This is a genomic window from Vibrio proteolyticus NBRC 13287, from assembly GCF_000467125.1.
Taxonomy (GTDB): Bacteria; Pseudomonadota; Gammaproteobacteria; order Enterobacterales; family Vibrionaceae; genus Vibrio; species Vibrio proteolyticus.
This window is the reverse complement of the sequence record NZ_BATJ01000018.1, coordinates 1-115,343: the sequence shown is the minus strand read 5'-3', so window position 1 is coordinate 115,343 and position 115,343 is coordinate 1. Positions and strand designations below refer to the sequence as shown.

Genomic DNA, 115,343 nt, shown 5'->3' with positions numbered 1-115,343 from the left:
ACCGGAGCGCTTGCGTGGTGTAAAGCTGTGATCGCCATCTGGCAGAAAAGTGACACGCACAGAATCAGACAAACTGAATTCGCTCAGTTCCTCCCGCAGACCAAAGGTATCGCGCTCGCCTTGCAAAATCAGACACGGTTTGCTGAGTGAGGCCAGGTGCTCTCCTTTGTATTTTTCCGGCTTGCCCGGAGGATGAAAAGGGTAGCCCAGACAAGCGACTCCCGCCACCAGCGCTTCCTCAGCCAACAGGCTGGCCATTCGCCCTCCCATTGACTTACCACCAATCACTACGGGCTGTCCCTGTACCTGCTCGCTGATGACCTGACGAAACGCATCCAGAAGCTTAGGCGCACGATCCGGCGGACGCTTTTTGCCATCTTCGGCCCGCTTTACCATGTATGGGAAATTAAAGCGGATCACCCGAATCCCCTGCTCAGCCAACCCCTCTGCCACCTGCTCCATAAAAGCATGATCCATATCTGCCCCCGCGCCATGAGCAAAAATAAACCGCGGCTGCTGCGGCAAGCCGTTAATGCGTGTGTCAGTCATCCAGCAATTCCTCTTGTTCGCTCTGTGCTTTGGCGAGCATCCAGTCACGGAAGGTGGCAATGCGTCCCATGTCCGCCTGTTTCTCATGACAGACCACATAAAACGCATTTTTGGTCACCAGTACTTCATCAAACGGCGCGATCAAACGACCGGCTTCCAGCTCCGGCTGAGCCAGCACGTTGTTGCCCAGCGCCACGCCCTGACCGTGAGCCGCCGCTTGAAGCACCATAGTCGAGTGGCTGAAAATCGGACCGTGATTCACATTCACGCTGTCGAGCCCGTTCTGTTTGGCAAACTGTTTCCAGTCTTTACGTGACGTATCATGCAGTAAGGTATGCTTGCTGAGATCACTTAGTGATTCTAATGGTTTACTTCCGAGCAACAGGGATGGCGAACACAGTGGGATCAGGTATTCCTGATACAATTTATCGGCACGCAACCCCGGCCAGTTGCCCCGGCCATAGTAAATCGCCACGTCGACGTCGTCCGTCAATGAGCCTTCATCCATGTCTACCGCTTTGATCCGCACGTCTATGTCCGGCTCCTGTTGATTAAAATCAGCCAGACGCGGCACCAGCCACTGAATCGCAAAACTTGGCGGCAAGCTGATGGTCAGAGCCCCCTTCTCACTGCGTTCCAGTACTTTATCTGTGGCTTCTGCCAGTGAAGTGAAAATATCTTTGATGTCGAGAAAATAGCTCTGTCCCTCTTCCGTCAACAGCAACGAACGGTTGCGACGACGAAACAACTTTAGGCCAAGGAATTCTTCTAACGCTTTGATTTGATGACTAACGGCAGCCTGAGTTACGAATAACTCCTCCGCAGCACGAGTAAAACTGAGGTGACGAGCAGCCGCTTCGAACACTTTCAGCGAGTTGAGAGGTGGCAATCTTCTGGACATGGGTAAACTCTATAGTTTGGATTAGTTTTTTTAATCTGAAACATTATAATTTGTCCATTGTCTCCCGGCCAGAGAAATTCTATATTTCACCCCGCAACGCTAGCCTGAACGGCTTGATTCTCTTTGGAATCAATTGGCTTAGTTGTTGCGATGTTGTGTTTGCAAACTCGTTTTTCGAGTTAGGTAGGTTTCTACCATTGTTTTGTCTCACTTATCCCAGAGGCAAAACATATACTTCCTGTATTTATTTTTTGACCTGTCTGTCAAATTTTTTAGCACCGCCTTATGGCGGTGTTTTTTTATCCCTCGAATTTGCATCTTGGCAGCAGACAATCGGAGCGGGATAAGTGTGACACAAAAAAAGCGCAAACCGAATCAACGATTTGCGCTTTTTAATCATTTAATGATGCAGATTAAGGGCGGTACACTTTCACATTACTAAACCCTTGCTCTTGCAGGTACAACGCCTGAAGACGACTCATCACGCCGCGATCACAGTACAGCAGATAAGTTTTGGACTGATCCAAATCACCAAACTGAGTGCCCAGCTTGTAAAACGGTAGGTGTTTCACTTCAACGCCACTGATTTCCAGTGGGTTTTCGTCTTCTTCATCCGGGCTACGGATATCCAGCACGATGGCATGCTCTTCGACCGCCTGAACCTGCTCGACTTCCGGTGCCGCCTGCTCTGATTCTTTGGCGATATCGCGAATGTCCATCTGACGGGCATCACGCACAACCTGCTCCAGAATACTGAAGTCAAATTTCTCTTCTTCCGCTTCCAGTTTCGCTTTCACCGCTTTCACCGTCGGTTTCTTCGAAATCACCCCACAATACTCAGGCATCGTCTTAGCAAAATCTTCAGTGCCGATATTACGGGCCAGATTAATGATGTCTTCTTTGTCCCAGTTGATCAGCGGACGCAGGATCAGAGAATCCGTCACCCCATCAATATGGCGCAAGTTGGTCAGCGTCTGACTCGATACCTGTCCCAGCGCTTCACCGGTAACCAGAGCCTGAATGCCGAATTTCTCCGCAATCATGCCAGCCGCCCGCATAAACATCCGTTTGAGGATAACCCCCATCTGGCCGTCATCCACTTTTTCCAGAATTTCAGCAACAACGGGTTCAAAATCGACCGAGATGAAACGCACTTTGGCCGATGAGCCGTACTTGTTCCACAAGTAATGAGACACCTGCTTCACGCCAATCTCGTGCGCCGGTCCGCCAAGGTTGAAGAAACAGTAGTGTACTTTAGAGCCACGCTTGATGTGCAGGTAACTGGATACACCAGAGTCGAAACCGCCCGAAATCAGGCTCAGCACATCTTCCTGAGTCCCCAACGGGAAACCACCCAAGCCTTTGTACCGTGCCAGTACCTGGTTCAGCTTGTCGCCAGCGACTTCCACTTTTACCGTCACATCCGGATTGTGCAGTTTCACACTGGCACTTTCTACTGCCTGGTTGAGGCCACCGCCAACATAGCGCTCAAGCTCGATGGAGGTGAAGTCGTGCTTACCACGACGCTTCGCCCGCACCACGAAAGTCTTACCTTCGATCAGTGGACGACTCAGCGCCAACACCTGCTCATAGATGTCATGCAAATCGGTAAAATCGGATTGCTGCACTTCCAGAACATGGTGGATGCCCGGCGTGTGCGTCAGGATCTCCAGCACTTCCGCATGGTACTGAGAGCTCTCGGAGGTCACTTCAATGTGGTCACGACGGTTGAATACCGCAACCGACTCAGTGCGCGCCTTAACGATGTTGCGAATGTTGCATTCTAGAATCTTTGTGAAGCGCTTACGCACCGATTCGCTTTTAACAAAAATCTCTGGATGGGGCTTTACAATAAATTTCATAATTCTGTTCGCAGCTTTAGTTCGCAATCATCAACGACGCACCAACTGTACCTGTAAGCCTAGTACAGCTTTGTGCAACTTTATAAAGGCGCGAGATTATATACCCACCGTCCAGAAGATGCGAGCGCCGACCGGAATTATCTGTCAGGCCGACATCAATCCACGGCTAAGCTGTACTCCGCTCAACCAGCCAATATCAGGCGTTCTCAGACACAAAAAAGACGAGCGTGGCGCTCGTCTTTTTGCGGTGTTGACCTTGCGTTATTTGATCGTGGGGATCTCATCACTAAACATAGGCTCACCCTGCATGATGCTGATTTCCACCCGCCGGTTTCTCGCACGCTGCGCCTCGGTATCGTTCGGCCCGAGCGGCTGAGTGTCCGCCATTCCGCGTACACGTAAACGCTGATGCGGGAAGCCGTGCACTTTTTCCATCTCCTGAGCAACCGACACCGCACGCTGTGACGACAGATCCCAGTTAGAGCGATACAACTCCGAATCAATCGGCTGATTATCGGTGTGACCAGAGATACGCACGATACCCGGGACGTCTTTAACCAATTCCGCCACCTGACGGATCAGAGGCCGAAATTTTGGCTGAAGGAACGCAGACCCTTCCGGAAACGCGCCTTTTTCCCGAATACGAATCACCAACTGCTGGCCGAGGTTTTCCACTTCAACCGCGCCCTGATCGATTTCTCGCTCGAGCGCTTTCTTGATGCTTTCTTCCAACGTTTCCAGTTCTTCGGCCATGGCTTCAGACTGCTGCTGTTCCATTTCCGACTCAGCGTTCTGGTTGTCTTTGGTCGATGACTCAGGCGATTTCCCCCCCGTCAGTTTTCCTTTATCGCGCTGAGTACCACCAGCACGATCCGACTCCCCTTCATGGAAATCCAGGGTTTGCTGAGTGATATCAATCGTCTGCTGCATGATGACATCAATGGGTGTCGGTTCAGGACGCCCCGGACGGAACTCCTGAGCAATGATGCTGGTGCCTTTTGGGATGTCTTTGACCTCAAGGCGGTTTTGTACCCCGAAGGCAAACTTCATGGAACCGGCAATCTGTTTGAACTTGAGTACATCCATTTCAGAAAACGACAGCAACAGTACAAAGAAACACATCAACAGAGCCATCAGGTCGGCAAACGTCCCCATCCACGGCGGCAAGCCGGGAGGCGGACATTTACATTTTTGCTCTTCCATAGACAGATCCTGTTACTCGTTGTCGATATCGAGATTGCGTTTGCCTTCGTTGAGGTAATTTTTCAGATAACTGTCTATTACCCGTGGATTCTGGCCATCCTGAATCGCCAGTACGCCATCCATGATCAGGCGACGGTTAAGTTTCTCCTGTTCACGACGCAGCGACAGTTTGTCGGCAATCGGGAAGAAAATCATGTTCGCCAGAATCGCACCGTACAACGTTGTCAACAAGGCCACCGCCATCGCCGGACCGATCGCTTTCGGGTCATCCATGTTCGACAACATCGCCACCAGACCGATCAGCGTACCAATCATTCCCATCGCCGGTGCTACATCACCAAACGCTTTAAACACACCGGAGCCCTGTTCATGACGTTCGTCAGTCAAGGCGATGTCTTTTTGCAATGCGGCCCGGACCACATCAGCATCGTGGCCGTCCACCAGCAAATCGATCCCTTTTTGCATGAAGCTGTTACTGATCTCCATCTCTTCGAGCGCCAGAAATCCCCCTTTACGCGCTGCGTCTGCCATTTCAACAACTTTGGCAATCAGCTCTTCCGGTTGGTCCGCTTTGAACGCAAATGCTTTACCAGCAATTTTGGCCGCAGAAAAAAACTGTCCCAGCGTGAATTTCATCAATACTACAAATGTGGAACCACCCACCACGATCAGGATCGAAGTAATATCGACGAACATCATGATACTGCCGCCCAGCACCATGGCCATGACCACGAACGCCAAGCCACCCAGCAGTCCAATCAGCGTAGCTAAATCCACAAAGCACTCCTCATGCAGTATATCCTGCCAGTCAGAAACAGCCGGCAGATAACCGGGCTGGCAGGTGAAATTCCGAGATTACTCATTTTATCGGCAATAAGATGAGATCTTTAACTATTTTCTCTCTCAGAGTTAAATAAACGATTTTCTGCGTGACTTTTCCAGTTTAAAACCTGCATCCCGAATCCAGCTCACAGCTCTTGTTAGGATTTGTCCAAATCGGCGCGGGAATTCAACTTTTGTGACAAATTTACCCGGTTAAATTTGACCATCCCCACGCCCTAAGGTAACTTTCGTCCATCCTTCTCAAGCGAAAAAAACTATGGCAAGCAAGAAACCTGAAAACATGTCCTTTGAGGCAACCATCGAGGAGCTCGACACGCTGGTTGAGCAACTGGAAAACGGCGATCTTGCGCTGGATGAAGCGCTGAAAAAATTTGAGCGCGGCATTGCCCTGGCTCGCGCGGGTCAAACCAAACTGACGGAAGCTGAGCAACGCGTCAGCATTCTTCTCAGCAATGATGACCAGGCGCCTCTGAGCGAATTTGACATCCCGGCAGAATAACCCTGCAGCCAGACATAAGATTGATTTAAGAAGAGCACGCTATGATTGAGGCGCTAACAGCCTATCAGGAAAGAAACAATCAACAACTGAATGCGTGGCTGGATCAGTTACCTCATCAGGAGCAACCACTGATCGAAGCCATGCGCTACGGTTTAACCTTGGGCGGCAAACGTGCGCGCCCATTTTTGGTTTATGCGACCGGCCAAATGCTTGGCTGTGAGCCGCACGATCTGGACACACCCGCCAGTGCGGTCGAATGTATCCACGCCTATTCCCTGATCCACGATGATCTGCCAGCCATGGACGATGACGAGCTGCGTCGCGGCCATCCCACTTGCCACATTAAATTCGATGAAGCGACCGCCATTCTGACTGGCGATGCCCTGCAAACACTGGCGTTTTCCATTCTGGCTGAAGGTCCGATCGCCTCACGCGCCGAAAGCAACCGCATTGCCATGGTGCAGGTGCTGGCTCAGGCATCCGGTGCCAATGGCATGTGCCTCGGACAAGCGCTGGATTTGGCGGCCGAAAACCGTCAGGTCGGGCTGGAAGAGCTGGAAGCCATTCACCGCAACAAAACCGGAGCCCTGATGAAGTGTGCAATTCGTCTTGGCGCGTTGGCGGCAGGCCCTCAAGGCCTGGCCGTGTTGCCGCAGTTGGACAGCTACGCCGATGCTGTTGGTCTGGCTTTTCAGGTGCAGGACGACATTTTAGACATCATCAGTGACACCGCAACGCTGGGAAAACCCCAGGGTTCTGATCAACAACTCAATAAGAGCACCTACCCCGCGCTGCTGGGGCTGGAAGGTGCTATAAATAAAGCTCATGCTCTGTTAGAGGAAGCCCTCGCGGCTTTGGAAGCAATCCCTTACAATACAGAGTTACTCGAAGAGTTCGCCCGATACGTCATCGAGCGCAAAAATTAACACTATAAGCGCGCATTTATAATGACTCTTGATATTTCAAAGTATCCCACACTGGCCCTGGTAAATACGCCAGATGAACTGCGCAGCCTGCCGAAAGATACGCTGCCGAAGCTGTGTGAAGAATTACGTACCTATCTGCTCAACTCGGTCAGCCAGTCGAGCGGACATCTGGCTTCAGGTCTGGGCACTGTCGAACTGACCGTCGCCCTGCACTACGTCTATCAAACCCCATTTGATCAATTGATCTGGGACGTAGGTCATCAGGCTTATCCGCATAAGATTTTAACCGGACGTCGTGACCGTATGCCGACAATCCGCCAGAAAGACGGCCTGCACCCGTTTCCGTGGCGTGGAGAAAGTGAATACGACACCTTATCGGTCGGTCACTCCTCAACCTCGATCAGTGCCGCCCTTGGTATGGCCATCAGTGCCGGCAAAGAAGGCAAAGACCGCAAAACCGTCAGTGTGATTGGCGACGGCGCCATCACCGCAGGAATGGCGTTTGAAGCCATGAACCACGCCGGTGATGTCCACCCGGACATGCTGGTGATCCTCAACGACAACGAAATGTCGATTTCAGAGAATGTTGGGGCACTCAACAACCATCTGGCTCAACTGCTGTCTGGCAGTCTGTACACCTCTATCCGTGAAGGCGGTAAGAAAGTGCTGTCTGGGGTACCACCGATCAAAGAACTGGTGCGTCGCACCGAAGAGCACCTTAAAGGCATGGTCGTGCCGGGTACGCTGTTCGAAGAATTGGGGTTTAACTACATCGGTCCGGTCGACGGCCACGATGTGCTGGAACTGGTCAAAACACTCCGGAACATGCGCGAGCTGAAAGGTCCGCAGTTCCTGCATATCATGACCAAGAAAGGCAAAGGCTATGAGCAGGCAGAAAAAGATCCCATTGGCTACCACGCCGTGCCTAAATTCGATCCAAGTCACGACAGCCTGCCAAAAAGTAAAGGTGGCAAACCTAGTTACTCAAACATTTTCGGCGATTTCTTGTGTGATATGGCCGCTCAGGATCCAAAGCTGATGGCGATCACCCCCGCCATGCGCGAAGGCTCTGGTATGGTTCGGTTCTCCAAAGAATATCCGGAGCAATACTTTGATGTCGCCATTGCGGAGCAACATGCCGTCACATTAGCGACAGGCATGGCGATCGCCGGTAATCATCCGATTGTGGCGATCTACTCTACCTTCCTGCAGCGTGGCTACGACCAGTTGATTCACGATGTCGCGATCATGAACTTGCCAGTCATGTTTGCCATCGACCGCGCCGGTCTGGTTGGCGCAGACGGCCAAACGCACCAGGGAGCGTTCGATCTCAGTTACATGCGCTGCATTCCAAACATGGTCATTATGGCACCAAGTGATGAAAACGAATGCCGCCAAATGCTGTATACCGGCCATCAACATCAAGGACCAAGCGCGGTGCGCTATCCGCGTGGCAGTGGCATCGGCGCCGATATCAATCCAGAGTTCACCGCACTAGAAATCGGCAAAGGCCGCATAGTACGCCAGGGTGAGAAAGTGGCCATCCTTAACTTCGGTGCGTTAATGCCCAACGCACTGCAAGCCGCCGAAGCGCTCAACGCCACTGTCGCAGACATGCGTTTTGTGAAACCTCTGGATGAAGCGCTGATTCGCCAACTTGCAGCAGACCACGACGTTCTGGTGACCTTGGAAGAAAATGCCATTGCCGGTGGCGCGGGAGCCAGTGTACTGGAGTTTCTGATGCAGGAAAAACGCCTTAAACCAGTACTTAACCTGGGCTTGCCGGACAAATTCATCGCCCAGGGCACGCAGGAAGAACTGCATGCTGAGCTGGGGCTGGATGCCGCGGGCATAGAGCAAGCCATTCAGACTTATCTGGATAAATAAAACGTTAAGCCCTCGCAAGAGGGCTTTTTACTGGATGAGGTTCAGCGCTTTGGCGGCGGCCAGTCAAATTCGCGAAACAGCCTCTGCCAGACATCATCGAACCCGGCGCGCAAAATCAGCACCTCACCACGGAAAGGATGCACGAAGCGCAGCTCCGACGCATGTAACAGCAAACGATGGCAATCGTAGTGCTCACGAAACAAACGGTTGTGCTTGCCATCACCGTGCGTGGTATCGCCAATGATGGGGTGGCTAAGATGATGCATGTGTCGCCGAAGCTGATGTTTTCGGCCAGTCGTCGGTTTCATCTCCAGCAAACAATAGCGACTGGTTGGAAAACGTCCGGTTGAATAAGGCACTTCAACTTTATCCAGCGGTTGATACGCCGTGACCGCCGGTTGAGCTTCTTTGTCCTCACGGGCAAATTTGTCAGCAATCTTATCGAGCTCCACTTTCAGCGGGTAATCCAGTACATCCCCCTGCTCTATCCAGCCACGCACCACCGCATGATACGTTTTCTCCATTTCATGGTTGGCAAACATTGGCATCATCTTAGCGGCCACTTCACTCGACAGCGCAAACACCAACACGCCCGACGTTGGCCGATCAAGGCGGTGCAACGGAAAGACATGCTGACCTAACTGATCTCGCAGAGTCTGCATTACAAACTGGGTTTCGTGTTTGTCCAGCCAACTGCGATGAACCAGCATACCCGCAGGTTTGTTGACCGCCACCAGATGCTCGTCCTGATAAATAATTTCCAGCATCACGCACACACCCGATCGATGTCCATCACCAGCACCAGCAAAGGTTGATGCGAAGGCGTGTCTTTCCACACCTCTTCAAAATAAGGCGTCAGCGCGAATCCCCGTGGTAATGGCGCTTCAGCCTCGATAAGGGCCAGCATGCGTGGCATAAACACCCATTGCAGCCATTCATGAGGTGCCAGCGTATCAATCGCAAACGGCTCTTGACTGCTCAGAGCCTGAGCCGACGGCGGCTGAGACTGCCATAACTGACAGCGGCGTAATTCTGCTTCGAGTTGTTGCAGTACGCAGTGAAGTTGTAGAGTTCGTGACATAAAGAAGGTTATCGCACCCTTTACCGCATTATTTCGGTAATTGACCTTGAAAATGGCCGACAGGATACCATCTATTAGGGAAAGTTTCTCAGGAAGTACCGATTCATGGACACCATTCATACCCTGACTCAATTGCTGGAAAACAGCGGCTGTCAGTATAAGATTTTTGACCTCGGCCGTCGGATCACCCCGATTGCCCCAAAACTGTTTACCAGTGTCGAACAGGGCCAGCATCCTTATCCGTACCCACTCCAGCGTAAAGCCCATCTGGCGATTGCGTATTGGAATACAGAGAAGCAACCGTGGATCTGGTTTCTTAAATTCGAATTGGATGAGCGTGGGCTACTCAATCAAGCCGAGATTGGCAACTTCCTCAAATACGTCATAGAAGCGATGGGCACGCGTCTGAGCCAGGAAATGAGCGAAGAGCAACAACAGAAACTGGCCAACAACCCATACACTTTTAAGCCTTCTGAAGACAAGATGGCGGTATTTCACAGCCAACTGCGTGCGCAGCTCGATTTGCCGACCAGCCAGTATTATGAACACGCACAGCACTATTTCAGTGGTGCAATGGGGTGGGAAAAATGGCAGACGGTTGGCCTACAGGGCATCACCGATCTGTGCGCTCGCCTTGAGCAGCAACAAAACGGGGTGTTAATACGCAAAGCGCTCACGCAGTTACCAAATGAACCGCTCTATGCCTTGCTGGGTGCGCTCGAACATGGCCCGGTACCCGAAAAACTGGCTTTGCGCCTGCAGGAAATGGCACTGGCGCAAATCAACAGTAGTGATCCAGACCTCTTCCTGTTATCCGCCCTGGTGCGCGCTCTTAATGGTGCCGATCGCACTTTGTCTGCGCCGGTTCTTGACGCAGTACTGAGCAGTCCGCGTCTGAGCCATCAGGAAATTCTGATTGGCATCGCCGGACGAGCCTGGCACTGGCTGGCGGATGCAGGCACCGCAGAGCGTTTTCTGCTCAGGCTGGCTCAGACCGGCAACCAAGCCCTGTTCAACCAGCTGTTTGCTGACCTGGTCATGATCCCTGAACTGCGGATGGTATTACTGCCGCTGCTCCACGCCAGTCCATCACAGGAACTGGCCCAGGCGCTATTTAATCTGCAACAGTCGACGAAGGCGTAAAATGATTCACAACTTACTGGCGATACTTGGCCTGACGCTACTGTGTTTTCTGTTCTGGCAACAACGCCGCCAGGCCGAACTGGCAAAAGCTGCGATCGTCAGAAAGTGTGAACAACTCGATCTGCAACTGCTGAGTGTCGCATTTGGTGCCCACAAACTAAAAACGCCAGGCGGAGTCTGGCGTTGGCATACGGTGTATCTGTTTGAGTTTTCGTCACTGGGCGATGATTGTTACCAGGGCCAACTGACCATGGTAGGTTTCAGACCAGTGAACTTTCATCTACCACCGCATCGGATGTAAATTCGAGCTCATAATAAGGGCCAAATCCATCCTGTTTTTCCTCTCGGATGACGAACCCCAGCTTCTGTAGCAGCCTAAAACAAGGCGCATGGTGAAGATTGACCGAGGCAATCACCTTTTCAATCTGCCGTTCACGCAGTGCTTTGGGGAAAAACGCTTTCAACGCTTCACTGGCTAAGCCTTTCCCCCAATACAGCTTATCGAAAATAAAGCCCAGCTCCGGCACCCCGTCCAGGTTGCTAATAAAGACGTGACCAATGTACTCGCGTGTGGTGTTGTCCAACACCGCCATACTGTACAAGTTGGGATCATGAAGCACCTTTTGAAACAACTGTTTGGCAGACGCGACCGTATGCGGACCATTCATTTCCGCCCGATTTTTCGCGCAGCAATTGAGCATCAGAAATTCTGACTGTAACGACTCATTATAAGGAAGAAGCAAAGTTCTTCGTGTGGCTATAGTCACATCTAATCCTTGATAACAGCAAACAAATCCCGTGCAAACAGATGCACTGAGAAAGCCGAAAAATTAAACCAACCGGAAGTGACGTTTATTGATCTGGATTTATATTTATTTGATCTTATTATATTTTTTATTAATTGTGTGAACAATCAAAGAAAAGCCCTGATACTTGCGTATCAGGGCTATAGTCTTAACTCGCAGCAATCCGGCTACTAATGATGCTCCTTGCATCTTCCTTAATAGTGGCTGAATCCTTCAGCGTTCCTTACTTCGCCTTCCTAGCGGTGTCCTATTCATCCTGAACGCTAACTGTCCTGGTTAGCTCTCATCACTTGTTCCGTGAGCGGTGTCCCTGCGTTATCCTAACGCTGTCCTTTGTCATTCCGTTGCAACTCACATCCTGTCAGTTGTTGTGTCCGTACAAAGTCCTTCGCTTCCTGCTGATGCCCCATCCTGAATCATCAACTCTTCTTCCTGAAGATGGCCAAATCCGTGGCGATTTCCTGTTCCGTGTCAGTATCCTTCCGACACCTGTAAATTTACGCTTTCTGCCGATTTAAACAATCCACCGTACAACAAGTTTTTTTAATGAAAAGGATTACAATAAGAGAAAGACATTTAAAAACAATAAGTTAAATAGAAATAGGGCCATTTCAACCACTATAATATCGCCTTCTCTCACACCGTGTGTGAGAGATCTCTTACACACAGCTACCGGATTTGCTATTCGCCTAGATTGGCGTTTGCCAGTATGATGGACGAAAGTTGTATCAGAGGAAGAAATGATGCTCACTCAAAACATCACCCAAGAGCTGGAAGCGGTGCTGCAATCGCTGCACAATCAAGGCAAAGAGCCAACAGTGGCGCTGGTCAAAGCTCGGCTGAAAACGCCTGTGCCAATGCCAGCCCTGATTGCCACCATTCGTAGCTGGAAACACGCTCAACGTGTACCGAAAGTCGAAATTGCCGCTGACAGTGCCCCACCTCAAGACAAGATCGCGCACCTGGAGCAACAGATTAAGGATCTGACACGTCGTCTGGAGACGCTGGAAGCTAAGTTGGCGGAGAAACTGTAATGCAGATTTGGGTTGATGCCGACGCGTGTCCGAAAGTGACTCGTGACACACTGTTCCGCGCCGCAGAGCGCACCGGCGTAGAGTGTACATTTGTTGCCAACCATTTGGTCCCGGTTCCCAGACGCGACAACATCCGCGCGCTGCAAGTATCCAGTGGCTTTGATGTGGCCGATAACGAAATTGTGCGCCGTCTGAGCAGCGGCGACCTGGTGATCACCGCCGATATTCCACTGGCCGACGAAGCGATCAGCAAAGGGGCGCTGGCGCTGAGCCCCCGGGGAGAGTTGTACACCAAAGACACCATCAAAGCGCGGCTGAACATTCGCGATTTTATGGACACCATGCGTGCCAGCGGTATCCAAACCGGAGGCCCGGCCGCGCTGTCTCAAACTGAGCGCCGCGAATTCGCCAACCACCTCGACCGAATACTGGCCAAACACCGATAAACAAAAAACCTGCGCAGAGCGCAGGCTTTTTATCGAACTATGAACGATTATGGCGTGTAGTATGTCGCCGCACCAGGACCAACCGGCAAACCGAACACAAATACCCACAGATAGAACAGTACGCTCCAGCCGACAATAAAGCACAGTGAGTAAGGCAGCATGGTCGCGATCAAGGTACCGATTCCGAGATTCTTCATGTAGCGAGTTGCCACCGCCAGAATCAGACCAAAGTAACTCATCATTGGCGTGATGATGTTGGTGGTGGAATCCCCGATCCGGTACGCCGCCTGAATGGTTTCCGGTGCATAGCCAACCAGCATCAGCATTGGAACGAAGATAGGAGCGGTCACCGCCCACTGCGCTGACGCCGAACCAATCATCAGATTGATAAAACCACACATCAGAATGAAGGCGAAGAACAGCATTGGGCCAGTCAGACCGATGCTTTGCAGAAAATCTGCCCCCGCAACCGCGAAGACCTGACCAAAGTTTGTCCACTTGAAGAACGCCACAAATTGAGCCGCAAAGAAAACCAGCACGATGTACATTCCCATTGACGACATCGACTTAGACATCGCATTGATCACATCGCGATCAGTTTTCATCGTGCCAACGACTTTACCGTACACAAAGCCCGGAATCGCAAAGAACACAAAGATGAACGCCACGATGCTCTTCAGGAATGGCGATCCTGCGACCGTACCCGCATCAGAGCGCAGAATGCCGTCTGCCGGCACAATGGTCCAGGCCAGAAGAGCAGACACCAGAACAACAGCGACGCCCGCCATTTTCAGGCCTTTCTTCTCAACGTCGGTCAGTTTCCCCATGGTATCCTGAGACAGATCTTCTGATGCCTCTTCGTCACTGTATTTACCCAGTTTTGGCTCAACGATTTTTTCAGTCACGAAAGCGCCCATGCCAGCGATGAAGAACGTCGATACAAACATGAAGTACCAGTTTACTTCCGGACCCACGGTGTAATTCGGATCGATCATCTGCGCTGCCGTTTCAGTAATACCAGACAACAGAGGGTCGACCGTACCAATCAGCAGGTTGGCTGAATAACCTCCGGATACACCAGCAAATGCGGCGGCAAGACCCGCCAGAGGGTGACGTCCTAAAGAGTGGAACAGCATCGCTGCTAATGGAATAAGAACAACGTAACCCAACTCAGACGCCGTGTTGGAGACAATGCCAGCAAACACAACCGTCACAGTCACCATGCGTTTGGACGCCCCCATTACCAAACCACGCATCGCCGCCGATAACAGACCTGAGTATTCAGCAATCGCAACCCCGAGCATGGCAACCAGCACGGTACCAAGCGGCGCAAAGCCAACAAAATTCTTCACCAGACTGGTGACGATCAGCTCCAGCCCTTCTGCATTCAGCAGGCTGACAACGCGGATCATACCGTCTGCCGCACGTCCCGCTGCACCTTCTGGACGCGGATCCGCGACTGCCACGTCAAAATAGCCGGCGATCCCAGATGAAATCAGGATAGCAACACAGAAAATAGCGAAAAGTGTGATTGGGTGGGGCAACAGGTTCCCCAAGTATTCCACCGAGTCAAGAAAGCGCGTAAAGAGCGATTTCTTCGGTGCATTTTGATTAATTGAAGCAGATGAACTCATCTGTTCCCTCCTTGTAGTGATTCCTGCGCATATGTGACAAGACTGTCAACAAAGCCTGCGCAGGGTACTCGACAAGGAGGTTAAAATGAAATCCAAAATGTTACATTCTGTAACTAATGCCACATTTTATAACGACAAATGCACAAATAAATAGCATTTTAACCCATGAGATTAACATTAATTAGAATTATTAGTCATCGTTAACTATCAATTATATTAATAGTTTTTTACTTCTGTACGGCTTTGAATCTCGGGTTAGATTTACAGATAACAAACAACCGGCCACGACGTTTCACCACCTGACAATCCGGGTGGCGTTGCTTGGCACTACGTAACGATTTGAGGACTTTCATTTTTCTTCCCCATTAGCGCTAAATTGAGCAAATCGGCGGTTGAAGTTGGCTACACGCCCCTCTTTTTGAATCACGCGTTGTTTACCGGTGTAAAACGGATGCGATTCTGACGACACGTCCAATGTAAAATATGGGTACGTTTTGCCATCACTCCATTCAATCGTCCGGTCAGTCTGCAACGTGGAACCAACGATAAAGTAGTGATCCACGCTGGTGTCGTGGAAGATCACTTTTCGATATTGCGGATGAATGCCTGCTTGCATCTTTCTCTCCTGATCATAAAAACTAAATTGTTATGTTATAACAAAACAATTAATAATCATTATCAACAACAATTGCAAGAAAAATTTATGGTATTTTTGTGCGCCAGTAAGCCGCAATGAGCGTGGAAATGTATTCAATTGATCCAATAGGCGTCATCGAAAGCCCGTATAAAGAAAAATTTGCCGTGCCACGACAACCCCGTCTGGTACCAGCCGCCTCCGCCCAGATCAGGCTGTTGGGGGAAGCAAACTGCCCTGAATCGGTGCGGGGAATTGAGCAGTTCAGCCATATCTGGCTGCTGTTCCTGTTTGACCAAAACCTTGACGCAGGCTGGAAGCCCACGGTCCGCCCTCCGCGCCTGGGAGGCAACGAACGAGTGGGCGTGTTTGCGTCACGCTCGACATTTCGTCCCAATGGCATCGGCATGTCGGCGGTGAAACTGCGCGGCATCACGCGTCAGGGTGATCAGGTTTACCTGCAACTTGGCAGCGTTGATCTGGTCGATGGCACCCCCATCGTCGACATCAAACCTTACATCCCCTACTCCGATGCCATTTCAGATGCGCATGGCGGTTATGCTGATGAGGCGCCACAATGTGCCACGGTGATCTTTTCGCCCTCGGCCGAACACAGCCTCACGCAGCAGAATGACGCCGCACAAAAGCGCCTGGTCATTGAACAAGTTCTGGCTCAGGATCCACGCCCGGCGTATAAAAAAAATCGCACCGACAGCAAAGAATATGCGGTAAATTTGTTCGATCTGAACGTAAAATTCTCAGTAAGCGCTAACTTAGTAACAGTTACCGCGATTGAAAGCTTTTGACAAAGCCAATAGGCTGATATTATAGGCGGCTTACAAATTTCTCTTCGTGGGACGTCCATACTCCTGCCCATTCAGGCTTGAGTATCTAACTTTGATAAACGGATAAATTTAATGCGTACCAGTAACTATCTTCTTTCTACTCTGAAGGAGACTCCAAACGACGCAGAAGTCGTGAGCCACCAGCTCATGCTACGTGCGGGTATGATCCGTAAGCTGGCTTCAGGTTTGTACACCTGGCTGCCTACCGGTCTGCGCGTGCTGCGTAAAGTCGAAAACATCGTTCGTCAAGAAATCGACAACGCGGGTGCAATCGAAACTCTGATGCCCGTGGTTCAACCGTTTGAACTTTGGGAAGAGACAGGTCGCAGCGAAAAGATGGGACCTGAACTGCTTCGCTTTACTGACCGCCATGTTCGTCCGTTTGTACTGAGCCCGACCGCTGAAGAAGTGATCACCAGCCTGGTACGTAACGAAGTCAGCTCTTACAAACAACTGCCTTTGAACCTGTACCAGATCCAGACGAAATTCCGTGACGAGCGCCGTCCTCGCTTTGGTGTGATGCGCGCACGTGAATTCTCGATGATGGATGCCTACAGCTTCGACATCGATAAAGACGGCCTGCAGAAGTCCTACGACGCGATGCACGACGCCTACTGCAACGCGTTTGACCGCATGGGGCTGGATTACCGTCCGGTACTGGCTGACAGCGGTGCAATCGGTGGCAGCGGCTCACAGGAGTTCCACGTTCTGGCAGAAAGTGGCGAAGACCTGATCGCCTTCTCTACAGAATCAGACTACGCAGCCAACATTGAGAAAGCCGAAGCATTAGCCCCTGCCAATTCGGCAGTGGCACCAACACAAGAGATGACGCTGGTCGATACGCCTAACGCGAAAACCATCGCTGAACTAGTAGAGCAATTTGATCTGCCGATCGAGAAGACAGTTAAAACTCTATTCGTTAAAGCATCTGATGAAGTAGACGCGGACATCATCGCTCTGATCATCCGTGGCGATCACGAACTCAACGAAGTGAAAGCAGAAAACCTTCCTCAAGTAGCAGCACCTCTTGAGATGGCGACGGAAGAAGAAATCCGTGCGCTGATTGGTGCCGGTCCTGGCTCACTGGGTCCTGTGGGTCTGACACTGCCATTTATCGTTGATCGCACCGTGGCGGTCATGAGTGATTTCGGCGCAGGCGCCAACATTGATGACAAACACTACTTTGGTATCAACTGGGGCCGTGATGTCGAACTGGGACAAGTGGAAGATCTGCGTAACGTTGTCGAAGGCGATCCGAGCCCATGTGGCCAGGGAACTCTTCAGCTGAAACGTGGTATCGAAGTAGGTCATATCTTCCAACTGGGTAAAAACTACTCTGAGAAGATGAACTGTGGTGTACTTGGTCCAGATGGTAAAAATGTGATTCTGGAGATGGGTTGTTATGGCATCGGTGTATCGCGCGTTGTTGCTGCAGCAATCGAACAAAACCACGACAAATACGGCATCATCTGGCCAGACGCCATCGCACCGTTCCAGGTTGCGATTGTCCCGATGAATATGCACAAGTCTGAGCGTGTTCAGGAAGCCGCTGAAAAATTGTATGCTGAACTGACTGCCATGGGCATCGAAGTATTGTTTGATGATCGTAAAGAGCGTCCGGGTGTGATGTTCTCCGACATTGAACTGATCGGTGTTCCACACACCGTGGTGATTGGCGATCGCAGCATGGATGAAGGCAACTTCGAATACAAAAACCGTCGTACCGGCGAGAAAACACCGGTCGCAATGACAGACATCATTGAGCACCTGAACGCTCAGATGAAATAAACAACGCTGTTGTACAAACATAGGGTTGGCTGATCGCCAGCCCTTTTTTATGCCTGTTAATCCACGGTTCAGCTTTCTCCGACTACACTGCCTTTATTCATCAAGGAGGTGACCTATGGATCTTAAAAATCTTCTCAATCAAGCACTCAATTCCGACATGCTGCGTCAGGGAAAACAGCAAATAAAACAGAACTCAGGAAGTTTATCGACGCTGGGCGCCGGCGCGGTCGGTGGCGGACTCATCGGTTTGCTGATGGGTTCGAAGAAAAGTAAAAAAATGGGCAAAACCGCCCTTAAAGTCGGTGGGGCCGCAGCGTTAGGTGCACTGGCTTACAAAGTCTATAATGACTGGCAAAAACAGCAGCCCGGCCCGGATCAGGAAGAAATTTTTGATGCGAACGACAACCACCATAATGAGCTGATCATCAAAGCGATGATAGCCGCAGCCAAAGCCGACGGTCATGTCGACGAGCAGGAAATGGCGCGTATCGAAGAGACGCTTAAAGGTCTTGGCGCGGATCCGTCAGCACGCCAACTGATTCAGGCTGAACTCAACAAACCGCTTGATCCGACCGACATCGCAACTCTCGCCACATCTCCTCAACAAGCCAGTGAAATTTATCTCGCCTCGTTGATCGTGGCAGATGAACAGAACTTCATGGAAAAAGCCTATCTGGCAGAACTGGCTAAACAACTGCGACTTGAACCGGATGTGATCGCTCAGCTTGAGCAGCAAATCCGCTGATTTGAGGCGGATTTTTCACCGTTTCCAGCCTAGGCTTGCGCCAGGACAAGTTCTGCTTTTGTATTTCAAAACGCGTCTGTGTATATTTGAGAGCAGTTATCATTTATAGGAAGACGACACATGCAAGTATACGGTTGCTGCGAAATGGTGCGCGAGCTTTATGCGCAGATCGGCAGTGGTGATCAGGCTTATATCCCTCAAGCCATCAGTTGCGCGGTGAAAGCACTCAATGAGATTGCAGCGGATGAGTCACTGCCACTGGACACCCGTGAAAAAGCCGCCTTTGCCGCGGCCAATCTGCTGATTTCAGACTTTGAGGATAAATGATGAACCTGAGTAACTTTGCCACTATGGATCCTGTCATGTTGATGAGCATCATCAACATGAAACTGCGCGATGATTTTGCGGGCGATTTAGATAAGTTGGTCGCCTACTTTGAGCTTGATAAGACGCAGTTGGAAACCAAACTGGCTGAAGCAGGCTTTGAGTTTTTGCCAGAAGTGGGTCAGTTCCGATAACCACTCAGAGACAGAAAAACAAAAGGTTGACGATCACTCGTCAACCTTTTTTGTTTCGTGCAATGCTCAATCATGGCATCGTACTGCGTCACTGGCGTTAGTCGGCGCTGCGCGCTTTACGCTGGGCAGATTTGCGTGCGTTGCGCTCAGTCTGGTTCTTGATGAACCCGGCCAGCTCCTGCTCGCCCCAGGCCTGAGCCTGTGCTTCTGTCTCAAAACCGGTTTCGCGTTTAGACACAACGGTTTTACGAGACGTCACCTGACGGGTGATTTCAGCGCACCAGCCACCACGTTTTTCACTCACGCGGACAGCAAATTTCTTACTTTTCGACATTGTCATTTTCCTAAAGGATAACGTAGACATAGCCCCGCAGGAGACATCCACCTCTGCAAAGCTTAAATTCCATACAGCACCATCTCCGGGTCCGAATAGCGCGGTATTAGAGCATAAAAGTTCGCCTTTGGCTGTAACTATTTTTTGCCCGGCACGAAACGCAGCGGCTCCCGACGGCCAAGATCCATAAAAAAGCGCAGGCCAACAGACCTGCGCGATTAATATGGTGAAAACAATCAAACTTAACCCATGTTTTTACGTGCATTCTGGAACATACGCATCCAAGCGCCATTTTCACCCCAGCCTTCCGGCGCCCAGGAATTCGCCACTGTGCGGAATACCCGCTCAGGGTGCGGCATCATGATGGTCACGCGGCCGTCTGCGGTTGTCAGGCCAGTAATCGCATTTGGTGAACCATTCGGGTTATTCGGATATTGCTGTGTTGGGTTACCGTTATTATCAACGTAACGCAGCGCGACAGTACCGGATGCTTCAATGGCGTTTAGGTGCTCACCACCACGCACTTCCACGCGGCCTTCACCGTGAGAAACCGCAATAGGCATACGAGATCCCGCCATACCATCAAAGAAGACAGAATCCGATTTCTGCACTTCAACCAGGCTAAAGCGCGCTTCAAAACGTTCCGATTCGTTGCGAACAAAACGTGGCCACAGCTCCGCTCCTGGGATCAGTTCTTTTAGGTTCGACAACATCTGACAACCGTTACACACCCCGAGAGAGAACGTCTCTTCACGGTTGAAGAAGGCTTGGAATTGCTCACGCGCTTGGGCGTTAAACAGGATAGACTTCGCCCACCCTTCCCCTGCACCGAGTACGTCACCATAAGAGAAACCACCGCAAGCCACCAGCCCCTGATACTCATCCAGTGCCGCCTGACCTGTTAGAATGTCACTCATGTGGATATCGGTTGCTTCGAAGCCCGCACGGTCAAACGCTGCCGCCATTTCAACGTGAGAGTTCACGCCCTGCTCGCGCAGAATCGCCATCTTAGGTTTCGCACCTTTAACAATGTACGGCGCGGCGATATCTTCGTTGACATCAAAGCTAAGTGAGACGTTCAGACCCGGATCCGAATTATCTTTCTTCGCTTCAAATTCCTGGTCGGCGCACGCTGGATTATCACGCAGTGCCTGCATTTTATGCGTCGTTTCTGCCCAGATAACACGTAACTCGGTACGTGAACGCTCAAGTACGACGGCATCACCAGAGGTGATAACAAAGCGGTCTGAAGCATCAACGGAACCAATCACATGTGAGCATGATTCTAAGCCGTTTGCCGCTAGCGTAGACAGCACTGAATCCAAGTTGTCGTTCTTAACCTGAACAACCGCACCAAGTTCTTCGTTAAATAGCGCCGCCAGCGTATCTTCGCCTAGCTCAGCAATGTTGGCTTTCACACCGCAGTGACCCGCAAAAGCCATTTCTGCGAGCGTGACGAGCAAGCCGCCATCGCCTTTGTCGTGGTAAGCCAGCAGTTTGTCGGCTCGCACCAGTTTTTGCATCGCATCGAAGAAACCTTTCAGTTGCTCTGCGTTGTCGACGTCAGCGGGTTTGTCCCCCAGTTGCTTGTACACCTGCGCCAATGCGGTAGCGCCAAGACGGTTCTTACCGTTGCCCAGATCAACCAGCACCAGCGACGTTTCACCTTTGTCGGTACGAAGCTGAGGCGTTACGGTCTTACGTACGTCTTCAACACGGCCAAACGCAGTGATAACCAACGATAACGGTGAAGTGACTTCTTTGCTTTCGCCATTCTCTTCCCACTTGGTCTTCATCGACATGGAGTCTTTACCAACCGGGATAGTCAAACCCAGCGCCGGACACAACTCTTCACCGACCGCTTTCACTGCTTCGTAAAGACCCGCATCTTCGCCCGGGTGACCCGCTGGAGACATCCAGTTCGCCGACAGTTTGATACGTTTGATATCGCCGATGTCTGTCGCCGCGATGTTAGTCAGTGACTCACCTACCGCCAAACGAGCCGATGCGCCGAAGTCGAGTAACGCAACCGGCGTGCGCTCACCCATCGACATTGCTTCGCCGTGGTAGGTGTCGTAACTTGCCGCCGTAACCGCACAGTTCGCGACAGGCACCTGCCAAGGACCAACCATCTGGTCACGGGCCACTAGCCCCGTTACTGAGCGGTCACCGATTGTAATCAGGAAGGTTTTCTCAGCAACCGTTGGTAGACGCAGTACGCGCTCTGCCGCTTCGTTAATTTCAATACCATCGCGTGCAATCGCTGGGCTATCGACTTTCAACGTCGTCGCTTCACGGTGCATCTTCGGTGTTTTACCAAGCAGGATATCCATTGGCATATCAATTGGCGTGTTGTCGAAGTGTGAGTCTTCTAGTGTCAGATGACGCTCTTCTGTTGCCACACCGACCACAGCGTAAGGTGCACGTTCACGCTTACAGATGGCATCGAATGCTTGCATGTTTTCTGGCGCGACGGCAAGAACGTAACGTTCCTGAGATTCGTTACACCAGATTTCCAGTGGGCTCATGCTCAATTCATCATTTGGTACATCACGTAGCTGGAACTTGCCGCCACGCTCACCGTCGTCACAAAGCTCAGGTAGTGCGTTCGAGATACCGCCCGCGCCCACATCGTGGATAAAGGCGATTGGGTTGTCTTCACCTAGCTGCCAACAACGGTCGATCACTTCCTGACAACGACGCTCCATCTCTGGGTTTTCACGTTGTACTGAAGCAAAGTCCAGATCTTCTGCTGACTGACCTGACGCCATTGAAGACGCAGCGCCACCACCAAGACCGATGTTCATTGCCGGACCACCAAGTACGATTAGGCTCGCACCTACTGGGATCTCTTTCTTTTGTACGTGCTCGTCACGGATGTTACCCATACCGCCCGCGATCATGATTGGTTTGTGGTAACCACGCACCTCTTCACCCGCGTGAGAGGTCACTTTTTCTTCGTAAGTACGGAAGTAACCCAATAGGTTTGGACGACCAAATTCGTTGTTGAATGCCGCGCCGCCCAGAGGGCCTTCCAGCATGATATCTAATGCGTTTACGATACGACCCGGCTTACCGAAGTCGGTTTCCCAAGGCTGTTCAAAACCAGGAATACGTAAGTTAGATGTGGTGAAACCAACCAAACCCGCTTTGGGTTTACCACCGATACCGGTCGCGCCTTCGTCACGGATTTCACCGCCAGAACCGGTTGATGCCCCCGGCCATGGAGAAATTGCCGTTGGGTGGTTGTGCGTCTCTACCTTCATTAAGATGTGTGCATCTTCATGGTGGTAAGTGTATTGACGAGATTTAGGGTCAGGGAAGAAACGACCCACTTTCGAACCGGTCATTACTGCTGCGTTATCTTTGTAAGCAGACAGAACGTGGTCTGGTGTCGTTTCGAATGTGTTTTTGATCATCTTAAACAGCGACTTTTCTTGGTCTACGCCATCGATAGTCCAGTCTGCATTAAAGATTTTATGACGACAGTGCTCTGAGTTCGCCTGAGCAAACATCATCAGCTCGATGTCGTTAGGGTTACGACCTAGCTTAGTAAAGTTCTCGACTAAGTAATCAATTTCATCTTCTGCGAGCGCCAAACCTAGGGAAACGTTTGCTTCTTCAAGTGCAACACGACCACCCGCTAAGATATCAACGTGCGCGACAGGCTTAGGCTCTGCGACCGTAAACAGTGCTGACGCGGCTTCAAGTTCCGTGAACACAGTTTCCATCATACGATCGTGGATAAGCGCTTTTACCGCATCCACTTGCGCGTCCGATAGCGTTGTCGAAGATTCTACGTAATAAGCGGTGCCGCGCTCAAGGCGCTTCACTTTGCTCAGACCACAGTTTTTTGCAATGTCGGTGGATTTTGAAGACCAAGGTGAGATAGTACCCGGACGCGGAGTCACCAAAAGCAAAAGACCTTGAGGCTCGTGCTCTTCGATCGTTGGACCGTACGTCAGAAGTTTTTCTAATTTCTCTAACTCAGGTGCATCCAGATCAGCGGTCAGATCAGCAAAGTGCATAAACTCTGCGTAAATACCGGTTACCGGCAGAGCTTGTTCATGACAAAGTTCCAGTAATTTACTGACACGAAACTCAGAAAGAGCTGGGGAGCCACGCAAAATTCTCATGTGCTTAGGTCTCTTATGCAAGTGATTAAGGTAATATTGGAATAAATTCAGCAAGTTACAATAAAACCCAGAACTTATACCGATTTCACCTCTCCTTTGCGAGCGCATTATATAGGAATTGTTTTTGTGATGTAACACCAAAAGCAACCGTTTGCGTCACTTTTTTTGTCATTTTTGAATTAGGCCAAAATTGGCAGCATTGAACGCAGATCGACAAATCTTTACCTTACCGGACTTTGCCAACTTATGCCTCTTTGATATAAATGTCGGAACTCAAATGAACACTGGTTCTTTGAGCCGCACCGGAAGTACGAGATTTATCATTCATGAATTATAACTATATGCGACGACTCTACCGCGCCCTGACGCTGTTCTTGCTCGCCCTTTTTCTCCAGGGATGCCAGATTGAGTCTGAGCCCAAAAGTGAACTGGACCAGATCCGCGAGCGCGGCGTTCTGCGAGTCGGTACGCTCAACAACCAGCTCTCCTATTACATTGGTCCGGATGGCCCGGCAGGCCTGGACTACGAACTGGCGCGTGAATTCGCAAATGAGTTGGGCGTCAAACTCGAGATGAAACCCGCGTACCGTATCTCCAGCCTCTACCCGGCGCTGGAACGTGGTGAAATCGATCTGATCGCCGCAGGTCTGTCCCAGTCCGAAGAGCGCCTGTCACGTTTTCGTGCTGGCCCTGCCTACTACTACGTCAGCCAACAGTTGGTGTATAAAAAAGGTCAATGGCGCCCACGCTCGGTAAAACAGCTGGTCAACCGACAAAATACGCTCAGCGATGACACCAACGACAGACCTGTGATTGAGATCGTCAATGACTCCCACTTCAAAAAGACTCTGACGGACATTCAGCGCCAGTATCCGCAATTTCGCTATCAGATTGACACCAACTCAGACGTCAACGATCAGTTGAAAAAAGTCTCCGATGGTAAAATACGCTTTACTGTGGCCGACTCCATTGAAGTCTCGTTGTCGCAACGTGTTTATCCGGATTTAGCACTGGCGTTTGAACTGACCGAAGATCAACCGATCTCCTGGTTTATTCGTCGCTCAGAAGATGAAAGTCTCTATGCGCTGATGATCGAATTCTTTGGCAACCTGAAACAGTCTGGCCATCTGGCCAATCTGGAAGAGAAATACATTGGTCACGTCGGCAGCTTCGATTACGTTGATACCCGTGCATTTATCCGCGCGCTGGATGACAAGCTGCCCAAATGGTCACCACTGTTTAAAAAATACTCTAAAGAGTTTGACTGGCGGTTGATTGCCGCGTTGGCGTATCAGGAATCCCACTGGAATCCAACCGCGAAATCACCCACTGGTGTACGCGGCATGATGATGCTAACCCTGCCCACCGCCAAAAGCGTTGGCGTGCAGGACCGACTGGATCCTGAGCAATCTGTGCTGGGCGGCGTGGAATATTTACGCCGAATGGTCGAACGGGTCCCGGACAGCATCAACGAACATGAAAAGATCTGGTTTGCATTGGCGTCCTACAACGTAGGCTACGGCCATATGATGGATGCTCGCCGCCTGACCAAAAAGCAGGGAGCAAACCCGGATGCCTGGAATGACGTAAAAGATCGTCTGCCACTGCTGCGCCAAAAACGCTATTTCAGTCAAACCCGTTATGGCTATGCCCGGGGTGACGAGGCTAAGAATTACGTGGAAAACATCCGCCGCTACTATCAAAGCATCATCGGCCATGTGGAGCAGCAAACGGCCAATGATGCCGATGCAGACATCAATGATCTGGCCGTGATCGCCGCGCCGGAAGACGAGCTGCCAGATATCATCAGTGAGCCAGAGACGCAGAGCTCAGCCGTAGACACCGCGCCGAATCCTGCCCAATCGGCCGCCGGCACCGGTATTGACACGCCGTAATTGCAACCTCACCTAAACGCCGAGGGCAGCGCGAATATCGCGCTGCCCTCTTGATTTTTAGGCGAAAAAGCCATACATATTAGCCAAATTCAGATTCTTGCTGAGTTTCATCGTTCAGTCATATTGGACAGTTATAACGGTATTTTGAATATCAACCAAGCACGTCACCCATACAGAGGTGACGGATTTTACTAGGGGGGTGGTTTTATGCTGAAACGTAAAATGCAATCGAAACGCCTGTATAAAACCGTTGCGACCAATCGTCGTAAACGTATGTTGGCCAACAACAAAAAGAAAATCATCTGGCGTAACCGCGCTTTCATGCAAGCCTGCATGGCCTGATCATCAATGAGCAGACATCTGCCTCGGCGGGTGTTTGCTGTCTGGTCTTACTCTTCTCCTGCTGCCTTATTCGCTTGTTTCAGTGCTTTGATTTCTTTACGGCGACGCTTAAAAAACGCCTGAAGCTGCTCGCGACACTCCTGCTCCAACAAACCAGACTCCACATCGGCGTAGTGATACGCAGCCTGACTGGCAAACAGATCCAACACAGTTCCGGCAGCTCCGGCTTTCAGATCCGGCGCACCATACACCACTCTTTTCACCCGGCTGTGCAACAGAGCGCCCGCACACATAGGGCAAGGTTCCAGAGTTACGTACAGCGTGGTATCCAGCAGACGATAGTTCTGCAGCACCTGACCCGCCTGACGCAGCGTTTGAATTTCCGCATGCGCTGTCGCGTCATGACTGCAAATAGAACGGTTCCATCCTTCCGCGATCACCTGGCCGTCTTTCACCAGCACCGCTCCGACCGGCACTTCCCCTTCGGCTTCCGCCTGACGTGCCAGCTCTATCGCACGGCGCATGAAATGTTCATCTTGAGGGGAAAACGGGGATTGCGACACAGTAGCTCCGACAAAGAGATTAATAACAACACTGACAAAATTATAACGGTAAGTCGTTGACGAGGATAGTCACCGGATAAGCCGCCCACTCCAATAAAAAACGCAGGCAAAGGCCTGCGTTTTTTCTTCGGCAACGACTTTACATAGAGTAGGTGTACGGTGCCTGGATACCAAGTGGAATACTCAGCCCCCAGTACGCCAGCAGGAATATCGACCACCCGATAAGCATCGCGATAGAAAACGGCATCATCAGCGATGCCAGCGTACCAATGCCGGTCGACTTTACATAACGTTGGCAGTACACCACCACCAGCGGGAAGAATACCATCAGTGGTGAAATGATGTTCGACACGGAATCTCCCACTCGATACGCTGCTTGTGACAGTTCCGGCGAAATCCCCACAGCCATCAGCATTGGCACCAAAATCGGGCCAATCAGCGCCCATTTTGCCGATGCAGAGCCGACCAACAGGTTCACTGCCGCCGTCAGCAGAATCATACCGATGATGGTAGCCTGTCCCGGTAAGTTCAATGCTTTCAGTCCCTCAGCACCATACAGCGCCAGCATAGTACCGATGTTAGACTGACCAAAAGCGGCCAGGAACTGGGCACAAAAAAACGACATCACAATGTACGCGCCCATGGTCGACATGGTATCAGACATGGCTTTAATCACATCATTGCTGCTCTTGAACGTGCCGGCTACACGGCCGTAAACGATGCCCGGAATGATAAACAGAATGAAGATCAGTGGCACAATCGACTTCATCAGCGGTGCGGAAAATGCGGTGATTTCCCCTTCCGACGAACGCAAGGCGGAGTCTTCTGGCAACACAGCAAAAATCAGCAGTGCAATACCAGCCAACATCGCCCAGCCAGCGTAGCGAAATGCCTTGGACTCCGTTGCGCTAAATGAACCGAGATCTGGGGCCGCTTCAGCATCTTCATCCACAGGCATCTGACGCAAACGGGGTTCAATAATTTTTTCCGTCACGTACCAGCCGATTGCCACAATGATCACCGACGACAACCCGGTGAAGAAAATATTCGCCAGCGGGTTCACTACGTAGTCGGGATCCAGCACTTGCGCCGCCGTCTGGGTGAACCCCGCCAGCAAGGGATCGATTCCTGAAGGAATGAAGTTCGCGGAGAAACCGCCTGAAACGCCAGCAAATGCCGCAGCAATACCCGCCAGAGGGTGACGGCCAGCGGCATGGAAAATGATCCCGCCCAATGGAATAACCAACACATACCCGGCATCCGCCGCGGTGTGGGACACAATCGCCACCAGAATCAACATAGGTGTCAGCAATCTGGCCGGCGTGAAGTTGAGCATTTTTTTCAGCCCGGTGGTAATAAAGCCGGACGAATCTGCCACACCGACCCCGAGCATCGCGACCAGCACGATCCCAAGCGGGGCGAAGCCAGTAAAGGTTGAGACCATATTGGCCAGAAAACTGGCCAGTGCCTGACCGGTCAGGAGGTTGTTAACCTGTAGTGCTTCGCCGGTTCGAGGGTTGATAAGGTCAAATGTAACATTTGACAAAAGGGCGGACGAAACCCAGACAATGACCAGTGCCCAGAAGAACAGAATCGCCGGGTCAGGGATCTTATTACCAGCCCGTTCGATAAAGTTGAGAAAGCGATCCATCCCACTCGGCTTCTGAGATGGCGCCTGATTTACAGCTTGGTTACTCATGGTAACTCCATTTTATGATGTTGTTGCCCCGGCATCCGGATATCAACCAACGCTGACACCCGCTGTTTTAATAATGATTTGTGCCTCTATTTCAGAACACATTTTATTAAAACGCCTTTTCAAAAGCACAAGATTCCAAAGGGAATTACAAAAATGGAGACATATTTTGCAAAAACGCAATAGCAGAGTAACAGGCGAGACACATCATTACCCACCACAAGTAAACAATCTTGAAACCAAAATGCAATATATAACGTACGCCGTTAGCTAAAGGCTATTCATATCAGGCTTTAGTCACCGGATTGCATTAACGTATCGAACTCACTATAACGCGAAAGAAGCGTGGACAACTCAACGTGCTGAGGCGTTCCATGCCGGTCTGGCCAACTCACGCTCACCGAGATCGATTTGAGGCTGGCGGACAACGGTGCGGCAGCGACTGCCCAGCTCACCGTGTAAAAAGGGGCCGACCAAGTCTGACCTGAGATGACATCACGATCAAAGTTTGCCGTCAGAGCCGACGACACCCCGCGTGTACGAAACCACTCCAACTGAGTTTCCGCCAGATGTAATGCATTCACCGCGTTGCTGACATAGTCGGTTTGACGCTCAACATAAGTCTGGAGCCTGACAAAGCCAAGCGCCGCTACACTGATCAACATCAGCGAGATTAAAACTTCAATCATACTGAAACCTGCAAGACTAACGCGCATACCAACTGCCCTCGCGCCAGACTATTTTTGCGTGGGTACGGCGAATGGCATCGACCGTGTCACGGTTGTAAGCAAAATCCAGTGTCGTGTAGAAGATTGCAGCCTGCCCCGTTGCTGCAAAGAACTGTCCACCGGAAACGCTGATCGCACCATGTTGAAAATACGCCGCTCTCTGGCGAACCTCGATGGCGATATCATTCGGCTCGTGCTGCAGATAACTTGCCGCCTCAAATCCGCTCCAATCTGCCAGCTGCGGAGTGTAATCGTGGTTAACCAGGAACATCACTCCTTTCAGCGCTGGCAGCGTAGCTGCGCTGGCGTCACTCATCAGCGAAAACACGCCATCGTGGATCAACAGGATGATCCCGTCGGTCATCTGACTGGCTTGCACCAGGCGCGCATAGGCCTGAGGCTCGATTTCACAGCCCCCTTCCACCCAGATATGTCGCTGTCCCATCTCCACTAAATTCGCCACTTTGCTCCCGCACGCCTCAACCCGGACAGGCAGGCCGCTGCCATGAAGCACGGTAAAACTACCGGCATCACGAATCCGTGCATACTGCCCGGCCTGCACACCGAAAAATGCCGAAAACGGCTCGACGCTCTCATCCCGGACGAAGTCCTGCCCTAAATCAGTGCCACTGGATGAACGGGTTTGATGCCCCGCCGCACAATAACCTGGCATCCCCGGTTCAGGAAAACCGGTGTATGGTGGCGTGATGGCACTTAACCCTTTGTTTTCTGCCCCTGTGGTCACCAGTTGATCCCGGTAACGAATGGCAACACATTGCCAGCCCTGCTCTGTCACGGCCCCGGGATCGGGAGTAGAGAAGGAGGCTGAACCATGAAAATAAAGGTCCGCGCTCGACTGAAGTGCTCCAGCGGATAAGTCACCGCCTATTTGAATTTCTTTACGCAAATGTGCAAAACCCGCGTTGGCGCTCACCAAAAAACCCGTCGCCGTGGACGTTACCTGCGGCAAGATGCCTTTACCATCAAGACAATCGCTCAAGATGTCCGGCCACACTTTCAACGGCTGGATCTGAGCCATGGCACACTCCAGAGCGCCTTCCGCCAACCAGTGCTGTTGACGGCTTTTGATGTGATTGTTCGCCTGTTTCAGCAGAAAAAACATCTGCCGCGCCGAGCCCAGCGTGATCACTAACGCCGCCAGTAGCAGCACACTCGTCACCAGTAAGATGGCGCTACCGTGCTGGCGTATCATCATTGCCAGTTCCTGTGTTTCAATGCCACCGATACCGCCTGACTCACGGCTGGTTTGGCCGCCAATTGCGCCTCCAGCGTGATCGACGTGAATCCGGAGCGAGTCGCATTACTGATCAACACCTGTGTCGTCGGCCGAAAAGCCGTCACTCGGATCTGCGCCGGTTCAAACAGTGAAAAGCATACCCCTTGATACCCGGAGACTGCTGCCGATACGACGGTCAGAATATCAGGATGATCTTTCTCACACAATTTCAGCTTGCCCTCCTCAAGCCGGTACACCACATGCCGGAACACCTCATTGCCGGAAGAAGCAACCCGGTAAACATATCCCAACAGAGCAGGATCCGACTCAACGTGCAGCACAGCATCTGCACCCGATAACATCAGTGATGAAGCCTCGATGCCATTGTAACCGGCGCGCTGCGCGTCTTCTTTCATTTGCTGAATGGCACTGCTGAGGTTTTGTGCCAACAACAACCGAAGACCGCGCTCTGTGAGCATACGCTGCATGCTTATCATCAATGAGCCGATCATGGCAAGTACCAACAGTCCTAATAGACTGGCCACCATCAGTTCCACCAGTGAACCGCCACGCTGACTAACACGCCGGATAACCATATTGTTCACCTTCCAGCCCACATAACTTGATCCGACTGGCGCCGAACGACGTGCCAATTCTGAGCGCCCGCTCGCGATGCTGCTTTGGATACAGATAGATTGAACCGTTTTTTATTTTGCCTCGCACCCCATCAAATTTGATTTGTTCTGAACTAAATTGAGACTCAAAGGCAATACCGTGATAACGCTGCCCCGAAAAACGCAGCAATACCGCCCCCTTTCCCGACTCATCAGAATCACTCAACCAGATCTGCCACTCTCCGCTCACATCCGGTCGCTGACTGACCTCGACATGCGCCCAGAGATCTTGATTTCGGTACACGGCTTCGGCCCGAGCCTGATGCAAAAAGCTCTCTAACGAGCGCGCCAGTTGAGTCATTTTGAAATAGTCGGACAAAGCTGAGTAAGCCGGTACTGCCGTCATCAACATAGTCAGAGTAATACCGAGCGTAATCAACAATTCCATCAAAGTGAACCCGCGAACCATTTCCCAAAATCCTGTGTAACTGACGAAATCCGCCACAATCAACTTGCGCCTATGCTACCAGTTGCGAAAAATGAGTCCCCACCAGATAAGGAAGGACTGGAAATGATTCGAAGAAAACAATGTAAGCCTTTCATCCATCGATTAAATGCAATGACATTGATCGAACTTCTGATAGTGCTCGCTATAATTGGACTGCTGGCGGCGTTTGTCTACCCAAGTTACACCGCACACGTACGTAGTGCGCACCGCCATCAGGCACTCAGCGACCTGAGCCGTATTCAGCTCTATTTAGAGCAGCACTATCGCAGTGGTTATCATGCCGGTACGGTAATCTCGGCTGGCATCTGTCTGGTGTGTGATTCAGACCCGTCACGCTATCAGTTCAGCGTTTCAGCCTCGACTCAGGGGTACCAGATCCGTGCACTGCCACAAACGGCAACCCGACAGCACCTCGATACCTGTCAGGGTCAAACTTACGAAGCCCTGACACTCAACCATCTGGGTGAATCCGCTCCTCCCCGATGCTGGCGCTAAATCGCAACCACAAAAAAGGGTTAGCCGAAGCTAACCCTTTTTATTTACCAGACCACGCCATGTTTAGCTGGTCAGGTCATCAAAAAACTTTTTCACACCTTGGAAGAAGCCATGTGATTTAGGTTTATGACGGTTGGCATCACCACCACAAGACTCTTCAAACTCACGCAGCAATTCTTTCTGACGACTGCTCAGCTTGACTGGTGTCTCAACCACCAGCTTCACGATTAGATCGCCAATACCACCACCCCGAACGCTTTTCACGCCTTTGCCACGCATACGGAACATACGTCCAGTCTGAGTCTCTTCCGGCACTTTCAGGTTCACCCGACCATCCAGCGTCGGCACTTCCACTTCACCGCCCAGCGCTGCCATCGCAAAGCTGACAGGCACTTCGCAATACAGGTTATTGCCTTCACGTTCAAAGATGTGGTGCTCTTTCACGTGCACTTGTACGTACAAGTCACCTGCTGGCGCGCCCATTTCACCGGCTTCACCTTCTCCGGATAAACGGATACGATCGCCCGTGTCCACACCCGCCGGAATTTTCACATTCAGCGTTTTGGTCTTCTGCTTACGGCCTTGTCCGTGACAAACATTACACGGATCTTTGATGATCTTACCTTTACCATGACAGGTTGGACAGGTTTGCTGAACTGCAAAGAAACCCTGGCGCATCTGCACCTGGCCGTGACCATGACAGGTACCACAGGTTTCCGGCGAAGTGCCTTTCTTTGCACCGCTGCCATCACACGTATCACAGTGTACTAAAGTCGGGACTTCAATCTCACGTGAGATACCGCGCACCGCTTCTTCCAGTGTCAGCTCCATGTTGTAGCGCAGGTCTGCGCCGCGCTGAGCACGTGCCTGACCACCGCCACGACGACCACCACCGAAGATATCACCAAAGACATCACCGAAGATATCACCAAAGTCAGCACCAGCGCCGCCGAAGCCACCGCCACCAAAGCCGCCACCGCCCTGTTCAAAGGCAGCATGACCGTACTGATCGTACGCGGCTTTCTTCTGAGGTTCGGTCAGCACCTCGTACGCTTCTTTTACTTCTTTAAACTTATCCGCGGCAGATTCATCACCCTGATTTCGGTCCGGGTGGTATTTCATCGCCAAGCGCTTATAAGCTTTCTTAATATCACGCTCAGAGGCATCACGGCTTACGCCTAATACTTCGTAAAAATCACGTTTTGACATGTTGTTCGTCACCAATTGATTACTGCAAACGACGGACTGTCGCCTGGTGTTGATATCGATATGGATAAAAAGGCCGTACTGGCTCCGTCTTATCTATAGCGACACAGTTTTCACAAACAGGCGGGCGTAAGAGTTGCCCCAAACGCCCGCTTCGTACTTCATTAGAAGTTCTGACAACAGGTGGCGCTTGGCGCCACCTGTCAGGACAAGATTACTTCTTGTCGTCTTTTACTTCTTCAAACTCAGCATCGACTACGTCGTCATCTTTAGACTGAGCCGCTTCGTCGCCGCCTTGCGCTGCTTGAGCCTGAGCTTGTTGCTGAGCGATTTCCATCAGTTTCTGAGACGCTGTCATCAAAGCCTGAACTTTCGCGTCGATGGCTTCTTTGTCGTCGCCTTTACGCGCGTCTTCCAGCTCGCTGACTGCCGCTTCAATCTTTTCTTTGTCTTCCGCTGGCAGAGCATCGCCGGCTTCTTCAACTTGCTTACGAGTGCCGTGGATCATTTGGTCTGCCTGGTTACGTGCAGTTGCCAGCTCTTCGAACTTTTTGTCCGCTTCTTTGTTGGCTTCTGCTTCTTGAACCATTTTCTCGATTTCATCATCGCTCAGACCGCCAGATGCCTGGATAGTGATCTTCTGCTCTTTACCCGTCTGCTTATCTTTCGCGGACACGTGCAGGATACCATCTGCATCCAAGTCGAAGGTGACTTCGATCTGTGGCATACCACGTGGTGCAGGCTGAATGCCTTCCAGGTTGAATTGACCCAGAGACTTGTTGTACATCGCTTGCTTACGCTCACCTTGCAGAACGTGGATAGTTACCGCGCTCTGGTTGTCTTCTGCAGTAGAGAAAACCTGGTTCGCTTTGGTTGGGATAGTCGTGTTCTTCTCAACCAGTTTAGTCATCACACCGCCCATGGTTTCGATACCCAGAGACAGTGGCGTTACGTCTAGCAGCAGCACGTCTTTAACATCACCAGCCAGTACACCACCTTGAACGGCAGCACCCATAGCTACTGCTTCATCAGGGTTCACGTCACGGCGCGCTTCTTTACCAAAGAACTCAGCAACTTTCGCTTGAACCATTGGCATACGAGTCTGACCACCCACCAGGATAACGTCAGTGATGTCGTTTACTGATAAGTCAGCATCAGCCAGAGCAACTTTCAGTGGCTCTAGAGAGCGTTGTACCAGATCTTCAACCAAAGATTCCAGTTTCGCACGAGTCACTTTTACGTTCATGTGCTTAGGACCGGTTGCATCCGCCGTTACATATGGCAGGTTCACGTCAGTTTGTGACGTAGAAGACAGCTCGATTTTCGCTTTTTCTGCTGCTTCTTTAACACGCTGCATTGCCAGTGGATCGGTCTTAAGATCGATGCCTTGCTCTTTCTTAAATTCGTCTACTAAGTAGTTGATTAGACGGTTATCAAAGTCTTCACCACCCAGGTGCGTGTCACCGTTGGTTGCCAGAACTTCGAACGTTTTCTCGCCTTCAACTTCATCGATTTCGATGATGGAGATATCGAATGTACCACCACCCAGGTCGTATACAGCGATAGTACGGTCACCGCCTTTCTTGTCCAGGCCGTAAGCCAACGCCGCCGCTGTTGGTTCGTTGATGATACGTTTCACTTCCAGACCTGCGATACGACCAGCGTCTTTAGTTGCTTGACGCTGAGCATCGTTAAAGTAAGCAGGTACAGTGATAACTGCGCCAGTGACTTCCTCACCCAGGAAGTCTTCAGCAGTTTTCTTCATTTTCTTAAGAACTTCAGCAGACACCTGAGGAGCTGCCATTTTCTGGCCTTTCGCTTCTACCCAAGCGTCACCATTGTCAGCCTTAACAATTTTGTAAGGCATGATTTCGATGTCACGCTGAACTTCTTCGTCTTCAAAACGACGACCAATTAGACGCTTAATTGCAAATAGCGTGTTAGTTGGGTTAGTTACTGCTTGACGTTTCGCAGGCTGACCTACTAGCGTCTCACCGTCAGTGTAAGCAATAACCGATGCAGTAGTACGTTCACCCTCTGCGTTTTCAATTACACGTGGTTTGTCGCCGTCCAGTACAGCAACACATGAGTTAGTAGTACCTAAGTCAATACCAATGATTTTACCCATCAGGCTATCTCCGAATAAATTCTATTTTCGTTTGGTTATATCCCCTATGTGGGGGAAGGAGAATCGGGTTTCAACCCTTGCTCACAAACAAAAATAATCAATGTTTGCTTCTCTATGCCACATAGATAAGGGCGTCAAAATGCTTTTCAAGGGTTAAAAACAAAAAAGTTATGTTTTTTTCTACTTTTTGTAAGGGTTTGTTGAAAAACCATTCACACATAAAAAAACGGAGCCACTTGGGCTCCGTTTTCTTTTGATTATCAGTGATTAAGAATTGACTTCTGCCGTTACAATCTCAACAGCCTGTTCGTCTGAGATTTCCCCTTCGGTCTTGGCAACGATGGTGTTAACAGCCGTATCACCCACTACGTTTGACGATGTACAGAACATATCGTTGATGCGATCAACCGCAGCAATGATTGCCAGACCTTCCGGTGGTAAGCCCAGTTGATGTAACAACACGCCCACCATGACCACACCACCACCCGGTACGCCACCCGCACCGATCGACAGCAGCAGAATCGTCAGACCCAAAGTAAAGATGTCGGCGGTGTTAATTGGCTGGCCAAAAGCGTTGGCAACGAACATCGTCGCCAGTGCGATATAGATAGACACACCGGACATGTTCATTGTCGCGCCCAGCGGCACACCAAAACCGGCAACAGATTTAGACACATTCAGCTTCTCAGTCAACGTGCGCATTGTCACAGGAATGGTCGCATTGGAGCTGGCCGTCGAGAGTGAGAACAGGATTTGTTCACGAGTCGCACGCAGGAACTGTTTCGGCGTCACACCCGTCGACAATCCAACCGCCATCGGATAAAACACAAAAATCCAAAATACCAGCATAGCCACCACCAGAGCGACATAACCTGCCACGGACATCAATGTGTTCGCGTTAAGTGTTGCGCCGAGTTGGATCATCAGAGCAAATACCCCATACGGCGCCAGGCTCATCACCAAACCAACCAGCTTCATCATGATCTCATTGGCCATTTTGAAAGTGCGAATCGCCGGACCACCACGCGAATCCAGAGCCTGGATCGCCAGACCGGTCAGAATCGCCATGAAAATGATTTGCAGCATGTCACCGTTGGCAAACGCCTGTACCGGGTTACTCGGTACAATGTTCACCACCAGAGAAAAGATATCTGGGGTTTCCGTCGTGGTCAGTTTGACACTTTCTGAAATCGTGCCAGCCAGATGGGCATCCGCGCCAGGCTGGAAGATTAGCCCCACAGTCAGAGCAGCAGCAATCGCGATGATGGTATTAATAATGTAGAGTGCAAAAGTTTTCCCACCAAGGCGACCAAAAGCACTGATGTCTTTCAGGTCAACAATGCCACACACAATTGATACATACACCAGCGGCACCACCAGCAGTTTGATCAGTGAGACAAACATGCCCCCTGCTCCTTCTGCCGCACCAAGCAGGTAAGTATCAAAAATAGTAACGCCGCTAAACAGGTACTGAATCGCAGTACCAATCAGCAGGCCAGCAAACAAGCCTATAAAAATTTTACTTGAGAGCGATTTATCCATCGTACGTCTCCAGGATGTTGTGTTGATCTTTTATAATAATTAAGACGTTCATTCCGTTTTAAACGCTGAACGTCAGTGCATCATACACACGACATTTACATTTTGAAGACTTTATTTACAAAAGTGTTACATCGCTCATTTTAGAATAAATTACCAATTCCTAATAAAACTCAACCACAAACCTCCAAAAAACAACCTCAACAATCACTTAACGCACAACATAACACTACTGTTGCATATTGAGTATTTTTGACCTGATCCGATCAGTCGCGATAAAAAAAGAGAGGCCAGTGGCCTCTCTTTGCTATCCGTAACGCTGCAGAATTATTTGGCAACCATCACCATCGCAGGGCGAATGACGCGGCCGTTCAGCTCATAACCTTTTTGCATCACAAACATCACCGTGTTGGACTCATGGTCAGCACTCTCTTGAATCGACATTGCTTGATGCAGTTCTGGATTGAACGCTTCACCTTCCGGGTTGATCTCTTTCAGACCAAACTTACTGATGGTATCGATAAAGGTTTTGTGTGTCAGCGTAATCCCTTCCAGGATTGGCTGAACCACTTCGCTTTCCGTATCCGCCGCCTGAATCGCACGCTCAAGGTTGTCAATAATCGGCAACAGCTCTTCAGCAAACTTGTTCAGCGCAAATTTACGCGCTTTGTCAATTTCCTGCTCAGTACGACGGCGCATGTTCTCAACTTCGGCTTTTGCACGAAGTACGGCGTCCTGCTGTTCTTTCACTTTCGCTTCGCTTGACAGCAACGCCGCTTCTAATTGTGCGATCTTCGCTTCAGTCTCATCCAGCGCCGATTCCTCGTTCCATTCGATATCCGCATCTGTGCCTACCGCTTCCGCTTCCGCTTCAGTATCGGCTTCAACCGTCTCTTGCTGTTGCAGCTCTTCTTCGTGCATCTTTTTTTCTTGGTTGCTCATGATATCTCCAGAATTCAACTTTCTTTTGGGTTTGAACCTGCTATTTCTTTAAGGTTCAGACACATAAAAATTCGCATAATAGGGTAACTTGCCATTATTATGGGGATGAAGATTTTTGATTCAAGCCCATTTCGATTGGAAAGCTTATGAAAAAACCGTTTAACGTGATCGCCATTATTGGAAAACCCCGGGATCAGCAGTCAATACAGACACATAAAGATCTGTATTTGTGGCTGACAGCCGAAGGCTACCATGTACTGATTGACGATCGTTTGAGCGACATTCTCGACGACATCCCGTCAAAGCAGTTTGCCAGCCTGATTGAACTTGGTCATGTGGCGGATCTGGCGATCGTGGTCGGCGGTGACGGAAACATGCTTGGTGCTGCCCGGGTGCTGTCGCGTTTTAACGTCTCCGTCATAGGTGTCAATCGCGGCAATCTTGGCTTTCTGACTGACTTAAACCCTGAGGACTTCCAACAAGCGCTGCATAAAGTTTTGCAGGGCGAGTATATGGAAGAAGAACGTTTTCTGTTAGAGGCCGAAGTGCACCGCCACGGCCAGGTAAAAAGTCATAATGCGGCGCTCAACGAAGCGGTACTTCATCCGGGCCAAGTCGCACACATGATTGAGTTCGAAGTCTACATTGATAACAATTTTGCCTTTTCACAGCGTTCGGATGGCATCATAGTGTCCACTCCAACCGGTTCGACGGCCTATTCACTGTCCGGTGGCGGGCCAATCTTGTCTCCGAGCTTAAACGCCATCAGTTTAGTACCCATGTTTCCACACACCCTGTCGAGCCGCCCCTTGGTGGTCGATGGCAATCGAAAAATCAAACTGGTTGTCTCCCCAGACAATCGCGGTACGCAGGAAGTCAGCTGTGACGGCCAAATCTCGTTGCCAGTATCACCGGGCGATGAAGTCCATATTTTCCAAAGTCCGAACGTACTGCGCCTGATCCATCCCAAAGATTACAGCTACTACCACGTTTTACGCAAAAAGCTGGGGTGGTCGAGTAAACTGTTTTAATTCCTTCTCCGTCAGGGCAATGCATTGCCCTGACGGCCTATGCTCACGCCTTTGTCAAACCGCCCATCTCCCCAGCTTTTTCTTCTTCATCACTCCCTTTCGCTGTCAAAACGCCGGTTTCCAAGTTACCGATCTTGCTCACAAAAAAATTTTGCCTCCCGGCTTTACTGTATAAAGAAACAGTATATACTGCACTTATATACAGTATTGTTCATTTAAACAGGTATCTAAAAATGCTGGCTCATCTAAGTGTTAATAATTTTGCGATTGTTAAGTCTTTACAACTCGAGCTATCTACGGGGATGACCACCATCACGGGTGAAACCGGTGCTGGTAAGTCCATCGCCATCGATGCGCTTGGTTTGTGCCTGGGTGGCCGGGCTGAAGCCAGCATGGTACGTCAGGGAGAAGAAAAGACGGAAGTCAGTGCGGCTTTTCATCTCGACAACAATATTCACGCAACCCGTTGGCTAGAAGATAACGACCTGCTGGACGGCAGCGAATGTATTTTGCGCCGTACCATCACCAAAGAAGGCCGCTCAAGAGCCTTTATCAACGGCAGTCCGGTCCCCCTTTCTCAACTGAAATCACTCGGCCAGTTGCTGATCAATATTCACGGCCAGCATGCGCATCATCAATTGATGAAAAGTGAGTATCAGTTGGCCATGCTGGATCAGTATGCCGGACATCTTAACCTGCTGAAAAGCACCCGTAATGCCTATCAAAAGTGGCGTCAGGCGGATAACAACCTGAAGCAACTCAAGGAAAACAGCGCCGCCAATCAGGCACAGAAGCAGCTGCTGGAATATCAAATCAAAGAACTCAACGAGCTATCCCTTGGTGAAGATGAATTTGAAGAACTCGAGCAAGAGCACAGACGTCTGTCAAACAGCGGCGAACTCGCCTCTACCTGTCAGCAAGCCATTGAACTTATTTACGAAGGTGAAGAGGTTAATGCTCTTGGTATTCTCCAATCAGCCAGTCAGTCCCTGATTCAATTGGCGGAGCTGGATGAAAAGTTGGCTGAGCTGCCGAACATGCTGGCCGACGCCATTATTCAGATTGAAGAAACCAACGGTGAACTGCGCAGCTATCTGGATGGAATTGACGTGGACCCGTCCCGAATGGCTTATGTGGAGGAACGTTTTTCTAAAGTCATGTCGATGGCTCGCAAGCATCAGGTACTGCCCGAAGTGCTGTATTCGCATCATCAGGACCTTCTGGCTCAAGTCGATGCTCTGGACTGTTCCGATGAAAGATTGAGTGAGCGGGCACAGGACGTCGAGGAAAAATATCAGGCCTTTATCAACAGTGCAGAAAAGCTGAGCAAATCGCGTTGTCGTTACGCTAAGGAACTGAACAAGCTTATTACCAGCAGCATGCACGAACTGAGTATGGAAAAAGCGCAGTTCTGTATTGATGTGGACAACAACAATCATCGTCCTTCTCCACTGGGCCTGGATACGGTCACTTTCTTAGTGTCCACCAACCCTGGACAGCCGCTGCAAGCCATTTCAAAAGTGGCGTCTGGCGGCGAACTGTCGCGTATTTCACTGGCCATTCAGGTCATCACAGCGCAGAAAGTGGATACACCAAGCCTGATTTTTGATGAAGTCGATGTCGGTATCAGCGGTCCGACCGCAGCCGTGGTTGGAAAAATGCTGCGTACACTAGGAGAGTCCACGCAGGTGCTGTGCGTCACCCATTTACCTCAGGTCGCTGGCTGTGGTCACCAGCAACTGTTTGTTGCTAAGCAGACTAAAGCAGGCAAAACCGAAACACAAATGCGGTTGTTGGATGTTGAGCAACGCGTGTCCGAACTGGCTCGCCTACTTGGCGGCAGCCAAATCACAGAGAGCACACTGGCCAACGCCAAAGAATTATTGATTGCCGCCTAAACGCGAGTCAAAAAGTCCATTTCGTTGGCAAATTTGCTTCGTTATTGCAACCAAATTCAAAATTCATGGTCAGAAACAATTCAAACAGCAGGGAGCTTTTTACATTAGCTCCCAGCTTGTTTATTATCAGCCCAGTTTAATGAATAAGTAGCTAAGAATTTAAGTATGCAATTGAAGAAGTGGTTAATCGCAGTTCCACTGGCGATGACAATGTTGACCGGCTGTTCTCTGCTGGAAAAACTGGTTTATCGCATCGACATCAACCAAGGTAACTACGTTGAGCAGGAAGCGGTCGATAAGTTGAAGTTTGGCATGACCAAGGAACAAGTACGCTATGTGCTTGGCTCTCCGATGCTCATTGAAAACGGCTACCCGAATACCTGGTACTACATTTATCACCATACCGAGGGTCACAACGATTCGGTACAAAAAAATCTGGTGGTGAATTTTAACGATGCCGGTGCTCTGACAAAAATTACCGGAGACTACCCTGCCAGTGAAGGATTCTTCGAAGGCCTGAATTGATCGCCGCTCTCCACAGACAACAAAGGCTCACCACTGGTGAGCCTTTTCACTTTGGAGCTGACATCGTCTATTCGTCGTGTTTACGTTGAGCATTGGGTTTTCCCCCGGTGACCGGGTCGGCTTTGCCTTCCATTTTGGCCTGCTCAGCACGTTTGCGGCGAATCTCTTTGGGATCCGCCAGTAACGGGCGGTAGATTTCAATCCGGTCACGATCGCGCACAGTTGCATCCAACTTAATGTTGCGACTGAACACTCCGACTTTATTTTTTTTCAAATCAATTTCCGGATAGAGCTCCAGCACACCGGATTCCCGAATGATCTCTTCTGCCGTCATGTTCTTATTGACGACCAATGCTATCACTCGCTGCTCTTGAGGTAGGGCATACACCACCTCAACATGAATCATGTCTGATTCAATACTCATAACACTCGTAAACCTGTTTTGCTCGTTTGGTAAACGCATTGACCATATTGCTGGTTAGTTCATTGAAGACCTTACCAAACGCCATCTCAATCATCTTGCTGGAGAATTCAAACTCCAGTTTCAGCTCGACTTTGCAAGCCTGTTCATCAAGCGGAGTGAAAAACCACCCTCCTTTGAGGGTTTTGAACGGGCCGTCCACCAGCGTCATCAGTATCGCCGTGCCCGGCGACAGTTCATTTGCGGTGGTAAACGTCTTACTGATCCCGGCTTTCGAGACATCGACTGAAGCCGTCATTACGCTGTCTGATGATTCATGGACACGAGCACCGGAACAACCGGGCAAAAACTCCGGATAGCGTTCCACATCATTGACCAGATCAAACATCTGCTCGGCGCTAAAAGACACCAAAGCGGAGCGGGTAACTTGCTTCATATCTACCTCTTGATACCTCGCCTGGAATTCAGGCTCTCACGGATTTTACTTTTATTCTCGTTAAGAGCAAATAAAAGGACTTCCTAACTGCAACCCAATCCGTATAATGCAGCCATTATGGCAAAGAAAAAATCCAAAACAAAAGCAGGTAGCAATACCATCGCTCTGAACAAAAAAGCACGTCACGAATACTTCATCGAAGAAGAGATCGAGGCAGGCCTGGAGCTACAGGGCTGGGAAGTGAAATCACTTCGCCAGGGTAAAGCCAACATTGCAGAAAGCTATGTGTACATGCGCGAAGGAGAAGCCTTTATCAGTGGAATGTCCATTACGCCGTTGACACAAGCATCTACTCACGTGGTCGCTAACCCGACACGCGTGCGTAAACTGCTGCTTTCACGCCGGGAGCTCGATAATCTGTTTGGCCGCATTAACCGTGAAGGAATGACACTGACGGCACTGTCGCTGTACTGGTCGCGTTCATGGGTTAAAATTAAGATAGGTGTCGCGAAAGGTAAAAAGCTGCACGATAAGCGTACTGACATAAAAGACAGAGATTGGCAACGCCAGAAAGCTCGTGTTATGAAGAGCAACAACCTGCGCTAATCTTAACCACTTAAACGCATATCACTGGACAGCTTAAGCTTTTCTGGTAGTATGCCAATCATACCTTGGGGCTGATTCAGGATTCGACGGGAATTTTGAAGTCTAAGGTGCATGCCGAGGTGCGGTAGGCCTCGTTAACAAACCGCAAAAAAATAGTCGCAAACGACGAAAACTACGCACTAGCAGCTTAATACCCTGCTTAGAGCCCTTCCTCCCTAGCTTCCGCTTGTAAGACGGGGAATCAAGGAAGGTCAAACCAAATCAAGCTGGCGTGGATTCCCCCACCTGAGGGATGAAGCGTGAGATCTAATTCAGGTTAGCCATTCGATCGCGTGTCGGTTCGCAGTTGGGTGGTGAAATTAAAGATCGACTAAGCATGTAGTACCAAAGATGAATGATTTTCGGACGCGGGTTCAACTCCCGCCAGCTCCACCAAACGTTTGGAAAGGGCCGACTCGCAAGAGTTGGCCCTTTTTGTAATCCACCAATATAGCCCAACAGTCTTAACTCACCATCCTCTAACGAAGTATCCTCCGATATAGTGTTCGTTTCACCTCGTATTTACTTTTCGAATACGCTTAAGCCAGCGAACTAGAAGAGATATAGCCAACTTATCTACTCAAACGTTAGAACTTGGGCTGACATTTTCCCGCCTAACTTTTATCAAACAGCCAATAGGAAAATAACAGTGCACTCAATTACAGTACTTTGTTGCGTTAATTCTCAAATGTTATGGAATCGACTTCTCACTCTTACCTTTTGCGAATAGTGTTTATGAGTCACTGTAACTGATAGCTAAAAAAAATGACTATAAATTTCAAGAAGAAAATCCGTTATGTACGAAGCTACGACAATACAACGCCCACAGCGTGGAAACCTGAAGAAAAATGTAGTTTGAGTATATTTGAAAGCGACCGTGGCCGTATCATTAACTCTGCGGCTATCCGGCGCTTACAACAAAAAACACAAGTTTTTCCACTAGAGCGCAATGCTTCTGTCCGCAGCAGGTTGACCCACTCATTGGAAGTACAACAAAATGGACGTTACATTACCCAACAAATCTTTGAAAGACTATCTAGAGATGCTCAAGAAGAATATGGTCTTGCAGGATTAGAGCGGCATATTGAGTCTATTGTTGAAATGTCTTGCTTGATGCATGATATCGGTAACCCTCCTTTTGGCCACTTCGGAGAAAAGGCCATCAATGATTGGTTCGAGCAAAACCTTTCAAAATTCATTTCATTGCATAGCCTTGATTTAAACAAAGAAATGATTCGTGACCTGTCTAGTTTTGAAGGTAATGCTCAAGCAATTCGTTTAGTTCACTCCATTCTCAATCTTTGTCTCACCTACAGTCAAGTTTCAGGAATACTAAAATATACCCGCCGTGGAGATGAGCTTAAGCCCCAAAAGGAAAACGAAACATTTAGTTACTTACGAAAAAAAGTTGGCTACTACATTAGTGAACAACCCTATATTTCAAATCTTCTTCAGGCTTTAGATATAAAGGCACACTGCCGCTCACCATTCTCTTACATAATGGAAGCTGCCGATGATATATCCTATGGTCTGGCCGATCTTGAAGACGCTGTAGAAAAAGGCATATTAACTGTCGACACATTAAAAACGGCTTTAAAGTATGAATATCCTGCTGTTAGAGAAGAACTGAAAATAGACAGTGATGAGAACTTAATGGAGAGTTTAATCATTCAGGCAGAGAACAAAGCTTTTCGTAACCCAGATACACTATTCTTTGTCATGATGAGAGTCGTTATCGGAGGTACTTTGGTGCCTCACGCCTGCGATATTTTTCTAGCCAATATCGACGAAATTTTTCATGGAGAGTTCAACCGAGCCCTACTTGAAGATGGTAGTGACCGACATGCACTGATAAAAACACTCAAAAATGTTGCAGCAAAATATGCATTTTGTCATAAGGAAGTCGAAGCACGTGAACTGCAAGGTTATCAGATCATCAAAGGCCTTCTTGATACCTATAGCCCACTTTTAAACCTCACAAGGGTAGAGTTTGAGCAAGTCAAAAATGAACAGAAAGGGGCCCCTCTCTATGCATCTAGACTGTTCAAAAAACTCTCGTATAAGCATGTTCAAGCTTATGAAAGAGCCCTTACTGAAGCAAGCTTAGTAAAGCTACCGTTTGATGCGGGTTATGATGCGTGGGAGTTCTACTTTAGAGTTAGGCTGATTCAGGATTACGTTAGTGGAATGACCGATCAGTTCGCATTTGATGAGTATCGAGCATTCAGTATTATTGATAGTTTATAACGTAGTTAACCATATGAATTCTAGACAGCGTTAGTGTTAGAGATCTAAGGTATTTCAGTATGCAATACTTAGATGGCAAGTGAGAAAAGACTTTTATCAATAACAAGTTATTGAAGCTCTTCGGTCTAGACAAGCTCTGAAAAACACAGATGATACAATATCTCATCAGAGTACATTTGTTATGTTGGACACAGGCTATGATTTTCTGTCTGTAACCCTATGGAACAAGATCTACAGCCTAAATCGGTGCTTTAAGAATCACGATGAAAAATATTACCCTTAACCTATAAGAACCATTACAACGATTTCGCTCACCTCAACAACACAATTAAATATTATAGATAAAGTTTAAAACATGCAGATTAGATTAAAATCTATAGAAGTTAAACTAGTGAACTTCCTAAACAACACACTAAACAAAAGCTACTCCTCTATGAGTGCAGCCACTTTTGAAGATGCAGAATCACTATTAACACAAAGAAAATTATCAACAATAGAAGGTGATAAACCACTCAGAAACCTGTTCATGAAAAGTGGAGTGAAACAGAAAGAATGGAGGTATGTGATAGAAAAATCCACAGGAGATAAAAATTCAGATAATTTTTCTAAGGTTTTGCAACTGATAGGAACAAAGGAAAATTTCACTAATTTAATTAATCAACGCGGTAGAGAAGAGTGGCTAGCTAAATCAGGTTATGGAAAAGATGTTCTAGACAGACTACTCAAAGAAAATTCAGTTAAGTTTAACACTAAGTTGTCACCTACAGATATAACACAAAAACTATTAAGAGATTGGCCATTAACAAATATACTTATGTCCTCTAGTCTTCACTCTCCATTTGAACTAATCAATAAAATGTATAGGAGAGAATTTTTAGCTTACAAAATGAAAAACTTACCTCAGGGTTATTTGAAATTAGATAAAAATAATAACTCTTATAGCCATGAACATTTGTTCGCATACAACAAGCTAAAAAAAGAACTCTCAATTAAAGGTGTAAACTGGGGAGATGCAATCTCTGGTTACCTTACTCTAATTGATGAAGGCAAGCTGATGATGAAGTTATTTGGAAATAGTATTAGTCAAATGGTTATATACTTTGAAAATAAAAAGCCTATTACCAAGACAGTTGCTCAGCGCCATTGGTGTATAGAAAACGTTCGGCAAGCTATACTTGACGCAGCGAACAATTTAGATATAGATGAATGCGACATTATATCATGTTCACTAAAAAAAATGATTGACGAGGGTGGACTTTCTAAACGAATACCTAATTGGTTTAGTGAGAATAACACCTCATATGTTAAATTTTTAATAGAACAGTTTCCGCAGTACAACTGGGTGCCTTGGCAATCACATGATGTTGAAAATGGGTATTGGATTGATGGTGATAGAATAAATAAAGATAACGTTAAAAATGCAATCAACTGGCTAGTAAATAAAGTTTACCATGTCAACATAGATAATTTACAAAACAGTGAAAAAATAGAATACCTATCTAATCTAAACAACAAATCTGCTATAAAAAATAATCTTGGCGGAATGTTGTCAGTGACTCAAACCGGAATGATTGAGCTGGTAAAAATTGTTTACCATGATTTAGAAATAGAAAAAAAAGAGCATACAAAAACCAATCGACAAGCCAAGCTATTTCTAGAAATTCTTGGCTATTATCCTAATAGTGAAGTTACGATAAAAACCAATTCAAAAATTCTATACGACGATCTAAGAGTTTCAACAAAAGAATTAGATTTTGTGCTTGAAATTCAAGGTGGTCAGCATGCAAATAAATTTCATTATTTCCATCAAATTGCTGTCTCATCTGGACGAAGTAAAAATTTAGATTGCTCACTAAAAACGTCTTTAGATAATGATGCTGAAAAATTTTCCTATCATTGCAAGCAAGAAAGACCTGTATATTATGTTAAAGACACTGACCTTGAAAATATGGAGCAATTCATATCTGTGATTGAGACTCAAGGCTTTAATCTTAGGACTAAAGAAAGGCGACCTATTGACCTCGAACAAACTTTAAAATACTTAGAAAGCGAAGAATTGGTCGCCAAAGGTTTCGGCAAGCAGGTCAAAAAGTTACTCAAAGACAACTAAAGATAACATAATTATTCATTCAGAGATTGAGTTATCGCCATGATGTTCTTGTCATACTCACACCACCAAACGTTTGGAAAGGGCCAACTCGCAAGAGTTGGCCCTTTTTGTTACCTCATGTCCGATGGCTCAGACCTTAAATGTCTCCACGATGCCTTTGAGGTTCATGGCGACTCTGGCTAGTTCAGCGCTGGATGCCGAGGTTTCATGTGCACCGGAAACGTTCTGGTTAGCGATGTCGTTGATGGTCACCAGGCTCTTATCAATGTCGGATGAAACGGTCGCCTGCTCTTCGGTTGCACTGCCCACCGAAGCCGCTTGATCGTATATCTCGCTGACCGCGGCAACAATCTTCTCTATCGTAACGCCAGTTTCACGCACTTGAGACATGGTTTGTTCCGCCACCTGTTTACAGCTATCGATGATCTCTACTGTTTGCCCCGCTTGCGCGTTGACGTTTTTCACCATCTCTTCAATCTGCTCGGTGGATAGCTGTGTCCTTTGCGCCAGGTTGCGCACTTCATCCGCCACCACCGCAAATCCGCGCCCGCTTTCGCCGGCGCGAGCCGCTTCGATTGCCGCGTTCAGAGCCAGCAGGTTGGTTTGCTCCGCAACGCCCCGAATCACGTCCAGTAGGGTGTTGATCTCTTTGACCTGATCGGCCAGTTGTGTGACGTTGCTGTTCCCACTGTCAACTTGGTCGACCAACTGATTGACAATCGTCACCGTACTGCGAACCCGGGCGATTTCATGCTGACAAGCATCGTTGGCCACTGAGGAGCTGTGGTACGCTTTGCTGGCACTTTCTGCCACTTCGTGGATGGAGGCAGACATCTCATTCACCGCAGTGACGGCCTGCTCCAGTTCCTGGTTCTGATTGAGCAGATTTTTCTCTGACTGCTCGGTGACCACACTGAGCTCTTCCGATGTGGCCGCCAATTGCGACGCTGAATCACTGATTTCACGGATGATGGTCGTTAGTTCCTGCGTCATTAGACACAAGGCGCCGCGCACGCTGCGGGTGTCGTCGCAAGCTAAATCAATCCGCAAATCACCAGAGGCGACCTGGCTCATTAAGGCTTTCATTTCATCCGGCTCACCGCCCAGTGGCCGCATGACCGCCCGAGTCACCAGCACCGCCGCCCCGAGTCCACCAATGATCGACAGTATCAGCACCACCGAATTCAGCTTGAGCAATGACCAAATCGGCATTTCGGCTTCGGCCTTGTCCAACTCCGCCATGATAGCCCAACGGTGACCATACGCGTCTACGGGGGCGAACGCGGAAATAACTGGATTACCATTGTAATCATTGACAATATTAAGGTCGGTTTCGCCACTTAGCGCTCGCTTCACCGACAGGCTCGACACCCCATTTTTTTCTACGCTACCGGCAAAGGAGGCTTTGATAGAATGGTTGGCCGGATCAAGGAAAGAATCAGAGCGCATGCGCATGTCTGAGCCAACCAGGTAAGTTTCGCCACTCTCCCCCATGCCACTGCGCAGGTTCATCAGGCTGTTGATGCCCTCAATAGACAGCTGAGTCGCCACCATCCAACGCTCCCCTTCCACACTGATTGGCTTGCCGATAAACGCGGCAGGTTCATTGTTCGACGGCGCATAAGGTGCGAAATCCACCGATGCAAAACTGTTGCCCTGACGTACCTGACTGAACAAATTGCCTAACCCAGATGCCGCATACGGGCCGTTGACCAGATTGGTACGATAGTCTGCTTCTTTGGCCGCGGTATACACCACATCCCCTTGCTGATTGACGACAAACACGTCATAAAACTCAAGGTTGGCGTTCAGATCCCGCATCAAGGTATCAAACTCAGGACTACCAAAGTTACGCAGGTTAAACGTGATCACCTCGGCAATGGCGCCCATATTGTTTTTGTACCGCTCAAGCAGATTTTCCAGGCGGGCTTGTTTGGTATCTCGCAGAGCAATTAAGCGCTCCTGATTCAGTTGATCCAAACTTTGGGTTGCGCTGTAAGCGGAAACAAACAGCGCCAGCAACACAGGTATAACACTGGCGAACAGCACCCAGCTTTTAACTCGTAGACTGAATTTCATGTCCCCCTCCATTGAGTGAACAAAGGCGATTATTAACCTAGCCTAGTAGCTCAATGTTAAGAACAAAGTTTCATAGTTGCTCGAGTGCGTTTTTTGCTACGTATTTCTCTAATTTAATGAAATATTCATGATGAGGATAGATCAGCAATAACCAGGGAGAGTGATGAATATCAAAAGAGAAGAGAAGAGAGCAAGGTGCCAGCCCAGAGCCGGGCTGGCAAACGTGATCAGTTAGGCAAACGATCAACTTCCAGACAGCTGTCGAGATCTTTCAGGTCACAACCTTTGTTGAACCAAGCGTCTTTTTCTTCCTGAACTTGGGCTGTCTGACCTGCTGTGCGGCAACCACTGGCGTAACCGGCATCACAACTGCGTTGGTAATAAAGTGTGGCTTGATCTTTTTTACCGCGCGCTTCCAGATCACGCCAGGCATGCATGTAACATGCTTCCCCGTTATCTGATTCACAGCATTGCGTATAGTTCTGCTTTGCTGACGGGCTCATGGCTGAAGTGTCCGCTGAACAAGCCTGAGGCTGTTGAGCGAACGCCGCAGTTGAAGAGAAAAGTGCACATAGCGTAAAAAGTGTTTTCTTCATATCGACGTCGTTAGTGTGTGAGTATTCCTAAGAGCACGAAGCTCCACCATTTTGGCGCACTCAGCATAACGGATAGTACTATTAAGAAACGTTACCTGCTGCGTGATAACGCCCCTAATAAACTATAATTCAGTCAGTTAACAAGGGCTTACCCCGATGTCCCTGATAAGCGGCGACGCACCACAGGCAACAGAGGCTCTAACATTACGGCCATCAACTGTGACAATAACACCAGGGTAAACGGGATCGCGCCAGCGATCGCCACCTGCTTGTTGAGATCAACATCATTAATCGTGACCAGAGCAATCCCCATCGTGACCACGATCACCGACCAGGCAATTTTGCTACTGGTTCGCACATCTTCGGTCAACATGCCTGCCGCATAGATCGCAGAATCCGAGCTAGAGATAACAAACGTCAGCAACAATCCCAGCGCCAGCAGCGATAACACATCACTCATTGGCAACGCGGAGAAAAAGACAAATAATCCCTTGGTGTAATCATCATTGACCGCCGCCACAACGCTGTCCAACACGTGACTTTCAAAAACAGCCCCCGCAAAACCAGAAAACCAAACAATCGACGCCAGGGTCGGAATCAGTATGGTACAAGCCAAAAACTGACGAATCGAGCGCCCTTTGCTGATCCGAGCGATAAACGGGCCGACAAACGGTGCCCAGGCAATCCACCAGATCAGGTAGATCACCGACCAGCCCTGGCTCCATTGCTCGCCACCAGAAATAGCACCAAATGATACCTGAGGCAGTAATTCAACGTACGCCAGCGTCGAGCTCATCAATCGTGTCAGCACCTGGCTCATATTGGTGTTCACAAAGACAAACAGGAACAGGCCGACCATCAGCCAGATGTTAAATGTGCTCAGACGCTGAATCCCCTTCTTCACCCCAAGTGCACTGGAGATAGTAAACAGCAGGCCGATCACCACTGTCATACCAATGCGCATGGCCGTCAGGTCCTGTTCGGTTCCTGTCATACTGCGCACACCCTGCTCGACCAGCGCCATGGTATTGGCCAGTACCCCCGCAATACCAAACAGAATCGCCAACACAGCCACCAGATCAACGATCCGCAGCCACCCCTGTTGTGTGGAACCCGAAAAAGAGGCGCTGATGCGCATCGGGCGCTGTTTGACGTAGGCAAGCCAGCCCATTAGCAAGCCAGCCAATGCATACAGGCTCCAGGCGTGTACCCCCCAATGGAAATAAGTTAACGCCAGCGCTGTATCATACGTATCCCCGACCTGCTCGACTGGCGGCATATTGGACAGGTGAAACACCGGCTCGGCCACACCCCAGAAGATCAGGCCGGAGCCCATGCCAGTAGTAAAAAGCATAATCACCCATGGCCAGAAACCAAATTCCGGCTCACCGTCTCCGAGCCGTACTTTTCCAAGCGGCGAGCAACAGATCGCCATACAGGCAATAAAAGCCAACGTGGATAGCACAATCACTTCATCATCAAGACGGGTTATCACCCACTGGGTCAGGTCGGCCAGACGGTAAACACTGACTTCGGGAAACAAGGTAAAAAGAACAGCGATGATCGCAGCGATCATCATCAACAGGCGCGAGCGGGAAGCGGATGTATTCATAGTATGGTGTTTTTCGCGGTGAGTTCGAGTTTACTCTGCCTACCCAGCGTCGCCAGATCCAACTCGACAGGTTTTTAACTGTCATGCTGTGCATTAGATCACATTATGACAACAACAATGCAAGCAAGGCCCTACGAATATAAAGGCTTTGTTGCTGTAATTCGGCTTAAAACTTACTGGCCGCGCTGCTGACACAGAGCACGCAACCATTGGGTGAAGGTTTCAGTGCTGTCGTTACTTTCACGCGTCAACAGGAAATAGCCGGCATTGGCCGCCAACGGTTGAAATGGTGAAACCAGGCGTCCAGTGTCTAATTCATCACCAATCAGAGCTGTGCGTGCCATTGCCACCCCAACCCCCGCTTCAGCTGCCGACATCGCCATATCCGTTCGATTGAAAAAGTGCCCCCGGTTGGTTTCGATATCCATTCTCTGCAGACTGGCCCAATAAAGCCATTCGTAATCCCTAGGTGCACTTTGCCATGGCATGGCATCGTGCAGTAGGGTCACCGCTTGCCAGGCGGCGTGAGAACTGGCCAGTTCAGGGTGTCGCTTAGCGTACGCCGGGCTCATAACCGGCAGCAGGTATTCTTCAAACAGCAATTCCGATCCGGCTCGATGATAAGGAAACGGGCCATAGTCAATGGCGAGGTCGTAATCACGGTTATCACTGTCAACCAATGCGCCTTCCGCAAAGGTTAGCACCGGAATGTGTGGAAACTGGCGATGGAAACTTTCCAGACGCGGCACCAGCCACTTGAAAGCGAAGGATGGCGTGAGCTTTAAACGGATTTCGGCAAATGCCTGCTCGGGTTGACGCAGTTTGTCAATCACCCGCTCCAGCTCACTGTAGTGCAGCGTCACGGCGGCGGCCAGCTGCTTACCTTCCGCCGTTAAGCGGATACCACGAGAATGGCGTATAAAAACCTTAAACCCTAACAGCAGTTCAAGTTGCAACAGTTGTTGACTGACGGCTCCAGTCGTCAGGTGTAGCGCCTTAGCGGCCTGCGTTAATGTCGAGTATCGGGCCACAACCTGAAACGTGGCCAGTCCGTTGGCTAAACTTCCTTTCACCTGCCATCCTGCGTTTAGAAATTTTAAACACTACCGCTAATTTTTATCGATTGTTACTAAAGTGTAAACCACACATGATTGCGCCAATTAACAATTTCGGAGATTGCCCATGAAAGTCGTGGTTTTAGGCAGTGGCGTCGTTGGCGTCACAACCGCCTGGTATCTGAGTCAGAAAGGCTGTCAGGTGACAGTGGTGGATCGTCAGCCCCGCAGCGGTGAAGAAACCAGCTTTGCGAACGCCGGGCAGATTTCTTATGGCTACTCTTCTCCCTGGGCAGCCCCCGGTATTCCGCAAAAAGCCATGCGCTGGTTGTTTCAGCGCCACGCACCACTCAAAATTGCCCCCAGGATGAATGCTGAAAAGCTCACCTGGATGTCACGTATGTTGGCCAACTGCCAACTTGATCGTTATCAAATCAATAAGGCGCGCATGCTGGCCATCGCCAATCACAGCCGCGCTTGCCTTACTCAGTTGAAGCATACCCATCAACTTGAATTTCAGGGGCGTGAGCAAGGCACTCTGCAAGTCTTTCGTACTGAAAAACAGTTAGCAGCCATCGAAAAAGACATACGCTTGCTGGAGCAATCCGGCACCCGCTATGAATTGCTGGACGTCGACGGTTGTCTGCGTCAGGAGCCAGGGTTATCGCCTGTACAGGAAAAACTCACGGGCGGTCTCTATCTGCCGGATGATGAAACTGGTGACTGTTACCTGTTCTGCCAGCAACTTACCGAGCTGGCGCGCCAGCATGGCGTCACATTTCTGTTCGACACCCAAATTGAATCACTGGAACGTGAGCACAACCGGATCACGGCCGTTGCCACCAAGCAAGGCACACTAGAAGCCGACGCCTTTGTCGTCGCTCTCGGCAGTTACTCGACTCCGCTGCTGAGACCGCTAGGCATCCGCCTCCCCGTTTATCCGGTCAAGGGCTACTCACTCACGCTGCCACTGACGAACCCAGATCTGGCACCACGCTCTACCGTGATGGACGAGACTTATAAAGTGGCCATGACCCGCTTTGATGATCGTATTCGGGTGGCAGGCACCGCTGAATTAGCCGGATTTGATCCTTCTCTGCCTCAAAAACGCAAAGACACCATCGCTATGGTGGTGCAGGATCTGTTTCCACAAGGCGGCGATCTCAGTCAGGCAGAATTCTGGAGCGGATTCCGCCCGATGACGCCGGATGGCACACCCATCATTGGCCGCACACCGCTTGAAAACTTATACACCAATACCGGTCATGGCACGCTGGGCTGGACCATGGCATGTGGCTCTGCTGATCTGCTGGCCGATGTGATCACCGGCGACAAGGGGTCCCGCCCCGGATTCTGCGATCTGGATCTGTTCCGCTACGCCTCTTGAATAGAATTGGTCATTTTTTAGCTAATCATGCTACCTATCTGAATTTAATCAGCACAAAATTAATGAGTTATCTGGACAGTTTGTGCTGGTTAATTCACTCATATGCATAAAAAATTACTATGAAAAACATCATTAATCGTTGTTTTCTAATTAAGACATCTGCAAATTAACAAAAATTTAGCATTTTGTGTCCATCGTCACGCTATGAAAGATTTGCAGACAAATCTGTTAACAAATGAGTTACAAAAAGATTAGTATGTCGTTCATAAAATAAACACAACATCACAACCACAACATCGTTTAATTTAAACAGGGAAAATACTCATGCAGTCTTTTGTTGATTTTCTGAATGGAATTATTTGGAGCCCTGCCCTGATCTATCTGTGTCTGGGTGCCGGCTTGTTTTATTCGATAATGACGCGATTCGTTCAAATCCGTCACTTTTTCGAAATGTGGCGTCTGCTCTTCTCGGGCAAAAGTTCCACTAAAGGTATCTCGTCGTTCCAGGCGCTGGCGGTATCGCTATCCGGTCGTGTTGGTACAGGTAACATCGCAGGCGTTGCAGCTGCCATCGGTTTCGGTGGTCCAGGCGCGGTTTTCTGGATGTGGGTCGTGGCCTTCTTCGGTGCGGCGACCGCGTACGCAGAGTCAACGCTGGCACAGATTTATAAAGAAGAAGACGAAGGCGAGTTCCGCGGTGGTCCGGCTTACTACATTGAAAAAGCCATGGGCCAGAAATGGTACGCTTGGGTTTTCGCGATTGCGACCATTTTTGCCTGTGGTGTTCTGCTACCGGGTGTTCAGTCGAACAGTATCGGTAACGCAGTAGAAGCGGCGTTTGGTTCTGGCCCAATGATTGACACTGCAATCGGTACCTTCAGTTTTGCTAAAATTTTGACCGGTACAGTTGTCTCCGTCATCCTGGCCTTCATCATCTTCGGTGGTGTAAAACGTATCGCTAACTTCACTCAGATTGTCGTGCCATTCATGGCGCTGGCCTACATCGTCACAGCGTTTGTGATTATTCTGCTGAACATCGGTGAAGTGCCACGCATTGTGGGCATGATCATCGGTGATGCGTTCACACCAATGGCCGGTATCGGCGCAGCCATCGGCTGGGGTGTTAAACGTGGTGTTTACTCCAACGAAGCCGGTCAGGGTACAGGGCCTCACGCAGCCGCGGCCGCCAGTGTTGATCACCCAGCGCAGCAAGGTCTGGTGCAGTCGTTCTCTATCTACATCGATACCCTGCTGGTGTGTTCAGCCACCGCGTTCATGATTCTGATCACAGGTGCCTACAACGTCGCTGGCCCAGAAGGTAGCTTCCTGGTGCAGAACATTGCCGCCGACATCAGTGCTAACGGCCCGGTCTTCACTCAGATGGCGATTGAAACCGCCCTACCAGGCGTCGGCAAACCGTTCATCGCGGTGGCGCTGTTCTTCTTCGCCTTTACCACGATTCTGGCGTACTACTACATCGCAGAAACCAACATCGCTTACATTCGTCGTACCTTTAAAGTAAATGGCATGATGTTTGTCCTGAAACTCATCATTATCAGTGCCGTGTTCTACGGAACGGTAAAAACCGCCAATCTGGCGTGGGCGATGGGTGATGTGGGTGTTGGCCTGATGGCTTGGCTGAACATTGTCGGTATTCTGATCATCTTCTTCATGTCGAAACCAGCCCTGAAAGCGCTGCTGGATTACGAAGAGCAACAGAAACGCGGTGTCACCGATTTCCTGTTCAACCCAGTACAACTTGGTATCAAAGGTGCCACTTACTGGGAGGAAAAATACACACGTAAAACGGGTAAAACTCCGCAAGCAGACGCGCAAGACTCTGCAACGGTAGAACAACCTTCTACGTGATAAAGATGCAAACACAAAAAGTGTTATAAAAATAGAAAAGGCAGTGGAAACAAAAAGGGTTAGCCAATTGGCTAACCCTTTTATTTTTCCCGTTTGAGTATCCCAACCGAAGAAGGAATTACGCTGCGATTTCCTGTGTGCTCGCGGCTGTCGCTTTTTTCTTTTCGCCGATTGGCAAAATAGTGCGACCGTATTCATTATTCAGCACTTGCGCCATGGCAAAGTACACTGCGCTCGCACCACAGAAAATACCTTCAAAGCCAGCGATGGTGCCGATCAGCTCATTACCGGTGAAATCACGCGCAGCCAGTAAGAAGAACAGGATCGTCAGCGAGCCGAACACCACTTGCTTCGCTACTGGGTAGCACAAAGAGCCGATAAACATAAAGCCGGTAAAGATGCCCCATAACGTCAGGTACCAACCCATGAAGCTCGCCGGACTGGCTGGCAGCCCCATCTTCGGCATCACAATCAAGCCCACCAGCGTCAGCCAGAACAGGCCGTATGATGTAAATGCTGTCGTGCCGAACGTGTCACCACGCTTAAAACACATGATGCCGACGATAACCTGACTCAGACCACCATAGAAAATCCCCATTGCCAGAATCATAGAATCCAGTGGGAAGTAACCGGCATTGTGGATGTTAAGCAAAATGGTGGTCATACCGAAACCCATCAGGCCCAATGGGGCCGGGTTGGCAAGTTTTGTGGACATTGGCGCGTACCTTTAAAAAATGTTTATAAAAATTACGCGCGGATTTTAATTAGGTCATAACAAAAAGATAGGATTCAAAAGTGAAATCTAAGTTTTAACAAATCAACAAAAAACGATAGACAAGATTAATCACATGATAAATAAAGCCTTTTAAAAGGAAACACAAAGCCCCTGAACACTCAGGAGCTTATCATGCAACAATTTATTTTTCACTGGCAGGCAATTTCGTCCCAAAACCAGTTGGATTGCAGCGGCGTTTCCCACACACCCGGACCGTTTTTGGCGATGAAACACTTGCCGTTATAAGTCACTTTGTCACCGTCCGCTACCTGTGTTACTCCAGGCTGCCATTGAATGAAACTATTCGGCAATGGTGTTGGGCCTGGAGTCGGTTCCGGCTCAATCGGTGTGCCACTCACCGGTTCCCAAGGGCCGCCATCTGCCGGGCTGTCTCCTTGTGTCCACCATTTGGCCTGGTAAGTCACACCATTAAATATGACCTGATCACCCGCGTTATATACTTTGTTGCTGTCCCAGTCGCCACTGCCAGGCTCGGTACCCGGATCGCCTGGTTCTAGCTGCGCCACAACGCGCACTTGAGGCCAGTTGGCGTGCGAGCCATAGAAGTTCGTCACACATTTCTCGTAATCCCCCGGTACCAATGCAGAATACGCGGTCTGAAAACCGACCAGTTCGCATTCGAACGAATAGCCGCCCGGGCGATCCGGATAATACTTCCAGTTCCCGTCCCAGTTGGTATAAAGCACATCCGTCGCACCGTTCAGGTTGAGGCTGCCGTATGGCGTTTGCTGCCAACAGGTGTTTTTCTCATCGGCTTCGAGTGGGATCTGATAGTGTGCCGACAGCCCCTCCCAATAGCGGATACGGTTGACTGGCTGCCCTTTCTCTTTGTTCTGCTCACCACATTCAATCCCGCCGTTAATCACGTTGATTGTAGTGCCGAAGCCATAACCGATCCCGGCATCGATTTCCCGTTGTGATGGGCTCCAGGTCCGATCAATCACGTGCAGCATTGCAGGCTTAGGCGCCTGTGGCGTTAAGAAAAACCAAATCGCCGACGCCAAATTGAGCCAAGAGTCGGCCACCCGCCCGGGATCATTAAGCAATACCGTGGCATCGCCATCAAACATCACTTCGGAAAACGCACCGTAGTTGAAATGATAAGACAGTTGCTTGGCCCCGCGACCGAAGTACCCCTGCCCTGGAGCACACGGCCAGCGAGCATTCTGCCAGTCATTCTGTCCACACCCTGTCGTGTATCCTTCCTGGCCTTCCGACCAACCCATTTCCCGTACATGCACCAGCGCCTGTTGCCACTCTTCCAGCGCCAATGGGTTATCCGACACATTATCTTTGGCAATGTGCCCTCCAGTTTCCTGAGCAAAATGGGCAAACGCCGTCACAATGGACTTTTGGCAGATGGCATCCGAATCACGGCCGTCAGTGTACTCCCCACAAAATGCCGGAAACTTGCCGATTGCACGCAAGAAACGTGTATAAGTGTACTCGGGGGCCGCCATATGTGTCAGAAAGTCCCATTCTGACTGTGGGAAGACACGCTCAACCCGTTTGACGTTTTCCGGGTTACTTGCCAGCCCCGGCTCAATCGCTTCCACAATGGTGTTAGCCCGAGTTTCCAATGCTTTTGCCCAAGTGGCGTACATCGGATCTGCGGTTTTCGCCTGTTCCGCAGCCGTGATGTCTGCACGCGCCACCACGTAACCATTGGGGTTCTCTGGATCCGGCTGAATATTCATCGCCGCATGACTACTGGCAGCTATTGCCCACCCCAATAACACCGATAACTTGCTCGGATTTAACATGATTATTTCCTTCCATCATCAACACAATAATGTTCAAGAGAGTAGGCAGCCTATGCGCTACTGAATAGGAGAAGTTGGAAGAAAAATGAGATTTTGCGAGTGACTTCAGCTACACGCAGACCAATTTAGCCCCTTTGCCAGCCGAACTGACTGGTGAGCTGAAAAACATCGACTAAGTGGACCTACAACAATGGACGTGTGGCAGTTTGGCTACAACGCTACAAAGCACTCTGATCCGAAGACATCTCCGGTTCAACCAAATGAGCCAACTGGATCAGCGATTCCTGCCAGCCGAGGTAGCATGACTCGACCGGAATCAATGCCGGGATCCCTTGCTGACAAATGCGTAATTCCGTGCCACACGATACGGGGGTCAACTCGATGCTCACCCGCATTTCCCCAGACAACGATTCGTCCTCAAACCGATCTGTATGACAGATACGTTCGTTGGGCTTGAGCTCAATAAACCGGACGCTAAAGGCATGCAAAAGCCCGGTACTGAAATTCATAAACGACATGCGATAACCTCCGCCAACACGCACATCCATATCGTCTATCTTGCCGATGAAGCCAAACGGCGGCAACCAGTATTCTAATGCGTGCTGCTGCGTAAACGCCTGATAAACACGCGCCACCGGCGCCCTCAGCACTCGGTGTAACTTTACTGTTCCGGTTTGATTAGACATTTTCTCCTCCTTGATCTGCCACGTTGTCGAGCACTTGGCTCAGCGATGGTTGTCAACTGACATCAGCTCTCGTACCGGGCGAATTTCCACACAGCCATACCGCGCAGGGGGTATTTTTTCGGCCAGACGAATCGCCTCATTCATATCCCGGGCATCAAGCATATAAAAACCGGCCAACTGCTCCTTGGTTTCCGCAAATGGGCCATCGGTTACAATGGGGGTATTGTCGCGCACACGCAGCGTGGTTGCGGTTGCCGTCGAACGCAGTGGCGCACCATCAAGAAAATGGCCACTGTTGCTAAGCTGTTCGACACAGCCCATGCATTCCCGGTTGAGGACATCCCACTCTTGTTGCGACATCTGCAACATCTTGTGCTCGTTGTAATACACCAGACATAAATATTTCATTTCAGCTCTCCTGTCTTTCACAGAGGTGCGTCGCGCTTTGGTGTGCACAATAAGTGAAAAGGCCGACATCCAGACACCAAGCGCGCTCTCCTTTATGTGCGTCTTGCACCGACCAGCGCAAAAGGCGCACCAAGAGGATCCTGCCCATTGATAATAAAATCGCCGCCGGGAATCTCGTCCGGGCCATGGAGCACTAACCCACCGTTACGGACAATCGCGACACAAGCGTCATCGATATCCGCGCAACGGAAATAGTACTGCCATGTTGAGAGTGGGATGTCTTGCGGTTTGGGCATAACAGCCCCAATCACACCATTGTGACGAATAAACTCATAGCTCCCCATCGATCCCATATCCAGTTCACCATCCTTGCTCCAGCCAAAGATCTCAAAGTAAAATGCTTTAGCCGCTTGTGGATCAGAACTTCTCAATTCATTCCAGGCGCAATGCCCCACACGGGGTTTGTCCGATGCAAAGGCCATACTGGGTGTTTCACAGCTTGACTGAATGATGTAAAACGGACTTCCTGTGGGGTCGTTCAGCATCGCAATGCGTCCGACCTCAGGCAATTCGGTCAAAGGCATGATGACACCAGCGCCTGCTGCAAGCGCATTGGTGATACTTTGGTCGATGTCATCCACGGCAATGTAGCCGAGCCAGACTGGCCTTGCGCCTCGTTGAACCATCGCGTCATCCAGAAGTAGCATGCCGCCGATATCAAACCACTCACCACTGTGAGTATCACGGGCACGAATAATGCGGTAATCGCTATCAGGCTGGTCATTGTCGCCCATCTCCCACCCCAACACTCCTTGATAAAAGTCACAGGCCGCATCCACGTTGTCTGTGACCAGTTCGTACCAGACAAATTCTCCATGTTGATTAGACATAAGCAGTAGCTCCTTGTTGGTCGTCATGATGTACGGCGTGCGCCGATTCAAGTAGAACTATCGGTTTAAAGCCGCCGAAAATCAGCCGCATACCATCAAAAGGCATCGGATTTTGTTCGGGGTTAAGACGCGGGTCGCTCATCATTGCAGCTTGCATTTTTGCCATCCCGGCATCGCGAGTGGCTTTATCTGGCCATTCGACCCAGGAGAACACGACGGCTTCATCTTGATGGGCTTGGACAGCACGACGAAAGTCCGTCACTTTTCCGTCTGCCACATCCTCTTCCCAGCACTCGATCACACGTATTGCGCCCCATTCAATAAAAACAGTATCGGCTTTCTCTGCATGTTGAATAAATGCGTCTTTGTTCGCCTTTGGTACGGCGAGAATAAATCCATCAACGTAACTCATGGTGTAATTCCTCAGTTTTTTGGGTGATTTCACTACTTAGTCGTCGTAGCAAGAGGGAAATCGACACGCATGAAAAATTTTTTTGTCCCCGTATGCCCGGTCTCATCTGTGTCGCCGATATTAAATGCACCAACCCCACACAAGATCATCATGAAGGCATTTTCCTTTTTAACGCTTCCAGTCGCTGCTGGAGAAACCGCTGCTCCGGCTCCTGTTGTACAAATTCAAGTGCTTGTTGATAATAGTGCATCGCGTTAACTGGCTGATTTAATCGGCGATAGAGGTCCGCCTGAGCCGCATAAAACAAATGGTAGCGTTGAAGCTCTTTGTGACCAGACAATGATTCTATCGCCTGCAGGCCCGCGTGTGGACCATCACGCATAGCCAGCGCAACGGCACGATTGAGTTCAATGATCGGAGATGGATTGAGGCGCAGCAGCACCTCATACAAACCGGTAATTTCTGCCCAATCAGTTTGTTCCGCACTTGGGGCTTCAGCGTGCAGCGCAGCAATCGCGGCTTGTAACGCATAAACGCCCGCGGACCCCGAGCTTAATGCCTTGACAACCAATTCACTGCCCTCACGGATTTGTTCGCGATCCCACAGACGGCGATCCTGATCTTCCAAAGGGATCAAATCCCCTTTGGCTGAGAGGCGTCCAACCCGTCTGGCATCATGCAATAACATCAGTGCCAACAGCCCCATCACTTCGCTTTCCGGTAACAGCTCCAATAATAAGCGTCCCAGACGTATCGCTTCTCCAGACAAATCCGGTTGGGTTAAGTCGGCGCCGTAAGCGGAGGAATAACCTTCGTTAAATACCAGGTACACCACCGGCAGAACCGCCTCAAGCCGAACAGAGCACTCTTCGGGAAGAGGCACCTCATAGGGGATCCCGGCATCGCGAATTTTATTCTTGGCTCGGACGATACGCTGCGCCAGAGTCGGAACCGAGACCAAAAAGGCGGCTGCAATCGCTTCGGTACTCAAACCGCACACCTCTCTCAGCGTGAGCGCAACCCGGGCGTCCATAGAGAGGCTTGGATGACAACAAGTAAAAATTAAGCGCAAGCGATCGTCTTCAATCGTTTCGTCATCGTCGAATGGTTGAGTGTGGCATTGCGCCTCCAAGAGTTGCGCCAACTCATTCAGCGCCGTATTCAAAGGCTGGTTACGGCGAATTCGGTCGATGGCTTTAAAACGCCCTGCCGACACCAGCCAGGCTCTGGGGTTATCGGGGATACCATCGCGTTGCCACTGCGACAATGCGGCAATAAACGCATCGTGCAGCGCTTCCTCGGCGAGAGCGAAGTCCCCCCGTAACAAGCGCAACAATGTGGCCAGAATTCGGCATGATTCTGCGCGGTAAATCGCATTGATGCGTTGTTCCACAGACGAAGTCATAGATCGAAGCCATTTCGTTGTTGAGTCTGATATATCCTCTTTCCTTTCACCGGCTCTCCGGCCACATGAAGCGAAATCGGTGCCATGTCTTGCATAGTGTAGAAGAGGATCCTGCGGTTAACCTCTGCTAGCGCCGATCAACGCAAGAGCCCCTTCTCTATCCAGAGTCAACACAGGATGAAAAACGTCGCTGGAGCGTTTGGCTGCTGGAAATCATCAAGAATGTAATGATCTCAAGTTCCCTTTGTCGACAGCGTACTTGTCGCTAACAGCGGTGGGGTAAACAGCACAATCAGCATCGCAATAAACGCAAAACTCAGGCCGACAAGCAGTGGTGAGATCAGAGAAAAGCCAAAATCCAATCCTAATGCGGCGATAAAACTGCCAAACATAATGCCCAGCGTAATCACTGACGAGTGTACGGTATGAGTAAAGGTTCTCTGACCTTGAGGAAGCTGCATGATTCGAGCAACCAGCGCTGGGTTTAAACTGACGCCACACAAACCAATGACTAAGGTTGCAGCCCCCGCGATAAAAGGGTTGTGCCCCAACAGATAAAACACGCTAAGAGCGGCTCCAACCAATACCAAACCGACAAGGATCACCATTTTTGCGTGGTGGACGGCAAGTTTAGCGACGATTTGATTCCCGACCAGCATCGCGAAACCATACGCCAGCAACAGCAAGGTGATTGCATTTTGTGACAATAAAGCATGCTCTGACAGCATAGGAACTATGTAGCTAAAAGGTGCGTATGCGGCACTGATGACAAAAAAGCTGGTTGCATACAACCACCCTAGCTTGGCACTTTTTAGCGCTAGGAGTTCAGCGCTCAATGCCAGCGACGACTCGGGTCGAATGTTGGGCAACCTGATCGCGGTCAACAGAGCACAAAGCAACGCGAGTAACGCCAACAGGTAGAAGCTCACCGACCAGGAAAACGCTTCTGACATCACTTTTGCCATTGGCAGACCGATGATGGTTCCCAACATGATGCCGGATAAAACCAAGGCGACCGCGTCGAGTTGACGAGATTTATCGGTAAGTTGCTGACACATGCTGATAGCGACACCAAAAAACGCGCCAGCAACGGCCCCTGTGATCAGGCGCGATAACATCAGCAGCCAGTATTGGTGAGTGAGCGCCCCCAAGAGCTCGCCCAGTACAAACACGCAGTACAAGCGAATCACAAACGTTTTGGGCGGCAATCGATTGAACATTAAAGTGAGTACGGGGCCGCCAATCGCCATTGCCGCCGCAAAACCAGAGACCAAGTAGCCGACTTTGGCCACGGAAATGCTCAAATCATAGGTCAATTGTTGCGTCATACCGAGAACTTGCAGTTCACAGCAAACCATTAAAAAGATACCAACACTTAATAAGTAAATACTGCTGGGAAGTCGAGATTTCATAGTCATCACTCATGGAATAAAACGATTGTCCCAGTATCACTTATGAAATAAGGTGAGATAAATAAACGAAAATTAGAACATTAATAACTTCAGTTATGGATTTAGATTTAAACGCTGCACGTTGCTTTGTCAAAGTGGTCGAGCTGGGCAGTTTTACCCAAGCCGCCCACCTTTTGGGTTTAACTCAGCCGGGTATTTCCAAAGCAATCAACCGGTTGGAATCTCAGGTGGGAGCAAAACTCATTCATCGCAGCACCCGGAACATCCGGGTTACGGAGGATGGGCAACTGTTTATGACGCGCATTCAACCACTTATTTATGGGTTTGAAGAAGCGCATAGCGAGCTCAAATCCAGTCAGACAACCCCTGCTGGCTGCTTAAAAATGAGTGCGCCTTCGGCATTGGGGCAATCGCTGATGATGCCCATAGTCAAAAGCCTCACTGAACAATACCCCGCTCTAGACATTGAATTGTCGCTCACCGATCATAAGGTTCAGGTTTTTGACGAAGGATATGATGCTGCGCTGCGATTTGGTGCCATCGACGACGATCGCTTGGTGGCGCTTGCATTGCAAGACGCCGACTGGGTGACCGTTGCCTCGCCCGAATACCTCGCCAAACAAGGTGTCCCCTTGCATCCGGAAAAACTTAGCCAGTTTAATTGCTTGCACGTAAAACCACGCGGTCAGATCAAAGCAGTTCCCTGGCGATTTAGGATTGATGACAAAAGCACTGAGTATCACCATTTGAGTGGTAACGTGCGCTTTGATCATGGCGATCCATTGGTTGACGCTGCAATTCAAGGGCTGGGCATCGTACAAGTGCTGCGCTGCGTGGTGAGCGACAAACTGGCGCGAGGTGAACTGAAAGAAGTCTTAACGGAGTTCTGCCCACAGGCGTACCCGTTTCATTTGCTATACCCACCATCACGCCAACGCGCGGCCAAACTCACGGTGCTGCGCGACGCACTTACCCAACATTGGGGGCGTAAACCTCTCAGTTCCCCAACAACTTAATAACAATGTTCCGATCTGCTGTTTTTAGGCTCAAAATTAGTCCCTCAAAAACGACCACGGTCAAACCGTGCTTGGCGTTGCCAGACATTGCCAAAAATGACTAACCCAAAAACAAAAAAAGTCCGCAATTACGCGGACTTAAGTATGATTTGGTGCCTGTTAATGCCAGACCTTTCTTAAAGGAGCATTATTCCCACTCGATGGTCGCTGGTGGTTTACCAGAAATATCGTAAACCACGCGAGAGATACCGTCCACTTCGTTGATGATGCGGTTCGATACCTTGCCCAGGAAATCGTATGGCAGGTGTGCCCAGTGTGCTGTCATAAAGTCGATGGTTTCAACCGCACGCAGCGATACAACCCAGTCGTATTTACGGCCATCACCCATCACACCTACAGAGCGAACGGGTAAGAATACCGTGAACGCCTGAGAGACTTTGTCATACAGATCTGCTGCGTGAAGCTCTTCAATGAAGATCGCATCTGCACGACGTAGCAAGTCACAGTACTCTTTCTTGATTTCGCCAAGAACACGGACACCAAGACCCGGACCAGGGAATGGATGACGGTAAAGCATGTTGTAAGGAAGGCCCAGCTCCAGACCAATCTTACGCACTTCGTCTTTAAACAGCTCACGCAGTGGCTCAACCAGACCCATTTCCATATCGTCAGGCAGGCCGCCCACGTTGTGGTGTGATTTGATCACGTGCGCTTTGCCAGTTTTTGATGCCGCAGATTCAATGACGTCTGGGTAAATAGTGCCCTGAGCGAGCCATTTCGCGTTTTTCAGCTTCTTCGACTCTTCATCGAAGACGTCGACAAACACGTGGCCGATGGTCTTACGCTTTTCTTCTGGGTCAGACTTGCCTTTCAGAGCATCCAGGAAACGCTCTTCTGCGTCTACTTTGATGATGTTCAGACCAAACTTGTCGCCAAACATGTCCATGACTTGCTGACCTTCGTTTAGACGCAGCAAGCCGTTGTCCACGAACACACACGTAAGCTTATCGCCGATTGCACGGTGAACCAACATCGCAACCACCGATGAATCCACACCACCGGAAAGGCCTAGGATCACTTCGTCATCGCCCACTTGCTCTTTAATACGAGCGACGGCATCTTCGATGATCGACTCTGATGTCCACAGGCGCTCACAACCACACACGCCCAGTACGAAGTTTTCCAGCATCTGCATACCTTGCTTGGTATGCGTTACTTCAGGGTGGAACTGAACGCCGTAGTATTTCTTCTCTTCGTTGGCCATGGCCGCGTATGGACAGGTGTCCGTCTCGCCCACTTTGACGAAGTCTGCCGGGATCTCCACCACTTTGTCGCCGTGGCTCATCCAAACATCCTGGAGTGCATCCAGATCTTTAAAAATCGATGATTCCGCCGACACTTTAACCTGTGCGTAGCCGAACTCACGTTCGTTAGAGCCAGCAACACGGCCACCCAGTTGTTCCGCCATGGTCTGCATGCCGTAACATACACCCAATACCGGTACACCGGAGTCAAATACGTATTGAGGAGCGCGCGGAGAATTGGCTTCTGTCACACTCTCTGGGCCACCAGACAGAATGATGCCGTCCGGGTTGAATTCACGAATATCCGCTTCTTCTACGTCCCAGCTCCACAGTTCACAGTAAACACCGATCTCACGAACACGGCGCGCAACTAGCTGCGTGTACTGAGAACCGAAATCCAGGATCAGAATACGTTGGTCATGAATGTTTTTAGTCATTTTGGGCAGTCTTTTAAGCTAGGTTGTGGAAACGAGGCGAGTTTACTCGCCTCTTAATAATGCATCAAGGAAAAAAGCAAACGTTTTCGTCGAGCTTAACCCAGACGATAGTTTGGCGCTTCCTTAGTGATTTGAACGTCGTGGACGTGCGACTCTTTCATGCCTGCACCGGAAATGCGAACAAATTCAGCTTTGGTACGCATGTCTTCGATTGTGGCAGAACCCGTCAGACCCATGCTGGAGCGCAGTCCACCCATCTGTTGGTGTACGATCTCTTTCAGGCGGCCTTTGTATGCGATACGACCTTCAATGCCTTCGGGAACCAGCTTGTCTGCAGCGTTGTCAGACTGGAAGTAACGGTCTGAAGAACCTTGGGACATGGCGCCCAGAGAGCCCATACCACGGTATGCTTTGTACGAACGGCCGTTGTAAAGAATCACTTCACCCGGAGCTTCTTCCGTACCAGCGAACATCGAGCCCACCATGACACATGATGCACCAGCCACAATGGCTTTACAGATGTCACCAGAGAAACGGATGCCACCATCAGCAATCACTGGAATGCCGAATTCATTGGCCACTTCTGCTGCATCCGCGATCGCCGTCACCTGAGGCACGCCCACACCAGTCACAATACGAGTGGTACAGATGGAACCCGGGCCGATACCGACTTTCACTGCGCTGACGCCCGCCTCGATCAGGGCTTTAGCCCCCGCACCAGTCGCCACGTTACCACCGATGATATCCAGCTCCGGATACGCCGCACGAGTTTCGCGGATTCGGTTCAGGACACCTTCCGAGTGACCGTGAGATGAGTCGATCAGCAAGACATCAATGCCAGCTTCAACCAAAGCAGCGACGCGCTCTTCGTTACCAGCACCAGCACCAACGGCCGCGCCAACACGCAGACGACCACGTGCATCTTTACAAGCATTCGGTTTACGTTCAGCTTTGTGGAAGTCTTTTGCGGTGATCATACCGGTCAACTGGAACTCGTCGTTCACAACCAAAACTTTTTCGACACGTGCTTCGTGCATTTTTTCTTGCACTTCAGCGCGAGTAGCACCTTCTTTCACCGCTGCCAGGTTTTCTTTTGCAGTCATAACCGAAGAGACTTTTTTGGACAAGTCGGTCACAAAACGCACATCACGGCCTGTGATGATGCCAACAAGTTCATTGTTTTCAGTCACAACAGGGAAACCGGCGAAGCCGTGCTTTTCTGTCAGTGCGACAACGTCAGCAATAGTCGCATCTGGATTCACGGTAACAGGATCCACAACCACACCCGCTTCGAATTTCTTTACTTTACGAACTTCAGCTGCTTGTTGCTCAATGGACATGTTTTTGTGGATAAAGCCAATGCCGCCTTCTTGTGCCAGTGCGATAGCCAGACGGGCTTCCGTCACGGTATCCATGGACGCGGAAATCATTGGGATGTTGAGACTGATGTTCTTGGTCAGCCGAGTCCGAAGGTCTGCGGTATTTGGGAGAACGGTGGAGTGTGCTGGCACAAGCAGTACGTCGTCGAATGTCAGCGCTTCTTTGGCAATTCTTAGCATTTGCAATATCTCACAATAGATAGGATTTAAAATATTCAAACAATCCAGATGCAGCGTTTCAGCCGGGCCGATGAGGTGCCGGGAAAGTGTATTTGGATTAGATATTGCGGACGGATTATACGCCGGACGCAATCGCTTGACCACACATTTTTTTATTTTTTATTTGCAATTACCCCCTTGCTATGTATTATATTGCCGCTAATTTCCATACTCACGTCTTCGAGATTAGTAGTGTCTTCCCTGACCAATCAAAACATCTTCACTGTCTCTCGCCTGAACGCCGAAGTGCGTCTTTTACTCGAAAACGAAATGGGTATCGTGTGGCTGATTGGCGAGATCTCAAATTTTACCGCTCCGGTTTCCGGTCACTGGTATTTCACTCTTAAAGACAGCCGCGCTCAGGTTAAATGCGCCATGTTTCGTGGAAATAACCGTCGTGTGACATTTAAGCCACAATCAGGGCAACAAGTCTTGGTCAAGGCCCGCTTATCCCTGTATGAGCCACGTGGTGACTATCAGTTGATCATCGAGTCCATGCAGCCCGAAGGTGATGGCCGTCTTCAGCAGCAATTCGACGAGCTAAAAATGAAGCTCGCCGCTGAAGGTTTGTTTGCCCAAACCAACAAACGTCCTCTACCAGAGCATCCGAAATGTGTCGGAGTTGTCACCTCAAAGACCGGTGCCGCGCTGTTTGATATTCTTGATGTGCTTAAACGCCGGGATCCCTCATTGCCTGTCGTGATCTATCCGACCCTAGTTCAAGGGGAAGAGGCCGCGATTCAAATTGCCCAGGCGATTGGCCGGGCAAATGCGCGCAATGAATGTGATGTTTTGATCGTAGGGCGAGGTGGAGGTTCTCTGGAAGATATGTGGTGCTTTAACCATGAAATCGTGGCACGAACCATCGCCGCCAGCCAGATCCCAGTCATCAGCGCGGTCGGGCATGAAATCGATGTGACCATCGCAGATTTTGTGGCTGACATGCGTGCGCCCACCCCTTCCGCGGCCGCCGAACTGGTCAGCCGGGACAACAGCCACAAAGGTCAGGCTTATGAGGCTCGCCGTCAAAAACTCACCAGCGCTCTGCGTTACTACCTGACCCAACAATCTCGAGCGCTGACGACCTACCAGCACCGCTTGGATAAACAACATCCTAGTCATCGCCTTCAGCGTCAGTCCCAACAATTAGATGATCTGACGGTACGGCTTGAGCATGCCATGCTGCGCATGCTCTCCCAACGTCAACAATCTGTTGAGCGTAAACACTACCGCTTGCAGTTGAACTCGCCAGTCAGACGTCTGGCCGAGCAGCGTTCAGCATTGCAACGGGTAGAGCAAAAGCTCCAGGATGCGATGCAAAGGAGCCTGATCAACCACCGCCATCAACTGGCGCTGGCGGCAGAGAAGCTCGATACGGTCAGCCCGCTGGCGACATTGAAACGCGGTTATTCGATCACTCAGACGCAGCAGGGTAAAGTGCTGACTCAGGCCACAGATGTCAACAGCGGTGATGTGTTGATCACCCGTCTGTCCGACGGTGAGTTGCGTTCCCGCGTTCTTTAATCACAGGGAATGAACTCAATCTGAACTTTCGATTTGGACTTAAGTTCATTGCACTGATTGCAAAAGTAACTGGTGGCTCCGCACGCCTGCAGTTTTTCTAAACTCGCACCGCACTCCGGGCAGTAGACTGCTTTTTGGAAATGTGTCTGGCAATGACCGCAAACGTAACGACCATCCCATTCCAGCTCATCTTGGCATGTCGGACACAGATTGTGACTCATGTTCGGTTTCCGTCTTGATGTTGATGATCCCATTATCAGAACACCCCACCTCTCCTTCTTTGATCAATGTCACAACCAAAGCGGAATCCACTTCCCGTTGTCTCGCTCTGTAGGCGATGATAACAATCCGTCTTGTGGCGACATTCTCCAACAGAAAGAAGATCCTTTTTCGATCTTCTGCTCTTTCCGATCTGATCAGCGATCTGCCCCTAAAAGAACTTTTATATAACCACACACCGAAAGCATAAGTTACATGTGCTGTTTATGGATTTAATGCGGCATTTTATATTGCAAGGAGTTAAATCAAACACAAAAATCAGCATTTAATAAAAAGATCGTATTAGAACGATATCGGAGTTACATCGGTGTGCATTTCGATGTGCTGCTCGTCCGTCTGTACCAGACACACCTCAATACGGTGCAATTCAGCCAACGAACGGATATGCGTTCCACCACACGGCATCACGGCCAGTTGTGCCTCACCAAGCTCGCACTGCCAGAAACGCGAATCGGTGAGTGTCTTCCCCTGGCAACGCATGATGACTGGCGACTTCAACGCCAACCAACAATTAAGCTGTTGATTTAGTTTATGATTAATTTCACTTAAATGCTCCAGCAAGTCGCCACTATTGAGGCCACGCTTGCGTAATGTCTTACCCAAACGATAGCGATCAAGGCATTTATCCGGTGACACCTGACTGCTCACCTGTGCATAGCTGTTAAAATCATGATTGCCGATCGGGTCAAGACGCCCCGGCGCTTTCCGCCAATAACCATCAGCCAACACTTTATTGAGAGCAATTGACGCTAGGTGCCCGGCAGAGTGCCCACGGCTCAAAGAACGTTGATACTCTGCATCAACAGACAATTCGACTTCCAATCCATTTTCCACAGAGTAATCTTCTGTACGGATATTATGTACCACTACGAAAGCCCAGCCAGGCGCATCACGTTTGACGGGAATCGCCTGACCGACAAACAAGGTTTCAGTGGCCAATTCCATCGCGCCCACCTGACAATCCACCACATCAAACAACTGGCCGTTGATGGTCAATGTTCCACGGTCGGCGGGATGATCTGGCCAGATATGACTGACCGGATGAAATGGTGTCGACGCCGTGACAATTGAGCAGATGTCGGACTGGTGCTGAACCAACTGAATGATTGAAGTTTGCGTGGTAACGCCCTCACAAAATACGACCCGGGTCGGCGTGACTTTCATGTCTAAATCCTTATTCACAACTGGCAGATACAAAAAAGCGCCCGAGAAACTCTAGGCGCTTTTATCGCAGTCAACCGTTATTTCTTACGGTTTTTCATCATACTCATTAAGCGTTTGCGCTTACGTTCCTGAGACAACGTCATTTTACCTGACTTACCTTCAAACGGGTTCTCGCTGCTCTGGAACTGAATGCGGATTGGAGTCCCCATGATTTCCAGCGACTTACGATAGTAGTTCATCAGATAACGTTTATACGAATCCGGCAGCTCGTTCACCAGGTTACCATGGATCACGACGATCGGTGGGTTGTATCCCCCGGCGTGGGCATATTTCAGCTTCACGCGGCGACCACGAACCATTGGTGGTTGGTGATCTTCAGTGGCCATCTTCATGATACGCGTCAGCACGGACGTGCCCACTCGGGTGGTTGCCGACTTATACGCTTCCTGCACCGATTCGAACAAATGGCCGACACCTGTACCATGCAAAGCAGAAATAAAGTGAATGCGAGCAAAATCAACAAATCCCAGACGACGATCGAGCTCTTTCTTCACGTGCTCTTTTACGTCCATGTCCAGACCATCCCACTTGTTGACCGCCAACACAATAGAACGTCCTGCGTTTAAGGCGAAACCCAGCAAGCTGAGATCCTGATCAGAAATGTTTTCACGCGCATCGATAACCAGCAAGACCACGTTGGCGTCTTCGATCGCTTTCAGGGTTTTCACCACCGAAAACTTTTCCACCGTTTCGTTGATGCGTTTACGACGACGTACACCTGCGGTGTCTATCAGTACGTATTCACGCCCGTCACGCTCCATTGGAATGTAAATCGAGTCGCGCGTTGTACCCGGCATGTCATACACCACCACGCGCTCTTCACCCAGAATACGGTTGGTTAGCGTCGATTTACCAACGTTCGGACGGCCGATGATAGCCAGTTTGATTGGCTGCTCCTGAAGACGCTGGAACTCTTGCTCCGCTTCTTCTTCCGTGTAATCAAGCTGCTCTTCCTGCTCGTCTTTGTAACCAGTCAGATCTTCGATCTCACCCAGGTTCTCCGCTGCCAGTTGTTCTGCGAACGGATTTAGCGCGCGATCAATCAGCGCCCCAACACCACGACCATGCGCGGCCGCAATCTGGTACATGTTGTCCATGCCCAGTTGCCAGAACTCTGAACTAGCCGCATCGGCATCAATACCGTCAACTTTGTTGACCACCAACATGCTTAGCTTTTCAGTTTTACGCAGATGCTGAGCGATCGCTTCATCAGCAACGGTCAGGCCTGCACGACCATCCACCAGGAACAGCACTACGTCAGCTTCATCAATCGCCGCCAGCGACTGCGCCGCCATTTTGGTTTCCACACCTTCTTCACTGCCATCAATACCACCGGTATCGATTACGATGAATTCATGTTCACCCAATTTTGCCTGACCGTATTTTCGGTCACGCGTCAGGCCCGGGAAATCCGCTACCAATGCGTCGCGCGTACGAGTCAATCGGTTAAACAACGTAGACTTACCCACGTTCGGACGCCCCACCAGGGCAACAACAGGTACCATAACAACCTCTACAATGTACTTTCTATGTAGTTATAGGTAACCACTGACCCGCTTGCCAGATCAGCCAAAAATCAGCTGTTTACCTATAATCACACGTTTAAACGAGTTTCAATAAAACGGCTCCTAACTGTTGCCAGCCAGGAGCCGATTGTGAATTATATCACGATTTAATAATCGATCGTCAGTTTCTTTACACTGCCATCACGCGTGACAATCACATAGCCGTCATCCACAGATAACGGGCCAACAGCAAAACCACTGTCATTCGCCAGTTGCTGTGCAACAAATTCACCCGTCTCGCGATTGATCCAGTGCAGGTAACCTTCGCTGTCACCCACGACGACATCGCCGTTGATCAGTTTTGGTGCTGTCAGTAATCGGTGTTCCAGTTTGTCGTTCTGCCACAACTCCGTGCCACTGCGGGTGTCCACAGCCACCACATGATCTTTGTCGGTGACCAGGTACAGGGTACGGCCATCTGTGGTCATATCCAGCGCCGAGGAGTACTTACGTTTCCAGGCCGGGCGTCCGCTGCGCAAATCGATAGCGGTCAACTGACCATTCACACCAACGATATACAGTGTGCCGCCGATAATAAGCGGAGACGCATCGACATCCACCAAACGGTCGATTTCCGTTGCCCCTTGCGGCGTACCGATAGGTTGTTGCCAAATCAGCTGACCACGTTGGATGATCGCCGCCGCCAGACGACCGTTGGCCGTACCCCAGAAAACGCCACCAGAAATGGTGGTTGGGGTACTGTCACCTCGCAGCGTCAGATTCGGCACTTCGGTGCTGATGGTCCATTTCTGTTCACCACTGGTCTGATCGAGTGCAACCAGCATGCCACGGCTAGTGTTAACAATCACCAGATTGTCATCGGCAGCCGGAGCGGCCAGGACTTCGCCATCCACATTCATGCGCCAGTTGATCTCACCGCTTTCGGCATCCAGCGCAATGACTTCGCCGTTTTCACTGCCAATGTACAGCTGTCCATACGCGGCAGTGATACCACCAGACAAACGGGCAATCACCTCACCTTCCAAGTCGGTTTGCCACAACGTTTGACCATTTTCCGGATCCAACGCTTTGACCAGACCTTCGCGGCTGGCGACAAACACTTTACCGTACTCGTACGCCGGGCTCAGTTTCGAAAAGTAGTGACCCACACCACCACCAATGGAAGCGCTCCAGGCGGTTTGCGGGGTAAACTGGCTTTTCACTTGTGGGACTGGTGCCATGATAATGGTGTCTTCTTCACCAGCACAGCCAGCCAGCGCGCCCAATACCACTGCCGACAACAGTACCTTGTTCCACACTTTCTTCATTAATCAGTGCCCTTACTTGGCCAGATCATCCAGTTTCATTTGCAGCGTCTGACTTGCGTCGTCTGCTTGCTGAGCTTCGGTATACGCAGCGTAAGCTGCATCGGTGTCGCCTTTACGCAGAGAAATGTCACCACGCAGTTCAGCCACACGGCCCGCCCAGCTTTTATCGGTAATGCCCGACAGTTCGCTCAGAGCGGCATCATAATTACCCTGCTCGGCATCAATACGAGCGATGCGGTAGCTGACCACCGCTTTCAAAGCCGTGTCCTGAGTGTTTTCTTTCGCCCAGTTCAACTGCGCTAAAGCTTCATCCAGCTTGTTGGCCTCGACCTGAACCTTCGCCAGTTGCAGCGCCGCCAGCACAGCGTATTCAGTGCCTTTATTGGCCTCAATGTATGACTGAACCTGATCCGCCGCCTCAGCGCCGTTTTGTCCCAACGCCTCAACTGCTGTTGTGTAGCTTTCCGAAGCGACTTCCTGAGCTTCCGCTACGGAGCTCTGGTAGTAACGCCAGCCAAACAGGCCACCCAGACCAATCACGGCACCAAAGATCACCGCTTTACCGTTGTCTTTCCACCAGTCTTTGATCGCTTCAACTTGTTGTTCTTCAGAATCGTAGAGTTCCACTTCCTGTCCTCTTAAATTTCAAAAAAGTGGCGATGGAATCACCGCCACTTTTAATATTTGTTTCGCGCTTAAATCAGTTCAGCCAGCTTCGCGACCACGTCACTCTGGGCATAGGTTGTCTGTTCGCCACCCGCCAGATCTTTCAGAACCACGGTGTTCTCTGCGACTTCGTTTTCTCCGAGTACCAGCGCCATGGCCGCACCGACTTTATCAGCTCGTTTGAACTGCTTTTTGAAGTTGCCGCCACCGAAGTGATTCATCACTCGCAGACCCGGCACCTGCTCACGCAACTGTTCTGCCAGCTTCATACCGGCCATCATGGTGCCTTCACCCGCCGTGACCATATAAACGTCGACACCACGACGGACTTCCGTCGACTCGAGCGTTTCCATCATGAGCACCAAACGCTCCAGGCCCATAGCGAAACCGACTGCCGGCGTCGCTTTACCGCCCAGCTGTTCGACCAGACCATCGTAACGGCCACCGCCACATACAGTGCCCTGAGCCCCTAAGCTTTCAGTGATCCACTCAAACACCGTGCGATTGTAGTAATCCAGACCACGCACCAGACGCTCGTTGACTGTGTATTCGATACCTGCGGCATCAAGAAGTTCACACAGGCCCGCAAAATGTTGCTTCGACGCTTCGTCGAGGTAGTCCGAAAGTCGAGGTGCGTCACCTAAAATTGCCTGAACGTCCGGATTCTTGCTGTCCAGAACGCGCAGCGGGTTGGTGTGCATCCGGCGCTTACAGTCGTCATCCAGCACATCGATGTGCTGTTCGAGATAAGCGATCAGTGCCGTACGGTAGTTCGCGCGCGCCTCGAGAGAACCGATTGAGTTCAGCTCCAGACGAACGTGCTCAGCAATACCCAATTCACGCCACATTCGTGCCGTCATCATGATCAGTTCAGCGTCCACGTCCGGGCCGTCGAGACCAAAGACCTCGACACCACACTGGTGGAACTGACGGTAACGGCCCTTCTGCGGACGTTCGTGACGGAACATCGGGCCGATGTACCACAGGCGTTGTTCCTGGTTGTACAGCAGTCCATTTTCAATCCCGGCACGCACACAGCCTGCCGTCCCTTCCGGACGCAGGGTCAGGCTGTCGCCGTTACGATCTTCAAAGGTATACATTTCTTTTTCAACCACGTCGGTCACTTCACCGATCGCGCGGCTGAACAGATGCGTCATCTCAACGATAGGCATACGGACTTCGTTATAGCCGTATGCACTGATCACATGCTTAACCGTGCCTTCCACTTTCTGCCATAGTGGAGATTGTGTTGGGAGGCAATCGTTCATGCCTCGAATTGCTTGAATAGTTTTTGCCACAGTACTTACCGTAATATCATTGAGATGAATTAATCTTGAGTTTTGATCTGAATGCGGTTCTGCTCGTCCATCATCGCGGCTTTGGCGCGAATTTTGGCTTCCAGTTGATTCACCAGATCTTCATTATCAAAGCGCTCTTTCTGACGTTTACCGTCTTCATAAAACGCACTTTTCTTATTGCTGCCTGCCAGTCCCAGGTGCGACACTTCGGCTTCACCTGGTCCATTCACCACACAGCCGATGATCGACACATCCATCGGCGTAATGATGTCTTCCAGACGCTGTTCCAGCGCATTCACCGTACCGATCACATCAAATTCCTGACGAGAACAGCTTGGGCAGGCGATAAAGTTGATGCCGCGCGAGCGGATGCGCAGCGATTTGAGAATATCGAAGCCGACTTTGATCTCTTCAACCGGGTTGGCCGCTAATGAGATACGCAGCGTGTCGCCAATCCCTTCCGCCAGAAGCATGCCCAGACCTACCGACGACTTCACCGCGCCAGCGCGCGCACCACCGGCTTCAGTAATACCTAAATGCAACGGCTGATCGATCTGCTTCGCCAGCAGGCGATACGAGTCGACTGCAAGGAACACATCCGACGCCTTTACGCTGACTTTAAACTGATCAAAGTTGAGGCGGTCGAGAATATCGACATGACGCATGGCCGATTCCACCAACGCAGCGGGCGTCGGTTCACCGTACTTCATCTGCAGATCTTTCTCCAGAGAACCACCATTCACTCCGATGCGAATCGGAATGTTTTTATCACGAGCGCAATCCACCACCGAACGAATCCGGTCTTCGTTACCAATATTGCCCGGGTTGATACGCAGACAATCCACACCGTACTCGGCCACTTTCAGTGCAATGCGATAATCGAAATGAATGTCGGCCACTAACGGCACGTTAACTTGCTGCTTGATCAGCTTGAAAGCTTCCGCGGCGTCCATGGTCGGTACCGATACCCGTACGATATCCGCACCGACATTTTCCAGCGCTTTAATTTGAGCGACGGTCGCATCGACGTCGGTCGTTCTGGTGTTGGTCATTGACTGTACCGCGATCGGCGCACCATCACCGATTGGCACGTCACCCACGTAAATACGTGTCGAAGGGCGACGTTTGATAGGAGACTCGTGTTGCATAGTAATTTCTAAGGTAAGGTGAATCTTGCTACTTTGCCTGAAGTATACCCAGAAAGGTCGACAGGTTCACTCGCAAATGTCATTGAAACGTTCTCAGGAGCCCCAAGAATCACTTTATAAGGTGGCTCACCACTCAGCGCCAGAGACTGGCCGCCTTTTTTGATGCCACTGGACAAGGTTTTACCCGTCGAATCTTTAACCTGAATCCAGCAGTCGGCACTGAACGTCAGATTCAAGGTTTTCGCCATCGTGGCGTCAACGTGTGGCGCACTCTCGGCTTCAGTTACGGACTCGACCGGATTGACCATCGTAGCCGCCGGCTGTGATTCACTGACAGGCGTCTCACTGTCTTCACTGGTCGGTAAAGCGTCGGCTGCATCCACAACCGCCTGAGCCGCCTCTTGCTGCGCGTCCGACTCATCGTCAGGTAGCGCGACGTCACTGCCATCTAAGGTGGTAAAGTTGCCGGTTTCATCACTGTCACCAGCCGGTTGAGCAACCGAAGGCTGCGACTCCTTGAAACTGAGCGTATCCTGAGTCTGATTCTGCCACCACCACACCGATGAAATACCGATGATGATCGCGAAAATGCCCCAGGTCAGGATCATGATGCGGCTGTCATGCTTCTCACGTTTGGCCTTGCCTGAAAAGCTTTGCATCTTCTGCTCTTGCGGTTGACTTCCATCACAATCATCAAACGCGCACAGCACCACTTTCTCATCCAAACCCACCGCGCGGGCATACGAACGCAGGTAACCCCGGGTAAACGTAGCCACCTGACCCGATTCAAACTGGTTATCTTCAATATTTTCAATAATGCTGACACGCAACCTCAGCCGATCCGCGATTTGCTTTTGTGACAGTCCGAGCTCTTCGCGTTTTTGCTTCAGAATGGAGCCGGCTTCAATCGTTGATTTCTCTACTTTCAGTTCTTCTACTTTCGATTCTTGTTCAGTACTCATTGGTTACGTACTTCTCTTCCTTAGTTTCTGACCTTACGGTGCTTTTGTTGATCATAGTTAGTAGCGTTGTGAAGACGTCAGAAACAGATAAAATTTTCGAGGAATTTGTTCCTCGCCGGGATATTGGCACCACATCTACGAATAAGATAATTAAAACTGGGCCAAAATTGCAGCTTAAGTAGCAATTCTAATAGATATTGAGGGTTAAACAACATCGTGTTAGTGCAGATTTTACAAGCTGCTCAAGGTTTTTGTGCGGAAATTCCGTTAAAAAGTGTAATTTTTTCAATTTGTAAGAAAAAATAAAGCCAGAGCATGGCTCTGGCTTAGGGTAATGTCTGTGTTCGATACGGTCAAACCGCTTTCACTTCGATGCTCTCGCCACGCGCAGCTTTGAGCATTGCAGTCCGTTTGGTACGGTCAATCACATCTCCGACCAGCTGACCACATGCCGCGTCAATGTCGTCGCCGCGCGTTTTACGAATCGTTACCGTATGGTCATATTGCATCAGCGTTTTCTGGAAACGGTCAATACGCGAGTTACTCGGTTTATTGTATGGCGAGCCTGGGTAAGGGTTAAACGGAATCAGGTTGATCTTACATGGCGTGTCTTTCATCAACTGTGCCAGTTCATGCGCGTGTTCCGTGCCGTCATTGACATGATCAAGCAGAACGTATTCAACCGTGACTTTGCCGCGGTTGGCATTGGAAGAAGCAATATAGCGACGTACTGACGCCAGAAAATCTTCAATATCCCAGCGATCGTTGATCGGCATGATTTCACTGCGCAGTTTATCGTTCGGCGCATGCAGAGAGATCGCCAACGCGACGTCAATTTTGCCCGTCATCTGATCCAGGCCAGAGACGACACCCGACGTCGACACGGTCACACGGCGCTTAGACAAACCAAACCCCAAATCATCGAGCATGATCTCCAGCGCAGGGATCAGGTTTTTCATGTTCAGCAGCGGTTCTCCCATCCCCATCATCACCACATTGGTGATCGGGCGACGGCCGGTTTCTTTTTCCAGACCCACTTCACGCGCAGCGCGCCAAACCTGACCGATGATTTCTGAGACTTTCAGGTTGCGGTTAAACCCTTGCTGAGCTGTCGAGCAGAATTTACATTCCAGAGCACAACCCACCTGAGAAGACACGCATAAGGTCGCACGATCGTCTTCCGGGATGTACACGGTTTCAACGTCCTGATCGCCAACCTTCATTGCCCACTTGATGGTGCCGTCGGAAGAGTGTTGTGCTTCGGCGACCACTGGCGCTTTGATTTCACAGCGTTGCTGCAGTTTTTCACGCAATTTTTTATTAATGTTGGTCATGTTATCGAAGTCATCCACACCAAAATGGTAGATCCACTTCATCACCTGATCAGCACGAAATGCTTTCTCGCCAAGTTCTTGCGCGAAGAACTCTCGCATCCCTTTGCGATCAAAATCGAGCAGATTGATTTTTTCAGTGGTCATGTGGCCTCTCAAACGACGGAACATTAATTAAGGGCGCGAATTGTACAGCCTTTATGCAGTCACAACAAGGGCTGTAACACCATGTATTTACTAAGGCATTAATATCGCAATGATTAAATTTTGTACAGAACAAACACCCCTCCGCATGGGAGGGTTGTGTGAGCCAGCTCAAGCTTTGTGGCGACTAAGACGAAGCCGCCGTCTGAGCCTTAATTTGTTGCACAATCGCCTTCAGACCATTTCCTCGCGACGGGCTAAGGTGAGCGATCAGGCCCAGCTGTGCAAAATAGGCGTCAATATCAAAAGCCTGAATTTGCGCCGCTGTTTTTCCTTCATACGCGGCGAGGACCAGCGCAATTAAACCACGCACAATTCGCGCATCCGAATCAGCACAGAAATGCCACACGCCCTTGGTTTGCTCACTGACCAGCCACACCTGACTTTCACAGCCAGACACCAGTACCTGAGCGGATTTCAGCTCATCCGGCATCTTGGGCAGTGTTTTCCCCCACTGGATCACCTGACGATAGCGCTCCTCCCAGCCTGAACAAGTCTTCAGGCTCGACACGACTTCCTCAGCAGAAATCTCTGAGCCAAACGGGGTAACTGGAAAATCAGTCATGGTGGTCTCCGGCGGTAATGCTCACAGGCAGAATGAGTATGGATTCATTAAGTGTATTTTTGGATCAGTTTTTCGACAATGCGCGATACCGCCACAAAACCAAACGTTGCGGTCACCACGGTAGCCGCGCCAAAGCCGCTGGCACAATCCATGCGTTTTGGCCCCTCTGCGGTTGACTTCACGCCACACACACTGCCGTCCGCCTGAGGGTACTTAAGCTGCTCAGTCGAAAATACGCAGTCAATCCCAAACTTACGTTGTGGGTTCTTCGGAAAGTTGTGATGACGACGCAGGGTATCTTTGATTTTTTTCGCCAGCGGATCCTGAATAGTCTTGGTCAGATCCGCAACCATAATTTGGGTCGGGTCAGTCTGTCCACCAGCCCCACCCGTGGTGATGACTTTGATTTTATTGCTGCGACAGTACGCCAGCAGAGACGCTTTGGCACGCACGCTGTCAATCGCGTCCAGTACGTAATCGAACTCTTTGCTCAGGTACTCATGCTGATTGTCCGGGGTAATAAAGTCATCAATCAGGTTGACTTTGCACTCCGGATTGATCAGGCGTACCCGCTCTGCCATCACTTCAATTTTGCTCTGACCGACGGTGCCGGACATGGCATGGATCTGACGGTTGATATTGGTCACACACACGTCATCCATGTCGATCAACGTCAGTTCTCCAATCCCGGTTCGGACCAGAGCTTCCACCGCCCAGGAACCGACCCCACCGATACCAATTACACACACGTGTGCCGCACGCAGAATGTCCACTTCACGGTTGCCGTACAAACGACGGGTACCGCCAAAGCGCTGGTTGTAGCTGTCTGAAGCTGGGGTATCGAGTTCACGCATTTCTGAAGTCCGAAGGGTACAAAAACAAAGAGTGCGTTTTATACGCACTCTTGGTTGAAATGTCTAGGGTCTGTTTATTGTCGCTTTTCTGGTGGCAGCGCCCAAGGCGCTTGCGTTGCTGAGCCATCCAGCCCTAATTTCCACACCCGGCCAAAATGCTTGTAGTGACCCGCTTCCAGTCCGGCACGTGGCCCCATCCCGTGATAGAGATCCAGATGGTTTTTCTTCACCGCCCCGCCGGTATCAAGCACCAGTAACAAGCGCAGCTGATGTGCTCCACTCCAGGTACCGTCAGCATTCAGCAGAGGCACCTCCGCCAGAATCGGAGTCCCCATCGGAAAAATGGATCGATCACCGGCCACCGACGCCATCGGCAACAGAGGAATACCAGCCGACCCCGTCACCGGCGCATCGGCTTTTGGCGCGAAGAATACGTAAGACGGATTCTGCTCTAACAATTCGCGCACGGTCGCGTCATCTTGTTTCATCACCCAGTCACGAATGGCTTTCATCGACATGTCTTCGCGTTTCACTTCACCACGTTCGATCAGAATCCGGCCGATGCTCACATAGGCCCGATTGTTTTTACCCGCATAGGCAAAGTACTCCAGCGTGTCGTCATCTTCAAAATGGACGAAACCGCTGCCCTGCACTTCCATCATAAAGGGATCAATCAGATTGGCGGCATAACCCAGCTCAAGTCCCTGGCCTTGCAGAGCACCATTATAAATCGCGGCGCGGGTCGGACACTGACTGCCACAGTTTGGTTTGCCATACACCGGATATTTGTAGACGGCGTCCGGTTGATGACGCAGTTCCATCACCGGTGAGTAGTAGCCAGTAAACAGCACATTGCCTTTTTTATCCGCACCGCCCAACTGAGCCAGCTCAATACCATAGCGGCTCAATTCTTCCGGATCGCCACTTTGCAGGACCCATTCATTCAGTTTGGCATACAGTGGCTGATAGATCTTCGCCATCGACGGTGAACGATCGACCACGGCCTGCGCCTGAGCGGCAAACTGGGTATAGTCCCGCGGGGTGTTGGTTTGCACCTCATCCACCTGGTTAAGCAATTGCGGAAGTGTTTTCGAAGCCGGCTGCTTGCCAAGTTCATCGGTTGGTTGCTGCGCACAACCGAAGATCAATACAGCCGCGGTAAGCGGGAGGAGTTGTTTAAGCACGAATTGGGTTCCTTTGTTGAGTTGCGCTGAGGATGACAAACTCTCAAAAGGAACACAATTGCGAAATGGTTAGCGGAGGTTTTTTTTGAATTTTCCTGACAATCGATACACAGGTTGGTAATAGTTCTGAGAAATCAACCTCATTTCTGTCAATTCATCATTGAGTAGCTGAAAGCGATATTCACGCTGAGCGGTGGCAAACATGACATAACGGCCATCAAAATCATAGCGCGTGGTCAGCACCCGCCCAGCCTGACTGACCCCTTCCGGCCCGAGGGTAAAACGGTCGCTGGCATAACTGGCCACGTTCTGCTCCACCCAAGTGCCGTACACAGCCTGCTTGGGGTGCAGCCGCTCCGACAACTGAGCATAAACCTGGTTATACAGCAGTGCGACCGCGATCAGGCCGCATGCCACCAACAACATCAGACCACGCTCAATGAGCGTGCGTTTGCTCAGTCTCCGACTCGGGAGGGTTTCAGATAAAGTCGTGTCGCTTTTGATGATGGTCTCTCTTTTTTCTGGCAGCTCTCTGCCCTGGGATGGTGCCAGACTTAACCTTGGCTGGCGTTATTCTAAATCAAGTCGCTGGTTGGCAGAATCCGGCTTGCACTTTTTTATTTTCACGATGAAATATCGCTTGCTTAGCAGTGAATAAAAAGACAATATTTCAACATATAAATTCACCAGGTAACGTTTCGTGAAACTCAGAAGTACTGCGCTCGTAAAAGGATTCCGTCAGTCAGCCCCTTACGTCAACGCTCACCGTGGCAAAACCATGGTGATCATGCTCGGCGGAGAAGCCGTGGCCGACAAAAACTTTACCAATATCATCAGTGACCTCGCGCTGCTGCACAGTCTCGGGGTCAAGATCGTGCTGGTGCACGGCGCACGCCCGCAAATCAACCAACTGCTGGATGCACAACAGGTGAGCACACCGTACCACAAAGGCGTGCGGATCACTGATGAACAGGCGTTGCGTCTAGTGATGCAGGCATCGGGGGAAATGCAGCTCACCATCACCGCCCGATTATCCATGAGCCTCAACAACACCCCTATGGCGGGCACCGAACTCAATGTGGTCAGTGGCAACTTTGTCATCGCTCAACCACTGGGGGTTGATGATGGTATCGACTATTGCCACAGTGGCAAAATCCGCCGCATCGATATCGAAGGCATCAATCGCGCCCTAGCCCAGAACTCAATCGTGTTGCTCGGCCCAATCGCCAGCTCCGTGACGGGAGAGTGTTTTAACCTGCTCTCTGAAGAAGTGGCGACCCAAGTCGCGATTAAATTAAATGCGGACAAACTGATTGGTTTTTGCTCCGAGCAAGGAATCATCGACGAAGAAGGCAATGCCATTGCGGAGCTGTTCCCCAAAGAGGCTGAACGGATTTTAGAAGGTTTGGCAGAATGCGTCGATCAAACCAATGACGGTAGTACCGGCACACTGCGTTTTCTGCGAGCCTCCATTGCCGCGTGTCGGGCTGGTGTGCCGCGCAGCCACTTGGTGAGCTATAAGGAAGACGGCGCGTTACTTCAGGAATTGTTCTCATTCGATGGCATAGGCACACAGATCGTCATGGCCAGTGCTGAGCAAGTACGTAAAGCTCAGATCAACGATATCGGGGGGATTCTCGATCTGATCCGCCCGCTCGAAGAGCAAGGCATACTGGTCCGCCGCTCACGCGAGCAACTTGAGCAGGAAATTCACCAGTTTACCATTATTGAAAAAGACGGCCTGATCATAGGCTGTGCGGCCTTGTATCCCTACCGGGAAGACAAAATGGCTGAGATGGCTTGTGTGGCGATCCATCCGGAATACCGGGATGGCAACCGCGGGCTGGTGCTGCTCAACCACATTAAACAGCAGTCAAGAGTCGAAGGCATTGAACGGATTTTCGTCCTGACGACACATAGCCTGCACTGGTTCCGTGAACAAGGTTTCTATGAGATCGGCGTAGAGGCACTGCCAATGACCAAACAAAGTTTGTACAACTACCAACGCCGATCCAAAATTTTATGTGTCAAAGTCTAAGCTTAACGCGAAACAATCGGGGCATTTCACTGTTTTTTCTCATCACATCAAAATGAAACCGATTTCAGACAAAACACACACAAACTTTACTTTATTTCAGTGGATATATTGACTATTATTTGCTCACCCTAAACACCAAGTCTGATGACTTGGTGTTTTTTTGAGATTTCCTCAGGGTCATAGGACTTTTTGCCTAACGCAGTTGGGCGCGCATGGATTGCTTGAAGTAGAAAAAATTACTAAGAGCAAATCGTCTATGAAAACCGTTATCTGTAATTCCATACAGAGTTTCTGGGATATGGCTGACAACCAGTTCCTGGAAGGCCTGGATGTACATTGTGTATTTCCGGTAAACGAAGGATTAAAAGCCTTTATTCTCAACTATCAGGCTCGCTATAAAATCCGCAGCATTTCGTTTTCCAGTGCCTTCAGCAAATAACATTCGCGCTAACCACGGACGGTTACGCCTCTCACTCCCCTAACCGCTCAACCAGTCCACTTGCCCGTTCGGTCCGAACTTTAATCCCACGTTTCAACACCTGCATATCCGCATACAAGGCGAGACGTTTTTTTGCCCGGGTAATGCCAGTGTAGATCAGTTCGCGAGTCAGGATCGGGCTGAACTCTGGTGGTAAAATCATCAAGGTAAAGTCAAACTCACTGCCCTGTGATTTGTGAATAGTCATTGCGTACGCCGTCTCATGCTCTGGCACCCGGCTTGGCAACACTGACTTCACGCTGCCGTCCGGTAATTCAAAGTACACTTTCAGCCGGGGTTCCGGCTCCGTGTCATCGCGCATACAGATGCCAATATCACCATTGTATAAGCCGAGGCCATGGTCATTACGCGTGACCATCACAGGCCGGCCGTGATACCACAGCTCATCTTGCGTCTGAATACGTTTTCTGGCGGCCAGCGCCTTCTCTATCCGGTGATTGAGTCCGGCCACACCAAAATCCCCTTCACGTACTGCACACAGCAACCGACAACGATTGAATGTATCCAGCACCGCTTTGGCTTTGTGGTTCATGGTTTCTACTTGTCCGTCGTCATCACATTGCGGCGTATCAATGCGGTGCAAGTAGTGACTGTATTCTTCCACCAGTGTGTTGATCATGGCGCGATAGTGTTCGCTGCTGAGCGCCATGTGTTCAATGTCGGCAAATTGGCGCTGCCAAACCAGATCAACTTTTTGCGCACTACCTGCATTGACCGCTTTAGCCAGTTGGCCGATACCGGAGCGGGCATCGAAACGATAACTCTTTTGCAGCATACACAAACTGTCGGCCATACCGCTGTGCTGATTGTGGCCAGTCAGAGTCGTGTATCCGGTTAATTGGGCCAGTATCTGTCCCTGCGCAACACTGTAACCCAGCGCATGAAACGAACAAATGTCGCCCAATACGGCCCCGGCTTCCACCGATGCCAGCTGATCTTTGTCCCCCAACAGGATCAGACGTGCGTGTTTTGGCAACGCATCCACCACTTTGTACATCAAGGGCAGATCCACCATTGACGCTTCATCAATCACCAGAATATCGAGGTGAAGCGGGTTATCACGATGATGACGAAACTCCGCACTCCCCGGAATGGCTCCCAACAAGCGGTGTAACGTGCTCGATTCCGTCGGGATCGCCGCTTTGAGCTCAGGACTGACGGGGAGCTGAGCAACCGCCCGACCAATGGATTCCGTCAGTCGCGCGGCCGCTTTACCGGTGGGGGCCACCAGCTTGATCTCTGGCAGGTGTGCGGCGTGTTCGCTGGACTGTTCGATCAATGCCGCCAGCAAACGGGTCACCGTGGTGGTTTTCCCCGTGCCGGGGCCGCCAGAGATCACAGCGAAACGGCGTGTCAGTGCAACCGCAGCCGCGACTTTCTGCCAGTTAACGCACGCCGACATCGGAACATGGGTGTCCAAGCGTTGTAGATCGGAGACCTGACGTGTTGACAACAACACCTGTTCGACCGCGTCCCATTCAATTGTCTCACTAGCAATCACATCCAGGTGATCACACACCAGTTGCTGACGCAGCACCGCCGTACTGTTACCTTGCTGTTCCGCGGCACGCAGCGTGTGAAATAAAAAGTGGTAATCACGCGCAAACAGATGATCCAGCAACTCACGGAGCTTTTGGACACCTGTAGGCTTTAAGCTCATGGGTGTCCCAAAGCTATTTAAGCGCGCCGCCAAGGCCACTTCATAGTGCCAGTAACGATGTAAATAAACTCTTTTTCCATCAAAGACTAAAGGCAGAGGTTGCGTGCCATTTCCCACCAGAGACGCCTGGCTTAACAACGCCGGCCAATCGGTGTCGAGATACGTTTGACTGAAGCGCAGAGCGTCTTCGCCATACAGCCCGAGGCGCTCCGCCAAATCCGTGGGCTGACCACGCCCATCGAACAGCGGCAAGCAAATGTGCCCGCGCCCCAGCTCAGTACTGACGATCGCACTGAGCAGTGCCAGTTTGTCGGCCGGCTCACTGGCCGGGCACTGACGAGCAATAAAGGCCGCGAACTGAACATCCAACTGGCGGATATTACCCCGTGCAGCCAGCGTATGTAACACCATCATGATATTGTCACTCATTGTGTACTCATTCATAAATCCAGCTCCATCTGAGCCGCTCCGTTACCATCCGCTGCACTGATCCGCGCTTCAATGGTTTGTCCGTCAATCAACCGATCCATTTCATTCAAAAACGCTTCGCTCGGCCGGGCTGAAAAGACCCCGTGTTGGGTATCGCCATCCATGCCACGTAAAAACAGGTAATACACGCCTCCAAAATGGCGCTGATAGTCGTAATCCGCCAGACGACTGCGCAAAAAGCGATGCAACGCCAACGCATACAACTGATATTGCAGATCATACCGGTGTTCAGCCATCGCCTGTTGCAAAGCTTCGCCCTGATAGCAACTGACATCATCACCAAGATGATTGGACTTCCAGTCCAGCACGTAATATCGGCCCTGATGTTCACACACCAGATCAATAAACCCTTTGAGCATTCCCTGTACGGTGTGAAACCCCAGATCGCCAGCTTTGGCAGAGAGCGGATCATGGCGCTGCACGACCCGGTTCAGCGCCGCAGCACTCAAGACTTCGATCGGTAACAAAAACTCCATTTCCACCAGACGCTGAGACGGCGCCTTGTCTTTCAGGCACAATGTTTTGCCATCCAACGGCGTCGCCAGTACTGTGGTTATCATGCGCTGTATCACTGGCAGCCATTCAGGATCCAACTGCTCATTGACCATCAGCTCGGTGATCGCCCGGGTATTCTCTTCACTGTCAGCCGGCTGCGTAAACTCAATCTCTTCGAACACACTGTGCAAGAAGGTGCCCGGCCGAGCACCACGCGGAAAGGTAAAGATCGATCGCTCGGGCGTCTGCAACTCGCCTTCGTCTTGCTCGTCGGCCGAATCAATATCAAAGCCAGTCACTTCCAGTGTGGCGTCGTGGGCCGTTTGATGACTGCCCTGTTTCACCAACGCGGAATAGCTGGTTACCCGCCATAAACGATCCACGGCTGTCTGTAACTCCCGGGCCGTCAGGCTGTCTTCATGCGCCGATGGTGGTTGATACGGCGTATCTGGCAACGCCGGTATCTCGGCCAGCACCACGCCGTCTTGTGCCTGAACCTGACGCTGAATCGCGTGGCTCAGATCGGCGATTCCGCCCTCCTGACCGTTTTGCAGCAGATACCCCATCGCACAGCGGTGCACACCGGTGGGCTCTTTGGTCGAACGTCCCTGACGCAGCGGTGCCGCACCAACAAAACAAGCGTACACGGCGCGGGTCAGCGCAACATAAATCAAACGTAAGTCTTCCGCCAGACGCTCTTTATCGGCCTGCTTGAGCGCTGCGTCGTTGCCACTGATATCGAGGATGGTTTGATCACGCTGCGCATCATAATATTTGCCTTCGCTGGCCTCCCGGTAACTGAAGACAAACGGCAGAAAGACCAAATCGTATTCCAGTCCTTTCGATTTGTGGATCGTTACAATCTGCACCAGGTTGCGCTCCGACTCCAGACGCTGGATTTGTTCATCACTGCCGCCCAGTCCCTTAGCTGCGTCACTGATCGCCTGAGCCAGCCAGCGCAATAGACCATGATCACTGTCGATCTCCTGACTGGCCTGTTGCAGTAGCTCACCAAGATGCATCAGATCCGTCATTACCCGCTCGCCTTGCTCTTCTTCGAGCAACCGCTCTGCGATATGCCGTTTACTGATCACCGCACGCAACATCGGCAAGACGCCACGCTGGACCCAGATTTTACGGTACTCTTTGAACTCGTTGACCGTGTTTTCCCACACATTTTCATCATTGTTGAGTGCATCCAGCGACGCCGCATCCAGCGCAAACAGTTCTGACGCTAACGCTGCGCGCAAAGCGCGATCGTTTTCCGGCGTCAGTACCGCCTGCAGCACGCGTTGAATATCCGGTGCCACGCCACTGGTAAAAACACTGTCCCGGTTCGACAAATAGACGCTGGCGATCCCTTGCTTGGCCAGGGCCTGTTTTACCAGACGACCTTCACTGCCCGTTCGCACCAATACGGCGATGTCACCGGCGCGGACAGGCTGTTGTCCAGAGCCGCTGGCGAAGCTCGCCTGCCCCTGTTGCGCCGCGGTCAGAATGGTTTGAATCTGACTGGCCGTCGCATCCGCCATGGCCTGCTGGTACTCATTCTTAGCCAGTGGTTTGTCGTCGGCGTCCATCAACCAGTAGGTCAGTGCCGGCTGTACCCGGCCGTTTAACATCCAGACACTCTGTTCCGCGCCCGGACGATGCTCGACCGGATGAAAGGGAATGTCCTCATCGTAAATAAAAGCGCTGTCCGGATACTGGAAAATCTGATTCACCGCCCCAACCATCTGTGCAGAAGAGCGCCAGTTGGTATTGAGGGTATAGTGTGCACGGACCTGTTGACGGGCTTTGATGTAAGTAAAGATATCGGCACCGCGAAACGCGTAGATCGCCTGCTTCGGATCACCGATCATAAACAAACCGCATTGAGGATGATCCAGATAGATGCGACTGAAAATACTGTACTGAAGCGGATCGGTATCCTGAAATTCATCAATCATCGCCACCGGGTACAAAGTGCGGATGCGTTCTGCCAATGCGTCCGTTTCATCCTGATCGAGTGCGGCCGACAACTGACTAAGCAAATCATCAAACGATAGCCACTGTTTCTGCTGTTTGGCACTGGCAAGCAGAGTACGACACGAGGTGATCGCATGAGCCATCATCGGCGCCTTGAGGCTGACGGGCTGGGCAAGAAATGCCTCAATGGCCGCAAACACCGCGTGGCGTGGCGGCGTCCCTTTAGGCGTCTTCTCATCCAGAGCATGTTGAGCAAACCTGGCCAAAGCGTCCGGCACGTCGTAATTGAGGGTCTCGCTGTGAGCCCAGGCCGTGACACTGTCGAGCCATTGCGGCAGCGATTTTTTGGTGTAGCTGCGTTTGTTAACATCCGAGTCGGCAATCAGTGTCAGCAAATCGTCTGCGCACTCGCACCACTGTGCTTTCAACGCCTTGATACGTTCCAGATTCTGCTGATGAAGTGCAGCGAGATCACCGTCTCCGGCGGGCGTGGCCAACGTCAATGGCGCACCGCTCAGGTAACCGCCAATCTCTGCCTGCAGCGCCGATGGCGAGTTCCAGATACGGCGCACTTCACCCGCTAACTGAAGCGGCAGCGGGTAAAAGTTGCGCCGCCAGTAATCCGCCACCACTTGCGCTTTAAGGTGACTTTCATCGGTCACGAACTCGTTATTAAAACGGCTTCCAGACTCAAAGGCATTCTGCGTCAACATCCGCTGACAGAAACCATGAATCGTGTACACCGACGCTTCGTCCATCTGCCGTTCAGCTTGCAGCAGCAGAGTCTGTGCCTGCTGGTGATCCGACACTTGTTCAAGTAACGGCTGGATCACCGGATCCTCGCTGGCACCACGACCAAACGCAATGCGCGCATCGTGGATGCGACGCCGGATACGGTCACGCAACTCTGCCGTCGCAGCTTCCGTAAAGGTCACGACCAGAATCTGGTCTACTGTTAACGGCACGGCATGACGGCTATGCTCGTCGCCATGCCCCAGAAGCAGCCGCAAATACAAGCCTGCGATCGTGAACGTTTTCCCGGTACCGGCAGACGCTTCGATCAAACGTGCGCCGTGCAACGGGAATGTCATCGGACTCAGTGACTGGGGGATGGACGAAATCGTCATAAACCTATTGCCTTTTTCCTAAACTGAACAACATCTTGTGATCAAACGCTGAAAACTTTTGCCTACTGATACGTGACGTGATTGTATTCCGGGAATGTGCGATCTCTCTCACGGATCATTTTGGTGCAAGCCGATAGTATCCGCTGCACATGCATAGCCAGCCTGGCTGGTCTGCACCACAGAATTATGGTCCCTCTGACCTGTGGCCGTACAGCGAACGCCCTACACAATAATGATTTACTGGCGGCCACTCTACTTCTCTTAACTATCAGCAGCATTCTCGATCCTCAGCCTCGCGTTTTGTAGTACCAACGCGGACAACGTCCTGACTTCCAGAGCCAGTGCGTCATCCCACTGTGGCCAAATGCGCGCAATATACGGATCGCGTCCTTCGCCTTGCACCAGATAACCGTCGTTAAATGTGGCGGCCATTTTCTTGACCGCTTTGTCTTCATCATCCACCCACTTTCCACGACTGAACCCCGCTTCGATGCCGGCCAGCGCCGTTTGCGGGAAATACGCCAGTGGCGACGTCATGCCTTGATAGTAAAGACGCACCAGCTCCGCCAACAATGACTTAGCCTCTGCGCCATCCAGCGGCGGATACATAAAATGCACGGCACCTTCTTTACGATCGTAACCAATAACATGCGTGGATTTACTGTGTCCCATGGCAGCCAGCGACAAATGGTCAATCCAGGCGGACAGATAATCCTGTGCTCGGATCCGGCCACTACGATAACGAATAAGACCAGCCTGATAACACTGCGTCAGCCATCCGGTCAGATGAACGGGTTTATCTGCCCCCAGTACATCAAAGGTCAAGTTTACATCAACATCTTCCAGGGGTACGCCGCTAACAAGGCTCAGTGTCTCAACCAGCTCTTGCGCCTGAACCCGGTTGGTTTCAAACTCAAGCTCACCGAATGCGCCGATCGGCAACTTGCCCTCAGCACGCTGACGCCGGGCAAAATGCTCTAGCGCCTGTTGCGGATCCTGATTCTGAGCACGGGCATCCAACAAGACTTCCACCAATTGATCACGCATCTGGTAGCTTTCCAGCCCACCCAACACAAACGGTTCGTCATCTTCTGTCACTGGCAGCGGTGGTTCAAACACCACTTTCAGTCGACGGTTAAAGAAATAGCGCACTGGCAAACGCCAAAAGCGTTGCAGCTCTACCAGATCCAGTGCCAACGGATACGTCGCATCCAGCAGGTAATCACTCAACTGGCGGTTAAAATCGCCACTGCGCTGCCCCTGACGCAGCGCCGCAGGCAACCATTCTCTGGCATAACTGGCCTGCTCCCCCTGAAAAGCTAACGGACTAAAGGGCACCATAGCGTGTTCTAGCGTCAATGCTGTTAGTAACCGAGCTGCAGAATCATCGACTGGCAGAGCTTCATCGCCAACCAGACAGTAGTTCTGCTGACAATATTCAAGCAGCTCAGACACCAGCACCGACGGAACCCGCTCGGTGTTGTCCTGAATCGAACGCCCGACGTAACTGATGTATAAGCTTTGCTGCGCGGAGAGCAGCGCTTCAAGAAACAAGTAACGGTCATCGTCACGACGTGAACGATCCCCAGCTCGAGCACGGCCATTCATTAAGTCAAAACCTTCCGGCGGTACCGAACGCGGATAGACACCATCGTTCATGCCGAGCAGACACACACAACGAAATGGGATCGAGCGCATCGGCATCAGAGTACAAAAGTTGACCTGCCCTGCCAGAAAACGCTGGCTGACCCGGGTTCCGGACAAGCGATTGTGCAGATACAAACTGACGATGCCCGGCGCCAACGTCTGGTGATACGCCGCATCCTGGAGCTGTTCTTTCAACTGGGTCAGCGCTTCACGAATAGAAGTCAGCACCAGTTCCTCCTCCAGCGCCACCATGAAGAAGTCATCCAACATGGCCAGCAGGGTGGTTTGCCAGTTGTCGATGGTTTGTGTTTGTGCCAGACGCTGGCGGTACCGGCTGATCGATTCGATGTAGTGCGCCAGCTTACCAGCCAGCTCTGCGCTCATGCCCTGCACTTCATTGTAAGGCGCCAACTCATGATCTTTCTGGCTGAACAGTCCGGCACTGTCGGACATGGCGTACCCGAGCAACATGCGTTCGATACCAAATTGCCAGGTGTTTTGCTCTCTGGACGGCAGGGCAAACTCCTCTGCGGTGGTGGCATTCAGTCCCCAGCGAATGCCTGACTGCTCGACCCAGACTTTGGCCAGTTCAAATTCCTGCTCATCAATACCAAAACGCGCCATCATCGCCGGAGTTTCGAGCAGCTCCAACAACTCAGACGCCAGGCAGCGTGCCTGAGGTAAATTCACCAGTTGCATGAACGCGGTCAGGATCGGACTCTCCTGATCCGCACTGCGATCAGAAATTGAGTAAGGAATAAAGCGCTCACCCGGCGCGTTACCAAATACCGCCTGGATAGCCGGGCTGTAAGCATTGATGTCAGCCACCATCACAATCACATCGCGTGGCTTGAGCGTCGGATCCGCATCAAACATCGCCAGCAGTTGATCATGCAGCACTTCCACTTCCCGCATCGGGCTGTGGCAGGCATGCACGCTGAGTGACCGGTCTTGTTCCGTGACTTGGCGTTTGTGGTGACTGCTGTCGAGCACACTGTCGTCCTGGTGCTCTTCCAGATTGAGAATGTCAGCCTGCAACTGATGCAACAGCGAGTCACGCTCCACATCGACAAAGGCTTCAATTTCATGTGACTCCAATTGAGACAGCAGATACAGATTGTCCCGCCCCAATTTCCCCATTGATGCCAATAGACTGTTGCCAACCACATCGGTATGCAGCGCATCCGCAAGGTTGTCGTCCAGTGTCCCTTTCAGTTGCGGACTCTCTCCGTCCACTTCGGAATGATCCTGTTGCCATACCCGATGCTGACGATGCCTCGCAGCCAGTTTCGCCAGATATTTGCGATCACGCACTTCCCCCCAGTAATACCGGCTCGGGTTGGTGAACATCAAATGGACATCGATGTGCGCACCGATGGCTTTCAACGCATCAAGGTAACGCGGTGGCAACGAGGAGATACCGAAGACAAACAAACGCTTGGGTAACTGTGCGTGCTCTAACCGGCCGTCGGCCAGAGCCTCAATAAAATGCTCGTACAAATTAGCGCGGTGATACGGTGACTGACCCAGGCTGATTGTCTGATCATAGAGTGCCTGCCACAACTGAGGTTGCCATGGGTGTTCATTATTGAGCTCAGCCACCTCCTGACCGGCTTCCCACGCGGCTATCCATTCCGGCCGATACACCAGATAGCCATCAAAAATATCGGCAATTTTCTCCGCCAGCTGATAACGCTTCGTGTCGTCCTTGTCGTCTTCCAGATAACGTTTCAATGGCGCAAAATCGGCGTGTTCGAGCATGGCCGGCAAGAGCTGTATCAGCTTCCAGGTCATGGCTTCTTTATTGAATGCACTGCGCTTAGGCACATCAGGCAAAACTTGGGTAAACAGCGTCCAGATAAAGGTCGCCGGCAGCGGGAAATCCAGGTTGGCGGCCACACCAAACTCTTTGGCGAGCTCGATTTTCAGCCACTGTGACATCCCGGGGCTTTGTACCAGGATCTGCTCTTTTTCAAATGGATTCTCCAGCGGGTTTAACCGGATCAGCTCCACCAGCAGAGATTTAAGAACATCAATTTGATTCGAGTGATAAACCGTAAACACGTAGGCGCCTGTATCCGCTGCAAGTCAGTAAGCACAGATTAGCACAAGCGCAGCGTTTCTCGGATCCTTGTTGACGATAAACAACAGCTTAACTGCACAGAGTTTGATCACTTGCGCGCAAAAGCACTCAACCCGGCACTGGGCCGGGTTGAGTCTGGGCTTCAAGCGGTTTGTAACCGAGGTAACCAAAGCAAATGGTAAACGTAGCGCAGTGCAACATACCCCACTACTAAGGTGGCAATCATCAGCTCGATAGCCGCCAGACCGCGCACCTGAGTCACGTAGTGCTCCGCCATACCAATACTCTCCATCCAGTGCGCCATCTTAAACAGCGCCGTTGCCCCGATTACCATCGGAAAGGTAAACGCCGCATAACCCGGACTGAACGGCAAGCGCAGCAGTTTGAAGAACGCCAGATAGATGATCGTCGTCATCAACACCGCAATCCCGAACAGCAGCCCAATCACCAGCGGCGACGGTTCAGCGGTCACCGTCAGGTATCCCGCCATCGACAGGCTGGCCGGCGCCGCCAGAATCGCCAGGGTCGGCTTGGCCGCATCCGGCACTTCCTGAGTGAACATGAAGCGGTAGATCATCATCGGCAACATCACAGCGTATGCCAAAAGACCAAACAGCAAAGCGGCCTGAGCCACCCCGGCGAGGTGTGGATTACCGGAAAAAGAAACGTCCGCTACGATGATGCCAACCGGTGGTACAAACCAGCTCGGCACCATATGATGCAGCTCGAACTCTTTCGCTCGGTGGTAAACAAAACTGGCCAAAAACACCACGTGCAGGGCCACCGCCACCAACCAGAATGCGTCGCCCGCCCACGGCAGAAAATGCCCTAGTGAATTAGAGACCACCATGGTTGCCATCGCGAACGTAGGTAACACGCTGCCAACCACCGGATGCGCCAGATCTTGTTGCAGCAGATGGCGGTGAGCAAGGAATTTCACGCTTAGGATCAGCAACAGGACACTCGCCACTGCCGCACTCGCCCATTGCGCGTAACCATGCAGTTCAGCCATGTTCTCCCAGCTCCACCCCAGGCTGGCGATGCCCAGCGCCAGACCGGCCATCGGAGTCGGTACCCCCATCACTTTATGTTTGGCTTTCTGAATCATAGCGACCTCTATGCACTCCACAGTTTTGATGATGAAAACTATTTTATCCGCCACCTTCGTTCTAATATATCTAATTAAATAAAACACTCGTTAAGAATTACTAAACATATGGCCAGTAACATTTCGTTAAAGCAGCTCAGGGTGTTCACCACCATCACCCGGCATAAAACCCTGACCGCCGCCTCAGAAGCCCTCTATCTCTCCAAAGCCGCGGTGAGCATGGCGCTGGCTGAGCTGGAAAAACAGCTGGGGCATGCGCTGTTTGATCGGGTAAACAACCGGCTGATCCTCAATCAGGAAGGGCAGAAACTGTTACCGCTGGCCGATGAACTGCTCAGCCGAGCCAACGCGATTGACGACTTGTTTGCTGCTGAACATAGCCTGTCCGGTCAGTTACGTATTGGTGCCAGTGACACGATTGGCAATCAGGTGGCGCCTTATCTATTGAGTGATTTTCGGCTACACACCCAACACCGCTCACAAAGCCTGTTCATTTCCAATTCGGCGCAAATCTGTCAGAAGTTGGTGGATTACGAGCTGGACATTGCTCTGATTGAAGGGAAAACACTTCACCCGGAGCTGATCTCAACGCAGTTCAGTCAGGATGAAATGTGCATCATCTGCCCGAGCGATCACCCTTTCGCCGGGCTCCATAATGTGCCGCTGAGTCAGTTTGAGCACAGCCAATGGATCTTGCGTGAAGCCGGCTCTGGTTCACGAGAGTTTTTCTTGCGTGCCATAGCCCCGCGCATTGAACAGTGGCAAGAAGCCTTCCAGCTCAACACCACCGAAGCGCTGATCAACTGTGTGTCTGCGGGTCTTGGTCTGGGGTGTCTGTCGAGGTTGTCCGCCGATCCGGCGATTCGCGACGGTCGAGTGGCCGTACTCAATGTGACGCTGGACATGAAGCGCCGCTTCTGGCTGCTACTGCATAAAGAGAAATACCAGAGTCCACTGCTCAAATCCTTTGTCGATTTTTGTCAGCAGTGGGACGGCCACCTCATCCAGAATTGAGACATCGACTGGACTTTAGTGGCTAAAAACTGTATAAAAGAACAGTAATACATTCATATCAATTTAGAGGATGGACCATGGCTGTAATCGTCAAGTACGTGGTGGAACGCAACGGAGAAGAGAAGATGACTTTTACCTCGAAAGCCGAAGCTGACGCTTATGACAAAATGCTGGATATGGCAGATGAGCTTTTCGAACTACTGGGTAAAAGTGAGCTGTTTGAGCAAGAAGACAAGCAAGAAGAGCTGGCCATGTATCTGGCGAAAAACAAAGACGAAGTCTTGTACGCCCTGGGCGCCAAAAAACGCAAAGCGCCTGCCGCAGCGAAAAAGGCGAAGAAAGTCGCCCCGGTGGACGAAACACCACAAGAAGACGCTGCGTAAGCATCTCTCTGAGCCCCGCCTCTCCGCGGGGCTTTTTGTTGGTCAAAAAGGGGAAAATCGCCGCAGCAAACTTTACTCTGATTGCCCGGGCAGCGACACGCTATACTGACGCGGTTTCTTCCGTCATTGAGTATTGCTCATGTTCCACATCGAAGTGTGTATTGATAACCTCGAATCCCTGCCTCTGGCCATCGCCGGTGGCGCCACTCGTATCGAACTGTGTTCATCACTGGCTTTGGGCGGTCTGACGCCCAGTTTTGGTTTTATGCAATGCGCAGCCAAACTCTCCAGTGTCCCCGTCTATGCCATGATTCGTCCGCGCCAAGGTGACTTTCTCTATCAACAGAACGATCTCAACGCCATGCTGCTCGACATTGACGCGGCAGCATCGGCCGGTTTGCAAGGCATCGTCTTCGGTGTGTTGGATCGCGACGGGCATATCGACCTTGATCAGGCGCATCAGTTAGCAGAGCGAGCCCAGTTACATGGACTGGGGATGACCTTTCACCGCGCCATCGACCAATGCCGTGATGTCCACCGGGCGCTGGAGGACATCATTGCGCTGGGGTGTGAACGCGTCCTGACGTCTGGTCAAGCCGCCGATGCACTGTCCGGAGTCCAGGTCCTGCATCAGATGGTCGCACAGGCCGGTGAACGAATCGCCATCATGGCCGGAGCCGGGCTTAACGCTGGCAACGTCAGAGAAATTGTTACTCTCAGCGGCGTGCGTCAGGTACACCTGTCCGGAAAATCTCAGCGCCCTAGCCACATGCAGTTGGTCGCAGACCGTGCCCGAATGGGTGACACTGGCACGGATGATTTTGTTGTGCCAGTGACCAACCCGCAAGCAATTGAAAAGGTAGCAAAAGCTCTCAAGTTTTAAACCTCACTCACCACACTTTCTTTGACTGATGCTACTGTAAAGGTAAGCGTTAAGGAGAGTGCGATGAGTAATAAGCTAGGAAAGAAACTCTATGAGAAAGAGCTCAAACGGCTTCAGGTCGAGCTGGTCAAGCTGCAAGAGTGGGTACGCCAGCAGGGGCTTAAAGTAGTGGTGATTTTCGAGGGCCGTGACGCGGCAGGCAAAGGCGGCGCGATCAAACGGATCACTGAAAAGCTCAATCCTAGGGTGTGCCGAGTGGCCGCACTGCCGGCTCCGACCGAAAAAGAAAAGACTCAGTGGTATTTTCAGCGCTATGTCGCTCACCTGCCGTCCGCGGGCGAAATTGTCCTGTTTGACCGCAGCTGGTATAACCGTGCCGGCGTTGAAAAAGTCATGGGATTTTGCACCGACGAGCAGTATGACGAATTTCTGTATTCCTGTCCGGAATTCGAACGCATGCTGCAGCGCTCTGGCATCATTTTGATCAAATACTGGTTTTCGGTGTCCGATGAAGAGCAGGAAAAACGGTTTCTTGATCGTATCCACACCCCGATCAAACGCTGGAAGTTCAGTGCAATGGATTTGGAGTCACGCAGCCGCTGGGCGGAGTACTCTGAGGCCAAAGACAAAATGTTTGCCCACACCGACACCAAACAGTGCCCCTGGTGGGTGGTGCCTTCTGATAACAAAAAGCGCGCCCGACTGAACTGCATCAGTCACTTGCTCAGCCAGATTGAATATCAGCGCATTGACTATCCGGAGATTGACTTGCTTGAAGTCAACAAACAGGGTTATGTCCGTGCGCCTGAGGACGAACAAACGTTTGTCCCGCAAAAATATTAACGCAGCGCGTCGTCGATGCTCTGATCCCCCAGATGGCGGACATCTTTGCCTTTGACAAAATAGATGATGTACTCACAGATGTTCTGGCAACGATCTCCAACCCGTTCAATGGCACGAGCCGACCACATGACCTGAAGAATATGCGGAATGTTTTTCGGGTCTTCCATCATGTAAGTCATCAACTGGCGGATCACCGCCTCGTATTCCGCATCGAGCTTATCATCGAGTTTGTGAACATTGGCGGCGGCATCGACGTCCATGCGCGCAAAGGCATCCAAAACTTGATGCAGCATAGTGATTGCCTGACGACACAGTGGCTCAAGCGATACATTAAACTGCCCCTCTTGGGAGGAAGGGCTTTCAATCGCCACGTACGCAATTTTGGTCGCCACATCACCAATACGCTCCAGATCCGTGATGGTCTTGATGATCGCCATGATAAGGCGCAGATCTTTCGCCGTCGGCTGACGCTTGGCAATGATACGGGTACACGCCTCATCGATGGAGACTTCCATTGCATTCACTTTGTGATCATCACGTACCACTTTACGCGCCAGTTCAATGTCTTCCTTGTGCAGTGCCTGCATCGCAAACGACAATTGCTGTTCCACCAATCCGCCCATGGTCAGAACATGGGTACGGATCGATTCCAGCTCAACGTTAAACTGACCGGAAATGTGACGACCGAAATGCATAGAATTCCCTATTGTGTTGCTTGTTATAGATCAGGATAGCTCATGTGTATCGTGAAACCTCACCAATGTAAATCGCTTAACCGTAACGACCGGTAATATAGTCTTCGGTCTGCTTTTTCATCGGCGAGGTAAAGATGGAGTCGGTATCCGAATATTCCACCAATTTACCCATATGAATAAACGCCGTGTGATCACTGACTCGGGCCGCCTGTTGCATGTTGTGCGTGACGATCACCACGGTATATTTGGTTTTGAGATCATTGATAAGCTCTTCGATCGTCAGAGTCGAGATCGGATCCAGAGCCGAAGTAGGCTCATCCAGCAGCAGCACTTCCGGTTCAATCGCAATCGCCCGGGCTATCACCAGACGCTGTTGCTGGCCACCGGACAAGCCAAACGCATTCTCGTTGAGTCGATCTTTCACTTCCTCCCACAATGCAGCAGCACGCAGTGAACGTTCAACGGCGTCATCAAGAGTACGACTGTTGCGGATGCCCTGCAGACGCAGCCCGTACACCACGTTTTCATAAATCGATTTCGGGAATGGATTCGGGCGCTGGAAGACCATTCCGACCCGGCGTCGCAAGGTGGCGACATCCACGGTCGGATGATAGACATTTTTGCCGTGCAGTTTGACTTTACCTTCGACCCGACACCCTTCGACCAGATCATTCATACGGTTAATGCAGCGCAGCAAGGTCGATTTCCCGCAGCCGGAGGGGCCGATGAAAGCCGTCACCTGCCCTTTCGGAATACGCATGGAGATGTCACTCAACGCCTGAGCGCTCTGGTAGAACAAGCTCAACTGCTCAATCGCGATGGCCGTCTGCTCATCACTGAGGTTGTTGACGTCGATCGGGGGCTGATACCCGAGGGTTTGATTGACTGAAAACATGCTTAATCTTGTCCCAATGTTCGGTATTTTTCCCGCAAATTATTGCGGATGCTGATCGCCGTCAGATTCAGACCGACAATCACGGTGACCAGTAAAAATGAGGTTGCGTACACCAGTGGACGCGCCGCTTCAATATTGGTGGTCTGGAAACCGACGTCATAAATATGAAAACCGAGATGCATGAACTTACGTTCGAGATGCAAAAACGGAAACTGACTGTCGACTGGCAAGCTGGAAGCCAGCTTGACCGCCCCCACCAGCATCAATGGGGCAACCTCGCCTGCAGCGCGCGCCACGGCCAGCACCAAGCCGGTAATGATGGCCGGACTCGCCATCGGTAATACGATACGCCACAGCGTTTCAAACTGAGTCGCGCCGAGGGCCAGTGAGCCATGACGTACTGACACCGGAATCCGGGTCAGACCCTCTTCAGTGGCCACAATCACCACCGGCAGCGTCAGGACCGCCAGCGTTAACGCAGACCACAGCAGCCCCGGCGTGCCAAACGTCGGTGCGGGCAAACGCTCGGAGTAAAACAGCGCATCGATCGACCCACCTAAGGTATAGACAAAAAAGCCCAGCCCAAACACCCCGTAAACAATGGACGGCACACCCGCCAGATTGATAACCGCGACGCGAATCACCCGAGTAAACCAATTATTTTTCGCGTATTCATGCAGATACACCGCAGCCAGAACCCCAAGCGGCATCACGATGATCGACATGATGATCACCAGCAGTACGGTGCCAAATATCGCCGGAAACACCCCCCCCTCGGAGTTGGACTCTCGCGGATCATCGGCGAGAAACTTCCACATCTGCTTGCCCCATTGCGCGACTTTCGCCAACAGGTGCATGTCATTGGGATACCAGACATCAAGAATGTCGCTCAATGGAATCACATGCCGTTTACCCGTCATGTCTTCCACAACCAATGCGTCATGATTGAGCTGACTGCGCAGGCCGTCCAGCTTGGCTTCTGCGGTCTGCAATTGCGCCTTAAATTGTGCCTGACGCTGCTCATACTGAGTCTGGTAGGCCGCATTGAGGCGGTGATTCAACTCTCGGCGGCGATGCTCCAGGCGCAGCTTTTCACTCAAGCCACTGATGATGCGAATTTCTTTGGCAATCACCCGTTCAATTGCTTCACGCAGCTGCTGCGCTTTGTCCAGCCCAAGTTCAATCCGCTCCGAGATATCGCTGCTTTCGCTGACTCCGGCGCTCACGTACGCTACCGGTTTAGCAAAAAAGTCACCGCTGCGGGTACGTTCGACCACCGCCCAGCCGGACGGCTGACGGCGCGACGCAATATCCACATCCAGTACGGAAATAAAATCGGCCGGAAATACATCGCGGTTGGCCACTTTGATGCTGAGTCGATCGACCAGTCCCTCTTCAATCACCGATGATGGCAAGTGCTTTTTCATCTCCACCAAGTGATTCACTGGCACGGATTCGCGGGCATACAACTGCCCGACCATAGTACTGCCTGAGGTGGTTTTCCATTCATACAAGGGGGCCGGCCAGAAATAGGACAAGCCCTTCCAGCCGATCAGCAGCAACAGGCCGAGTACTGACAACAGGCTGGCACTGACCGCCCCGCCAGTCAGCCATACCCATGGCGTGCCACTTCTTAGCCAGTTAAACACGGCCGGCCCCGCTAAGTTCAAAATCGAATGTTAGGTTACAGCGCACGGTACTTATCTCTTAATCGTTGTCTTACCCATTCCGCCAGAGAGTTGGCAGCAAACGTGAACATCAGCAAAATCAGCGCCGCGAGGAACAGAATCCGGAAATGCGAGCTGCCCACTTCAGACTCGGGCATTTCAACCGCAATGGTGGCGGATAGCGTGCGCATGCCTTCGAGAATGTTCCAATCCATAATGGGGGTGTTTCCGGTCGCCATCAGCACAATCATGGTTTCCCCCACAGCACGGCCCAGCCCCATCATGACGGCTGAGAAAATCCCCGGGCTGGCGGTCAGTAACACCACATGAATCAACGTCTGCCAGGGCGTAGCACCCAGGGCGAGCGAGCCGTCAGACAAGTGCTTGGGCACAGAGAAAATCGCATCTTCTGCGATGGTAAAAATGGTCGGTATCACCGCAAATCCCATCGCAAAGCCCACCACCAGCGCGTTACGCTGATCATAGTCGATGCCATGGCTGGCGAGAAATACGCGAATGTCACCGTGAAACAACCCGTCTTCCAACTGGGCGCTGTTGAGCATCAGCAATGTAGTCAGGATCACCAGCACGGGCATCAGAATCAACACATGCCAGCCATTAGGTAAACGCCCCGTCCATCGGGTCGGGAGCAGTTGGTATACCGCCCCGACCACCACCGTGGCCAGCGGCAGAAAAACCAGCAGAACGAACACTGCCGTCAGGTGTGTTTCGACAATGGGTGCAAACCAGAGCCCAGCCAGAAAACCAATGATCACGGTCGGTAACGCTTCCATCAGTTCGACCGTCGGTTTAACCACACGACGCAAACGGGGGGACATAAAATACGCCGTGTATATTGCACCGAGAATGGCAATCGGCACCGCAAACAACATCGCGTAAGCGGCCGCTTTCAGGGTACCAAACGCGATCGGTATCAGGCTGAACTTGGCTTCAAAATCATCACTGGCAGAAGTGGTCTGCCACACATATTGCGGCTCAGGATAACTTTCATACCAGACTTTTTGCCACAACGAAGATAGCGAAATTTCCGGATAGCCGTTGTCGACTTTTGCAACGTTCAACAGCCCATCGAGATACGTGAGTAAAAAACGTTCATTGTTCGACATCGCCGCCAGTTGCGGTACCTGAGTGTAGGCGCGATCAAACAACACCAGCTTTTCACTGGTCGTGTAATGACTCTGCACCGTCCCATTCAGATAAAAACTGTAGAAGCCCTTACGATAGGTATCCGGCAGCAACAATTTCAACTGTGACGCGAGTTTGAACGAGCGGATCTGGGTAAGATGACGCTGTTGATCTTTGAGAACATCGAACCACTGTGTGACGAGGCCATCTTTATGCGTCACCAATAACGAGTACGCGCCGGACAGCAGCGTCACATCCGTTACGCCATGGCGGGTGGCTCCGTCACTCAGATCCACCACTTCGCGCACCGCATACCCGCTCTGGTGACGCCGGGCCACCACCAGTTCCGAACCGGTGCGCAGATACAGCGTTTGGCCATCCGGTGTCAGCAACATCTGATCCAGGCCGATGAATGGGGTTGGAAAAACAAACTGATGGATCCGTTGCTGAGCATCCAGCCATTTGACCGCCACACTGTTGTCATCAAAATACCCGGCCGCAGTCGGTGTTCGGCCAGACACGCCAAACACAAACTGCTTGAGTCGTTGGCTGCCAAACGTCAGTGTCAGTTTATCGGCCTGAGGATAACGTACAACTTTCGGTGATGGTGATTGCCCTGACGGACTGTTCAGCGCGGCGGGTTGTGGTTTGAATATCGTCAGATGACCTTGCGAAGTGGCGGCGGCAAGCCACCCTGAAGAGGGCTGGCCACGGGCGAACAGACTCCCTGGCGGCGCGACCTGTTCAGAATATTTCGCCGCGCTGGCAGGCGACGTCATTGCCCAGAAATCAAGTTGTCCTTCAGCGGATAAGGTATACGCCAGTTCACCACTGTCATCCAAACCGATGAATACGGGATCGCTGATCGAGATCGATGTTTGAGCCTGGTTGGGATGAATTTTGGCGTCGGAAAACAGAGGCAACACGATCATCGCCAGATAGATAAAGATCAACACCAGCGCCGCCAATACACTGACGCCACCAAAAGACACGGCCGCACGAACCAGGCGATCTTTCACCAATCGCTTTCTGTCGCGTTCCTGCAATGAAAATTCGGCCTTTGCCATGTCTTCCTCTACCATTTATACGCTGGTGTCATATTATTTCGTTTAGGTGACATTTATATTACAGATCGCATTAAACAACTGAAATCCATACAACAATAAAGTTTGGTCTATTTTGAAATAAAATTGTCATATTTACTCACTAAGTTGCTTAACAAGTTGCGTTTTTAGTCAATAATGGCTGCTTGGGGTTGGAAAGGTAAAGATGAGTGCTGAGAAACTGTATATTGAAAAAGAGTTGAGTTGGTTGTCATTTAACGAGCGGGTGCTGCAAGAAGCCGCTGATAAATCCGTCCCATTGATCGAGCGCATCCGCTTTCTGGGTATTTTTTCCAACAACCTGGATGAGTTTTATAAAGTTCGCTTTTCCGACGTCAAGCGTCGCATTTTGATCAACCAGGATCGCGGCGTCAACGACAACTCCAAACACCTGCTGACCAAAATGCAAAACAAGGCCCTCAAACTCAACCAACGTTTCGATGAGTTATACGGTGAGCTGATCATGGAAATGGCCCGCCGGCGGATCTTCCTGGTAAATGAAACCCAACTCAACGAAACCCAACAAAAGTGGATCCGAAAATACTTCCGCAATGAAGTCTTGCCTCACCTCACTCCGCTGCTGATCAGTGACGAAATTGATGTGCTTGAGTTTCTCAAAGACGAATATGCCTATATTGCCGTCGAGTTGCGGAAGGGAGAAAACAGACAATACGCACTGCTGGAAATTCCAACCGATCACTTGCCACGCTTTGTCATGGTACCAGAGCAAAAAGGCAAACGGCGCAAGACCATCATTCTGCTGGATAATATTATCCGTTATTGTTTCGATGACATATTTCAGGGCTTTTTTGAGTACGACGAGCTCAACGGTTACGCCATGAAGATGACCCGGGATGCGGAATACGATCTGAGTAATGAGGTGGAACACAGCCTGCTGGAGCAGATGTCCGAAGGCCTGGCGCAACGCCTGAGTGCCATGCCGGTGCGTTTTGTCTACGAGACGGACATGCCCGAAGCCATGTTGAGCCTGCTTTGCAACAAGCTGCAAATTTCTAACTACGACAGTCTGATCCCGGGGGGGCGCTACCATAATTTTAAGGATTTTATCGGCTTTCCGAATGTTGGTCGTGATTATCTGGAAAACCGGCCACTGCCGCCGATGAAATGTGCCGATTTTGACGGCTACGCCAATAAATTCGACGCCATCCGCGCGCAGGACATTTTGCTCTATTACCCTTATCACACCTTTGAGCACATCACCGAACTGGTGCGCCAGGCGTCGTTCGATCCCAAAGTATTGAGCATCAAAATCAACATCTACCGGGTAGCCAAAGATTCACGTTTGATGAATTCACTCATCGACGCGGTACACAACGGCAAAAGCGTGACGGTGGTGGTGGAGCTTCAGGCCCGGTTCGACGAAGAAGCCAATATTGAATGGTCACGCGTCCTGACCGAAGCCGGCGTCCATGTCGTGTTTGGTGCACCAGGGTTAAAAATTCACTCCAAACTGCTGCTGATCACCCGTCGAGAAGACGAAGAGTTGGTGAGTTATGCTCATATCGGCACGGGTAACTTCCATGAAAAAACCGCGCGGCTTTACACCGACTTCTCCCTGCTGACCGCCGATCCTGAATTAACCAATGAAGTACGCAATGTGTTTGGTTACATTGAAAACCCTTACCGGCCAGTGCGCTTCAACCACCTGTTAGTGTCGCCGCGCAATGCCCGTAAGCAGCTCTACCGACTGATCGACGCCGAAACCGCTAACGCTCGCGCTGGCAAAAAGGCCGCCATTACCCTCAAAGTGAATAATTTGGTCGATAAAGGACTAGTGAACAAGCTCTATGGCGCCAGTGCATCCGGCGTGGAGATCAACATGATCATCCGCGGTATGTGCTCTCTGGTCCCAGGCGTGGAGGGGGTCAGTGATAACATTAAAATCATCAGCATTGTTGATCGCTTCCTCGAACACCCCAGAGTGCTCATCACCCACAATGACGGTGACCCGCTGGTGTACATTTCCTCAGCAGACTGGATGACCCGCAACATCGATCATCGCATTGAGGTCGCAGCGCCTATTCGTGAGCCACGCCTGAAACAACGCATTATTGATATCATTGACATTCATTTCACTGATACTGTAAAAGCGCGTTGGATAGACAAAGAGATGAGCAATACTTACGTACCGCGCGGAAATCGCAAAAAAGTCCGTTCGCAAATTGCCATCTATGACTATCTTAAAAATGTAGAAAAGCAGACTAAAAAACGTAGAGAGCAGTTAAACACGAATGAATCACCCCACTGATACCCGAGATATCGCAGCGATAGACCTCGGCTCCAACAGCTTCCACATGGTGGTCGCCAAGGTCGTCGGTCAGGATCTGCAGCTGATAAGCCGCCACAAACAGCGTGTCCGTATGGCGTCTGGCCTGGATGGGCAGCAAAACCTCGACCACGCCGCGATCGAACGCGGTCTGGAGTGTCTGGCTATGTTCGCCGAGCGATTGCAGGGGTTCAGCCCGGAAAATGTTCGTATTGCGGCCACGCACACTCTGCGTCAAGCCAACAACGCTCACATCTTTCTCCAGCGGGCGCTTGAGGTTCTGCCCTTCCCCATCGAAATCATTCCGGGTGAAGAAGAGGCGCGTCTGATCTATCAAGGCGTCGCCCATACTCAGCCCGAGTCCGATTCAAAATTGGTGATTGATATTGGAGGAGGCAGCACCGAGCTGGTGATCGGCAAAGGCTTTGCGGCCGATCTGGTCAACAGTAAACAGATGGGGTGCGTTAGTTACACAGATCGATACTTTGCCAACGGCAAACTGTCGAAAAAGAACTTTGCCAAAGCCACTCTCGCGGCGGAGCAAAAACTCGAGTCGATCGCCTCACGCTATCGTAAAAAAGGCTGGGACATTGCACTTGGGTCATCGGGCACGATCAAAGCGATCCGAGAAGTGCTGATCGGCCTTGGTTACGATGATGGTTTTATTAACGCCAAACGGCTGGAAAAGCTGATAGAAAAGCTGTGTGAGTGGCACACCATCGACGACATCACCCTGTCAGGTTTAACCGACGAACGTAAACCAGTGTTTGCTGCCGGTGTGGCGATTTTACACGCTATTTTTCTGGCCCTGAGAATTGAAGAGATGCACTTTTCTGAAGGCGCTTTGCGTGAAGGCCTGCTGTATGAAATGGAAGATCGTTTTAAGCGCCTCGATATCCGGATGCGCACCACCGAAGCGCTGGCACAAAAACACAACGTCGATTTAGAGCACGCCGCGAAAGTCAAAGGTCAGGCACGTGAATTTCTCGATCAAGTGGCTGATGCACTAGGCATGGGTAAGCAGTCAGAGCTGTTTGATTTACTCGAATGGAGCGCCTTATTGCATGAAGTCGGGCTGAGTATCAGCCTACAGGGTGTACACCGTCATTCGGCTTACATCCTGCGCCATACCAACATGCCGGGGTTCAACCATGAACAACAACTGGTGATGGCCATGCTGGCACGCTTTCATCGTAAAGCGCTTAAACTTAATGATCTCGAAGATTTTACCCTGTTTAAGAAAAAACACATCATCAGCCTGATCCGGATTTTGCGCCTGGCGATCCTGCTGAATGGCCAGCGCAACGACGATCCGCTCCCTGAACTGAGGTTGAACATCGACGATGACAGCTGGACTCTCGCCAGCCCAGACGAGCACTGGCTGGAAAACAATAAGCTGCTGGATGCCGATTTACAGTCTGAGCAAGAGTACTGGCGATCGGCGGGCTGGGAGCTGCGCTTTTAAAAAATGCTGGCCTTGCCAGCATTTTTTATTCGATGCCTAACTTCTTCAGCTCCTGCTGCGCCACTTCCGGCGAAATGGGCATATACCCGTCTTTCACCACGATCGCCTGTCCTTGTTGAGAATAGATAAAACGAACAAACTCGCGTTGCAGAGGGGACAAGGGCTTGTGCGGTTCTTTGTTGATGTACACATACAGGTAACGAGACAACGGATAGTCGCCACTGAGAATGTTCTGCTGCGTTGGGGCCACATAGTCCGTGCCATCCCGGCTGATTGACAGCAGTTTCACGCCCGAGACCCGGTACCCGACACCAGAATAGCCAATCGCATTGATGGATGACGCCACCGACTGAACCACAGAGGCCGAGCCTGGCTGCTCATTGACGTTGTTCTTAAAATCCCCCCCACACAGGGCATTTTGCTTGAAATAGCCGTACGTGCCGGACACCGAATTGCGTCCAAACATTTGAATCCCACGTTTGGCCCATTCATATTCCAACCCGAGTTGAGACCAAGTCGTAATTGGACGGGTTTCACCGCAGCGTAATGTAGAAGAGAAAATCGCGTCTAACTGACGAAAGTTCAATCCTTGCACTGGATTATCGCGTTGGACAAACACGCCGATGGCATCAATCGCCACCCGCAGTGCGGTTGGACGATAGCCACGTGCGCGTTCAAACGACTCGATTTCTCGGTTACGCATCGGCCGGCTCATGGGACCAAACTGAGCGGTGCCTTCGGTCAATGCCGGAGGGGCTGTGGAGGACCCAGATGCCTGCACCTGACCATTCACATTGGGATAAAGACGCTTAAACTCTTCAACCCAAAGCGTCATCATCCCCGCCAATGTATCCGAGCCAACCGATGACAGGCTGCCCGAAATGCCCGGCGTTTTGATATAAGGTGTTAACGTCACCGGCTGCTGTGCCTTAATTGGCGCGCTCAAGAGCGTCAACACCACGGCGGCGCCTGTCATAAAGCGTGTGTACATCATTTCACTATCAACCGGCTAGGCAGGATAAACGAGAATTTACTGCCAGCACCGACCTCACTGTGAATATCCAGATGTGAATCGTGATGGCTGAGTGCGTGCTTAACGATCGCCAGACCCAGGCCGCTGCCTCCGGTATCCCGCGAGCGTGCTTTGTCGACCCGATAGAAGCGCTCGGTCAGGCGATGAATGTGCTGCGGCTCTATGCCTTCGCCACTGTCTTCCACCTCCAGACAAGCCCCCTGAGCCGTCTGGAACCAGCGTACATTGATCTCGGCGCCCGCTGGGGTGTATTTGACCGCATTGTACACCAGATTGGAAATGGCACTGCGAAGCTGATCGTCATCGCCAAGTACCCTCAAGCTGCTGTCGACATCAAAATGCAGCCGGTGCGCGTGATCACCGCTTAAACTAAGCGCTTCTTTTTCCAATACCTGGAGCATCTCCGGCACATTGACCACTTCGTCTAACTCGTGCATTGGCGCCGCCTCGATTTTTGACAGGGTCAGTAACTGATTGACCAGACTGTTCATCCGGTTGAGCTGTTCGGTCATGACACCGTGTGCTTTGCTCCACATCGGGCCAACAACCATGTCCGGATCTTCGGTCATTTCAAGGTAGCCTTGCAGTACCGTCATTGGTGTACGCAATTCATGAGAGACGTTGGCAAAGAAGTTGCGGCGCATGCCTTCCAACTGTTTCAACTGGGTGACATCACGCACGACCATCAAGTGTTCGCCTTCGGTATACGGTACGATACGCAGTTCTAACATACGTTCCACGTTAAGGGGGGAGCGCATTTCCAATGGCTCTGCGAAATCTTTCTTTCCGAGGTATTTGATAAAATCTGGAGTACGGATGAGATTCGAAATAGGTTGTCCGGCATCATCCGGCCAACGAAAGCCCAACAGATGCTGAGCCAGGCGGTTGCACCAGACAATATTACCTTCATCGCGAAACACCACCACCGCGTCCGGCAGCGATTCCGCTCCGTTACGAAAGCGGCGAATCAAATTGGTCAGTTCTTTTCGCTTGCGACGCTGACGCTGCTGCAGTCGGTAAATACCGTTAAACAGGTATTCCCAGTTTCCCGATCCCGACGGAGGCGTCAGCCGTTTTTCGTCCCACAGCCACGCCGAGAGACGCATCTGATTGTGCAGATGCCATACAAGCTGCAAAGCCGTAGCTGCCAACAGCAGCCACGGCATATAGCCAAAAATCCACCCGACGATGAGCCAGGGGGAGTAAAAAAAAGCCAGCTCCCATGCCAGCTTTTTCCAGGTTAATCGTTCAACCATTCAATTCCTTAGCCACAACCTTATGCTTTCGTAGAGAAACGGTAGCCGGCGCCACGGACGGTCTGGATCAGTTTATCGTGCCCAGCCACTTCCAGCGCTTTGCGCAGACGACGGATATGCACATCGACCGTGCGATCTTCAACATACACATTGGTCCCCCACACGTTATTCAACAGCTGCTCACGGCTGTAAACACGTTCCTGGTGGGTCATAAAGAAATGCAGCATCTTAAACTCTGTCGGGCCCATATCGAGCGGGGTGTCATTCGCGGTGACGCGGTGTGATACCGGATCCAACTTCAGTCCCTGAACATCAATTACGTCTTCCAATGCCGTAGGGGTCACGCGGCGAATAACCGCCTTGAGGCGTGCGACCAGCTCTTTAGGTGAGAAAGGTTTGGTAATGTAATCATCCGCGCCCACTTCCAGGCCCCGGACTTTGTCTTCTTCTTCACCACGTGCCGTCAGCATCACCACCGGTATGTTGCGGGTCAGCTCTTCGCGCTTCATGTGTTTGATAAAGTTGATGCCGCTGCCGCCAGGCAGCATCCAGTCAAGCAGCACTAAATCAGGGAAGGGTTCAGCCAATTTGTTTACCGCAGTGTCGTAGTCCTCGGCTTCCACTGCTTGGTAACCTTTTTGCTCAAGTACGAAGCACAGCATCTCACGAATCGGCGCTTCGTCTTCAACAACCAGAATCCTTCTAGACATAATTGAGTAACCTTTGTGTTTAATCGACGCTATGCATTATCAAGATCAATTATGACACTTTTGTGACCTTTGCAAACAAATTTTCATATAAGTTTCGTATCAAATTCATTGTGATAACTTAAGACAAGCGGCGCAAAATTGCCTAAAATTGGCAGTCACTTTCAGGTAAGAGAAAAAGTATGTGGTTTAAAAACTGTTTAGTGTATCGCTTTAATCGCGATATCGAATTCAATGCTGACCAACTGGAAACACAGTTGGCAGAGTTCCGTTTCACACCATGTGGTAGTCAGGATAAACAGAAATTCGGCTGGGTAACCGCAATGGGCAAACACGGCGATATGATGACTCACGTGTCGGACAACCGCATCCTGATCTGTGCCAAAAAAGAAGAAAAAATGCTGCCGGCTTCGGTGATCAAAGAATCACTTAACGCCAAAGTGGACGCGATGGAAGTCGAGGAGGGTCGTCCGCTGAAAAAGAAAGAAAAAGACAACCTGAAAGAAGACATCATCATTGATCTTCTGCCGCGCGCATTTAGCCGCAGCCAACTGACCTTTGTTCTGATCATGCCTCAAGAGGGCTTTATTCTGGTTGATGCCAGCAGCTATAAAAAAGCCGAAGATGTTCTGGCGCTGTTGCGTAAAACCATGGGTAGCTTGCCCGTCGTCCCGGCGATTCCAGACGCTCCTGTGGAAAACACCCTGACCGAATGGGTGAAAAATGGTGATACACCACAAGGATTCAGCATGCTTGACGAAGCGGAGCTGAAATCTGCCATGGAAGATGGCGGCGTGATCCGCTGTAAAAAACAAGAACTGACAGCCGATGAGATCCAAAGCCACATCGACGCTAATAAACTGGTGACTAAACTGGCTCTGAGCTGGCAAGAACGTCTCGAGTTTATTCTGGCCGATGACGGCAGCATCAAGCGCCTGAAATTTTCCGATGAACTGAAAGATCAGAATGAAGATATTCCACGCGAAGACGCAGGAGCACGTTTTGATGCCGATTTTTCACTGATGTGCGGTGAAATGAGTGCGTTTCTGCCTAACCTCTATGACGCACTGGGTGGCTTACCTCATCCGAATGCGTAATAGCAATGCTGACATATCAGGCTCCCGACTCGGGGGCCTTTTTTATACCCGGACTTTTACTAGTGATATTTTCCTAGTCAAGGATCACGTTTTCACGTAAAATTTGCGCCCCCTGATTCCATAAGGTGGAATCAGCCTGACTTGAGATCAGATTAAGAGAAAGAAGCAATGACAACTGAAACACCATTCGTTCCTGAACTGCTGTCACCAGCAGGCAGCCTGAAAAATATGCGCTATGCATTTGCTTATGGCGCAGATGCCGTGTACGCCGGTCAACCTCGTTATAGCCTGCGCGTACGCAACAACGAGTTCAATCACGAAAACCTCAAAATCGGCATCGATGAAGCCCACGAGCAAGGTAAGAAATTCTATGTGGTCTGCAATATTCAGCCACACAACTCGAAATTGAAAACCTTTATTCGTGACCTGAAACCCGTTGTTGAGATGGGCCCGGACGCTCTGATCATGTCTGATCCGGGTTTAATCATGATGGTTCGTGAAGCCTTCCCAGAGATGGCAATTCATCTCTCAGTGCAAGCCAACGCAGTCAACTGGGCAACCGTCAAGTTCTGGGCCGCCAATGGCGTTGAACGTGTGATTGTGTCTCGCGAATTGTCTCTGGAAGAAATCGAAGAGATCCGAGAACACTGTCCGGAGACCGAATTAGAAGTGTTCGTGCACGGCGCTCTGTGTATGGCCTATTCCGGCCGTTGCCTGTTGTCTGGCTACATCAATAAGCGCGACCCAAACCAGGGCACTTGCACCAACGCATGCCGCTGGGAGTATAAGGTCGAAAAAGGCAAAGAAGACGACTCTGGCCAGATCGTCGAAGAATTCGATCCCAATGCAGCTCAATCCATTGAAGTGCAGGATGAACGTCCGGAAACCACCATTGGCCGTGGTAAGCCGATAGACGATGTAGTGCTGCTGTCTGAAAGCCACCGTCCGGAAGAAAAAATGGCGGCGTTTGAGGATGAGCACGGAACTTATATCATGAACTCCAAAGATCTGCGCGCAATTCAGCACGTTGAACGCCTGACCAAAATGGGAGTCCACTCTCTTAAGATTGAGGGGCGGACCAAATCGTTCTACTACTGCGCGCGCACCGCGCAGGTGTACCGCAAAGCAATCGATGATGCCGTTGCCGGTAAACCGTTTGACGAGAGCCTGATGAGTACACTGGAAAGTCTGGCACACCGTGGTTATACCGAAGGCTTCCTACGCCGTCATACCCATGATGCCTATCAGAACTACGATTACGGCTATTCCGTTTCAGATGCTCAGCAGTTTGTCGGAGAGTTCACAGGCAAGCGTCGCGGTGACATGGTGGAAGTGGAAGTCAAAAACAAGTTTTTGATTGGCGACAGCCTGGAGTTGATGACCCCAAAAGGCAATGTCGTCTTTACCCTTGAAGCGATGGAAAACCGCAAAGGACAAGCCATTGACGATGCGAAAGGCAACGGCCACTTTGTCTACATTCCGGTTCCAGAAGACATGGACCTGAACTATGGTCTGCTGATGCGTAACCTCAATTCTGGCCAAGATACTCGCAATCCAACAGGTAACTAACGATGGCTCTGCTGATCACGGATAAATGCATTAACTGTGACATGTGCGACCCAGAGTGTCCCAATGGTGCCATTTCGATGGGCGAATCCATTTTCGAGATTGACCCGGCTCTGTGTACCGAATGTAAAGGGCATTATGAGAAGCCGACCTGTCAGTCCGTATGCCCAATTACAAAATGCATCATCACTGATCCGAATCACATTGAAACAGAAGAACAGCTGTTAGAGAAATTTGTGATCATTCAGGGACTCGCCTAGAAAAATGAGGCCACCGTAATAGGTGGCCTTTGATTAACCGGATTTTTCCATCGGATAAATGTTGCAGAATAGCTCTTTTTCGTACTGATATTCCAACCGCTCTCGCCAGGGCAATGCATCTGAAATCGGGATTAAATAAAACGTCTCTCTGCCCATATCGGTAACGAATGCCATGCCATGCTGCATCAACTCATAGTGAACGTCATTGACAAACCCCATGCTGAAACTCTGGCGTCCGGTAAGCTGATTCACGTCCTCGCGTGTCATGGTGATCCCACCACTCTCCTGTTCAAAACGCGTTCTCAGCCAATCGGCAAACTCTCGTGCACAAATCATCGTCTTCATCCTTTCCTTGAAGTCTGTTTAACGAGTCGCAAGCCTCCGACCCACAGATTTAATTCATACCTTATCCTTCAGATGCCAACCGATTGATACTCAGGTAATCACTGCCCGAATCGCAGAGTCGCGAAACGGATCAGCCTGATCGTTCTGCTGACCTACAGCGTGTGCCTTAGGTAAGTCATACTCGATAAATTCACTGTAGACAAAAGTGTGACGCTTCTCCAGTTTTAGTTATGCAATTGCATTCCCAAAACTAAGACTCACAATACATACTCAACTGGTTGATTGCTCTAACATCGCCATACATTGAGACGGCATGCGCTTGACTGACGGCTTTTTCGTTGGCGTTTTAGTGGCGACGGGTTGCTGTATTTTTGGCTTGGGTTGTGGTTTCCAACTGGCCAGCTCAGCTCCACACCCATCCCCCCGAGGCGGCGGCGCCTGAGGTGTACAACTGCGATCGCCTTCAGGGCAGTTTAAGCGTACGTGCATATGGTAATGATGCCCCCACCACGGCCTGACCTTGCGCAGCCAGGTACGCTCCTCTGAAGGTTCACTGTCGCACAGCTGTTGCTTGATAACGGGGTGCACAAATATCCGAGCTACCTGATCGTAACTCGCCGCCATTTTTATCAGTTGGAAATGCTTTTGCTGCCAGTTCTCCCGTGTCAGTCGATACTGTTGAAGATTCACAACACTCACTGGCTCTGGCTTTGCCAACTCTGAGTCATTGAGTTTGACACTGCTTAAACGCAACCAAATGTCGATATCAAGCCCGGTTTGATGGCTGGAATGGCCGCTGGAAAAACGGCCACCTTGTGGTAGGGAAAGATCCCCCACCAACAGATTTGTGTTCAGGCTGGCATTCACCTTAGCAGCAAGCGATTCAATATATTCAATCGTTTGAGGATGCGCATAGTAACGTGCGCGTTGACTGCGCAGCACCTGGTAACCTTCTCCTTGTAACGGAAGAGGTTCTGCCCCCGCAATACAACCGTTCGCATAACTTCCGATCGATTGACTCGGCTGTGAAGAAGGCGATTTAAGTTGCTCCCAAGGCGTGGCATAAAGAGAAAATGGCCAAATGAGTAATCCTACTAAACAAAACTTGCGCATTTTCCCTCCTAGCGTTAATCAATAGTGCTGTGCATTATCATAGTATTCATTGGGGTTCAGTGCTGAGAAAATAACGGCAACATCAACATCTTCACCCATAATAGCACGCACCTGTTGAGTGATGATTTGAGCGACTTGATCCTGAACCTCCTGACCACGATCAAACCACAGCACCTCAACGAACGGATACGCCGCTGTCACTTCGCTTTCATAATAAAAAGTGGAGTAGATATACTCAAATGTAAAGTCTTCTCGTGGGCATACCATCAGAGGCTGCAGCTCGTCAAGCAAGGTATTAGATAGCGTTTGAACGGTTTGAGGCTCTACAGCACGAAAACGTAAATGGGGCATGGAAAAATCCTAAGTCATTGGGTTGATAAGAAATAATAGCAAGATATATGCGTAAACTCACGGCCGTCAGTATCAACTTATTTTGGGGGAAGCGGGGTTAGAAAAAAGGACAGAGATACGCTTGACGTATTTGAGCAGTGAAGATGAATAGTTTTAAAAGTAAAAAGGCCTCAGTCTTTCGACTGAGGCCTTGAATATGGCAGGGGTGGAGAGATTCGAACTCCCAACACGCGGATTTGGAATCCGCTGCTCTGCCAATTGGAGCTACACCCCTACAGTTCGTGTTTAATGAGACGACTCTCG

Annotated in this window: 101 protein-coding genes, 1 tRNA gene, 1 other RNA gene and 1 pseudogene (1 of these 104 running past the window's edge); 37 read left to right on the top strand and 67 right to left on the bottom strand. The window is 50.7% G+C overall.

Going from position 1 to position 115,343, the window contains the following annotated elements; translation table 11 throughout:
• From VPR01S_RS17330 to pomA, 5 genes are all read right to left on the bottom strand, one after another.
• Positions 1–549, bottom strand: the 5' portion of a protein-coding gene (locus VPR01S_RS17330; protein ID WP_021706670.1) for an alpha/beta fold hydrolase. The gene continues 78 nt to the left of window position 1, outside the view; 549 of the gene's 627 nt are visible here — the first part of the coding sequence; its start codon is at positions 547–549; its stop codon lies beyond the left edge, outside the window.
• The gene (locus tag VPR01S_RS17325; protein WP_021706669.1) at positions 542–1,450 is read right to left on the bottom strand and encodes a transcriptional regulator GcvA; all 909 of its coding nucleotides are present in this window, start codon (positions 1,448–1,450) and stop codon (positions 542–544) included. The genes VPR01S_RS17330 and VPR01S_RS17325 overlap by 8 nt, the downstream gene beginning before the upstream one ends.
• A 413-nt stretch (positions 1,451–1,863) precedes the next feature.
• The gene (thiI, locus tag VPR01S_RS17320; protein WP_040903017.1) at positions 1,864–3,312 is read right to left on the bottom strand and encodes a tRNA uracil 4-sulfurtransferase ThiI; all 1,449 of its coding nucleotides are present in this window, start codon (positions 3,310–3,312) and stop codon (positions 1,864–1,866) included.
• A 261-nt stretch (positions 3,313–3,573) separates the two neighbouring features.
• Positions 3,574–4,515: a flagellar motor protein MotB gene (locus tag VPR01S_RS17315; protein ID WP_021706667.1), complete on the bottom strand. Its 942-nt coding sequence runs from the start codon at positions 4,513–4,515 to the stop codon at positions 3,574–3,576.
• A gap of 12 nt (positions 4,516–4,527) precedes the next feature.
• Complete coding sequence (gene pomA, locus VPR01S_RS17310; RefSeq protein WP_021706666.1) at positions 4,528–5,292, bottom strand: flagellar motor protein PomA; 765 nt, start codon at positions 5,290–5,292, stop codon at positions 4,528–4,530.
• A 322-nt stretch (positions 5,293–5,614) separates the two neighbouring features.
• Between pomA and xseB the strand changes: the two genes are divergently transcribed.
• The 3 genes from xseB to dxs are packed head-to-tail and all read left to right on the top strand — an operon-like array spanning position 5,615 to position 8,670.
• Positions 5,615–5,857 carry an exodeoxyribonuclease VII small subunit gene (gene xseB, locus VPR01S_RS17305; protein ID WP_021706665.1) on the top strand — a complete coding sequence of 81 codons (243 nt, stop codon included), beginning with the start codon at positions 5,615–5,617 and terminating at the stop codon, positions 5,855–5,857.
• Between the two features lie 41 nt (positions 5,858–5,898).
• A complete protein-coding gene (ispA, locus tag VPR01S_RS17300; RefSeq protein WP_021706664.1) occupies positions 5,899–6,783 on the top strand; it encodes a (2E,6E)-farnesyl diphosphate synthase in 885 nt (294 codons plus the stop codon).
• A gap of 21 nt (positions 6,784–6,804) precedes the next feature.
• On the top strand, positions 6,805–8,670 hold the full coding sequence (dxs, locus tag VPR01S_RS17295) for a 1-deoxy-D-xylulose-5-phosphate synthase (RefSeq protein WP_021706663.1): 1,866 nt from the start codon (positions 6,805–6,807) through the stop codon (positions 8,668–8,670).
• A 41-nt stretch (positions 8,671–8,711) separates the two neighbouring features.
• On the opposite strand, the gene truC is transcribed toward dxs, so the two are convergent.
• Positions 8,712–9,437 (bottom strand): tRNA pseudouridine(65) synthase TruC, encoded by a 726-nt coding sequence (truC, locus tag VPR01S_RS17290; RefSeq protein WP_021706662.1) that lies wholly within the window; start codon positions 9,435–9,437, stop codon positions 8,712–8,714.
• Positions 9,437–9,751 (bottom strand): YqcC family protein, encoded by a 315-nt coding sequence (locus VPR01S_RS17285; RefSeq protein WP_021706661.1) that lies wholly within the window; start codon positions 9,749–9,751, stop codon positions 9,437–9,439. Before VPR01S_RS17285 ends, truC begins: the two co-directional genes overlap by 1 nt.
• A gap of 105 nt (positions 9,752–9,856) precedes the next feature.
• Between VPR01S_RS17285 and VPR01S_RS17280 the strand changes: the two genes are divergently transcribed.
• Together VPR01S_RS17280 and VPR01S_RS17275 are read left to right on the top strand one after the other, a co-directional pair.
• On the top strand, positions 9,857–10,894 hold the full coding sequence (locus VPR01S_RS17280) for a DUF3549 family protein (RefSeq protein WP_021706660.1): 1,038 nt from the start codon (positions 9,857–9,859) through the stop codon (positions 10,892–10,894).
• Between the two features lies 1 nt (position 10,895).
• Positions 10,896–11,195, top strand: a complete 300-nt coding sequence (locus tag VPR01S_RS17275) for a DUF3301 domain-containing protein (protein ID WP_021706659.1) — start codon at positions 10,896–10,898, stop codon at positions 11,193–11,195.
• Here VPR01S_RS17275 and VPR01S_RS17270 read toward each other — a convergent pair.
• Positions 11,155–11,661 (bottom strand): GNAT family N-acetyltransferase, encoded by a 507-nt coding sequence (locus tag VPR01S_RS17270; protein WP_040903016.1) that lies wholly within the window; start codon positions 11,659–11,661, stop codon positions 11,155–11,157. The genes VPR01S_RS17275 and VPR01S_RS17270 overlap by 41 nt on opposite strands.
• Positions 11,662–12,443: 782 nt before the next feature.
• Here VPR01S_RS17270 and VPR01S_RS17265 point away from each other — a divergent pair.
• Positions 12,444–12,734: a hypothetical protein gene (locus VPR01S_RS17265; RefSeq protein ID WP_021706657.1), complete on the top strand. Its 291-nt coding sequence runs from the start codon at positions 12,444–12,446 to the stop codon at positions 12,732–12,734.
• The gene (locus VPR01S_RS17260; RefSeq protein ID WP_021706656.1) at positions 12,734–13,180 is read left to right on the top strand and encodes a YaiI/YqxD family protein; all 447 of its coding nucleotides are present in this window, start codon (positions 12,734–12,736) and stop codon (positions 13,178–13,180) included. The genes VPR01S_RS17265 and VPR01S_RS17260 overlap by 1 nt, the downstream gene beginning before the upstream one ends.
• A 47-nt stretch (positions 13,181–13,227) precedes the next feature.
• Here VPR01S_RS17260 and VPR01S_RS17255 read toward each other — a convergent pair whose 3' ends face one another.
• The 3 genes from VPR01S_RS17255 to VPR01S_RS17250 all read right to left on the bottom strand — a co-directional run bounded on the left by VPR01S_RS17255 (position 13,228) and on the right by VPR01S_RS17250 (position 15,430).
• Positions 13,228–14,814 (bottom strand): AbgT family transporter, encoded by a 1,587-nt coding sequence (locus VPR01S_RS17255; RefSeq protein WP_021706655.1) that lies wholly within the window; start codon positions 14,812–14,814, stop codon positions 13,228–13,230.
• A 227-nt stretch (positions 14,815–15,041) separates the two neighbouring features.
• Complete coding sequence (ykgO, locus tag VPR01S_RS22415) at positions 15,042–15,167, bottom strand: type B 50S ribosomal protein L36 (RefSeq protein WP_021706654.1); 126 nt, start codon at positions 15,165–15,167, stop codon at positions 15,042–15,044.
• Entirely contained in the window at positions 15,164–15,430 is a 267-nt protein-coding gene (locus VPR01S_RS17250; protein WP_021706653.1) for a type B 50S ribosomal protein L31, read from the bottom strand. Before VPR01S_RS17250 ends, ykgO begins: the two co-directional genes overlap by 4 nt.
• A gap of 128 nt (positions 15,431–15,558) precedes the next feature.
• Between VPR01S_RS17250 and tsaA the strand changes: the two genes are divergently transcribed.
• From tsaA to VPR01S_RS17225, 5 genes are all read left to right on the top strand, one after another.
• Positions 15,559–16,254, top strand: coding sequence for a tRNA (N6-threonylcarbamoyladenosine(37)-N6)-methyltransferase TrmO (gene tsaA / locus VPR01S_RS17245; protein ID WP_021706652.1), 696 nt, complete (start codon positions 15,559–15,561; stop codon positions 16,252–16,254).
• A gap of 111 nt (positions 16,255–16,365) precedes the next feature.
• The gene (locus VPR01S_RS17240) at positions 16,366–18,081 is read left to right on the top strand and encodes a proline--tRNA ligase (RefSeq protein WP_021706651.1); all 1,716 of its coding nucleotides are present in this window, start codon (positions 16,366–16,368) and stop codon (positions 18,079–18,081) included.
• A 115-nt stretch (positions 18,082–18,196) separates the two neighbouring features.
• Positions 18,197–18,826, top strand: a complete 630-nt coding sequence (locus VPR01S_RS17235) for a tellurite resistance TerB family protein (protein WP_021706650.1) — start codon at positions 18,197–18,199, stop codon at positions 18,824–18,826.
• 120 nt (positions 18,827–18,946) lie between these two features.
• Positions 18,947–19,153 carry a YaeP family protein gene (locus VPR01S_RS17230; RefSeq protein ID WP_021706649.1) on the top strand — a complete coding sequence of 69 codons (207 nt, stop codon included), beginning with the start codon at positions 18,947–18,949 and terminating at the stop codon, positions 19,151–19,153.
• Positions 19,153–19,344 (top strand): DUF4250 domain-containing protein, encoded by a 192-nt coding sequence (locus VPR01S_RS17225; RefSeq protein WP_021706648.1) that lies wholly within the window; start codon positions 19,153–19,155, stop codon positions 19,342–19,344. Before VPR01S_RS17230 ends, VPR01S_RS17225 begins: the two co-directional genes overlap by 1 nt.
• 100 nt (positions 19,345–19,444) lie before the next feature.
• Here VPR01S_RS17225 and VPR01S_RS17220 read toward each other — a convergent pair.
• Positions 19,445–19,678 (bottom strand): annotated as a pseudogene (locus VPR01S_RS17220) (DUF3622 domain-containing protein); the annotation flags it as partial.
• 242 nt (positions 19,679–19,920) lie between these two features.
• Positions 19,921–23,814 carry a phosphoribosylformylglycinamidine synthase gene (gene purL / locus VPR01S_RS17215; protein WP_021706646.1) on the bottom strand — a complete coding sequence of 1,298 codons (3,894 nt, stop codon included), beginning with the start codon at positions 23,812–23,814 and terminating at the stop codon, positions 19,921–19,923.
• Between the two features lie 326 nt (positions 23,815–24,140).
• Between purL and mltF the strand changes: the two genes are divergently transcribed.
• Both mltF and VPR01S_RS23165 read left to right on the top strand, forming a co-directional pair.
• On the top strand, positions 24,141–25,709 hold the full coding sequence (gene mltF, locus VPR01S_RS17210) for a membrane-bound lytic murein transglycosylase MltF (RefSeq protein WP_021706645.1): 1,569 nt from the start codon (positions 24,141–24,143) through the stop codon (positions 25,707–25,709).
• A 207-nt stretch (positions 25,710–25,916) separates the two neighbouring features.
• Entirely contained in the window at positions 25,917–26,051 is a 135-nt protein-coding gene (locus VPR01S_RS23165; protein WP_021706644.1) for a hypothetical protein, read from the top strand.
• Between the two features lie 47 nt (positions 26,052–26,098).
• Here VPR01S_RS23165 and tadA read toward each other — a convergent pair whose 3' ends face one another.
• The 6 genes from tadA to VPR01S_RS17180 form a co-directional block, all read right to left on the bottom strand.
• Positions 26,099–26,614, bottom strand: coding sequence for a tRNA adenosine(34) deaminase TadA (tadA, locus tag VPR01S_RS17205; protein ID WP_021706643.1), 516 nt, complete (start codon positions 26,612–26,614; stop codon positions 26,099–26,101).
• A gap of 139 nt (positions 26,615–26,753) precedes the next feature.
• Positions 26,754–28,313, bottom strand: coding sequence for an AbgT family transporter (locus VPR01S_RS17200; RefSeq protein ID WP_021706642.1), 1,560 nt, complete (start codon positions 28,311–28,313; stop codon positions 26,754–26,756).
• A gap of 290 nt (positions 28,314–28,603) precedes the next feature.
• On the bottom strand, positions 28,604–29,026 hold the full coding sequence (locus VPR01S_RS17195; RefSeq protein WP_040903014.1) for a type IV pilus modification PilV family protein: 423 nt from the start codon (positions 29,024–29,026) through the stop codon (positions 28,604–28,606).
• A complete protein-coding gene (locus VPR01S_RS17190) occupies positions 29,016–30,254 on the bottom strand; it encodes a hypothetical protein (protein ID WP_021706640.1) in 1,239 nt (412 codons plus the stop codon). Before VPR01S_RS17190 ends, VPR01S_RS17195 begins: the two co-directional genes overlap by 11 nt.
• Positions 30,251–30,871 (bottom strand): hypothetical protein, encoded by a 621-nt coding sequence (locus tag VPR01S_RS17185; protein WP_021706639.1) that lies wholly within the window; start codon positions 30,869–30,871, stop codon positions 30,251–30,253. The genes VPR01S_RS17190 and VPR01S_RS17185 overlap by 4 nt, the downstream gene beginning before the upstream one ends.
• Positions 30,852–31,337, bottom strand: coding sequence for a GspH/FimT family pseudopilin (locus tag VPR01S_RS17180; protein ID WP_237668147.1), 486 nt, complete (start codon positions 31,335–31,337; stop codon positions 30,852–30,854). The genes VPR01S_RS17185 and VPR01S_RS17180 overlap by 20 nt, the downstream gene beginning before the upstream one ends.
• Before the next feature lie 123 nt (positions 31,338–31,460).
• On the opposite strand from VPR01S_RS17180, the gene VPR01S_RS17175 reads away from it, so the two are divergent.
• Positions 31,461–31,892 carry a type IV pilin protein gene (locus tag VPR01S_RS17175; RefSeq protein WP_021706637.1) on the top strand — a complete coding sequence of 144 codons (432 nt, stop codon included), beginning with the start codon at positions 31,461–31,463 and terminating at the stop codon, positions 31,890–31,892.
• Positions 31,893–31,955: 63 nt separating this feature from the next.
• On the opposite strand, the gene dnaJ is transcribed toward VPR01S_RS17175, so the two are convergent.
• The 4 genes from dnaJ to grpE all read right to left on the bottom strand — a co-directional run bounded on the left by dnaJ (position 31,956) and on the right by grpE (position 37,707).
• Positions 31,956–33,101, bottom strand: coding sequence for a molecular chaperone DnaJ (gene dnaJ / locus VPR01S_RS17170; RefSeq protein ID WP_021706636.1), 1,146 nt, complete (start codon positions 33,099–33,101; stop codon positions 31,956–31,958).
• A 211-nt stretch (positions 33,102–33,312) separates the two neighbouring features.
• Positions 33,313–35,226 (bottom strand): molecular chaperone DnaK, encoded by a 1,914-nt coding sequence (dnaK, locus tag VPR01S_RS17165; protein WP_021706635.1) that lies wholly within the window; start codon positions 35,224–35,226, stop codon positions 33,313–33,315.
• Positions 35,227–35,493: 267 nt separating this feature from the next.
• Positions 35,494–36,768 (bottom strand): dicarboxylate/amino acid:cation symporter, encoded by a 1,275-nt coding sequence (locus VPR01S_RS17160; protein ID WP_021706634.1) that lies wholly within the window; start codon positions 36,766–36,768, stop codon positions 35,494–35,496.
• A gap of 324 nt (positions 36,769–37,092) precedes the next feature.
• Positions 37,093–37,707 carry a nucleotide exchange factor GrpE gene (grpE, locus tag VPR01S_RS17155; RefSeq protein ID WP_021706633.1) on the bottom strand — a complete coding sequence of 205 codons (615 nt, stop codon included), beginning with the start codon at positions 37,705–37,707 and terminating at the stop codon, positions 37,093–37,095.
• A 146-nt stretch (positions 37,708–37,853) separates the two neighbouring features.
• On the opposite strand from grpE, the gene nadK reads away from it, so the two are divergent.
• The 3 genes from nadK to bamE all read left to right on the top strand — a co-directional run bounded on the left by nadK (position 37,854) and on the right by bamE (position 41,161).
• On the top strand, positions 37,854–38,738 hold the full coding sequence (gene nadK / locus VPR01S_RS17150; protein ID WP_021706632.1) for an NAD(+) kinase: 885 nt from the start codon (positions 37,854–37,856) through the stop codon (positions 38,736–38,738).
• 233 nt (positions 38,739–38,971) lie between these two features.
• Positions 38,972–40,636 (top strand): DNA repair protein RecN, encoded by a 1,665-nt coding sequence (gene recN / locus VPR01S_RS17145; protein WP_021706631.1) that lies wholly within the window; start codon positions 38,972–38,974, stop codon positions 40,634–40,636.
• Positions 40,637–40,801: 165 nt separating this feature from the next.
• Entirely contained in the window at positions 40,802–41,161 is a 360-nt protein-coding gene (gene bamE / locus VPR01S_RS17140; protein ID WP_021706630.1) for an outer membrane protein assembly factor BamE, read from the top strand.
• Between the two features lie 67 nt (positions 41,162–41,228).
• Here the strand turns inward: bamE and VPR01S_RS17135 are convergent, their stop codons facing one another.
• Both VPR01S_RS17135 and VPR01S_RS17130 read right to left on the bottom strand, forming a co-directional pair.
• Positions 41,229–41,585 (bottom strand): RnfH family protein, encoded by a 357-nt coding sequence (locus tag VPR01S_RS17135; protein ID WP_021706629.1) that lies wholly within the window; start codon positions 41,583–41,585, stop codon positions 41,229–41,231.
• The gene (locus VPR01S_RS17130) at positions 41,575–42,018 is read right to left on the bottom strand and encodes an SRPBCC family protein (RefSeq protein WP_021706628.1); all 444 of its coding nucleotides are present in this window, start codon (positions 42,016–42,018) and stop codon (positions 41,575–41,577) included. Before VPR01S_RS17130 ends, VPR01S_RS17135 begins: the two co-directional genes overlap by 11 nt.
• A 117-nt stretch (positions 42,019–42,135) precedes the next feature.
• On the opposite strand from VPR01S_RS17130, the gene smpB reads away from it, so the two are divergent.
• From smpB to VPR01S_RS17115, 4 genes are all read left to right on the top strand, one after another.
• Complete coding sequence (smpB, locus tag VPR01S_RS17125; protein WP_021706627.1) at positions 42,136–42,624, top strand: SsrA-binding protein SmpB; 489 nt, start codon at positions 42,136–42,138, stop codon at positions 42,622–42,624.
• A 67-nt stretch (positions 42,625–42,691) separates the two neighbouring features.
• Positions 42,692–43,059, top strand: a transfer-messenger RNA (tmRNA) gene (gene ssrA, locus VPR01S_RS22410).
• A gap of 369 nt (positions 43,060–43,428) precedes the next feature.
• Positions 43,429–44,910 (top strand): dGTPase, encoded by a 1,482-nt coding sequence (gene dgt, locus VPR01S_RS17120; RefSeq protein ID WP_021706626.1) that lies wholly within the window; start codon positions 43,429–43,431, stop codon positions 44,908–44,910.
• Between the two features lie 433 nt (positions 44,911–45,343).
• Positions 45,344–47,020 (top strand): hypothetical protein, encoded by a 1,677-nt coding sequence (locus VPR01S_RS17115; RefSeq protein WP_156008750.1) that lies wholly within the window; start codon positions 45,344–45,346, stop codon positions 47,018–47,020.
• Positions 47,021–47,149: 129 nt separating this feature from the next.
• Here the strand turns inward: VPR01S_RS17115 and VPR01S_RS17110 are convergent, their stop codons facing one another.
• The 4 genes from VPR01S_RS17110 to VPR01S_RS17095 form a co-directional block, all read right to left on the bottom strand.
• Positions 47,150–49,099, bottom strand: a complete 1,950-nt coding sequence (locus VPR01S_RS17110; protein WP_021706624.1) for a methyl-accepting chemotaxis protein — start codon at positions 49,097–49,099, stop codon at positions 47,150–47,152.
• A gap of 227 nt (positions 49,100–49,326) precedes the next feature.
• Entirely contained in the window at positions 49,327–49,695 is a 369-nt protein-coding gene (locus VPR01S_RS17105; protein ID WP_021706623.1) for an SEL1-like repeat protein, read from the bottom strand.
• A 148-nt stretch (positions 49,696–49,843) separates the two neighbouring features.
• Positions 49,844–51,307 (bottom strand): BCCT family transporter, encoded by a 1,464-nt coding sequence (locus VPR01S_RS17100; RefSeq protein WP_021706622.1) that lies wholly within the window; start codon positions 51,305–51,307, stop codon positions 49,844–49,846.
• Between the two features lie 173 nt (positions 51,308–51,480).
• Positions 51,481–52,380, bottom strand: a complete 900-nt coding sequence (locus VPR01S_RS17095; RefSeq protein WP_021706621.1) for a LysR substrate-binding domain-containing protein — start codon at positions 52,378–52,380, stop codon at positions 51,481–51,483.
• 109 nt (positions 52,381–52,489) lie between these two features.
• On the opposite strand from VPR01S_RS17095, the gene VPR01S_RS17090 reads away from it, so the two are divergent.
• Together VPR01S_RS17090 and VPR01S_RS17085 are read left to right on the top strand one after the other, a co-directional pair.
• Positions 52,490–53,749 carry a D-amino acid dehydrogenase gene (locus VPR01S_RS17090; RefSeq protein ID WP_021706620.1) on the top strand — a complete coding sequence of 420 codons (1,260 nt, stop codon included), beginning with the start codon at positions 52,490–52,492 and terminating at the stop codon, positions 53,747–53,749.
• Between the two features lie 324 nt (positions 53,750–54,073).
• On the top strand, positions 54,074–55,618 hold the full coding sequence (locus tag VPR01S_RS17085; RefSeq protein ID WP_021706619.1) for an alanine/glycine:cation symporter family protein: 1,545 nt from the start codon (positions 54,074–54,076) through the stop codon (positions 55,616–55,618).
• Between the two features lie 118 nt (positions 55,619–55,736).
• Here VPR01S_RS17085 and VPR01S_RS17080 read toward each other — a convergent pair whose 3' ends face one another.
• The 8 genes from VPR01S_RS17080 to VPR01S_RS17045 form a co-directional block, all read right to left on the bottom strand.
• Entirely contained in the window at positions 55,737–56,333 is a 597-nt protein-coding gene (locus VPR01S_RS17080; RefSeq protein ID WP_021706618.1) for an acetate uptake transporter, read from the bottom strand.
• Positions 56,334–56,542: 209 nt separating this feature from the next.
• Positions 56,543–58,177, bottom strand: coding sequence for a chitinase (locus tag VPR01S_RS17075; protein ID WP_021706617.1), 1,635 nt, complete (start codon positions 58,175–58,177; stop codon positions 56,543–56,545).
• A gap of 218 nt (positions 58,178–58,395) precedes the next feature.
• On the bottom strand, positions 58,396–58,863 hold the full coding sequence (locus VPR01S_RS17070; RefSeq protein ID WP_021706616.1) for an SRPBCC family protein: 468 nt from the start codon (positions 58,861–58,863) through the stop codon (positions 58,396–58,398).
• Between the two features lie 39 nt (positions 58,864–58,902).
• Positions 58,903–59,271, bottom strand: a complete 369-nt coding sequence (locus tag VPR01S_RS17065; RefSeq protein ID WP_021706615.1) for a YciI family protein — start codon at positions 59,269–59,271, stop codon at positions 58,903–58,905.
• Positions 59,272–59,363: 92 nt separating this feature from the next.
• Complete coding sequence (locus VPR01S_RS17060) at positions 59,364–60,161, bottom strand: VOC family protein (protein ID WP_021706614.1); 798 nt, start codon at positions 60,159–60,161, stop codon at positions 59,364–59,366.
• Entirely contained in the window at positions 60,154–60,573 is a 420-nt protein-coding gene (locus VPR01S_RS17055; RefSeq protein ID WP_021706613.1) for a DUF1428 domain-containing protein, read from the bottom strand. The genes VPR01S_RS17060 and VPR01S_RS17055 overlap by 8 nt, the downstream gene beginning before the upstream one ends.
• Positions 60,574–60,721: 148 nt before the next feature.
• The gene (locus tag VPR01S_RS17050) at positions 60,722–61,978 is read right to left on the bottom strand and encodes an RNA polymerase sigma factor (protein WP_021706612.1); all 1,257 of its coding nucleotides are present in this window, start codon (positions 61,976–61,978) and stop codon (positions 60,722–60,724) included.
• Positions 61,979–62,211: 233 nt separating this feature from the next.
• Positions 62,212–63,390 (bottom strand): MFS transporter, encoded by a 1,179-nt coding sequence (locus tag VPR01S_RS17045; RefSeq protein WP_040903012.1) that lies wholly within the window; start codon positions 63,388–63,390, stop codon positions 62,212–62,214.
• Between the two features lie 95 nt (positions 63,391–63,485).
• Between VPR01S_RS17045 and VPR01S_RS17040 the strand changes: the two genes are divergently transcribed.
• A complete protein-coding gene (locus VPR01S_RS17040; RefSeq protein ID WP_021706610.1) occupies positions 63,486–64,406 on the top strand; it encodes a LysR family transcriptional regulator in 921 nt (306 codons plus the stop codon).
• A gap of 187 nt (positions 64,407–64,593) precedes the next feature.
• Here VPR01S_RS17040 and guaA read toward each other — a convergent pair whose 3' ends face one another.
• Both guaA and guaB read right to left on the bottom strand, forming a co-directional pair.
• Positions 64,594–66,147 carry a glutamine-hydrolyzing GMP synthase gene (gene guaA / locus VPR01S_RS17035; protein WP_021706609.1) on the bottom strand — a complete coding sequence of 518 codons (1,554 nt, stop codon included), beginning with the start codon at positions 66,145–66,147 and terminating at the stop codon, positions 64,594–64,596.
• A 95-nt stretch (positions 66,148–66,242) separates the two neighbouring features.
• Positions 66,243–67,706, bottom strand: coding sequence for an IMP dehydrogenase (guaB, locus tag VPR01S_RS17030; RefSeq protein WP_021706608.1), 1,464 nt, complete (start codon positions 67,704–67,706; stop codon positions 66,243–66,245).
• A gap of 231 nt (positions 67,707–67,937) precedes the next feature.
• Between guaB and xseA the strand changes: the two genes are divergently transcribed.
• Positions 67,938–69,269, top strand: coding sequence for an exodeoxyribonuclease VII large subunit (gene xseA, locus VPR01S_RS17025; RefSeq protein ID WP_021706607.1), 1,332 nt, complete (start codon positions 67,938–67,940; stop codon positions 69,267–69,269).
• On the opposite strand, the gene VPR01S_RS17020 is transcribed toward xseA, so the two are convergent.
• The 13 genes from VPR01S_RS17020 to VPR01S_RS16960 form a co-directional block, all read right to left on the bottom strand.
• Positions 69,266–69,490, bottom strand: a complete 225-nt coding sequence (locus tag VPR01S_RS17020; protein ID WP_021706606.1) for a zinc ribbon domain-containing protein — start codon at positions 69,488–69,490, stop codon at positions 69,266–69,268. The genes xseA and VPR01S_RS17020 overlap by 4 nt on opposite strands.
• Before the next feature lie 340 nt (positions 69,491–69,830).
• On the bottom strand, positions 69,831–70,712 hold the full coding sequence (locus tag VPR01S_RS17015; protein ID WP_021706604.1) for an alanyl-tRNA editing protein: 882 nt from the start codon (positions 70,710–70,712) through the stop codon (positions 69,831–69,833).
• 77 nt (positions 70,713–70,789) lie between these two features.
• The gene (gene der, locus VPR01S_RS17010) at positions 70,790–72,277 is read right to left on the bottom strand and encodes a ribosome biogenesis GTPase Der (RefSeq protein ID WP_021706603.1); all 1,488 of its coding nucleotides are present in this window, start codon (positions 72,275–72,277) and stop codon (positions 70,790–70,792) included.
• A 167-nt stretch (positions 72,278–72,444) separates the two neighbouring features.
• Positions 72,445–73,605, bottom strand: a complete 1,161-nt coding sequence (gene bamB, locus VPR01S_RS17005) for an outer membrane protein assembly factor BamB (RefSeq protein WP_021706602.1) — start codon at positions 73,603–73,605, stop codon at positions 72,445–72,447.
• A 12-nt stretch (positions 73,606–73,617) separates the two neighbouring features.
• Positions 73,618–74,232, bottom strand: a complete 615-nt coding sequence (locus VPR01S_RS17000) for a YfgM family protein (protein WP_021706601.1) — start codon at positions 74,230–74,232, stop codon at positions 73,618–73,620.
• Between the two features lie 68 nt (positions 74,233–74,300).
• Positions 74,301–75,569, bottom strand: coding sequence for a histidine--tRNA ligase (gene hisS, locus VPR01S_RS16995; RefSeq protein ID WP_040903011.1), 1,269 nt, complete (start codon positions 75,567–75,569; stop codon positions 74,301–74,303).
• Between the two features lie 29 nt (positions 75,570–75,598).
• A complete protein-coding gene (gene ispG / locus VPR01S_RS16990; protein ID WP_021706599.1) occupies positions 75,599–76,717 on the bottom strand; it encodes a flavodoxin-dependent (E)-4-hydroxy-3-methylbut-2-enyl-diphosphate synthase in 1,119 nt (372 codons plus the stop codon).
• A gap of 8 nt (positions 76,718–76,725) precedes the next feature.
• Positions 76,726–77,679: a cytoskeleton protein RodZ gene (gene rodZ / locus VPR01S_RS16985; protein WP_021706598.1), complete on the bottom strand. Its 954-nt coding sequence runs from the start codon at positions 77,677–77,679 to the stop codon at positions 76,726–76,728.
• 353 nt (positions 77,680–78,032) lie between these two features.
• On the bottom strand, positions 78,033–79,157 hold the full coding sequence (rlmN, locus tag VPR01S_RS16980) for a dual-specificity RNA methyltransferase RlmN (RefSeq protein WP_021706597.1): 1,125 nt from the start codon (positions 79,155–79,157) through the stop codon (positions 78,033–78,035).
• Between the two features lie 184 nt (positions 79,158–79,341).
• Entirely contained in the window at positions 79,342–79,779 is a 438-nt protein-coding gene (gene csdE, locus VPR01S_RS16975) for a cysteine desulfurase sulfur acceptor subunit CsdE (protein WP_021706596.1), read from the bottom strand.
• 47 nt (positions 79,780–79,826) lie between these two features.
• A complete protein-coding gene (tcdA, locus tag VPR01S_RS16970; RefSeq protein ID WP_021706595.1) occupies positions 79,827–80,633 on the bottom strand; it encodes a tRNA cyclic N6-threonylcarbamoyladenosine(37) synthase TcdA in 807 nt (268 codons plus the stop codon).
• Between the two features lie 74 nt (positions 80,634–80,707).
• Complete coding sequence (gene mltA, locus VPR01S_RS16965; RefSeq protein WP_021706594.1) at positions 80,708–81,817, bottom strand: murein transglycosylase A; 1,110 nt, start codon at positions 81,815–81,817, stop codon at positions 80,708–80,710.
• Between the two features lie 69 nt (positions 81,818–81,886).
• Positions 81,887–82,243 (bottom strand): DUF2850 domain-containing protein, encoded by a 357-nt coding sequence (locus tag VPR01S_RS16960; protein WP_021706593.1) that lies wholly within the window; start codon positions 82,241–82,243, stop codon positions 81,887–81,889.
• A 274-nt stretch (positions 82,244–82,517) separates the two neighbouring features.
• Between VPR01S_RS16960 and argA the strand changes: the two genes are divergently transcribed.
• Complete coding sequence (gene argA / locus VPR01S_RS16955) at positions 82,518–83,855, top strand: amino-acid N-acetyltransferase (RefSeq protein WP_021706592.1); 1,338 nt, start codon at positions 82,518–82,520, stop codon at positions 83,853–83,855.
• Between the two features lie 256 nt (positions 83,856–84,111).
• Positions 84,112–84,294, top strand: coding sequence for a hypothetical protein (locus VPR01S_RS16950; RefSeq protein WP_021706591.1), 183 nt, complete (start codon positions 84,112–84,114; stop codon positions 84,292–84,294).
• Between the two features lie 31 nt (positions 84,295–84,325).
• Here the strand turns inward: VPR01S_RS16950 and recD are convergent, their stop codons facing one another.
• The 4 genes from recD to VPR01S_RS16930 all read right to left on the bottom strand — a co-directional run bounded on the left by recD (position 84,326) and on the right by VPR01S_RS16930 (position 94,931).
• Complete coding sequence (recD, locus tag VPR01S_RS16945; protein ID WP_021706590.1) at positions 84,326–86,458, bottom strand: exodeoxyribonuclease V subunit alpha; 2,133 nt, start codon at positions 86,456–86,458, stop codon at positions 84,326–84,328.
• Entirely contained in the window at positions 86,455–90,093 is a 3,639-nt protein-coding gene (recB, locus tag VPR01S_RS16940) for an exodeoxyribonuclease V subunit beta (RefSeq protein WP_021706589.1), read from the bottom strand. Before recB ends, recD begins: the two co-directional genes overlap by 4 nt.
• Positions 90,094–90,354: 261 nt before the next feature.
• Positions 90,355–93,804, bottom strand: a complete 3,450-nt coding sequence (gene recC / locus VPR01S_RS16935; RefSeq protein WP_021706588.1) for an exodeoxyribonuclease V subunit gamma — start codon at positions 93,802–93,804, stop codon at positions 90,355–90,357.
• Positions 93,805–93,965: 161 nt separating this feature from the next.
• Positions 93,966–94,931 carry a TDT family transporter gene (locus tag VPR01S_RS16930; RefSeq protein WP_021706587.1) on the bottom strand — a complete coding sequence of 322 codons (966 nt, stop codon included), beginning with the start codon at positions 94,929–94,931 and terminating at the stop codon, positions 93,966–93,968.
• Positions 94,932–95,039: 108 nt separating this feature from the next.
• Here VPR01S_RS16930 and VPR01S_RS16925 point away from each other — a divergent pair, with 108 nt between their 5' ends.
• From VPR01S_RS16925 to ppk2, 4 genes are all read left to right on the top strand, one after another.
• Positions 95,040–95,945 (top strand): LysR family transcriptional regulator, encoded by a 906-nt coding sequence (locus tag VPR01S_RS16925; protein WP_021706586.1) that lies wholly within the window; start codon positions 95,040–95,042, stop codon positions 95,943–95,945.
• A 77-nt stretch (positions 95,946–96,022) separates the two neighbouring features.
• Positions 96,023–96,328: a YebG family protein gene (locus VPR01S_RS16920; protein WP_021706585.1), complete on the top strand. Its 306-nt coding sequence runs from the start codon at positions 96,023–96,025 to the stop codon at positions 96,326–96,328.
• Between the two features lie 139 nt (positions 96,329–96,467).
• Entirely contained in the window at positions 96,468–97,211 is a 744-nt protein-coding gene (locus VPR01S_RS16915; RefSeq protein ID WP_021706584.1) for a copper homeostasis protein CutC, read from the top strand.
• A 63-nt stretch (positions 97,212–97,274) separates the two neighbouring features.
• On the top strand, positions 97,275–98,054 hold the full coding sequence (ppk2, locus tag VPR01S_RS16910; RefSeq protein WP_021706583.1) for a polyphosphate kinase 2: 780 nt from the start codon (positions 97,275–97,277) through the stop codon (positions 98,052–98,054).
• On the opposite strand, the gene phoU is transcribed toward ppk2, so the two are convergent.
• The 4 genes from phoU to VPR01S_RS16890 form a co-directional block, all read right to left on the bottom strand.
• A complete protein-coding gene (phoU, locus tag VPR01S_RS16905) occupies positions 98,051–98,749 on the bottom strand; it encodes a phosphate signaling complex protein PhoU (protein ID WP_021706582.1) in 699 nt (232 codons plus the stop codon). The genes ppk2 and phoU overlap by 4 nt on opposite strands.
• Positions 98,750–98,825: 76 nt before the next feature.
• The gene (gene pstB, locus VPR01S_RS16900; protein ID WP_021706581.1) at positions 98,826–99,644 is read right to left on the bottom strand and encodes a phosphate ABC transporter ATP-binding protein PstB; all 819 of its coding nucleotides are present in this window, start codon (positions 99,642–99,644) and stop codon (positions 98,826–98,828) included.
• 2 nt (positions 99,645–99,646) lie between these two features.
• Positions 99,647–101,293, bottom strand: coding sequence for a phosphate ABC transporter permease PstA (gene pstA, locus VPR01S_RS16895; protein ID WP_040903025.1), 1,647 nt, complete (start codon positions 101,291–101,293; stop codon positions 99,647–99,649).
• A 35-nt stretch (positions 101,294–101,328) separates the two neighbouring features.
• A complete protein-coding gene (locus VPR01S_RS16890) occupies positions 101,329–103,524 on the bottom strand; it encodes an ABC transporter permease subunit (protein WP_021706579.1) in 2,196 nt (731 codons plus the stop codon).
• Positions 103,525–103,726: 202 nt separating this feature from the next.
• Here VPR01S_RS16890 and ppk1 point away from each other — a divergent pair, with 202 nt between their 5' ends.
• Both ppk1 and ppx read left to right on the top strand, forming a co-directional pair.
• Positions 103,727–105,829, top strand: coding sequence for a polyphosphate kinase 1 (ppk1, locus tag VPR01S_RS16885; protein WP_021706578.1), 2,103 nt, complete (start codon positions 103,727–103,729; stop codon positions 105,827–105,829).
• Positions 105,813–107,312 (top strand): exopolyphosphatase, encoded by a 1,500-nt coding sequence (gene ppx, locus VPR01S_RS16880; RefSeq protein WP_021706577.1) that lies wholly within the window; start codon positions 105,813–105,815, stop codon positions 107,310–107,312. Before ppk1 ends, ppx begins: the two co-directional genes overlap by 17 nt.
• A 25-nt stretch (positions 107,313–107,337) precedes the next feature.
• On the opposite strand, the gene VPR01S_RS16875 is transcribed toward ppx, so the two are convergent.
• From VPR01S_RS16875 to phoB, 3 genes are read right to left on the bottom strand one after another with little or no spacing between them, the layout of a single operon-like run.
• Positions 107,338–108,303, bottom strand: a complete 966-nt coding sequence (locus tag VPR01S_RS16875; protein ID WP_425585310.1) for a PstS family phosphate ABC transporter substrate-binding protein — start codon at positions 108,301–108,303, stop codon at positions 107,338–107,340.
• Positions 108,303–109,601 (bottom strand): phosphate regulon sensor histidine kinase PhoR, encoded by a 1,299-nt coding sequence (phoR, locus tag VPR01S_RS16870; RefSeq protein WP_021706575.1) that lies wholly within the window; start codon positions 109,599–109,601, stop codon positions 108,303–108,305. The genes VPR01S_RS16875 and phoR overlap by 1 nt, the downstream gene beginning before the upstream one ends.
• A gap of 20 nt (positions 109,602–109,621) precedes the next feature.
• A complete protein-coding gene (gene phoB / locus VPR01S_RS16865) occupies positions 109,622–110,311 on the bottom strand; it encodes a phosphate regulon transcriptional regulator PhoB (RefSeq protein ID WP_021706574.1) in 690 nt (229 codons plus the stop codon).
• A gap of 179 nt (positions 110,312–110,490) precedes the next feature.
• Between phoB and rdgC the strand changes: the two genes are divergently transcribed.
• From rdgC to VPR01S_RS16850, 3 genes are all read left to right on the top strand, one after another.
• Positions 110,491–111,405: a recombination-associated protein RdgC gene (gene rdgC / locus VPR01S_RS16860; protein ID WP_021706573.1), complete on the top strand. Its 915-nt coding sequence runs from the start codon at positions 110,491–110,493 to the stop codon at positions 111,403–111,405.
• Between the two features lie 168 nt (positions 111,406–111,573).
• On the top strand, positions 111,574–112,974 hold the full coding sequence (gene trhP, locus VPR01S_RS16855) for a prephenate-dependent tRNA uridine(34) hydroxylase TrhP (RefSeq protein WP_021706572.1): 1,401 nt from the start codon (positions 111,574–111,576) through the stop codon (positions 112,972–112,974).
• Between the two features lie 2 nt (positions 112,975–112,976).
• Positions 112,977–113,231, top strand: a complete 255-nt coding sequence (locus tag VPR01S_RS16850) for a YfhL family 4Fe-4S dicluster ferredoxin (RefSeq protein ID WP_021706571.1) — start codon at positions 112,977–112,979, stop codon at positions 113,229–113,231.
• A gap of 33 nt (positions 113,232–113,264) precedes the next feature.
• On the opposite strand, the gene VPR01S_RS16845 is transcribed toward VPR01S_RS16850, so the two are convergent.
• From VPR01S_RS16845 to VPR01S_RS16830, 4 genes are all read right to left on the bottom strand, one after another.
• Positions 113,265–113,576 carry a hypothetical protein gene (locus tag VPR01S_RS16845; protein WP_040903009.1) on the bottom strand — a complete coding sequence of 104 codons (312 nt, stop codon included), beginning with the start codon at positions 113,574–113,576 and terminating at the stop codon, positions 113,265–113,267.
• 270 nt (positions 113,577–113,846) lie between these two features.
• Positions 113,847–114,689: a penicillin-insensitive murein endopeptidase gene (gene mepA, locus VPR01S_RS16840; RefSeq protein WP_021706569.1), complete on the bottom strand. Its 843-nt coding sequence runs from the start codon at positions 114,687–114,689 to the stop codon at positions 113,847–113,849.
• An 18-nt stretch (positions 114,690–114,707) separates the two neighbouring features.
• Entirely contained in the window at positions 114,708–115,040 is a 333-nt protein-coding gene (locus tag VPR01S_RS16835; protein ID WP_021706568.1) for a DUF1904 domain-containing protein, read from the bottom strand.
• A 197-nt stretch (positions 115,041–115,237) separates the two neighbouring features.
• Positions 115,238–115,314: transfer RNA gene (locus VPR01S_RS16830), tRNA-Trp, on the bottom strand.
• Between the last annotated feature and the right edge of the window lie 29 nt (positions 115,315–115,343).

What these genes read in the sequence shown, in the direction of transcription:
- bamE (WP_021706630.1), top strand. Translation starts at nt 40,802, where the DNA reads ATGCAATTGAAGAAGTGGTTAATCGCAGTTCCACTGGCGATGACAATG.
- tcdA (WP_021706595.1), bottom strand. Translation starts at nt 80,633, where the DNA reads ATGCGTGAACTCGATACCCCAGCTTCAGACAGCTACAACCAGCGCTTT.
- dnaJ (WP_021706636.1), bottom strand. Translation starts at nt 33,101, where the DNA reads ATGTCAAAACGTGATTTTTACGAAGTATTAGGCGTAAGCCGTGATGCC.
- ppk1 (WP_021706578.1), top strand. Translation starts at nt 103,727, where the DNA reads ATGAGTGCTGAGAAACTGTATATTGAAAAAGAGTTGAGTTGGTTGTCA.
- rlmN (WP_021706597.1), bottom strand. Translation starts at nt 79,157, where the DNA reads ATGACCACTGAAAAAATCAATCTGCTCGATTTTGATCGCAAAGGGATG.
- VPR01S_RS17055 (WP_021706613.1), bottom strand. Translation starts at nt 60,573, where the DNA reads ATGAGTTACGTTGATGGATTTATTCTCGCCGTACCAAAGGCGAACAAA.
- dnaK (WP_021706635.1), bottom strand. Translation starts at nt 35,226, where the DNA reads ATGGGTAAAATCATTGGTATTGACTTAGGTACTACTAACTCATGTGTT.
- VPR01S_RS17180 (WP_237668147.1), bottom strand. Translation starts at nt 31,337, where the DNA reads ATGGAATTGTTGATTACGCTCGGTATTACTCTGACTATGTTGATGACG.
- guaA (WP_021706609.1), bottom strand. Translation starts at nt 66,147, where the DNA reads ATGACTAAAAACATTCATGACCAACGTATTCTGATCCTGGATTTCGGT.
- smpB (WP_021706627.1), top strand. Translation starts at nt 42,136, where the DNA reads ATGGCAAAGAAAAAATCCAAAACAAAAGCAGGTAGCAATACCATCGCT.
- VPR01S_RS16920 (WP_021706585.1), top strand. Translation starts at nt 96,023, where the DNA reads ATGGCTGTAATCGTCAAGTACGTGGTGGAACGCAACGGAGAAGAGAAG.
- csdE (WP_021706596.1), bottom strand. Translation starts at nt 79,779, where the DNA reads ATGACTGATTTTCCAGTTACCCCGTTTGGCTCAGAGATTTCTGCTGAG.
- VPR01S_RS17070 (WP_021706616.1), bottom strand. Translation starts at nt 58,863, where the DNA reads ATGTCTAATCAAACCGGAACAGTAAAGTTACACCGAGTGCTGAGGGCG.
- trhP (WP_021706572.1), top strand. Translation starts at nt 111,574, where the DNA reads ATGACAACTGAAACACCATTCGTTCCTGAACTGCTGTCACCAGCAGGC.
- guaB (WP_021706608.1), bottom strand. Translation starts at nt 67,706, where the DNA reads ATGCTAAGAATTGCCAAAGAAGCGCTGACATTCGACGACGTACTGCTT.
- recB (WP_021706589.1), bottom strand. Translation starts at nt 90,093, where the DNA reads ATGACGATTTCGTCCATCCCCCAGTCACTGAGTCCGATGACATTCCCG.
- VPR01S_RS17200 (WP_021706642.1), bottom strand. Translation starts at nt 28,313, where the DNA reads ATGAGTAACCAAGCTGTAAATCAGGCGCCATCTCAGAAGCCGAGTGGG.
- VPR01S_RS17160 (WP_021706634.1), bottom strand. Translation starts at nt 36,768, where the DNA reads ATGGATAAATCGCTCTCAAGTAAAATTTTTATAGGCTTGTTTGCTGGC.
- dxs (WP_021706663.1), top strand. Translation starts at nt 6,805, where the DNA reads ATGACTCTTGATATTTCAAAGTATCCCACACTGGCCCTGGTAAATACG.
- purL (WP_021706646.1), bottom strand. Translation starts at nt 23,814, where the DNA reads ATGAGAATTTTGCGTGGCTCCCCAGCTCTTTCTGAGTTTCGTGTCAGT.
- nadK (WP_021706632.1), top strand. Translation starts at nt 37,854, where the DNA reads ATGAAAAAACCGTTTAACGTGATCGCCATTATTGGAAAACCCCGGGAT.
- rdgC (WP_021706573.1), top strand. Translation starts at nt 110,491, where the DNA reads ATGTGGTTTAAAAACTGTTTAGTGTATCGCTTTAATCGCGATATCGAA.
- tsaA (WP_021706652.1), top strand. Translation starts at nt 15,559, where the DNA reads ATGTATTCAATTGATCCAATAGGCGTCATCGAAAGCCCGTATAAAGAA.
- VPR01S_RS16960 (WP_021706593.1), bottom strand. Translation starts at nt 82,243, where the DNA reads ATGTTGTTGGTGGCATGCGGCCTGATCGCGGTCGCACTGCTGTATAAC.
- VPR01S_RS17080 (WP_021706618.1), bottom strand. Translation starts at nt 56,333, where the DNA reads ATGTCCACAAAACTTGCCAACCCGGCCCCATTGGGCCTGATGGGTTTC.
- truC (WP_021706662.1), bottom strand. Translation starts at nt 9,437, where the DNA reads ATGCTGGAAATTATTTATCAGGACGAGCATCTGGTGGCGGTCAACAAA.
- recD (WP_021706590.1), bottom strand. Translation starts at nt 86,458, where the DNA reads ATGAATGAGTACACAATGAGTGACAATATCATGATGGTGTTACATACG.
- VPR01S_RS17085 (WP_021706619.1), top strand. Translation starts at nt 54,074, where the DNA reads ATGCAGTCTTTTGTTGATTTTCTGAATGGAATTATTTGGAGCCCTGCC.
- VPR01S_RS16930 (WP_021706587.1), bottom strand. Translation starts at nt 94,931, where the DNA reads ATGATTCAGAAAGCCAAACATAAAGTGATGGGGGTACCGACTCCGATG.
- VPR01S_RS17285 (WP_021706661.1), bottom strand. Translation starts at nt 9,751, where the DNA reads ATGTCACGAACTCTACAACTTCACTGCGTACTGCAACAACTCGAAGCA.
- thiI (WP_040903017.1), bottom strand. Translation starts at nt 3,312, where the DNA reads ATGAAATTTATTGTAAAGCCCCATCCAGAGATTTTTGTTAAAAGCGAA.
- phoU (WP_021706582.1), bottom strand. Translation starts at nt 98,749, where the DNA reads ATGCATTTCGGTCGTCACATTTCCGGTCAGTTTAACGTTGAGCTGGAA.
- VPR01S_RS16835 (WP_021706568.1), bottom strand. Translation starts at nt 115,040, where the DNA reads ATGCCCCATTTACGTTTTCGTGCTGTAGAGCCTCAAACCGTTCAAACG.
- bamB (WP_021706602.1), bottom strand. Translation starts at nt 73,605, where the DNA reads ATGAAGAAAGTGTGGAACAAGGTACTGTTGTCGGCAGTGGTATTGGGC.
- phoB (WP_021706574.1), bottom strand. Translation starts at nt 110,311, where the DNA reads ATGTCTAGAAGGATTCTGGTTGTTGAAGACGAAGCGCCGATTCGTGAG.
- VPR01S_RS17105 (WP_021706623.1), bottom strand. Translation starts at nt 49,695, where the DNA reads ATGAAGAAAACACTTTTTACGCTATGTGCACTTTTCTCTTCAACTGCG.
- VPR01S_RS17190 (WP_021706640.1), bottom strand. Translation starts at nt 30,254, where the DNA reads ATGATGATACGCCAGCACGGTAGCGCCATCTTACTGGTGACGAGTGTG.
- VPR01S_RS17100 (WP_021706622.1), bottom strand. Translation starts at nt 51,307, where the DNA reads ATGAATACATCCGCTTCCCGCTCGCGCCTGTTGATGATGATCGCTGCG.
- pstB (WP_021706581.1), bottom strand. Translation starts at nt 99,644, where the DNA reads ATGTTTTCAGTCAATCAAACCCTCGGGTATCAGCCCCCGATCGACGTC.
- recN (WP_021706631.1), top strand. Translation starts at nt 38,972, where the DNA reads ATGCTGGCTCATCTAAGTGTTAATAATTTTGCGATTGTTAAGTCTTTA.
- VPR01S_RS17195 (WP_040903014.1), bottom strand. Translation starts at nt 29,026, where the DNA reads ATGCGCGTTAGTCTTGCAGGTTTCAGTATGATTGAAGTTTTAATCTCG.
- VPR01S_RS16950 (WP_021706591.1), top strand. Translation starts at nt 84,112, where the DNA reads ATGAAAACCGTTATCTGTAATTCCATACAGAGTTTCTGGGATATGGCT.
- grpE (WP_021706633.1), bottom strand. Translation starts at nt 37,707, where the DNA reads ATGAGCAACCAAGAAAAAAAGATGCACGAAGAAGAGCTGCAACAGCAA.
- VPR01S_RS17260 (WP_021706656.1), top strand. Translation starts at nt 12,734, where the DNA reads ATGCAGATTTGGGTTGATGCCGACGCGTGTCCGAAAGTGACTCGTGAC.
- der (WP_021706603.1), bottom strand. Translation starts at nt 72,277, where the DNA reads ATGGTACCTGTTGTTGCCCTGGTGGGGCGTCCGAACGTGGGTAAGTCT.
- VPR01S_RS17255 (WP_021706655.1), bottom strand. Translation starts at nt 14,814, where the DNA reads ATGAGTTCATCTGCTTCAATTAATCAAAATGCACCGAAGAAATCGCTC.
- ispG (WP_021706599.1), bottom strand. Translation starts at nt 76,717, where the DNA reads ATGCAACACGAGTCTCCTATCAAACGTCGCCCTTCGACACGTATTTAC.
- dgt (WP_021706626.1), top strand. Translation starts at nt 43,429, where the DNA reads ATGACTATAAATTTCAAGAAGAAAATCCGTTATGTACGAAGCTACGAC.
- VPR01S_RS17040 (WP_021706610.1), top strand. Translation starts at nt 63,486, where the DNA reads ATGGATTTAGATTTAAACGCTGCACGTTGCTTTGTCAAAGTGGTCGAG.
- VPR01S_RS17240 (WP_021706651.1), top strand. Translation starts at nt 16,366, where the DNA reads ATGCGTACCAGTAACTATCTTCTTTCTACTCTGAAGGAGACTCCAAAC.
- phoR (WP_021706575.1), bottom strand. Translation starts at nt 109,601, where the DNA reads ATGGTTGAACGATTAACCTGGAAAAAGCTGGCATGGGAGCTGGCTTTT.
- VPR01S_RS16845 (WP_040903009.1), bottom strand. Translation starts at nt 113,576, where the DNA reads ATGAAGACGATGATTTGTGCACGAGAGTTTGCCGATTGGCTGAGAACG.
- VPR01S_RS17075 (WP_021706617.1), bottom strand. Translation starts at nt 58,177, where the DNA reads ATGTTAAATCCGAGCAAGTTATCGGTGTTATTGGGGTGGGCAATAGCT.
- VPR01S_RS16925 (WP_021706586.1), top strand. Translation starts at nt 95,040, where the DNA reads ATGGCCAGTAACATTTCGTTAAAGCAGCTCAGGGTGTTCACCACCATC.
- ppk2 (WP_021706583.1), top strand. Translation starts at nt 97,275, where the DNA reads ATGAGTAATAAGCTAGGAAAGAAACTCTATGAGAAAGAGCTCAAACGG.
- ykgO (WP_021706654.1), bottom strand. Translation starts at nt 15,167, where the DNA reads ATGAAAGTCCTCAAATCGTTACGTAGTGCCAAGCAACGCCACCCGGAT.
- VPR01S_RS17135 (WP_021706629.1), bottom strand. Translation starts at nt 41,585, where the DNA reads ATGAGTATTGAATCAGACATGATTCATGTTGAGGTGGTGTATGCCCTA.
- VPR01S_RS17045 (WP_040903012.1), bottom strand. Translation starts at nt 63,390, where the DNA reads ATGAAATCTCGACTTCCCAGCAGTATTTACTTATTAAGTGTTGGTATC.
- VPR01S_RS17185 (WP_021706639.1), bottom strand. Translation starts at nt 30,871, where the DNA reads ATGGTTATCCGGCGTGTTAGTCAGCGTGGCGGTTCACTGGTGGAACTG.
- VPR01S_RS17235 (WP_021706650.1), top strand. Translation starts at nt 18,197, where the DNA reads ATGGATCTTAAAAATCTTCTCAATCAAGCACTCAATTCCGACATGCTG.
- VPR01S_RS17225 (WP_021706648.1), top strand. Translation starts at nt 19,153, where the DNA reads ATGAACCTGAGTAACTTTGCCACTATGGATCCTGTCATGTTGATGAGC.
- VPR01S_RS17050 (WP_021706612.1), bottom strand. Translation starts at nt 61,978, where the DNA reads ATGACTTCGTCTGTGGAACAACGCATCAATGCGATTTACCGCGCAGAA.
- VPR01S_RS16850 (WP_021706571.1), top strand. Translation starts at nt 112,977, where the DNA reads ATGGCTCTGCTGATCACGGATAAATGCATTAACTGTGACATGTGCGAC.
- mltF (WP_021706645.1), top strand. Translation starts at nt 24,141, where the DNA reads ATGAATTATAACTATATGCGACGACTCTACCGCGCCCTGACGCTGTTC.
- VPR01S_RS17130 (WP_021706628.1), bottom strand. Translation starts at nt 42,018, where the DNA reads ATGAAGCAAGTTACCCGCTCCGCTTTGGTGTCTTTTAGCGCCGAGCAG.
- VPR01S_RS17230 (WP_021706649.1), top strand. Translation starts at nt 18,947, where the DNA reads ATGCAAGTATACGGTTGCTGCGAAATGGTGCGCGAGCTTTATGCGCAG.
- VPR01S_RS17060 (WP_021706614.1), bottom strand. Translation starts at nt 60,161, where the DNA reads ATGTCTAATCAACATGGAGAATTTGTCTGGTACGAACTGGTCACAGAC.
- VPR01S_RS23165 (WP_021706644.1), top strand. Translation starts at nt 25,917, where the DNA reads ATGCTGAAACGTAAAATGCAATCGAAACGCCTGTATAAAACCGTTGCG.
- VPR01S_RS17280 (WP_021706660.1), top strand. Translation starts at nt 9,857, where the DNA reads ATGGACACCATTCATACCCTGACTCAATTGCTGGAAAACAGCGGCTGT.
- VPR01S_RS17110 (WP_021706624.1), bottom strand. Translation starts at nt 49,099, where the DNA reads ATGAAATTCAGTCTACGAGTTAAAAGCTGGGTGCTGTTCGCCAGTGTT.
- VPR01S_RS17175 (WP_021706637.1), top strand. Translation starts at nt 31,461, where the DNA reads ATGATTCGAAGAAAACAATGTAAGCCTTTCATCCATCGATTAAATGCA.
- VPR01S_RS17020 (WP_021706606.1), bottom strand. Translation starts at nt 69,490, where the DNA reads ATGAGTCACAATCTGTGTCCGACATGCCAAGATGAGCTGGAATGGGAT.
- VPR01S_RS17265 (WP_021706657.1), top strand. Translation starts at nt 12,444, where the DNA reads ATGCTCACTCAAAACATCACCCAAGAGCTGGAAGCGGTGCTGCAATCG.
- VPR01S_RS17315 (WP_021706667.1), bottom strand. Translation starts at nt 4,515, where the DNA reads ATGGAAGAGCAAAAATGTAAATGTCCGCCTCCCGGCTTGCCGCCGTGG.
- VPR01S_RS17250 (WP_021706653.1), bottom strand. Translation starts at nt 15,430, where the DNA reads ATGCAAGCAGGCATTCATCCGCAATATCGAAAAGTGATCTTCCACGAC.
- VPR01S_RS16875 (WP_425585310.1), bottom strand. Translation starts at nt 108,303, where the DNA reads ATGTACACACGCTTTATGACAGGCGCCGCCGTGGTGTTGACGCTCTTG.
- VPR01S_RS17090 (WP_021706620.1), top strand. Translation starts at nt 52,490, where the DNA reads ATGAAAGTCGTGGTTTTAGGCAGTGGCGTCGTTGGCGTCACAACCGCC.
- VPR01S_RS17065 (WP_021706615.1), bottom strand. Translation starts at nt 59,271, where the DNA reads ATGAAATATTTATGTCTGGTGTATTACAACGAGCACAAGATGTTGCAG.
- xseB (WP_021706665.1), top strand. Translation starts at nt 5,615, where the DNA reads ATGGCAAGCAAGAAACCTGAAAACATGTCCTTTGAGGCAACCATCGAG.
- VPR01S_RS16890 (WP_021706579.1), bottom strand. Translation starts at nt 103,524, where the DNA reads ATGGCAAAGGCCGAATTTTCATTGCAGGAACGCGACAGAAAGCGATTG.
- ispA (WP_021706664.1), top strand. Translation starts at nt 5,899, where the DNA reads ATGATTGAGGCGCTAACAGCCTATCAGGAAAGAAACAATCAACAACTG.
- VPR01S_RS16915 (WP_021706584.1), top strand. Translation starts at nt 96,468, where the DNA reads ATGTTCCACATCGAAGTGTGTATTGATAACCTCGAATCCCTGCCTCTG.
- rodZ (WP_021706598.1), bottom strand. Translation starts at nt 77,679, where the DNA reads ATGAGTACTGAACAAGAATCGAAAGTAGAAGAACTGAAAGTAGAGAAA.
- mepA (WP_021706569.1), bottom strand. Translation starts at nt 114,689, where the DNA reads ATGCGCAAGTTTTGTTTAGTAGGATTACTCATTTGGCCATTTTCTCTT.
- VPR01S_RS17275 (WP_021706659.1), top strand. Translation starts at nt 10,896, where the DNA reads ATGATTCACAACTTACTGGCGATACTTGGCCTGACGCTACTGTGTTTT.
- ppx (WP_021706577.1), top strand. Translation starts at nt 105,813, where the DNA reads ATGAATCACCCCACTGATACCCGAGATATCGCAGCGATAGACCTCGGC.
- VPR01S_RS17115 (WP_156008750.1), top strand. Translation starts at nt 45,344, where the DNA reads ATGAGTGCAGCCACTTTTGAAGATGCAGAATCACTATTAACACAAAGA.
- VPR01S_RS17325 (WP_021706669.1), bottom strand. Translation starts at nt 1,450, where the DNA reads ATGTCCAGAAGATTGCCACCTCTCAACTCGCTGAAAGTGTTCGAAGCG.
- VPR01S_RS17015 (WP_021706604.1), bottom strand. Translation starts at nt 70,712, where the DNA reads ATGAAAGTCACGCCGACCCGGGTCGTATTTTGTGAGGGCGTTACCACG.